This is a genomic window from Neptunitalea chrysea, from assembly GCF_027924145.1.
Classification (GTDB): domain Bacteria; phylum Bacteroidota; class Bacteroidia; order Flavobacteriales; family Flavobacteriaceae; genus Neptunitalea; species Neptunitalea chrysea.
On record NZ_BRVP01000001.1, the window covers coordinates 173,014 to 264,851 of the forward strand.

Genomic DNA, 91,838 nt, shown 5'->3' on the forward strand with positions numbered 1-91,838 from the left:
GTTTGGCAGCTCTTGAAGGAGGTGTTGGTGCGGTAGTTACTGCATCGGGGACGGCTGCAATTACTACTACATTATTAACTTTGCTAAAAGCAGGAGATCATATTGTGGCATCTACCAGTTTATATGGTGGTACGTATAATCTTTTAAATGTTACTTTGCCAAGATTAGGGATTACCACCACCTTTGTAGATCCTGATAATCCTGAAAATTTTGAAAAGGAAGTACAGGAGAATACCCGTGCTTTTTTTGCAGAAAGTTTAGGAAATCCGAAACTGGATGTGTTAGATCTTGAAGCTATATCTTCTATAGCAAAGGCTGCTGGAGTACCTTTTATTGTGGATAATACAGTGGCTACACCTTATCTCTTAAAGCCTATTGAATATGGTGCCGATATTGTAATTCATTCGTTGACTAAATATATTGGGGGGAATGGCACTTCTTTAGGCGGTGTTATTATTGATGGTGGTAATTTTAAATGGGATAACGGTAAGTTTCCGGAGTTTACAGAACCCTCTCCAGGCTATCACGGTCTTAAATTGTATGAAGCAGTAGGGAATCTTGCATTTATTGTAAAAATTAGAGTTGAGGGTTTACGTGATTTAGGAGCAGCTTTAAGTCCGTTTAATGCATTCCAAATAATACAAGGGTTAGAGACCTTGCCTTTGCGTATTAAAAAACATAGTGAGAATGCTTTGGAGTTGGCACAATGGTTAGAAGATCAGCCACAAGTGGCTTGGGTAAATTATCCGGGATTAGTCTCATCTAAATATCATAGCCTAAGTGGAAAGTATTTGTCTGAAGGACAAAGCGGTATTGTAACCTTTGGTTTAGAAGGGGGCTATGATGCAGCTAAAAAAGTAGCAGATGAAACAACATTATTTTCGTTATTAGCGAATATTGGAGATACCAAATCTCTTATTATACATCCTGCGAGTACTACGCATCAACAGTTGACAGATGAACAACAGGTAACAACCGGAGTAACTAAAGACTTAATTAGATTGTCGGTAGGGTTAGAAGATATTACAGACCTTAAAGCCGAATTGGAAACTATTTTTAAAACGATATAATATTATATATAGTGTCAAATACATTGCATACCATCCAGCTTGCATCTTTTGTAACTGAAGGGGGGAACTTTTTTAATGACCTTCCTTTAAGTTACCAACATTTTGGTCAGCCTATTGGTGCTGCACCCGTGGTATTGGTAAACCATGCTTTAACTGGAGACTCTAATGTTTCGGGGCCTAATGGTTGGTGGAGTTCACTTATTGGAGAAGGGAAAAGTATAGATACCGATACGTATACCGTACTTAGCTTTAATATTCCCGGAAATGGATACGACGGTTTTGTAATAGAAGATTATAAGGCTTTTATAGCTAGAGATGTAGCTCGTGTTTTCTTAGCAGGATTAGAACAATTAAAGGTAACACATTTATATGCTTTAATTGGAGGTTCTTTAGGAGGAGGTATTGCCTGGGAAATGAGTTGTATTCAAACAGATATTTCAGATCATTTGATAACCATAGCAACTGATTGGAAGGCCACCGACTGGCTTATTGCAAATTGCCAGATTCAGGAACAAATATTACAGAATTCTAATAATCCGGTGCACGATGCGCGTATGCATGCTATGTTATGTTACAGAACTCCGGAGTCGTTTAAGGCAAAGTTTCAGCGAAGCACCAATGCAGAGTTAAAGATATTTAATGTAGAGAGCTGGTTATTGCATCATGGAGCTAAGTTGCAAGAACGTTTTCAATTGTCTGCTTATAGATTAATGAATCAGCTTTTAAAAACAATTGATGTAACTAGAGATAGAGAAAATATAACAGCCGTATTTAACAGTATTAAAGCAGCGATACATATTGTAGGGGTAGATTCTGATTTGTTTTTTTCGGCTGAAGAAAATAGGGATACCTACCGTAAGCTGGCACAAACCAAGAGCAATGTTACCTATGGCGAAATTAAATCGGTACATGGACACGACGCTTTTTTAATAGAATTTGAACAACTAGAAAAATTGATCAGTAAGGTGTTTCCGTCACCTAAATATAAAAGAATGAAAGTAGTAAAATTTGGAGGGAAGTCATTGGCAAATGGCGAGGGATTAGCGAATACATTAGAAATTATTAATGAGCGTGTAGCTGCTAAAGAGCGTATTGCAGTTGTGGTGTCTGCAAGAGGTAAGGCAACAGATCAGTTAGAGCGTATGCTGTATAGAGCTGCTCTTGGTAAAAATATAGAGGAAGATTTTGAAAAGTTTAAACAATATCAGCTACTAGTTACAGATGTAGATATTAATGAAGAACTTGCTACTTTACATAAGATATTTGAAGGGGTTACGCTACTAAGAGATTACAGCGAAAAAGTAAAAGATCAGGTATTGTCTCAAGGAGAAATTATTGCTGGGAAAACCATAGCTAAATTGTTAAATGATAAAGGGGTTGCTGCTAATTTTGCAGATAGCAGAACATTGCTGGTGACCGATAATACCTTTGGGAATGCACAACCTAATCATTCTTTATCTAAAGAAAAGGTAGTAGCATACTTTAACGAGCACAGAGATGCGGTACAAATTGTAACCGGATTTATTGGGGCTACTAAAGAAGGAGAAACCACTACATTGGGTAGAAACGGAAGTAATTACACCGCTTCTTTATTAGCCAATTATTTAGATGCTGAGGAGTTACAAAATTATACGCATGTAAATGGTATTTACACTGCCAACCCCGATTTAGTAGCTGATGCCGAAATAATAAAAGAACTTTCGTATGAAGAGGCCAATGAATTGGCCAATTTTGGGGCAAACATATTACATGCAAAAACCATTATACCGTTAATAGAAAAGAACATTCCGTTGCGTATTTTAAATACGTTTGATACGGAAAATCAAGGTACAACAATTCACTCTAATGCGCCGTCACAAGGAATCAGATCGGTGTCTACTTTTCAAAATGTTGCTTTAATTAACTTAGAAGGTAGAGGGCTACTTGGAAAAGCGGGTGTAGATGCACGTATTTTTAAAGCACTTGGGGCTAAACAAATTAGTGTAAGTATCATTTCGCAGGGTTCTTCAGAACGTGGAATAGGGTTGGTAGTGGATTCTAAAGATGCCTTTGAGGCTAAAAAAGCATTAGAGCTTGAGTTTGAAAATGACTTCTATACCAACGATGTAAGTGAAGTGTATGTAAATACCGATGTATCTGTTATTTCTATTGTGGGACAAGAGTTAGCTACTTTTAATAAACCCTATGATGCCTTAATTAAAAACCAGATTGTTCCGTTGTTACTTAATAATACAGTAACTGGTAAGAATGTTAGTTTGGTAGTGAAACGTTCACAGGTAACCAAAGCAATTAATATAATTCATGGGGAAATATTCGGTATTTCTAAAAAAGTAAATTTAGTACTATTTGGTCATGGTACGGTTGGTGGTACCTTGATAGATCAGGTGTTAAATGCACGTGAGAGTATTTTAGAGCGTAAAGGGTTAGCCGTGAATATTGTGGCTATTCTAAATTCTAAAAAAATACTATTTAGTGCTAACGGAGTAACAGGAGACTGGAAAACTCAACTAGCGGAAAGTACGATTGCTAATAATGGTTTACAAGGATTGTTTGAATTGATAGATAATTCGCATTTAGGAAACCTGATTGCAGTAGATTCTACTGCTAATAAAGACTTTGTTGCTAATTATATTCCTTTAGTAGAAAACGGATTTGATTTAGTGTCTGCTAATAAGATAGCTAATACGATTTCATTAGATTTTTATAAAGAGCTGCGTGATGTATTAAACAAATACCAGAAGAAGTATTTATACGAAACAAATGTAGGTGCCGGATTGCCTTTGATTGATACCATTAGTTTATTGCATAATTCAGGTGAAAATATTACGCGTATTAATGGGGTGTTTAGTGGTACATTAAGTTATTTGTTCAATACGTTTTCTGAAAGTGATGCGCCATTCAGTGAGGTGTTACAAACGGCTATTGATAGTGGCTATACAGAACCAGACCCAAGAGACGATTTAAGTGGGGTAGATGTGGGTAGAAAATTGCTGATTTTAGCTAGAGAGTTAGACTTGGCAAATGAGTTTGAAGATGTAAAGATTCAGAATTTAATACCTGAAAATTTACAAGATACTACGGTATCAGAGTTTTTAGGAAGGCTAGCAGAGTTGAATCCGGTATTTGAAGCAATTAAAAAGAACCAGAAGCCTGGACATGTATTGCGTTATGTTGGCGATTTACATGGAGACTTATTTAAGGATGATGGAGCAAAGCTAGATGTAAAATTGGTGTCGGTGCCTAAAGAAAGTGCTTTAGGACAAGTTAAAGGATCCGATTCTATTTTTGAAATATATACGGAGTCTTATGGAGAGCACCCTATTGTAATTCAGGGGGCAGGTGCAGGAGCAGCAGTAACGGCAAGGGGTGTCTTTGGTGATATTTTAAGATTAGCTGAAAAAAATATTCACTAATTTAGAAGCATTAAACAGTAGTCATGAGTGATAGAAGTTATAAGTTTGAAACAGAAGCTGTTAGAACGCAGTTAGAGAGAAGTCAATTTTCAGAACATAGTACACCGTTATATTTAACATCAAGTTTTGTGTTTGATGATGCTGAAGATATGCGTGCTTCATTTGCAGAAGAGAAAAGTAAAAACTTATATAGTAGGTTTAGCAACCCAAATACAAGCGAGTTTGTAGAGAAAATATGTAAGATGGAAGGTGCTGAGGCAGGTTATGCCTTCGCTACCGGTATGGCGGCTGTGTATAATACCTTGGCGGCCTTATTAAGTGCGGGAGATCATATAGTTTCTGCAAGTAGTGTATTTGGGTCTACCCATTCATTATTTAAAAAGTATTTGCCAAAGTGGAATATAGAAACTTCATATTTTAAGGTGAACGAACCAGAAACTATAGAAAGTTTTATTCAGCCAAATACAAAAATTTTATATGCTGAAACCCCTACCAATCCGGCAATAGATATTCTAGATTTAGAATTGTTGGGTAACATCGCTAAAAAGCATGATCTTATTTTGGTGATAGATAATTGTTTTGCAACTCCTTACATTCAAAACCCAATTAAATACGGTGCAGACTTAGTAGTACACTCAGCTACTAAGTTAATTGATGGCCAAGGTAGAGTATTAGGGGGAGTAGCTGTTGGGAGAGCCGATTTAATTAGAGAAATTTATTTGTTTAGTCGTAATACAGGGCCAGCAATGTCCCCGTTTAATGCGTGGGTATTGTCAAAGAGCTTAGAGACTTTATCGGTACGAATTGAAAAGCATTGTGAAAATGCGTTAAAGGTAGCACAGTTTTTAGAAGGACACCCTGCAGTTTCTTCGGTTAAGTACCCATTTTTGCCATCGCATCCACAGTATAAAACGGCTATGAAGCAAATGAAATTAGGGGGTAATATTGTGGCTTTTGAAATTAAAGGAGGTATTGAAACAGGTAGGGCGTTTTTAAATAAAATTAAGATGTGTTCGCTATCTGCAAACCTCGGAGATACCCGTACAATTGTAACCCATCCTGCTTCTACAACGCATAGCAAACTTTCTGAAGATGAGCGTTTAGCGGTAAGTATTACAGATGGTTTAGTAAGAACTTCTATAGGCTTGGAACATGTAGATGATATAATCTATGATATAAATCAGGCTTTATCCTAAAAAAATAAGTTAAAATCGCATACATTAAAATTAATTTATGTAGGTTTGTATAGTAATCTACTAGTCCTATAGATTACTATACAAAAAGAAAAAGAAGTATGAAAGTAGCAGAAGACATTTTACATTACAATGAGATTCTTAAAAGGAAAACTCCAAACGAAATAGTGGAGTGGGTTTTAAGTTTTGCACAACGACCTGTTATTACTAGTAATTTTGGGCCGTATTCGTCATCGTTATTACATTTAGTATCAGATGTAATTAGCAATATTCCTGTAATTTGGTGTGATACCGGTTTTAATACCGATGCTACCTATATGCACATAGAAAAAACCATTAAGCAGTTAAGGTTAAATGTAAAGAAATATGAGCCTGCACTGTCTAAGTCATTTATAAGTTATTACTACGGAGTTCCTGAGCCTGAGAATGAGAAACATAAATTGTTTACAGAAATAGTAAAGTTAGAGCCTTTTAGAAGAGCTATGAATGAGCATAAGCCTGATGTTTGGTTTTCAAATATCAGACAGTCTCAAACTCCTCATAGAGCTTCTTTAGATATTTTAAGTTTTACTAATGATGGCGTGCTAAAGGTGAGTCCGTTCTTTTATTATAATAATAAGGAAATCTATGAGTACATTCAGGAACATCAATTAACAAATGAGTTTAATTATTTTGACCCTACCAAGGTGTATTCCAACAGAGAGTGTGGTATTCATTTAAGATAAAAATCTAATTATATAGTGTAGAAAATAGAACAGATAGGAAACGTCTGTTTTATTTTTAATTATAAAATAATTTAATCTATAGGTTTAGTAGAATATGAGAAGTTTTAGAACAGAAATAGAAAATCCGGTAGTTGAAAAAGACATTATAGAATTAGAAAAGAAAATACGTCTTTTTAAAGAAGGGAAGGTAGATGAAGAACGATTCAGAAGTTTGCGTTTGGCTAGAGGTGTATATGGACAACGTCAACAGGGAGTTCAAATGGTACGTATTAAATTGCCGTATGGTAAGGTGACAGGAGATCAGTTGTTGCGTATTGCAGATGTATCTGATGAATACTCTACGGGTAGATTGCATATTACTACACGTCAAGATATCCAAATTCATTATGTAAGTTTAGATAGAACCCCTGAGTTATGGGCAGAACTAGAGAAAAGTGATGTAACCTTGAGAGAGGCTTGTGGGAATACGGTTAGAAATGTTACAGCAAGTGAGATTGCAGGAATAGATACAGACGAACCTTTTGATGTATCACCTTATGCGCATGCTGTTTTTCAGTTCTTTTTAAGAAATCCGGTGTGTCAGGAAATGGGACGAAAGTTTAAAATGGCGTTCTCGTCTTCTGACAAAGATTCTGCTTTGTCGTTTATTCATGATTTAGGGTTTATTCCGAAGCTGAAAGATGGAGAAAGAGGATTTAAGGTGTTGTTAGGGGGCGGACTAGGTTCGCAACCTAATCATGCTGAATTGGTACATGATTTTTTACCTTCTGAAAAATTAATACCGTTTATAGAGAGTGTATTGCGTGTTTTTGATAGACACGGAGAACGTGCTAAACGTTTAAAAGCCCGAATGAAGTTTTTGGTGCAAGGGATAGGATTAGAAGCTTTTCTGCAATTGGTAGAAGAGCAGCAATTAGCATTATCGTATCAAACATATTCGATACATACAGATGATTTTGAAAAGGATTATGGGGTATTGAATAAGATTACCGTTCCGGAAGTAAGCATAGACGATGAAGCAGGGTATAAGGCTTGGTTACAAACGAATGTGTTACCGCAAAAACAAGATGGGTTTTATGCGATTGGTATTAAGGTAAAACTAGGCGATTTCTATACCGATAAAGCCAGAAAGTTAGCTGAATTAGTTAAAAAATATGCTAGTAATGAACTTCGTTTATCACTACGCCAAAACATTTTAATACGCGATGTAAAAGAGGAGTTATTGCCTTTTTTCTACAGCCAATTAGCCGAGCTTGGGTTTACCAGCTTAGGGTATAATTCTACAGTAGATATAACCGCTTGTCCGGGAACTGATACCTGTAATTTAGGAATTGCCAGTAGTACAGGAATTGCCGATGTATTAGGTGATGTGTTGGTGAATGAATATCCTGAGTATTTAAATAATAAAGACATAACTATAAAGATTAGTGGTTGTATGAATGCCTGTGGGCAACACAATATGGCGCAGATTGGTTTTCAGGGAATGTCTATTCGTCAAGGAAAATTAGTAGCACCGGCTTTACAAGTATTACTGGGTGGAGGTGTATTAGGAGATGGCTCCGGTAGATTTTCAGATAAAGTAATCAAAATTCCTTCTAAAAGAGGACCGCAAGCTTTGAGGGTTCTGTTAGATGATTTTAAAGCAAATGCAAAAGATGAATCTTTTCTAAATTATTATAATAAACAAGGTAAGAAATACTTTTACGATTTTCTGAAACCTTTATCGGAAACCGACAATTTGGTAGCGGATGACTTTGTAGACTGGGGGCATTCGAAGGCATATGTACAAGAAGTGGGTATAGGGGAGTGTGCTGGCGTTGTAGTAGACCTAATAGCTACGCTGTTATTTGAAGTAGAAGAAAAATTAGAAAATGCCAAAAATGCTTTAGAAAGCAATGCCTATGCCGATAGTATTTACCATTCCTATACAGTGATTGTAAATGCAGCTAAAGCATTGTTGCTTGCTGAGAACGTAAAAACAAATACTCAGGCAGGTATAATAAAACAATTTGAAGAATTGTTTGGAGATCAAATAACGTTGGAAGTTCCGTTTTCGAAGTTTGTATATCAGATAAATAAAAATGAACCTACTGAAAGTTTTGCTAAGAAATATGTTGCCGATGCAACTTTATTTTATAAAAAGGTAGATGCTTTTAGAAAAAAACAGATAGAACATGAAGTTGGCAAGTAACCCAAAATTAACCGTAGTAGGTGCCGGCCCTGGTGATGCAGATTTAATAACCTTAAAGGCTGTAAAGGCATTGCAAAATGCAGCTGTTATATTGTATGATGCCTTAGTGAACAAAGAATTATTGGAGTATGCAGAAGGAGCAGAACAGATATATGTAGGGAAACGTAAAGGGTGTTATGCATATCAGCAAGAGCAAATAAATCAGTTAATTGTACACCGTGCTTTAACTAAAGGTCATGTAGTACGTTTAAAAGGAGGCGATCCGTTTATTTTTGGTCGCGGGGCAGAGGAGATGGAATATGCTGCAGGGTATGGTGTAGAGGTAGCAATGGTGCCGGGTATTTCTTCTTCGTTAGCAGTGCCTGCTTATCAAAATATTCCGTTAACCAAACGTGGTAGTGCAGAGAGTTTTTGGGTAATTACAGGAACTACCAAATCACATAATATTTCTAATGATGTAGCTCTTGCGGCTAAATCTACAGCAACAGTAGTGATTTTAATGGGTATGAGTAAGCTGTCTAAAATAATGGAACTATTCAAAGAAGAAGGGAAACAAGATTTACCTGTAGCGATTATTCAAAATGGTACTACCGAAGATGAAAAAATAGGGGTAGGAACTGTTAATACAATTGAACAAGTGGTTGCAGAAAACGATTTAAGCAATCCTGCTATTATTGTGTTGGGAGAAGTTGTAAATCATAGATATAGGTTACATACTATATGTGTGCAAGCAGCAAATAATAGTTTAAAGGTGGCTGTTTAAAATGGGAAATAAGAAAGCTATGGAAAAGAACGAATTATATCCCATTTTTTTAAAGGTACATGTATTACATGTAACCATTGTAGGAGGCGGATGGGTTGGACTAGAAAAGGTAGGTTTTCTTTTAAAGTCTAGCCCAAACGCAAACGTGAAAATGGTAGCCTTGGAATTTTCAGAGCGTGTGAAAGAACTGGTCGAAGAGCATAATGTGCAATTAGTACAAAAGGCGTATGAGAAGACAGATCTTCAAGGAAGTCAGTTGGTTATAGCGGCTACAAATGATGAGCAGGTAAATATTAGCGTGTATAATGATGCAAAAGAGAAAAACATTTTAGTAAATGTGGCTGATAATCCTCCGTACTGCGATTTTTATATGGGCGGTATTGTAACCAAAGGGAATGTGAAAATAGCCATTTCTACTAACGGGAAGTCACCTACCACCGCCAAACGTTTGCGCCAATTTTTTGAAGAGGTATTGCCTGATGATATTAATAAACTGGTAGAAAATTTAAATAGCTACCGGAAAAGTTTGAAAGCCGATTTTGAATCGAAAGTAGAGCATCTGAATACCTTAACAGAATCATTGATAAAGAAATAAATAAAAGACGGTTACCACCAATGGCCGTAGATACATATTAGTAAGTATGATAAAGACAGATATTTTAATTATTGGAGCAGGACCAACAGGACTATTTACGGTGTTTGAAGCTGGATTATTAAAATTAAAATGCCATTTAATTGATGCCTTACCACAGCCGGGAGGTCAGTTGGCTGAATTATATCCAAAAAAACCTATTTATGATATTCCGGGGTTTCCAGAAGTATTAGCGGGAGATTTAGTAGATAACCTCTTAGAACAAGGAAAGCAGTTTAAACCAGGGTTTACCCTTGGGGAACGGGCAGATAGTATACAAAAATTAGAAGACGGTACTTTTATTGTAACCACCAATAAAGGAACCAAACACCATGCACCTGTAGTGGCCATTGCAGGAGGGCTAGGAAGTTTTGAACCGAGAAAACCAATACTTGAGCATCTCGATTTTTATGAAGAGAATGGAGTAGAATACTTCGTGAAAAATCCGGAACAATATAGAGATAAAAGAGTGGTAATTGCTGGAGGAGGTGATTCTGCATTGGACTGGAGTATTTATTTAGCAGATATTGCCAGTGAAGTAACCTTGGTACATAGAAGAAATGAATTTAGAGGCGCCTTAGATTCTGTAGAAAAAGTACAAGAACTAAAGCACTTAGGAAAAATAAGTTTAATTACACCTGCAGAGGTAACCGGTTTAAGAGGTACAGATACGCTAGAGGCATTAGTAATTAATGTAGATGGAGAAGAACAATTAGTGGAAACCGATTATTTCATTCCATTATTTGGATTGTCTCCTAAATTGGGACCTATTGGTGAATGGGGATTAGAAATTGAAAAAAATGCTATTAAGGTAGATAATGCCTTAGATTATCAAACTAATATTCCGGGGCTATTTGCTATAGGTGATGTGAATACCTATGAAGGTAAACTAAAGCTTATTTTATGTGGTTTCCACGAGGCAACTTTAATGTGTCAAACCGCTTATAAAATTATTAACCCCGGTAAAAAATACATGCTTAAGTATACTACAGTAAGTGGTGTAAATGGTTTTGACGGAACCAAGAAGCAAGCGCCGAAACCGGTGGTACAGGCAATAGTTTAAGTAGTTACATACATATATTTTAATTAATAAGCGTTCATAATTTGTTTTTATGAACGCTTTGCCGTTTCTTTGCGGTGTTCTTTAATAGTATGTTGTTATCACGAAAGGCAGAGGGACTAGACCCGTTGAAGCCTTGGCAACCCTACACTTGTAGAAGGTGCTACATTCTACCGTATTTATGTACGGACAGATAACTCGGAGTAAACCAACCTTTCACGATAACATCTTATACCAGTTTCAGACACCATTTTTAAGACGGTATGCCTTTTAAGGTATACTAAAATAGTTAGATGATTTAATTGATATAGTATAAAATGAGCAGGATTGAAGAGGCGTTACAGAAACGTATTTTAGTATTAGATGGAGCCATGGGAACCATGCTGCAACGCTTTAAATTTGAAGAAGAAGATTTTAGAGGAGAACGATTTAAAGATTTTGCGCATCCTCTAAAGGGAAATAATGACTTGCTTTCTATTACACAACCCGAAGCAGTAAAGTCGGTTCATAAAGAGTATTTTGAGGCAGGTGCAGATATTGTAGAAACCAATACATTTTCTGGTACTACCATTGGTATGGCAGATTACCATATGGAAGATTTGGTCTATGAGTTAAACTATCAATCGGCTAAAATAGCTAAAGAAGTTGCTGATGAGATATCTGCTAAAGAGCCAGAGAAACCTCGTTTTGTAGCAGGTTCAATTGGTCCTACTAACAGAACCGCCAGTATGAGTCCAGATGTAAATGATCCAGGATATAGAGCGGTAACTTTTGATGGGTTAAAAACGGCCTACAAGCAACAAGTTGAGGCTTTAATAGATGGTGGAGTAGATTTATTATTGGTAGAAACCATTTTTGATACCCTAAATGCAAAAGCAGCTTTGTTTGCTATAGAAGAGGTAAAGGAGGAAAGAGCCGTAACTACTCCAGTCATGGTGTCAGGTACCATTACAGATGCTTCTGGTAGAACGTTATCAGGGCAAACTGTAGAAGCTTTTTTAATTTCAATATCGCATATTCCTATTTTAAGTGTTGGATTTAACTGTGCTTTGGGAGCAGATCAATTACAACCTTATTTAAAGAGATTAGCTCAGAATACAGAAGCAGCCGTTTCTGCGCATCCTAATGCTGGGTTACCAAATGCCTTTGGCGAATATGACCAGACACCAGCGCAAATGCAAGAGTTGATACGCTCTTATATGGATGAGCATTTAGTGAATATTATTGGGGGATGTTGTGGTACCACACCAGACCATATTAAGCTAATTGCTGAATTGGCGACTGAGTATAAACCAAGAACTTTTGCAGAAGTATCGAAATAATGAAGATAGAAGAAACAAAATATCTAAAACTATCAGGCTTAGAACCTTTAGTGGTAACCCCTGAGAGTAATTTTATAAATGTAGGAGAACGTACGAACGTAACGGGGTCTCGTAAGTTTTTACGATTAATAAAAGAAGAGCAGTACGATGAAGCACTGGATATTGCCAGGAATCAGGTAGAGGGTGGTGCTCAGATTATTGATATAAACATGGACGAAGGAATGTTAGATGGCGTATATGCCATGACAAAATTCCTAAATCTGATTGCTGCAGAACCAGATATTGCCAGAGTGCCTGTAATGATTGATAGCTCTAAATGGGAGATTATTGAAGCTGGATTAAAAGTAGTACAAGGAAAAGGGGTGGTAAACTCCATTTCGCTTAAAGAAGGGGAAGCTTTGTTTATAGACCATGCCAAAAAAATTAAGCGTTACGGGGCTGCTGTTATTGTAATGGCGTTTGATGAGGTTGGTCAGGCAGATACATATGAGCGTAGAATAGAGATTTGTAAAAGATCGTACGATATATTGGTGGATAAAGTAAAGTTTGCTCCACAGGATATCATTTTTGATCCGAATATATTTCCGGTGGCCACAGGGATGGAAGAGCATCGTAAAAATGCACTTGATTTCTTTAGAGCTACCCAATGGATTAGAGAAAATTTACCACATGCGCATGTTTCAGGTGGGGTGAGTAATGTATCGTTTTCTTTTAGAGGTAATAATACGGTACGGGAAGCCATGCATGCAGCATTTCTATATCATGCCATTCAGCATGGAATGACCATGGGAATTGTGAATCCAGAAATGATCGAGGTATATGATCAGGTTGATAAGGAACTTTTGACCTATGTAGAAGATGTACTGCTAGACAGAAAAGACGATGCTACTGAACGACTTTTGGAATATGCTGAAAGTATTAAAGGTGATGGTAAGGTAATTGCCAAACAAGCGCAAGAATGGCGTAGTGGTTCTATTCAGGAACGAATTATACATGCATTGGTAAAAGGATTAGATGAGTTTATTGAAGTTGATGTAGAAGAAGCCAGACAAGAAGTTGCTAAACCTATTATGGTGATTGAGCAACATTTAATGAATGGTATGAATGTAGTAGGCGATTTGTTTGGTAGTGGAAAAATGTTCTTACCACAGGTGGTAAAGTCGGCCAGAGTAATGAAAAAAGCAGTGGCTTATCTTTTACCATTTATAGAGGAAGAAAAACGCCCTCCGGTCCCCAAAGGGGGAGTAAAACCTACTTCATTTTGGGAAACTGCGGATCCTCTGAATTATGGTCTATTAAAGGAGTTTGTTAAGGGATTAAGATATCAAGAGCCAACAGAAGCAGAAACAATTCTATGGGAATACTTAGAGAATAAACAACTTGAAGGATATAATTTTAGAAGACAACATATTATAGGAAACTATATTGCGGATTTTGTTTGCTTGAAAGAAAATTTAATTATTGAAGTTGATGGTTTAATTCATCAGTTACCTGAAAATAAAATAAGTGATGAAGAAAGAATAAAATGGTTAAATTCTCAGGGATATCATGTTCTTCGATTTACTAATGAAGAAGTAATAGGTGCTATTGATACAGTTTTACAAAGAATTTTGCGCGGTCTACAAGCTCCCCTGTCTGGGGCGAGGGGGGCTGGTAAAGTATTAATGGCTACCGTAAAAGGAGATGTACATGATATTGGTAAAAATATTGTATCGGTGGTATTGGCCTGTAACAATTTTGAGATAATTGATTTAGGGGTTATGGTACCACCTGAAAAAATTATAGAAACCGCACAGCGTGAGCAGGTGGATATTATTGGGTTAAGTGGACTAATAACGCCGTCTTTAGATGAGATGGTGTATCTAGCTAAGGAATTAGAACGTTTAAATATTAGCATTCCGGTAATGATTGGTGGCGCCACTACTAGTAGAGCACATACGGCTGTGAAAATAGCTCCTGAATATAAGGATGCTATTGTACACGTAAACGATGCATCAAGAGCCGTAACTGTAGCAAGTAGTTTATTGCAACCTGATACCAAAGCAGGATATACTAAAAATATACGAGAAGAATACGATAAACTAAGAGAAGGCTATTTAAATAGAAGTAGAGAAAAGAATTTCTTAAGTATTTCAGATGCCAGAAAAAATAAGTTTCCGATAGATTGGGATGCTTATGTACCTTTAAAGCCTAATTTTATTGGGGTAAAGCAAATAAAAGTATCCTTATCAGAACTAGTACCTTATTTTGACTGGACACCATTTTTCCAATCTTGGGAGTTACATGGAAAGTTTCCTGAAATCTTAGAAGATAAAATAGTAGGAGAACAAGCTACCTCATTATATGCCGATGCTCAGAGTTTATTAAAGCAAATTATAACAAAGAAATGGTTTACTGCAAAAGGCATAGTAGGTATATTTCCTGCTAATCAGGTAAACGATGACGACATCTTGGTAAAGGATGAAAACGGTGAAGAGCTTGCTACGTTTTTAACGTTACGGCAACAATCGCAAAAAACGAAAGGGGCTCCAAACATTGCCTTAGCAGATTTTGTGATTCCGGAGGATAAAGGAGTTACTGATTATGTTGGTTGTTTTTGCGTAACTGCTGGTTTTGGAGTAGATGAAAAGGCAAAAAGTTATGAAGAAGCTTTAGATGACTATAACAGCATTTTAGTAAAGGCATTAGGAGATCGTTTTGCGGAGGCCTTTGCGGAGTATTTGCACGAACGTGTACGTAAAGAAATTTGGGGATACGATGCTCGCGAAGAATTAACCAATTACGATTTAATTAAAGAAAAGTATGCAGGAATTAGACCTGCACCAGGGTATCCTGCTTGTCCGGATCACTTAGAGAAACCAACTATTTGGAAACTTCTACAGGTAGAGGAGCAAATAGGGGTAACGCTTACCGAGAGTATGGCTATGTGGCCTGCAGCTTCGGTATCAGGTTATTATTTTGCGAACCCTAGTAGCAGGTATTTTGGTTTAGGCAAAATAAAACAAGATCAGGTAGCAGATTATGCTAAAAGAAGAGGTGTTTCTTTAGAAACGGCACAAAAATGGTTGGCACCTAACATAGCCGATTCATAGTAATAATTATAGTTAACCGCACAAAATACGGTAATGAAAGTAACAGAACATATAGCGAAGGCAAGCGGGAAAACATTATTTTCTTTTGAAATTATTCCGCCACAGAAAGGAAGTAGTATTGAAGAATTATATGAGAATATAGATCCGTTAATGGAGTTTAAGCCTCCTTTTATTGATGTAACCACTTCACGAGAAGAGTATATTTATATTGAGCGCGAAAAAGGGTTGGTAGATAGAAAAATTACCAGAATGCGTCCGGGTACTGTGGGTATTTGCGCTTCTATTAAACATAAGTACAATGTAGATACCGTACCGCATGTATTGTGTGGAGGGTTTACCAAAGAAGAAACAGAGTACCTATTAGTAGATTGTCATTATTTGGGAATTGAAAATGTAATGGCGCTAAGAGGAGATGCCATGAAGGAGCAAAAATATTTTGAACCCACAAAGGGAGGTAATGCTTTTGCATCGGAATTGGTAGCACAGATAAGCAATCTAAACAAAGGAAAGTATTTACACGATGTTATTGAAACCAATAACTGTTCTGATTTTTGTATTGGGGTAGCTGGTTATCCTGAAAAGCATATGGAAGCTCCATCTCTAAATTACGATTTAAAATGGTTAAAAGCAAAGGTAGATGCCGGAGCCGATTATGTGGTAACCCAAATGTTTTTTGATAATCAGAAGTTTTTTGAGTTTGTAAACAAAGCACGAGAAATGGGGATTAATGTACCTATTATTCCGGGTATAAAACCGATGGCCACCAAGCGTCATTTACAATTATTACCACAGGTGTTTAAAATAGATTTACCTGAAGATTTAATTGATGCAGTAACTGATTGTAAAAATAATGCAGAGGTAAGACAAGTAGGGATTGAATGGACTATTCAGCAATCTAAAGAATTAATGGATTTTGGAGTGCCTGTACTGCATTATTATTCGATGGGTAAATCGGATAACATAAAGGCCATTGCAGAAGCCATTTTTTAATAACCGATTAATTTACAATATGATAAAAGCCACCACCTTGGTGGCTTTTTTGTATGATTTTTTTAGTGCGATTTCAGAATTTATTTATTTTTGGACGGATTTAAATACATGAAGCAAATTCTCCCGATATTCTTATTCGTTTTTGGAATGGTGTTTTCTCAAGAAAATACCGGAAGCTATAGTATTGATGCTTCATATTTCTATGGGAATATTCCTAGACATAGTACTAGTATATCACATTTGATCACTGGTCATCCAGAGGGTGTCGCTTTAAGTTTTAGTGCTAAAACATTTGGGGCAGAAGAATGGGAACAACGGTTTAATTATCCTGATTATGGAATAACTCTTATCTATACCGATTTAAAAAATGAATATTTAGGAGATAATACTTCTGTATATGGTCATTATAGTTTTTACTTTTTAAAAAGAAACTTAATGTTACGATTAGGCGAAGGATTGGCCTATTGTAGTAATCCGTATGATAAGGAAACTAATTACCGAAACTCCGCCTTTGGATCTACCTTCGTAACTTCAACTTTTTTACAGATTAATTATAAGAAAGAGAAGTTAATAGATAACCTTGGGTTAGAAGCAGGTTTGTTCATGATTCATTATTCTAATGGTAATTTTAAAGCACCAAATACGAGTGTAAACGTATTAACTTTCAATGTTGGAGTAACCTATAGCATTGCCGGAACAGAACAAGAATATATAAAAACCGTTAGCGATAATAAGTTTACAGAACCTATAAAACTAAATATGGTTTTTAGATCGGGTGTTAACATGAGTGATATTATAGGTAGTGGGCAGTATCCATTTTACGTAGGTTCTGTGTATGCAGATAAGCGCTTAAGTAAATTAAGTGCGGTACAGTTAGGAACCGATGTTTTTTTCTCTAAGTTTTTAGAAGAGTATATAAAATATAAGAGTATTGCTTATCCTGATGAAGGTATTAAAGGAGATGAAGATTACAAGAGAGCAGGTGTTTTGGTGGGGCATGAATTGTTTATGAATAGATTGTCGTTACTAACCCAAATAGGTTTTTATGTGTATAATCCGATTGATTATGAAAGCGGAATGTATCAAAGGGTCGGATTAAATTATCATATCAATAAAACGGTTTTTGCAGGGCTTACCCTAAAAACACATGCGGCACAAGCAGAAGCTGTGGAGTTTGCTTTAGGAGTTCGATTATAACTATATGAAAAATATAAGCTACATAATAATAGTGTTCTGGTTGCTTTTGGGATGTAATTCTGAAAGTACAGGAGATTGTTTTCAAACTACTGGGGGCATTATACAACAAGAAGTAGCTATTTCAGGATTTTCTGAGATTGAAATTAATGAAGGTATTAGTTTGTACCTTACACAAGGTACTACGGAAAGTGTACTTATAGAGACAGGTGAGAACCTGATAAATGATGTGGAGGTCTATATAGAAAATAATAGGTTAGTGGTGAAAGATCATAATAGCTGTAATTATGTGCGTAACTATAATGTAACTAAGGTGTATGTAACAGCGGTGTCACTTACTAAAATCATTAATAATTCACAGTTTGATGTGCATGCAGAAAATACCTTAACATATCCTAGTTTAGAATTGATTTCTGAGAATTATGAAGGAGATGGATTAGCAGTTGGTAATTTTTATTTAAATGTACAAAATACAAGTTTAATTTTCACCTTTAATGATTGGTCTAGTGCTTACATAACGGGTGCAACAAATAATTTAACAGTGAATTTTTATAGCGGTGACAGCAGGTTTGAGGGCGCGGGTTTGGTAGCTCAAAATGTATCTGTATACCATAGAAGTACTAATGATATTATTATATATCCTGTAAATAGTTTAAGCGGACAAATAGTAAGTACCGGAAATATAATCGCTAAAAATGTACCTGCGGAGGTATCGGTATCTACACCGTACATTGGTAGGGTAATAGTTGAAGATTAATGAAGTTAAGAAATAACATAATTGTTCTGGTTTGTAGTGCGATGTTGCAGGTAAGCTGTGCCAGACAAATTCCGAGGTCCGATAATTTTCAGATACCCGAGAACGATGCTGTAAAAGAGTCAGAAGAAATTATTGGAGACTTATTAATAAAACGGAGGATTCCTGGAATGGCTGTGGTGGTTACTAAAAAAGATAGCATTATATGGAAAGCAGGTTATGGTTATGCCGATGTGAGAAAAGGGGAATATATAGACCCAGATAAATCATTGTTTAGAATTGCTAGTATTTCAAAAACGCTGTCGGGCGTAGGATTAATGAAGATGGTAGAAGAAGGGGTCATCGATTTGAATGCATCTGTGTACAAATATGTACCCGATTTTCCGAAAAAGAAATATGATATAACCATTAAGCAACTTGCTTCTCATACTGCGGGAATACGAACTTATAAGGGAAGAGAGTTTTTAAACAGAAAGTTTATGACCATTCATGAGGGGTTAAGCTTTTTTAAAAATGATACCTTGTTGTACGAGCCAGGGAAAGGTTATTTTTATAATAGCAACGACTGGAATTTGGTGGCTGCTGCAATGGAAAATGCTTCAGGGTATGATTTTGAATATTATATGGATCATCAAATACTTAAACCTTTGGGGCTTACCCATATTATTGCAGATAAAGATGAAAAAGTACCTAATAAAGTACAGTTTTATTCTAAAAAAGGGAAGCGGGGAAGGTTTGTGAAAGCAACTAGAGTTAACAATTATTATAAATTGGCCTCGGGGGGGTATTTGGGTAGTGCCTCTGATATATCTAAGTTCGGGAATGAAATTTTATACAATGATTTTCTAAAACCCGAAACAAAAAAGATGATGCTTACCAAACAAATAGTAAATGCGGTGCCAACCTATTATGGCCTAGGCTGGGAAGTAAGTATGGATCATAAAGGAAGACCTTATTATGGTCATTTTGGTAACGGTGTGGGCGGATACGGATACTTCTATGTGTACCCAAAAGAAGAAATGGTGTTTGTGTTTCTAACCAATATCACCAATCCTAAGATTACCGATGAGGTTAGAACCATAATAGATAAACTTATAACCGCTTATAAGTAATTAAGCAGTAAGTTCTCTAAATAAACTTTCTAACGATTTGTTTTGCTGGTTTAGTTGCAGAATCTTAAGTCCGTTATCATGGGCAAAATCAAATACAGCCGGACGCATATCTATTTCTGTGGCAAAGGTAACTTCGTAAACAAAGTCGTAAATGTTTTCCACTTTCGCTACTTTGTCAATTTTCTTTAAAAAGGCTTCTTCCACTCTAAAGTCAAATTCAACTCTAATAATTTGTTGTTGTCCTTTTCTTAAATCATTCAGGTTTTCGTCGGCTACAATTTCTCCTTTATTAATAATAATAACACGGTCACAAATAGCTTCTACTTCCTGCATTATATGGGTAGAAAGTAATACTGTTTTTTGGCTACCTACTTCTTTAATAAGTTTACGAACCTCTATTAGCTGATTTGGATCTAAACCTGTAGTAGGCTCATCTAATATAAGTACATCAGGTTGGTGTTGCAATGCCGCAGCTAGCCCTACACGTTGACGATATCCTTTAGATAATTGTCCGATTTTCTTATGGGCCTCAGGGGTAAGTCCGGTAAGTTTTATAACTTCTTCAATCTGACTTTTTGGAGTACCGTAGATTTTAGCATTAAACGCAAGGTATTCCTTTACATACATATCTAAGTAAAGCGGATTGTGTTCTGGTAAATACCCAATAGATTGCTGAATGTCTTTTTGATTGGTGGTCACATCGAACCCGTTAACCAAAGCACTTCCTTCTGTGGCATTTAAAAAAGTGGTCAATATTTTCATAGTGGTAGATTTACCAGCCCCATTGGGACCAAGAAACCCGACTATTTCTCCTTTTTTAATAGCGAAGCTTACGTTGTTTAGTGCTTTTTGAGAACCAAATGTTTTGGTTAGGTTTTTAACTTCTATAGACATTCTATATAATGAGTTTAACGAGTGATCTTACTTAATTAGATATTGCATCAAAAATAATACATTCTATTACTTTTTGTAACCGAATTATAGCCTATTTTAATTTTAAGTAAAAAAAATAAAAAAAAGGCAATTAGGTATTTCATTATAATTTAAAATGATTTACTTTAGCAATATTACAATTACAAACAGTAACATGATTACAAGAACTTATTTCTGGAACCGTTATTATTTTTACTTCTATTTTAGAAGCGAAACGGGACTGGTATGAGTTAAACGATAAATATAAGTTATAAATTACAGTAAGTCCCGAATTTTTTTCGGGACTTTTTTTTTTGAGTTTATATGAAACAAAAAATAGCAATACAGGGTATTAAAGGATGTTTCCATCATCAGGTAGCATTAGAGTATTTCGGAGAAAACATTGAAATAAAAGAATGCTTATCGTTTGATGCATTAGTAACTTCTGTATTTGATAAGACGGTAGATATTGGTGTTATGGCGATTGAAAATTCAATTGCCGGATCCATTATTCCTAACTATGCATTAATAGACCATAACAACTTGCATGTAATTGGAGAGCATTATATTAATGTAAATCATAACCTGATGGTGTTGCCGGGGCAGCGTATAGAAGATATTACTGAAGTACACTCGCACCCAATGGCATTGCTACAATGCAAAGCATTTTTTAAGCAGTACCCTCATATTAAATTAGTAGAAGGAGCCGATACTGCTGAGAGTGCAAAAAAAGTTAAAGAAAATCAATTATTGGGGATAGGGGCTATAGCTTCTCAAACTGCTGCGGAATTGTATGAATTGGAGGTTTTAAATACTAAAATACAGACAATTAAGAATAATTCTACCCGTTTTGTTATCGTAAAAACAGAAAATTCGGTTTTGTCAAAAGACCAAATAAATAAAGCTTCGCTTCGCTTTGAGTTAGCACACAAAAGAGGCAGTTTAGCGGCAGTCTTAAATGTGATGAGCGATTGTCACTTAAGCTTAACTAAAATACAGTCGTTGCCAATTATAGAAGAACCTTGGAAATATGCCTTTTTTGTAAATGTAACTTTTCAGGAGTATGCAGATTATGAAAAGGCAGTAACGTTACTACGAATTATGGCCGACAAATTTAAAATACTAGGAGAATATAAAAATGCGATGAAATAATGGAAGTTGCAAAACGATTACATACTGTAGAAGAGTACTACTTCTCTAAAAAATTAAGAGAAGTAAGAGGACTGATAGCACAGGGGAAACCTGTAATTAACATGGGAATTGGAAGTCCGGATTTAGCACCTGCCCCGCAAGTGTTAGAGGCTATGAATACGGCATCTTATGAAGATGGGGCACACCAATATCAGAATTATCAGGGATTGCCGGAACTACGTAATGCTATTGCCAACTTTTATAAAACGCATTTTAAGGTAGCTATAAATCCTGAAAATGAGGTATTACCTTTAATGGGGTCTAAGGAAGGGATTATGCATATTTCAATGGCATACTTGAATGAAGGAGATGAGGCGTTAATTCCAAATCCTGGCTATCCAACTTATACTTCGGTTACCAAATTGGTACAAGCAACTCCTGTATATTACGATTTGACAGCTGAGAGCAATTGGTTTCCAGATTTAGAAGCTTTAGAAAAAAGAGACTTATCGAAGGTGAAAATTATGTGGTTGTCATATCCGCATATGCCAACGGGTGCAAAACCAACAGTAGCGCTGTTTGAGGCGTTGATTGCTTTTGCTAAAAAACACCAAATTTTGTTGGTTAATGATAATCCGTACAGTTTTGTGTTGAATGATGAGCAGAGAAGTATATTGGCATTACCGGAAGCAAAAGAAGTAGCTGTAGAGCTTAACTCGTTAAGTAAAAGCTTTAATATGGCAGGTTGGCGAGTAGGAATGGTGTTGGGAAGTAAAGAACATATATCGGCCATATTAAAAGTAAAAAGCAATATGGATAGTGGGATGTTCTATTCTGTACAAAAAGGAGCTATAGCGGCATTGCAATTAGATAAAGATTGGTTTGCTTCATTAAACGAAGTATATGCAAAACGTAAGAAGTTGGTTCTAGAATTGGTGCAGAAGCTAGGATGTACCTATGATCCGGATTCGGTAGGAATGTTCGTATGGTGTAAGCTACCAGAAGGGATTACTTCTTCCGAAACATTTATAGATGAGGTATTGTACGATAAACATGTTTTTATTACGCCAGGAACCATATTTGGAGACAAAGGAGAAGGCTACATACGATTTTCGTTATGTGTAACCGAAGAAAAAATACAAGAAGCAATTAATAGATTTTAAGATGAAGGTATTTGTAATTGGTGTAGGATTAATTGGAGGTTCGTTTGCATTAGCGTTAAAAGAAGCATACAAAAATGTAACCATTTTTGGAATAGATAATAATGATGCGTATTTAAATGAGGCTTTAGAGTTAGGGGTAATTGATGAAAAGGTAGATTGGAATGATTTAGGAGAGGCAGAAATAGTATATACAGCAATACCAGTAAATGTATTATGTGAGTTATTGCCTGAAATATTGGATAGAGTGTCTGATGATACCTTGGTTATTGATGGAGGTTCTACCAAATCATTAATTTGTGAAGCGGTAAAAGAGCACCCAAAACGAAGAAACTTTTTAGCAGCGCACCCTATAGCGGGTACTGAATTTTCAGGTCCTTCTGCGGCTATTAAGGACTTGTATAAGAACAAGACTAATATTATTTGTGAGGTAGAAAAAACAGCTTTTAAATTACAGGAAAAAGCACTAAAAATATTTACAGACATAGGCATGCGCATTCGTTATATGGATCCGCATTCTCATGACAAACACATTGCTTATGTGTCGCATCTATCACATATAAGCGCGTTTATGTTGGGGAAAACAGTTATTGAAAAAGAAGAAGAAAACGAGAGGGATATTTTCGACATGGCAGGTTCGGGTTTTGAAAGCACCGTACGTTTGGCTAAAAGTTCGCCTGCTATGTGGACTCCCATCTTTCAACAAAACAAAACAAATGTTTTAGAGACGTTAGAAAAATATATTGCCAATCTACAGCAATTTAGAGATCTAATGGTTCAAGACGATTATGAGTCTATATATGAAGTCATGGAAAATACGAATAAGATAAAAGAAATATTAAAAGGAATTACCGTAAAAAATTAAAAAGAGACACATGGAAAATTCAGCAGAAATGAGAACGTGGTTAGATGATTTAGCTTTGAGTCATCCATTAGTAATAGCAGGACCTTGTAGTGCCGAGACAGAAGATCAGGTACTTAGTATTGCAAAAGCATTAAAAGATACCGATGTTAATTATTTTAGAGCAGGTATTTGGAAACCACGTACAAGACCAGGTAACTTTGAAGGTGTTGGAGCATTAGGGTTAAAGTGGTTACAGAAAGTAAAGGCTGAAACCGGAATAAAAACCGCTACAGAAGTAGCTAATAAAGACCATGTAAAACTTGCACTTGAGCATGATATTGATTTATTATGGATTGGAGCACGTTCTACGGTAAGTCCGTTTATTATTCAGGAGATTGCAGATGAGTTAAGAGGTACCGATAAAATTGTATTGGTAAAAAATCCTGTAAACCCTGATTTATCTTTATGGTTAGGAGCTATAGAGCGTTTGTATACTGCAGATATTAAAAAGCTTGGTGTAATACACAGAGGTTTTTCTACTTATGAAAAAACCAAGTACCGTAACATACCAGAGTGGCAGTTAGCTATTGAGTTACAACAAAAATTCCCTGACTTACCATTAATTTGTGATCCATCGCACATAACTGGTAAAAGAGATATGATTTTTGATGTTTCTCAAACCGCATTAGACTTAAATTATGACGGATTAATGATTGAAACACATACCGATCCTGATAATGCATGGAGTGATGCTGCACAACAAGTAACTCCTACTGCTCTGGTTCAAATGATGACAGATTTGAGAATGAGAAAGGAAACTGCAGCTGGAGAAGATTATGTAAATAAATTAGCAAACCTAAGAACTCAGATAGACGTTATAGATAACCAATTAATTGAGACACTTGGTAAACGTATGAAGGTAGCTAAGGAAATAGGAGCGCTTAAGAAAACTAAGAATGTTGCTGTTTTACAGAACAACAGATGGAACGAAATCTTAGGTAAAATGATTTTAGAAGGAGAGCAACGCGGATTAAGTGAAGAGTTTGTACTGAAAATGTTTAAGGCTATTCACCAAGAGTCGATTAATCATCAGGAGAAGATATTAAAATCGTAAATTAGAAAAAAGCTATAAAAATTTGGTAGTATCTCACCAAGTGTGTAAAGTATAAATAACGAGGGCTGGAACCCTCGTTATTTTTTGATTAAGTTTAAATTTTATTATTTGGTTTTTAAACGTTTGAAAATATATCTCGTGATAAAAATACCTTTATTATCGCCTTTTCCAGCATCACTTTCTACAGCACTTGTAACAAAAGCTAAATCCCATCCTTCTTCAACCATAGTGTTGATTTTAGAAGTTATTAAGGCATCATTAGCAGCTATATTTTGAAATCTAATCCCTCCAATATTGTAAAAGTTTAAAAGTTTAGTTTCTTCAAAGTTTTTAACACGTATTTCATTTCTTTTAGATTTGTTTTTTTCATTTTTTTCTTTTTCCTCAGATCTAAGAGAGGTAAATTCTTTGTAATCTCTTTGGTCATCCGTAGAAATAAGTCTAGATCTACCCACTCCATTAGGAACAATAGATTCAACACTAGTTACAACTTTGTATTCATACGTTTGGGCAGTAGCAGAAATACTTGTTAGGCATATAGCCAATACAGTAAAAAAAATAATTTTTTTCATAATTTTTGATTTATTTATTGTTATTTATTGTGTAAAAATACATTTTTATTCTTTTAGGCGAGAAAATTATTCTAAAAGCATGGTGCATTTAGAAATTAAAAATTCGTCTAAAGGATTAAATTTGTCTAGTGTAATGAAAAAAAATGTATCGAAAAGAAAATGTATCGAGAACCAAATTTTAATTTGAAGACCTAGTCTAGATACAAAATGTTACCATATTTTCACTCGAGTCGATGATCTCGAAGTTAAAATAGAAAAACACACTATTGGTATTAAGAAGTGTTTTTTTATCATGAGCTTATGGTTTAATTATATGCAAAAAAGAGCGTATAAGCTGTATTATAAAATGTTAAACTTGGTAAATAATGTAACATTTCAAATCTTTCCCTGTCTTTTAAATCGTAACTAATTCTTAGAATTCATGAAAAAACTGATTGTACGCCTGTGTATGCTTTTAAGTATAACAGCACTTAGCGCTCAAGAAAGTGCTAGATGGATGCGGTACCCATCTATTTCTCCAGATGGAAAAACAATTGCTTTTGGGTATATGGGAAACTTATATACGGTATCTTCTGAAGGAGGAGAAGCTGTTCCGCTAACCGTAGGTGAATATTATGATATGCGCCCTGTATGGAGTAATGATGGAGCCACTATTGCATTTGCAAGTGACCGATATGGAAATTTTGATGTGTATACCGTATCTTCTAAAGGGGGCATTCCTAATAGAGTAACATTTCACAGTGCAGATGACTATCCTTATGATTTTACCGTTGATAATTCGGAGGTATTGTTTGGAAGTGGAAGAAATGCACCCGCAGAAAGTGTTCGTTTTCCAGGGACCAGATATTTCCAAAATTTGTATCAGGTGCCAGTTAAGGGCGGTAGAATTCATTTAATTACTGCGGCAGGGACCGAAGAAAGTCATTTTAATGCAGATGGAAGTAAAATTATTTTTCAAGATAGAAAAGGATACGAAGATCCATGGCGTAAGCACCATACGGCTGCTATTACCAGAGATATTTGGATTTATGATATAGCAAATGATAGTTATAAAGAAGTAACTAGTTTTAAAGGAGAAAACAGAGAACCGTTTTTTAGTGCAGATGGAAGCTCTGTATTTTATCTTAATGAAAAAGACGGAACTCAAAATTTATATCAGTTAAACCTAGCTACAGGTTCTGAAACCAAATTGACATCTTATAAAGATTTTCCGGTTAGGGAATTAAGTATTTCAGATAAAGGAGATTTATTGTATACATGGAAAGGAGATTTGTACAAACTTTCTAATGGAGCTCCAAAACAGCTAACTATAAGTATCCATAATGATGCAGGTTTTCAGTTAATAGAAGACAAGAATATTAGTAGTGTAACCGAGTTTGTGGTAAGTCCTAATGGAAAAGAAATTGCCTTTGTGAATAGAGGAGAGGTTTTTGTAACTGCAGTTGATGATTCCAGAACCAAGAGAATCACTAATACGCCACAACAAGAGCGTATGATTAGTTGGTCTCCTGATGGAAAAACATTATTGTATTCTGGAGAAATAGGTGATAGTTGGGATGTGTATAAAGTAACTATGGATCGTCCTGAAGAGAAATATTTCTATGCGGCTACATTGTTTAAAACGGAGCCGGTAGTTGCTACAGAAAAGGAAGAGTTCCAGGCAGAGTTTTCACCTGACGGTAAAAAGATAGCATATATAGAAGAGCGTAATATTTTAAAAGTATTAGATGTAGACTCGGGTAAAATAGTAACAGTTTTCCCTGAAGGTAGAAATTACTCCTATGCAGATGGCGATTGGGGGTATAGCTGGAGCCCAGACAGTAAGTGGTTGTTGGTAGATGATGAAAAGGGATATATGTTTAGTAGCAATACGGCTTTAATTAAAGCGGATGGTACCGGTGAAATTAAACATCCTATCAATAGTGGTTTTGGAGAAAACGGAGCTAAGTGGGCTATGGATGGTAAAATGATGACTTATGGTAGTAGTAAAGAAGGTAGAAAATCGTTGGCTACTCAGGGAAGTAGAGAAGTAGATATTTTTGCTGTGTTTTTTGATCAGAAAGCGTATGACCGTTATACGTTAAGTGAAGACGAATATAAACTACTTGAAGAAATAGAGAAAGACGAGAAAGAGAAAAAAGAAGCTGAAGAAAGCAAAGGAGACGACAAAAAGTCTAAGAAAAAAAGCAAAAAAGATAAAGAAGATAAAGAGGAAGTTACGTCGTTAACATTAAATCTTGAAGATCTTGATTACAGAAAAGTAAAACTTACTATTAATAGTTCAAGTATTAGTGATTATGTGTTAAACAAAGATGGTAGCAAAGTATACTACCTATCTAATTTTGAAAAAGGATTTGATCTTTGGGTAACCGAACCACGTACGCATAAAACCAAAATACTTGCTAAACTAGGAGGTTCTGGAAGTAGTATTGAATTAAGTGATGATGAAAAATTCATATTCTTAAGTAACAGAGGGCATTTAGTAAAAATTAATGCGGAAAGTGGTAGTGTAGAAAATGTGGCTATTGATGCCGATATGAAAGTAGATGCCGCTAAAGAACGTCAATACATATTTGACCATGTATACAGACAGGTTACTAAAAAATTCTACGATCCTACATTGCACGGAATAGATTGGGATATGTATTATACCGAGTATGGTAAGATGTTACCATATATTAATAATAACTACGATTTTAGAGTACTATTAAGTGAGTTTTTAGGGGAGTTAAACGCTTCTCATACAGGTGGTAGATATTACCCTTCACCTTCGGGAGATCGTACTGTTTCACTAGGAGTTTTATATGATGAGACCTACGAAGGAAAAGGTGCTAAAATTGCTGAAGTATTGCATGGAGGTATTTTAGATAAGGCGGAAATAGATGTAAAAGCAGGAGATGTGATTACTAAAGTAAACGGGTATGGCATTACAGCAACCGAAAATCCGAATAAATATTTAATCAATCTTGTAGATAAGAATACTTTATTAACTATAGAGAGGGGGGGTAAGACATTTGATGTTACTGTAAAACCAGAACCTTCTTATGTAGAAAACAGCTTAATGTACAGAAGATGGGTGCATACTATGGAAAAAATGGTTGACTCTTTAAGTGGAGGACGTTTAGGGTATGTACATGTAAGAGGTATGAATGATGGTAGCTTTAGAGAGGTGTATGAAAATGTACTAGGTAAAAATATGGATAAGGAAGCTATTATTGTAGATACTCGTTTTAACGGTGGTGGATGGTTACATGACGACTTGAATACCTTCTTAACTGGTAAAAAGTATTTAACTTTTGCTCCACAAGGACATGCTGTAAAGGGAGGTGAGCCTATGTCTAGATGGACTAAGCCAAGTATTGTCTTAATGAGTGAAGGAAATTATAGTGATGCTTTTATTTTTCCTTATATCTACAAACAAAATGGTGTAGGGAAATTAGTAGGGATGCCTGTAGCAGGTACCGGTACAGCTGTTTGGTGGGAACGCCAAATAGACCCAAGTATTATTTTTGGGATTCCTATGATTGCTACTATTGGTGCTGAAGGCAGACCCACTGAAAATCTGGAGTTAGAACCAGATATTTTGGTGCCATTGCCATACAATGATTTTTTGAATGGAAAAGATACACAGCTGGAAGCGGCGGTAAAAGAAATGCTTAAAGAATTGAAATAGATAAAAAAGCCTCCAATCGGAGGCTTTTTCTTTGTAAATATTGTTATTTTGTATTTCTAATAACAATGCATGATAGGACTTGTTTACAAATCTACCGGAAGTTGGTATACCGTTAAAACTGAAGACGGAACACAATACGAATGCCGTATTAAAGGAAAGTTTAGAATTAAAGGCATTAAAAGTACCAATCCTATTTCGGTAGGGGATAAGGTAGAATTTAATTTGGAAACCCTAGGGGATGAAACCGTAGGAGTAATTCATGAAATACATGATCGTAAAAATTACATTATCCGTAAGTCTGTTAACCTGTCTAAGCGTACCCATATTATTGCGGCTAATTTAGATCAGGTGTTTCTTTTGGTAACATTAAGCAATCCGCCAACATTTCCTAGTTTTATAGATCGATTTCTGGTAACTGCCGAGGCGTATGATATTACCACTGTTTTATTATTCAATAAAGTAGATTCATATACAGAGGAAGAAATAATGGAAGCTAAATACTTAACTGCTGTGTACAGAAAAATTGGCTATGAGTGTATAGAGATATCGGGTACAACAGGAAAAAATGTAGATCAGGTAAAAGATTTAATGATAGGAAAAGTAAGTATGTTTTCTGGGCATTCGGGCGTGGGTAAGTCAACCCTTATAAATGTATTAGAACCCGGATTGGATTTAAAAACAGCTTCTATTTCTGAACAACATAAGCAGGGGCAACATACAACAACATTTGCAGAAATGTTTGATCTTAGTTTTGGAGCTAGTATTATAGATACGCCCGGTATTAAAGGATTCGGGATTGTTGATATGGAGAAAGAAGAGGTAGGCGATTATTTTCCTGAGTTTTTTGCATTAAAACAATACTGTAAGTTTAACAACTGTTTGCATGTAGATGAACCCAAGTGTGCAGTGAAAGAGGCATTAGACAATGATAAGATTGCTTGGAGTAGATATCGCAGTTACTTACAAATTTTAGAAGGAGAAGAAGAGAATTATAGAACTGATATTTACGGAGAAGAATAAGTGAGAGCAGTTGTACAAAGAACCCAAGAAGCAAGTGTAACCGTTGATGGAAACGTGATTTCCAGTATTAAAAAAGGATTACTTGTTTTGATTGGTATAGAAAATGAGGATACGCAGGAAGATATTGAGTGGCTTTCCAGAAAAATTATAGGGATGCGTATTTTTAATGATGCCGATGGTGTAATGAATAAAAGTATTTTGGATGATGGAGGTGATGTTATTGTGGTTAGTCAGTTTACGCTGCATGCATCTACTAAAAAGGGCAACAGACCGTCTTATCTAAAAGCAGCAAAACCTAATGTATCTATTCCGTTATATGAATCATTTGTAAAACAGATAGAGAAAGATCTGGGGAAAAAAGTAGGAACCGGTATTTTTGGTGCCGATATGAAAGTAGCTTTATTGAATGATGGACCTGTAACTATTCTAATAGATACTAAGAATAAGGAGTAATTGGTATGCATTTCATAGATATTCATACACATTCAGAAATTACAGCGGAGAGTAACGTTACAATAGTCAATAAACTTCCACAAGACACGGTCTCAAAAGGGTATTTTTCGGTAGGATATCACCCATGGTATTTGAAAGCAAATGAGGTAACTAATCAATTTGAGTTGCTGACTAAAAAAGCGTTAAGCCCTTTTTGTTTAGCGGTAGGGGAATGCGGTTTAGATAAGGTAGTTGATACCGATTATAATCTACAATTATCAGTTTTTAAAGATCATATAGCACTTTCCGAAACATTGCAAAAACCTTTAATTATTCATTGTGTAAAATCTTTTCAGGAAATATATCAGTTGAAAAAGGAGCTTAAACCATCTCAACAATGGATATTGCATGGGTTTACAAAGAATGAACAGCTAGCAAATCAGATGGTGTCAGCGGGTTTTAAGTTATCTTTTGGTGCGGCACTTTTTAAAAATTCATCTGTACAACGTACTTTTGCAAACTTGTTGCCAGAAAGTTTCTTTTTAGAAACTGATGATCAGTTGGGCATTTCTATTAAAGCCGTATATGAAAAGGCAGCAGCGTTAAGGAATGTGAATATTGAAGAGATTCAACAAATTATAACTAAAAATTTTAAGGAGGTATTTAAGGTATGAGTTGGTTAGAGCGTACAGAGCTATTAGTAAAAGAGGAAGGATTGCAAAAGTTGCAAAAGGCGCATGTATTAGTTGTAGGACTTGGTGGAGTGGGGTCTTTTGCAGCTGAGTTTATTGCCCGTGCAGGAGTAGGTAAAATGACTATAGTAGATGGGGATGCGTTTGATGAAACTAACAAAAACAGACAATTACCAGCATTAGATAGCACTATAGGAAAATCGAAAGCAGCCGTTATGGAAGCTCGTATTAAGGAGATAAACCCTGATATAGAATTAACGGTATTAAAAGAGTTTTTGTCTCCTGAGCGTGCCTTTGAATTGGTAACACCAGAGTTTGATTATGTGATGGACTGTATTGATAGTTTAACACCTAAACTAAATTTAATAATTGCAGCTAAACGTAAGAAGGTAAAGTTAATTAGTTCTATGGGAGCAGGAGGAAAACTAGATGCCTCTAAAGTAAAGGTATCAGACATTAGTAATACCAAAGAGTGCTTGTTTGCCAGACAAATTAGAAAGCGTTTAAAAAAGGTAAATATCAATAAAGGTATTAGAGCAGTATATTCTACAGAAATTCAGATAGCGGAGAGTGTAAAAGAAACAGATGGAAGTAATTATAAACGTTCTTTTTATGGTACTATAAGCTATATGCCTGCGGCTTTTGGCTTACAGGCGGCATCAGAAGTTATTAATTATTTATTGCGAAAATAAAGTTTGTTTAAGGGCGTTTTGTATGAAAATTGTTAATTTAGCCAAAACAACCAATAATGAACAAATTTATAATACCCCTTTTTATCGCTGGGGTGTTTGCTATTTCTGCAAAATCTCAGTCTTATCCAGTCTCAGAAATTCCTGAAAACCTTTTAAAAAATTCGAATGCAGTAGTACGTTTAGATGAAACAAAAGTAACTATTGAAGATAGGCGAACCCAAAAGGTAGAAACCACTTTTGTGATTACTATTTTAAATGAACAGGGTAAACGTTATGCGAGAATGTTTGAGGGTTACGATCCTAATACTAAAATTAAGGAATTAGATGCTTTAATTTTAGATGAAGAAGGAGAGAAAATAGAACATATTAAAGAAAAAGATTTTGAAGATGTGAGTGCTGTGAGTGGCGGTACTTTATACGGAGACTCAAGAGTGAAATATGCCAATTATACGGCTACTTCATATCCATATACGATTGTGTTTACGTCAGAAGTAATTGATCATAACACAGGTTTTATTTCAACTTGGTATGCCTTGTCCCATAATTATGTAGGGGTGGAGAAAAGTGTGTATACGATTACTGCACCCGCCGACCTAGGCTTGCGTACAAAGGAGTTTAATTTGGATGCTTATGATGTTACTAAAGAGAAATCAGGAACCAATATTACATACAGTGTTTCAAATATTCTTGCTTTAAAACCAGAAGTAATGAGTCCGCCTGATGATATGTTATATCCTAAGGTGATGTTTGGGCTAAGTAAGTTTCATTTGGAGGGGTATGATGGAGATGCCTCTTCTTGGATGGCATTTGGCACATGGATGTATAATGAACTTTTAAAGGAAACTTTTGACCTTCCTGAAGAGACTAAACAAAAAATGACAGCATTAGTTGCTGATAAGCCTTCAACGTATGAAAAAGCAAAAGCTATATATGAGTATGTGCAACAAAATACAAGATATATTAGTGTACAAGTAGGTATTGGTGGTTGGAGACCAATGAAAGCTAGTGAAGTGGATGAATTAGGTTATGGAGATTGTAAAGCATTAACTAATTATACCAAGAATTTATTAGATGCTGTAGGTGTAACTTCTTATTATAGCGTTATTTATGGAGAGAGCGACTATCCAAAAAGTCTTGAAGAGGATTTTGTAAGTATACAGGGGAACCATATTATTTTAGATATTCCTATTGATGGAAAAGATGTTTGGATAGATTGTACTAGTCAGGATGATCCTTTCAATTATATAGGAAGTTTTACCGATAACCGAACTGCTTTGGCAATAACACCTGAAGGGGGAGAAATGAAACGAACAACGTCCTATAAAAATGAAGTGAATAAGCAAATTATCACAGCGAACTGTACGATAGATGCAGATGGTTGGTTAGATGGAACGGTTACCTTGGAAGATATGGGGGTAGTTTATGATCGTTTCAGAATATCATTAATGGATAGTGATGAGAAAGAGGAATATTATAAAAGATATTGGAAAAATTTAAATAACCTTACCATAGATAGTATTGCTTTCGAAAATGATAAAACGTCTGTGAAGTTTACTGAAAAGATAACAATTGATGCGCCTTCCATTATTAGTTATACCGGTGATATAGGCTTGTTAATACCAAATTTTTTTAATAATAGATTGAGTACTCCTGAACGTTATAGAAATAGAACTACGCCGTTTTATATTGTTCGTGGATTTGCAGATGAAGATACGTATACTATAGAACTTCCAGAGAATGTAACTATTGATTTTATACCAGATCCGGTACATAAAAGTAATGAATTTGGAAACTATGAAATGCGTATTGAAGCAAATGGGAAGACGCTTGTATATCATAGAAAAATGAGTCTTAATGCGGGAACCTATGACAAAGAAAAGTACAATGATTTTAGAAATTTTATTAGAAGTGCTTCTAAAACAGATAATGCTAAAGTAGTTCTGAAGAAAGTAAATTAATATAGTAGCTAATAACCGATAAATATAACAAACTATGAAAAAAATCCTCATACTGTTTATGCTTGCTGTATTGGGTAAAAGCTATGCCCAGAAGTATAAATTTGGGCATGTATCCAAAGAAGAATTACAAGAGGTAAGTTATCCCACAGATGCTGATGCCGAAGCGGCTATTTTATATAACTATAGAGATAGTTATATTTTTACCACGACGTCTACTATTGAACTAACGACGGAAGTTTACAAGAAAATTAAAATTTACAACAAAGAAGGGTTTGATTGGGCTACTCAAACAGTCTATTTGTATAAATCGGGGAGTAGTAAAGAGCAAATTAGTAAAATAAAGGCGGTAACCTATAATCTGGATGGAACAAAAATTAACGAAACAAAATTAGATAAGGATCAGATTTTTAAAAAGGAGTTTTCCTATAGATTAGATGAAGTTACTTTTACGTTACCTAATGTAAAAGAGGGGTCTGTTATTGAAATTGAATACAAAATTACCTCTCCTTTTTATAGATCGTTTGATGATTTAAATTTCCAGTACGAAATTCCTGTTAAGAAGTTTTATGCAGAAATTAGAACTCCTAAGGTCTATACGTATACCAGAACTTTAAGAGGAAATACGTTTGTTAATCTTACAACAGAGCGTAAAATGGATCACCGTACAGGTGTTAACGTTGATGTGTACAGATATTCTCAAGAAAATATTCCAGCATTAAAAGATGAACCTTTCGTAGATAATCTAGATAACTATAGAGGTAGTATTATGTTTGAGTTATCTCAGGTGGAATTAGATACTCGTTATGTGAGATATTCACAAAGTTGGGGAGATGTTGCCAAAGAGATAGGAAACGATGATGATTATGCAGAAGATCTAGATAAGGCTCGTTTTGTAGATGATATCACCGACCCATTAATTTCAGGAGTATCTGATCCGCTACAAAAAATGAAAAATATTTTTAACTATGTTAAAGCGAATTATACTTGGAATGGGTTTGAAGGGAAATATTTTTATAATGGTTTAAAAAAAACGATAAAAGAGAAAAAGGGGAATGCAGCAGATATTAATTTATTATTAGTAGCCATGTTACGTTATGCTGATATTGATGCAAATCCGGTAGTAATATGTACAAAGGATGAAGTAAGACCGCTATTCCCTACCTTAAAAGGGCTTAATTATGTAATTGCGTATGCTGTTATTAATGATCAGGAGTATGTTATGGATGCAACAAGAGAGTTTAGTGAAATTAATGTACTTCCGCTAGATGATTATTATTATGATGGAATGTATATTAATAATAACAGTATGAGATGGAATAAAATTTCTTTACGTAGTCCTGATCCTTCTCTCACTGCTGTAAATCTAATGGCTACTCTAGCTGATGATGGAAGCATTGAGGGTAAAGTACGTTATGCGTATGACCAGCATAGTGCTATGATTTTTAGAACTAATTTTAAGGGTAGTAATTTAGATGATTATACCAGAGATAGAGAAAATGAGCTTAGTGGTATAGAGATTTCAGACTTTAAAGTAACCAATGAAAAATCTTCAGATAAAAAGGCATTGGAAAGTTTTAGTTTCTTTTCAGAAGATTTGGTAGAGGATATTGGAGGTAAATTATATTTTAATCCTTTATTGTTTTTAACTACAGGGAGTTCTCCTTTTGTGTCAGATACCAGAGAGTATCCTATGGATTTTAAGTATCCGTTTGAGCGCAAGTATAACTTTAGTCTTAATATTCCTGACGGATATAAAGTAGAGTATATACCACAATCTAATAAAATGCCTTTACCTGATGGTTTAGGAGAAGTATACTACCTTTTCAAGACAAATGCGATGGGTATTCAAATTGTGTATGATTTCAAATTAAATATGAGATTAATTAATCCGAGTTACTATAAAGATATTAAAGACTTTTTTAGTAAAATGGTGGAAATTGAATCAGAAAAGATAATTTTGTCCAAAGCTTAATAGGTACCAATGGATATTAAAAATGCACAAATAGCAGTAGATAACTGGATTAAAGAACACGGAGTACGTTACTTTAATGAACTTACAAATATGGCACAGCTAACGGAAGAGGTTGGTGAAGTAGCCAGAATTATTGCTCGTAGATATGGAGAGCAATCTGAAAAAGAAAGTGATAAAAATAAAGACTTAGGTGAAGAGTTGGCAGATGTTGTATTTGTGGTATTGTGTTTGGCAAATCAAACAGGAATTGATTTGCAAGCGTCTTTTGATAAAAAGATGGATATGAAAACAAAACGTGATCATGACCGTCATCATAATAATGAAAAATTGAAATAAGTTATTTATTTAAAATAATAAAGAGCGGCTATTGTTTATAAGACAATAGCCGTTTTTTTTTACTTTTTATTAGTGTTTTACCAAACTTGAGTACTCGTATTGTTTTTTGAGTGGCTTATCTATACTTTTGAGCTGATAGAAAATAAAGAGCAAAGTGAATTATAAAGTAAGTACAGTTCATATTTTTTTTAAAGAGACTATTAATATAACGGGGAGTAAATCTGAAACAAACAGATTATTGTTGTTACAAGCGTTGTTTCCTGCTATACAGGTAGAAAACATATCAAACTCTGATGATGCAGTTGTAATGCAGAAAGGTTTGGCTTCAGATAGTAGTGTGGTAGATATACATCATGCAGGTACGGCTATGCGTTTTTTAACGGCCTATTTTGCAGGTAAAGAGGGAAGCAATGTGTTGCTCACAGGGTCTGCACGTATGAAAGAACGTCCTATTAAAATTTTGGTAGATGCACTGAATAGTTTAGGAGCCGAAATTACCTATGCAAATACGGAAGGGTATCCGCCTTTGCATATTAAAGGAAAAAAACTAACAAAGTCAGAAGTTACCTTACCTGCAGATATTAGTAGTCAGTATATATCGGCATTACTATTATTGGCAGCACGATTAGAAAATGGACTTGAATTAACCTTAATAGGTAAAATTACTTCGATACCTTATATAGAAATGACCTTGGCCTTATTAAATGAGGTTGGTATTAAAACCAAGTTTGAAGGTAATTTTATAAAAGTATATCCGGTAAAAGAAGAGGTAGAACCAACCACATTGGTAGTAGAGTCTGATTGGTCATCTGCTTCGTATTACTATTCTATTGTGGCTTTAGCTGAGGTAGGTTCGCAAATAACGCTTACCAGTTATAAACAAAACAGTTTACAAGGAGATAGTGCATTAGCCAGCTTTTATAAAGAAATGGGAGTGTCTACAGTTTTTGATGCAAACACTTTAGTGTTAACAAAGGAAACAGATGAAGTTAAAAATGTAGCTTTTGATTTAACCAAAACTCCTGATATTGCCCAAACGATTGCGGTTACCTGTTTTGGGTTAGGTATAGGTTGTGAATTAAGTGGTTTACATACGTTAAAAATAAAAGAAACGGATAGGTTAGAAGCTCTTAGAGTTGAGCTTACAAAACTAGGAGCAATTATTAAGGTAACTGATAAGGAACTATTCCTACAGCCATCTACTCATTTTAATGAGAATGTTGCTATAGATACGTATAACGATCATAGAATGGCAATGGCATTTGCTCCGTTAACTATAAAAGTTCCATTAATTATAAATGATGCAATGGTAGTGTCTAAATCGTACCCTGATTTTTGGGAGGATATGAAGTTGTTAGGGGTTGATGTTATTGTTTAAGAAAATTATTTTTCCCTTTTTACTTGACAACCCCTGTTTTGAGATAGTATATTTGCACACTTAAATAGAGAGAAGGTATATCTTTCTCTTTCAAAACATTAAAAAACTAAGAATGAAGTTATCACATTTCAATTTTGATTTACCAAAAGAATTGTTGGCAGAGTATCCTTCTGAGAACAGAGATGAGGCCAGATTAATGGTAATTAACAGAAAAGAAGGAACTATTGAACATAAATTATTTAAAGATATTATAAATTACTTTGATGAAGGTGATGTAATGGTTTTGAATAATACCAAAGTTTTTCCTGCTAGACTTTTTGGTAACAAAGAGAAAACGGGAGCTAGAATTGAAGTGTTTTTGTTACGTGAATTAAATGCAGAGCAACGTTTATGGGATGTTTTGGTAGACCCAGCAAGAAAAATTCGTATAGGTAATAAGTTATACTTTGGTGAAGACGAAAGTTTGGTAGCTGAGGTTATTGATAATACAACCTCTAGGGGTAGAACATTACGTTTTTTGTATGACGGGTCTTATGAAGAGTTTCGTTATAAGCTAAAAGAACTAGGTGAAACACCACTTCCTAAATATATTAAGAGAGATGTAGAGCCTGAGGACGAAGAGCGTTATCAAACTATTTACGCTAAGTATGAAGGGGCAGTAGCTGCACCTACAGCAGGTTTACACTTTTCTAAACACTTACTAAAAAGATTAGAAATTAAAGGAGTTGATTTTGCAGAGGTTACATTACATGTTGGTTTAGGTACTTTTAATCCAGTAGAGGTTGAAGATCTTTCTAAACATAAAATGGATAGTGAAGAGATTGCAATTTCTGAAGAGGCTTGTAATACAGTAAATAAGGCGAAAGATGAAAAAAGAAGAGTTTGTGCTGTGGGTACTACAGTTATGAGAGCGATGGAAAGTTCTGTATCTTCCGATAGAACATTAAATCCGTTTGAAGGGTGGACAAACAAATTTATTTTCCCTCCTTATGAGTTTAGTATTGCAGATTGTATGATTACAAACTTCCATACACCAAAATCTACCTTGTTAATGATGATTTCGGCGTTTACAGGACACGATTTAATGATGGAAGCTTACAAAAAAGCAATAGAGGAAAACTATAAGTTTTACTCTTACGGAGATGCGATGATAATCATCTAAGTAAGATAAATCATAAAGTATACTTAAAGCCCTTTTATTTTAAAAGGGCTTTTTGATTTTTTTATAAAAAAAATGTTACTTTTATTTCATAAAAACAAAATTAAAAATGAACAACAGAGAACCAATTATTAGAAGCGAAGCGGATAGCGGATTAGCTGCTTTTATGACTAAAGTATATATGTGGATGTCAGTGGCTTTGGTGATAACAGGAGTTGTAGCATATTATGTTTCAACAAATGAAGCTTTAATTGAAGCTATAATTGTTAATAGGATAATGTTTTGGGCTTTAATTATTAGTGAAGTAGCTTTAGTGTGGTATTTGTCTGCTAATATTCATAAAATGAGTTCGGGCAATGCAACGGCCATGTTTATGGTTTATGCAGCTTTAAATGGGGCTACTTTATCAATTATATTTTTAATATATACTATGGGCTCTATAGCAAATACCTTCTTTATAACAGCAGGTACTTTTGCAGTTATGAGTGCTTACGGATACTTTACGAAAAGTGATTTAACGAAATGGGGCAATATTTTATTTATGGCGCTTATAGGTGTTATTATAGCTAGTGTGGTAAATGTATTTATGGGTAGCGGACTTTTGTATTGGATTATTACTTATGTAGGGGTTTTAGTGTTTACCGGTTTAATAGCATACGATACGCAAAAACTAAAAAATATTTACAATGGTATAATGACAACTAAAAGTGATGAGGTAATTGAAATCCAGGATAAATCGGCTATAATGGGTGCATTATCGTTGTATTTAGATTTTATTAACCTATTCTTATTACTACTTAGATTTTTTGGTGGTGGTAGAGACTAATATTGATTTTGAAATAATATAATTAAGAAGATTCGTGAATAGCGAATCTTCTTTTTTTATAGACTCATTTATAATTCATTACTTTTGCACTCTATGCAGGCAGAGAAAAAAGATATACGAGCGTTAACTAAAGAGCAGCTACGCGATTTTTTTGTTAAAGAAGGAGATAAAGCCTTTAGAGGTAATCAGGTATATGAGTGGTTATGGCAAAAGGGAGCACATTCTTTTGAGGCTATGACAAACTTGTCTAAACCTACTCGACAAATGTTAGAGGATAACTTTGTTATTAATCATATTAAGGTAGATTTAATGCAACGTAGTTCTGATGGAACTATAAAAAATGCAGTGCGTTTACACGACGATTTGATAGTAGAGTCGGTTTTAATACCTACAGATACCCGAACCACGGCATGTGTGTCTAGCCAGGTAGGGTGTAGTTTAGACTGTAAGTTCTGTGCTACAGCACGTTTAAAGCGTATGAGAAACCTAAATCCAGATGAGATTTACGATCAGGTAGTAGCTATAGATAATGAAAGTAGATTGTATTTTAGTAGACCTTTAAGTAATATTGTTTTCATGGGAATGGGAGAACCACTCATGAATTACAATAATGTATTAAAGGCAATAGATAAAATTACTTCTGAAGAAGGTTTGGGGATGTCGCCTCGTAGAATTACGGTTTCTACCTCAGGAGTGCCAAAGATGATAAAAAAAATGGCGGATGATGAGGTGAAATTTAAGCTAGCAGTTTCACTACATTCTGCTTTAGATGATGTGCGTACTTCTATTATGCCTTTTAATAGCACCTTTCCTTTACAAGATTTAAGGGAGGCGCTTGAATATTGGTATAGTAAAACTAAGAGTAGAATCACCTATGAATATGTGGTTTGGAGTGGTATAAATGATAAAAGAAAGGATGTAGAAGCTCTAGTGAGATTTTGCAGATTTGCACCTTCTAAGGTGAACCTTATTGAGTACAACCCTATTGATGACGGAGCGTTTCAGCAGGCAGATGAAAGTGCTATAAAGTTGTACCAGGAGATTTTAGAAAGAAACGGAATCACTGTAACGGTAAGACGATCTAGAGGAAAAGATATAGATGCCGCTTGTGGGCAATTGGCTAATAAGTCTTAAAAGAGAAGAATAAAATCACAAAAGGTAGCCCCCTCAAAGAATTTCTTTGAGGGGGCTACTTTTTGTGCTCAATATTTACTCAATAATTGAGATTAAATATTTCTTGGGCTTGCCCCAAAATAGTTTACTATTTAGTAAATTTTATATTTTGAACGGTGTTTCCAATAGAAACTTTAGCCATATAAAGACCTTTAGCTAAGTTTGGCAAGTCAACTACCTCTTTAGTATTACTTAAATTTTTAGAGAAAACTTGTTGCCCTGAAATAGTGTAAACTGAGATAGCAGTAAAATTATTTTCAGACGACTTTAAGGTTAGCTGATTTGACGAAGCATCATAATGATGTTTAAACTTGCTTAAAGCAACGTTTTCAATTCCTAAAGTTGATGTTATAGATACATCATCAATATTTAAAACAAATTCATCTGATACGTTATGGTGTCTAAAAGCAACATAAATTGTTTGTCCGGCTAAGGAACTAATGTCTAATGATCTCGAAGCATAAACACCTGCTCCTCCATTTTGTCCAACAATTTCATTAAAAGTAACGGAGCTTGATGTGAAATCCGAAATAGTATTACCAGTAGCTACATATACGGTGTAGTTTTCGTCAGCATAGTTAGAGTCTACACCTCTTGCTTTCCACTGTAAAGCAATATTGTCAGTAGCTGCTGAAGAGGTTAAGTCAATAGGGAATGAAATTAACCAGTTGTCTGGTGTTAATGGGCCATCTGTATTGTCATAAGAAGCAGATGCAACACAAGGATTTCCGTCAGCAACTCCATCATTATCTAGGTCATAATCAACAGGAAACCATCCATTACCATCACCATCATTATCTATTTGACTCCAACAAGTATAAATATTAGCAGTGCTGTTAAAATCTTCCGAAACAGGCAATGTCCCAGTTGGGCAAGATGCTGTATTTTCAGTAATCTCAAATTGAAAACCGTTAGCATTCCAATTATCATCCCAATAGATAAAATAGGATTCTCCGTTTGAAACAAGAATAGTTGCCGAAGAAAGATAGTTAGTAGTTGAAATATCATCACTATAAGATACACAAGTAAGTGTAGAGCACGTACCAGAGAAAATACTTAATCGAGTATCATCGCTATATGTTGTACCATCATTTTGAGATAGATTAGATGAAATAGTGAGGGTACCATCGAAATTAGCGGTGTATGAATACCAGCTACCATATGTAGCAGTTGATGAAGTATAACAGGTGTTATTAATAGTACCTGTAATAGCTCCTGCTGTAGTAGTACCAGCTGTTACAGTTAAGGCATTAGCACAACTACTTTGTGCATTTATAGCATTCAATGTAAAAAGGCTAATTAGTAATGTGTGAAATAGAAGTGTAGTTTTTTTCATAGAAATTGTTTTATAGTTTAAGTTAAAAATATAATAATTTGTAAAATTTACTCTTAAAAAAAGCATAAAATTATTATTTGTTATAAACTGTATTGACGTTATTACTTTTTAGAAATAGTAATTGATTGTGAATTGCTTTCTCCAAAAAGTTTTACAATATAAATACCTGTGTTAAGTTGTGCCATATCAATGGTGTTTCCGCTTAAATCAGATTTCTCAGAAGTTAAAACTAATTGACCTAATTGGTTATACACTTGAGCTTTTACTAAAGTTTCGTTACCACTAATGTTTAATACATCAGAAACCGGATTAGGGTATACAGAGAATGTAGTATCTTCAACTATATCTTTAGATAAAGCTTCAGTTCCTGTAGTAAAAGACCATACAGAAGTACCCGTAGCAGCACCTGCACCGTTTACAGGAATTATTTCCCAGTAGTAAGTGTATAGTCAGAAAATCCGGAAACGTTATACGTAGTTCCGGTTGTTGTAACATTTAAAGCAGTTAAATCTGTAGCTGAAGTACCTAAGTTAAGTTCATAGTATAATGAATGGTGCTTCGCCAGTTGTAGGGGCGTCCCATGTAAAAGTAACTTGTGTATACGATGAGTCTATAGCTAAAGTTAAAGGAACATTTGTAGCTCCATCACTAGGATAAGGATTGGTTGCAACAGACGGTGCGCTAGATGCACTAGCAACCATTGCAACATAATCAATATAAAAAGCATCGTTTCCTAAAGTAGTTGCATTACCTTCTGCAACAAATGCAATATAGATAGATTGTCCTGAATAAGCAGATAAATCAACTATCTTAGTACCGAAATTTGCAGTTGCAATAGCAGATTCTGTATATGTGGTAACAGTTGTATAATCTGAAATGTTAGTTTGCGAAGTTGTTGATACCATAACCTTTAAACTGTATCCATAATCAATAGTGTAATAGTTTCCGATATCAAAAGATAAAACACTATATGCTGAGCTTACCGTTATTTGTGGTGTAACTAACCAGTCTTGACATGTGCTTACATCACTATCAAATACACAAAACATATTTCCGTAAGTACCGTAAACCCATTCGAAGGTAGTTCTTTGCCCGTTACTTCCAGAAAAGGTAGCCCATCAGGCAGGTAAGGCACCTCCGCTAAAATCCTCAGAAAATTGTGCAGAAGCGGTTAAAGTAGCAAAAATCGAAAGTAAAATTGTAGTAATTTTTTTCATAATTTAGTAGGTAATTTTATCCTACAAAATTACATCTTTCGAAAGGTTTTGAAAAAAAAATAATACATAAAAAACCACTTTAATAATTTTAAAGTGGTTTTTTATGTATTAATAAAATTACTCTTTAGCAATAGTAATTGACTGTGAATTGTTTTCTCCAAAAAGTTTTACAATATAAATGCCTGTGTTAAGTTGTGCTATATCAATGGTATTTCCACTTAAATCAGACTTCTCAGAAGTTAAAACTAATTGTCCTAATTGATTGTAAACTTCAGCTTTTACTAAAGTTTCGTTACCGCTAATGTTTAACACATCAGAAACCGGATTAGGGTATACAGAGAATGTAGTATCTTCAATTGTATCTATAGATAAAGCTTCAGTTCCTGTAGTAAAAGACCATACAGAAGTACCCGTAGCAGCACCTGCACTATTTACAGGAATAATTTCCCAGTAGTAAGTGGTGTAGTCAGAAAATCCGTAAATGTTATACGTAGTTCCGGTTGTTGTAACATTTAAAGCAGTTAAATCTGTAGCTGAAGTACCTAAGTTAAGTTCATAGTATAATGGTGCTTCGCCAGTTGTAGGGGCGTCCCATGTGAAAGTAACTTGAGAATACGTTCCGTCTGTAGCTAAGGTTAAAGGCACAGCTGTAGCACCATCACTAGGATAAGGATTGGTTACAACAGACGGTGCGCTAGATGCACTAGCAACCATTGTAACATCATCAATATAAACAGCATCGCTTCCAGCAGTAGTTGCATTACCTTCTGCAACAAATGCAATATAGATAGATTGTCCTGAATAAGCAGATAAATCAACAATCTTAGTACTGAAACTTTGAACTGTAAGATCAGATTCTGTATATGTGGTAACAGTTGTATAATCTGAAATGTTCGTTTGCGAAGTTGTTGATACCATAATCTTTAAACTGTATCCATAATCAAGAGCGGCATAGGTTGTGGTTTCAAAAGATAAAGCATCATTTCCTGAGCTTACCGTTATTTGTGGTGTAACTAACCAGTCTTGACATGTACTTACATCACTATCAAATATACAATACATATATTCAGAAGTACTGTAACCCCAGTCGTAGTTAGTTCCTAGTCCGTTACTTCCAAGAAAGGTAACCCATCCGGCAGGTAAGGCACCTCCGCTAAAATCCTCAGAAAATTGTGCAGAAGCGGTTAAAGTAGTAAAAATCGAAAGTAAAATTGTAGTAATTTTTTTCATAAATTGTAGTTTATTATTAAGCCAATAAAATTAAGTTTTTTTTTGGTTAAAACTAATGTTTTAACGATATAATTAAAATGTTTACAGGGATATAACTAAAGTTTTGATTCATTGTATTTTTTGTGATATTTAAGGTGTATTTTGTTTTTTTGTAAGTTAAATGATTTTTGTAGAAAGTTTTATAGCTCCTTTTAAATAAAGGCTTCTTGTTTTTTTACTTTAAATAGTTCTTTATTCTGTTAGTAGAAAATAAAAATGACTGTAGAATTTTTTGTAGGTTTGTGAAGTTTATAAAAGTTTTTTAGCCCACACTTTGAAAGTAGTTGAAAAAATTAAGTTTCCTATACGAGAGGAGATGGAACTTTTCGAAAAAAAGTTTCAAGAATACATGTCCTCTAAAGTTGCTCTTCTTAACAGAATCACGTATTACATAGTAAACCGTAAAGGAAAACAAATGCGTCCTATGTTTGTTTTTCTAATGGCTAAAATGATTTCAGGAGGAAAAGTAAATGATAGAACTTACAGAGGTGCTGCGGTTATAGAGCTTATACATACAGCTACTTTGGTGCATGACGATGTGGTAGATGATAGTAATAGAAGAAGAGGCTTCTTTTCAATAAACGCCTTATGGAAAAATAAAATAGCGGTACTAGTTGGTGATTATTTGCTTTCTAAGGGGTTGCTACTTTCTATAGATAATGATGATTTTGATTTATTGAAAATTATTTCTGTGGCGGTACGTGAAATGAGTGAGGGTGAATTACTACAAATTGAAAAGGCCAGAAAACTAGATATTACCGAGGAAGTATACTACGAAATTATTAGACAAAAAACGGCTACTCTTATTGCTGCCTGTTGTAGCTTAGGAGCTTGTTCTATAGCACCGGAATCTGATCATGTGGAACGCATGCGTAAGTTTGGAGAATATATAGGAATGGCTTTTCAAATTAAAGATGACCTTTTTGATTATACTGATGGCCCCATAGGGAAACCAACGGGAATTGATATCAAAGAACAAAAAATGACACTCCCTTTAATATATACTTTGGATAATTGCGATGCAAAGGAGCGCGAATGGCTAATTAATTCTATTAAAAGGTATAATAAAAATACAAAGAGGGTAAAAGAGGTGATTGCTTTTGTAAAACAAAAAGGTGGATTGGAGTATGCTGCCGAAAAAATGGTTGAATTTCAGCAGATGGCATTGGCTATTTTAGCAGATTATGACAACTCTCCTTATAAAGATTCACTAGTTCTTATGGTGAATTATGTAATTGAAAGAAAAAAATAATTTTCACAATTACCTGAAAAACAAATATTTGTTTTTTGTTTTGATTTTTTTTTGAAAAAATAACTACCTTCAGGCAACCATTTTTGTCTCAATTGCGTCTTTATAAACAGAAACCAGTATGAAACGCGTTTTGAAAGTTATTCATTTACATACCAGTGAGGAAAAGCTTATTAAGAAAGCCCAGAGAAATGATCGGGTTTCGCAACAAGCTTTATATACTACCTATGCGCCAAAAATGCTTAGTGTATGCAGGTATTATGTGAAAGACTTGCAATATGCGGAAGATGTTATGATTACGGGTTTCGCTAAAGTGTTTAAAGGACTTTCTACATTTCAATTTGAAGGAAGTTTTGAAGGTTGGGTAAGGCGTATTATGGTAAGAGAGTCTATATCTTTTTTACGGAGTAATAAACAAATTATTTTTACTGAATATACTACGGCAACAAATGAAGAAATTGTTTATGAATCTGATATGTCTACAGAGGTGTTGCAGTTACTTATAGATGGATTACCTGACGGTTACAAGGCTGTTTTTGTGATGTATGCTATTGAAGGATACGCTCATAAAGAAATTGCAGAGATGTTAGAAATATCTGAGGGGACTTCAAAATCGCAACTTTCGAAAGCACGAAAGCTTTTAAAGCAACAATTAGACTTAATTAAAAAAAGAGAAAATGGGACTATCTGAGTTTGAGAAAGAGTTGAGAGATAAAATGGAGGAGCGTTCTATTGTACCTTCGGATACGTCTTGGGATAGGGTTGTAGCTGGATTAGAGGAGCCTAAGAAAAAGGTTATTTTACTTAATTGGTATTGGGTAGCGGCTATTCTTGTTATAGGTGTTTTTATCTCATACAGTGTGTTTTTTAAATCATCTGAGATACATACTATTGAGGTAGTAAATACAGATGTAGATGCCCATGACGTTCTTAAAGAAGGTGTTTTGAAGGTTAATACGAAGCCTGAAGTTGAGTTTAAAAAATATGAGCAAGAAGATGCTGTAGTTGTAACTAGGTTAGAAGTTGCAAATAAAGTAATAGAACACTCTGCTGAGGTTGAAAAAGTGAATAAAAATGCTTTTGAAAAAGAGATACAAAAGGTTCCGAATGCCAAGTTAGTATCAATTCAGGAGGCTCCTAAAACGAAATCTCCAGAGGATATTAAAGTTCAGGAAGTAGTGGCTGAACTTACAGGGTTACATGGGCAAGGGGTAACAATAACAGATGACTTGGTAGATTCACTATTATTAAAAGCTCAAGAGGAATTGAGGGCTGAGAAACTTAAAACCATTATCTCTAAAGAAAATAATACAGATGTTTTGGCCAAAGCATTATTAGAGGAAGTAGAGTACGATTTACATAAATCATTTAAAGAAAAAGTATTTGAAGCCCTGCACGATGGCTTCTTTAAAGTGGAAACTGCGGTTGCGGAACGCGGCCGTTAATAGGAGTTTTTTCATCAATTAAATAATCAATAAAAGGTAGTAATTATGGTACGATTTGTAGCCTACATGAGTATGTTGGCCATGCTGTTTAGTGTTCATATTTTGAGTGCTCAAACCAAAAAAGATTCGTTAAAGCTTGAAGTTGAAAGTAAAAAAGCAGCGTTAAGTGAAGAGCATCAAAGTGAAATAGAGAAACTTAAAAAGTTTAAAGATGTTGTTGTTTTTCAGGAAAAAGAAAAATTAAAAGAGGAAGTAAAAAAAATTGAAGAGAGGCTTGCTAAAGGGGAGCTTACCAAAGAGGAAGCTGAAGACCTAAAGACGGAAGCAGCAAGAACTGCAGCTAAGAATATTGAAAATAGAACGGCTATTTTAGATAATAAAATTGCCTTAGCAGAAAGGGGAGAAAATTTTAATGAAAGACGAGACTTAAGAAGTACTGTTTTAATAGGTTCTAAGGGTATTGAATTAGATAATGAAATGTATACAGATTCTACTACTTATAGAAGAAGAATTAAATATGATAAAAGAACATATGGAAGCGTTACCGTTGCAGTAGGTATTAATAATGCTGTAATTGAAGGAAAGGGTATTGATGGATCTCCATACCAAGTAGGAGGTAGTAAGTTTTTTGAAATAGGCTATATGTGGAATACACGTTTGTTTAATAATAGTAATGCAGTGCGTTTTAGATATGGTTTGTCTTTACAGTATAATGGGTTGCGGACAAACAGTGGTAAGTACTTTGTGGAATATGGAGATCAGACCATTTTAGAGGAATTTCCTTATGACTTAAAGAAGGCTAAATTACGTATGGATAATATTGTAGCTCCTGTGTTTTTTGAGTTTGGTCCTTCTAAAAAGGTAGAGCGTGATCGTTATTTTAGATATTACAATTCAAGAATGTTTAAAATAGGGATAGGTGGTTATGCTGGATTAAATTACAGCACACGTCAAAAATTGAAGTATAAGAAGGATGGAGATAAATCTAAAGATAAGCTAAAAACTGATTATAATACCAATAATTTTATTTATGGGGTGGCAGCTTATGTAGGTATTGGAGATGCTTCTCTTTATGTAAAATATGATTTGAACCCTATATTTCATAATGCTGAAACGAAACAAAATAATGTTTCATTAGGGATTCGTTGGGATTTGGATTAGTTTGAGTCTAAAAATAAGACATTGTGAAAACGGCTTCCAATAGAGGAGGCCGTTTTTTGTTATCTTAGTATATTTATAAAGGCCAATAATTTTAAGTATTTTTGCGGTTCTAAATTTTTCAGCAGATTGATAGCTAAAGAGACAATAGATAAAGTTTTTGATGCCGTTAGGGTAGAAGAGGTGATAGGTGATTTTGTTCAACTAAAAAAATCGGGTGCTAACTTTAAAGGGTTAAGTCCGTTTTCAGATGAGCGCACACCTAGTTTTATGGTGTCTCCTGTAAAGCAAATCTGGAAAGATTTTAGTAGTGGTAAAGGAGGAAATGCTATTGCTTTTATTATGGAGCATGAGCACTTTACATACCCTGAGGCGATACGCTACCTTGCTAAAAAGTATGGTATAGAAATTGAAGAAACCGAACAGACAGATGAAGCAAAAGAACAGGCGAATGAGCGAGAGAGTTTGTATGTGGTTTCAGAATATGCTCAGGAGGATTTTGAGCGTAACCTTTGGGAAACTTCACCGGGCAAAGCTATAGGGCTTAGTTATTTTAAAGAACGTGGTTTTACAGATACTACGATTCGTAAATTTAAGCTCGGATATGCCATTGATGAGTGGGAAATCTTTACAAAAAATGCACTTGATAAAGGATATCAGCTAACATTTTTGGAGAAAACCGGTTTAACTATTGTTAAAGAGAATAAGCAGTTCGACAGGTTTAAGGGTAGGGTTATGTTTCCTATTCACTCTATGAGTGGTAGGGTGCTGGGTTTTGGTGGTCGTATTTTAACTACGTCTAAAAAAGTAGCTAAGTACATGAACTCTCCCGAGAGTGATATTTATCACAAGAGTAAAGTGCTTTACGGAATTTATTATGCCAAACAAGCAATAGCTAAAGAAGATAATTGTTATTTGGTAGAAGGGTATACAGATGTGATTCAGTTTCATCAAAGCGGAATTGAGAATGTGGTGGCTTCTAGTGGAACTGCTCTTACGTCTGATCAGATTCGTTTAGTAAACAGGTTAACTAAAAATATTACGGTATTATTTGACGGTGATGCGGCTGGTTTACGTGCTTCTCTACGGGGGGTGGATTTGATTTTGGAGCAAGGTATGAATGTGAGAGTATGTTCATTTCCAGAAGGAGAAGATCCAGATAGCTTTGCCAGAAGAAATAGCTATGATGATGTAATCACTTATTTAAAAGAGAATACTAAAGACTTTATACAATTTAAGGCTTCTGTACTTGTAAAAGAAGCCAATAATGATCCGGTTAAAAAGGCAGATACCATACGAGATATTGTTGGGAGTATAGCTAAAATACCTGATAGAATTAAGCAAGAGGTGTACTTACAGGAGTGTTCCAGAATTATGGATATTTCTGAAGATGTATTGTTTAATACCTTGGCACAATTACAGAATAAAGAGGTAAAGGAAGCCGATAAAAACTATAAAAAAGCAAGACAACAAAAAGCTTTTGATGTTGTTAAAAATGATGCTCAACAGCTAACTAAAGTAGATGTTCAGTACTTATTAGAGCGTAAAATAATAGAGTTGTTGTTGTTGTATGGAGAACGCTCAGAAGTGTTTGATGATTTAGTATTAAAGGCAACAGATGACGGTAAATTAGAGTTAGAGCAACAGCAGTTTGAAGCTAGGGTATTTGAAAAAATTTATTTGGATTTACAGGATGATGAAGTGGACTTTACAAATTCTATTTTTAGAGCTGTATATGTACAATTGATAGAGTTTTTTACTTCTGAAAAGAAATTTTCCATCGAGTTATTTATGCAGGAGTTAACGCCTGAAGTGGTTTCTGAAGTGACTTCCATTCTAATGGATGAAGAAAAATATCAATTACATAATTGGGAGTCTAAAGATATTTTGGTAAAGCAAAAAGATCATGATTTAGGACAAATGGTTAACGAAACGATTTTAAATTTACGATGCTTTCTGATACAAAAAAGGGTTGAGGCTTTAAAAACAGAAACGCTACAAAATAGAGAAGGTAATGCAGAACTTCTAGAGGAAGCAATGCATTACCTTCGATTAAAAAAAGTATTGTCAGAAAAGCTAAATCGAGTTATCTAGAATAACTCAAGTGCTTTTGCTTGTTGTAACATATCTACCATATTATCTACGTTTAATTTACGCATTAATCTGGCTTTGTATGTACTAACAGTTTTTTCGTTTAAACCAAGTTCTTCGGCTACCTGCTTGTTTCTTTTACCGGCAGATAGTAATTTTAAAACTTCTACTTCTCTTGTAGATAATCTTCTAAAATATTTTCTTGGTTTGTTAGTACTTTCGTCAAAAGCTAAACGTTGTGCAAGTTCGTTAGTAATAAACATATTACCAGTTGCAACTTTAATAATAGCCTCTTTTAATAATTCTAAATCAGATGTTTTAGAAATATAACCATGTGCACCAGCTCTTAGCGTGCTAACCGCATAAACATCTTCTGGTTGTGCACTGTACATAAGTACTCTTACCTCAGGGTAATCTTTTTTAAGTTTACGCAAGGCTGTAATTCCATTTACTTCCGGAATGTCCATTTCTAAAAGAATTAAATCTGGGGTACTTTTAGTTAAATAGTCAAACAATCCGTTTGTAGTTGCTACTGTTCCCACAACATCAAGATCAGTAGAGGGTTTGAAGAAAGACTCTAGTCCTTTCTGCACGATTGGGTGGCTGTCGGCCACTAAAACTTTAATCATTTTTTAGGGTTTAAGGGTTTATAAAATAACATAAAGGGTATTAACAAAAATCCAATTTTTGAAAATCCTCATTTTATATTTGTGGGGTATGTAGGCGGTAAAAGTAAGGAATATTATTCTTTTTGTCAAAAAAATATTATAGTAACGTATAAAAACGATTTTATTCCTTTAAATGACTGGGTATTAAGCATACAGGAATCGGATCCATTTTGTGCTTGTTTGCATTATTAAATTTTTTATAGATGGCAAAAACTTGCTGTTCACGGCCACTAAAGTCATCTATTGTTTTTCCTGCTTCATCCTGATTCATAGCCCATTCCAGTTCAGGATAAGAAGCGCCTAACTGGTCTTCGTCAGTTCTGTCGTCACCCCATAAGCCGTCTGTAGGAGCTGCTTCAATAATCTCTTGATTAACACCAAGTTCTTTAGCAATGGCATATACTTCAGTTTTTAACAAGTCAGCAATCGGACTAAGGTCTACACCTCCATCACCATATTTAGTGTAGAATCCTACACCAAAGTCTTCTACTTTGTTTCCGGTACCTGCTACTAATCTTTTTTCTAATGCGGCAAAGTAATATAAGGTAGACATACGTAATCTGGCTCTTGTATTTGCTAACGACATAAAACGATCTTCCTCATTAGATACTGCAGGTAAGCTTCCAATCAGGCTATCAAAAACCGGTGTAAGATTTACTTTAGTCATATGTACATTCTTAAAATTACCTTCTAGCCATTTAATGTGGTTTAATGCTCTGCTTACCTGACTGTCTGATTGGTGGATTGGCATTTCAAGACAAAGTACATCTAACCCTGTTTTAGCACAAAGAGTAGAAGTAACGGCAGAATCAATTCCTCCAGAAACTCCTATAACAAACCCTTCCATTCCAGCCTGTGTAGCATATTGTTTTAACCAGCTAACTATGTGTTCGATAATTTCAGTTGTTTTCATAATAAATACTTTACTTTGGTTAATGCATAAATACATTAAATTTGCAGCTAATTTACTTTTTTTTGACAATTAAAGATAATGATTTACGTTGTCATTTATAATATTTAATAAATTTTATGAAAAAAATAGCATTCTTATTAGCTATAGTAATTACTCTATTAAGTTGTGATAAAAGTTCTAAAATAGAAAGAGAAATAGGTGAGATTCCTGTAGAGGTATCTGTAAAAAGATTTGATTTGGCATACAAGAATACTACTCCCTTTGAATTGCAAGATTTAAAAAAAGAATACCCATATATGTTTCATGAGGCATATGCCGATTCAGTTTGGGTAGGTAAAATGTTAGATACACTAGAGCGAGAATTATTTAATGAGGTGTATAAAGCGTATCCTGATTTTAAGGAAGAAAAAGAAGAATTAAAAAAGTTTTTTCAGCATGTAAAATACTATTACCCTGATACTAGTATACCAGAGGTAGTTACGGTAACTTCAGATGTTGATTATGAGAATCAGGTAATTTATAGCGATAAGTATTTATTTATTTGTTTAGATACCTATTTAGGTGCAAATCATAAATTTTACTCAGGTATTCAGCAGTATTTGTCTCAATCGTTTACAAAAGATTATATTATTGTAGATGTAGCTTCGTCTTTTGCAATTAGTAAGGTGCCTGCTCCTCAGAATAGAGCATTCTTATCGTATATAATTTATTATGGTAAGAAATTGTATTTAGAGAGTTTATTGATACCTGAAAAAACAGATGCACAACGATTAAAATATACTACGGATGAGTATGCATGGGCAGAAGCGAATGAAGATATGATTTGGAAATATTTTATGGAGGAAGAGGTGTTGTTTAGTACAAAATCGAAGCTTTTAGAGCGTTTTGTTTTTCCTGCGCCTTTTTCTAAATTTTATAGACCTATAGATAATGAGTCTCCTGGTCGTTTAGGAGTTTATATAGGGAGTAAGATTGTAGCATCGTATATGAAAAACAATGATGTATCTTTGCAACAAATGTTAACCACGTCTGCGCAGGAAATTTTTAATAATGCGCATTATAAACCTAGAAAATAATGAGTACTAAATATAGATCGGATATTGAGCTAAATGTTGAATTGGATGAGAATAAAATACCTGAAAAATTAAGCTGGACGGCTAAGGATGGAGGTATTGAAAATGAGGAAGCTAAAGCAATGCTACTTTCTATTTGGGATCATCAAAAAAAAGAGTCGTTACGAATAGATCTTTGGACTAAAGATATGCCTTTAGATGAAATGAAGATGTTTTTTCATCAAACCTTAACGGCAATGTCCGATACCTTTTACAGAGCTACTCAAGATGAGAAGATGAGTGCTACCATGAAAGATTTTTGTGATTATTTTGCAGAGAAGTTAGAGATTAAAAAATAATAGCTTAGCAGGCGCGGTCTTCAAGAATTAATTTTAAGTCTGCAGCGCTAATAGGCTTTACAATATATCTGGTAACATTAGTATATTGTTTACTTTTCTCTACATCTATAGGGTTTATAGAAGAGGTAACAATGTAAATGCTAATAGACGAAGGAATGCTAATGGTGGTGATTTTATCTAAAAATTGCCACCCATCCATGATAGGCATATTTAAATCTAATAAAATTATTTCGGGCAGTTCTTCATTGTTTTCAATAAACCCTTTTAAGGCACTAAAAGCCTCAGCTCCATTATTAAAAACATGGACGCTGTTACAAAAGTTTGCTATTTGCATTATTTTTTTTGTGCCGAATATAAAAATAGGATCGTCATCAATAATACAAGCAATATTTATTTTATTCATTTTTTAAAATATACTTTAAAAGTTGATCCTATCCCTAAAGTGCTTTCAACATCAATCTTCCCTTCCATAGCTTCTACCTGATTTTTGGTTATAAATAAGCCTATTCCTTTTGCTTCAGGGTGTGGGTGGAATGTTTTGTACATTCCGAATAATTTACTTTTATTACTGGTAAGGTTAATGCCGATACCGTTATCAGATACTAATAATATGATATGGGTATCTGTTTTAGTTACTTTTATTTTTATAAACGGTTCTCTAGATGGTTCTTTATATTTAATAGCATTACTAATTAAGTTAATTAAAATACTATCCATATAGGCAGGTACATAATTAATGTAAGTATCTTCCTTTACCTCGTTTTCAATAGTAACGTTATGTTCTATAATTTGACCTTTAAGGCTTGTTAAGGCGTTGTCTATAAATTTTTTAAGATTCAGTTTCTTTATATCGTCACGTTGTTTTGTATGTAATAAAATAACCTCGTTTAGGTGTTTAATAGTTTCTCCTAGATTATCTACTGCCTGATTAATCATAGTAAAAAAATCATTTTTAGTCTGACTAGGCATTTCTATTTTCATTAAATCTAAAAGCATTGACAAGTTGCCTGAGTGTGATCTTAAATTATGAGAAACAATATGGGCAAAGTTTAGCAATCTTTTGTTTTGATTTTGTGTTATTTCAAGTAATGATTCTATTCTTTTATAAGCGTGTTTTTGAACCGATAAATCTGTTATTTGAGATACAAAATGAAGCGGTATATTGTCTTTATCTCTAATAATGGATACAGCCAGTAATGCGTATACAATGTCTCCATTTTTATGAAAATATCGTTTTTCAAGTTGGTAGTTATTGCCGTTGCCTTTAATAAGGTTGTTTACTTTTTTTAAATCAATATCTAAATCGGCAGGGTGTGTAATATTTTGAAAATTTAAGGTGTAAAACTCGTTTTTACTATAGCCTAGCATATCGCATAAACTTTGGTTTACTCTAAGCCATTTTCCTTCTAAACTAACAAGTGCCATACCAATAGAAGCACCTTCAAACGTATTTCGGAATAATTCTTCTTTTAAGGATAGTTCTTCGCGTTTTTTTACGTCCTCATTAATATCTTGTAACAAGCCATAAATTTCAATACATTTTCCGTTTTGCATAACGGGGATACCAATGGCGCGTACCCATTTTTCTGTATTATTGTAAGTGGTAATTTTAGTTTCTATATCGTATGAAGTGGCTTTTTCAAGACTTTCCTGAACTAATTCTAATGAAGCAGAATCATTGAAGAGTTTTAAGGCTTCTTCTAATGAGACCTCATAGTTATCGGGTACCTCATATATTTTCTTGGTTATTTTACTCCAATATGCTTTTTTAGAGTCGATAAAAATTTCCCAATGCCCTATAGTGGCGGCTTCATTCGAGTGTTCAAGAAGGTTATTATAATCTTGTAAAGATTGAACACGGTTTTTTCTTAGTGTAATACCAACCATTCTAGTGGGGATACCTTCTTTATTGCAAAGTGTTTTTCCTAAACACTTCATCCAAATAATCTCTTCCTGATTATTGGTGTATCTAACTAATTGTTCAAATTCTTTTTCAGGATTTTTAAGATGATTTTTTAAGTTCTCGAAGCAATATGCAACATCTTCATCAATCATAACTTCTTTCCAGAATGATGACGTCTTATCTTCGGGTGGTATAGAAATATCTAAGGTATGCCAAAAGTCATCATTATACCATTGGTCGTCCGGATTTTCCAAATTCCAGACCCAATACCCTTTTGAATTAGGGTTGTCCAGATATTTCTGAACATCAGAGTTTGTTTTAAGTAACTCTTTAAGTTCAAGTTGCAAATAGTTCATGTGCTCAAAAAATTTGGAGGTAAATTCTTAAAGCTAAGATAATAAAATTTTATATTCTATTTTTTTTTTGAGCACATGATACTCAATTTTACATCGATAAAATAACATTTTTTAACGACAAAATGTTATTTTGTTGATTAATCTTTAATAAACTGTACGTTTATTAGTAGTTTTATTATATCAGAAACCACAATGCTCCCTGCTTCGGTTACGGCGCTCCATGTTAAGCCAAAATCTTTACGGTTAATTTTACTTATTGCTTCAAATCCAGATTTTGTTTGTCCGTAAGGGTCAACAGCTGTACCATTGTATTCAATTTCTAGTTCAATAGATTTAGTAATTCCTTTAATGGTAAGATCACCTAATAATTTAGAACCTGCATAAGAGGTAGATTTAAATGTAATTTCAGGGTATGTTTCGGCATCAAAAAAATCAGCAGATTTTAAGTGGTTATCTCTGTCTGAGTTATTAGTGCTAATTGAAGCGGTTTTAATAGTAGTGCTAAATTCGGCGTCTTCAAAGTTTTCAGAGGCGGCTACTAAGTGTCCTTCAAATTCACCAAAAGTACCTGTTACAGTTGAAATCATCATGTGTTTTACTTTAAACACCATTTCTGAGTGTGTAGGATCTATGATCCATGTTGCTTTTTCCATTTTTTTAAATTTTTGTGTATTGATTATTATTATAATTTCATTGGAACTTCCATTAATAGAAGTTTAGTGTTGTCGGTTTGAGTAGTAAAATCAAATGAATTTACATCCCATATTCCATAACCATCTCTTTTGCTTAAGCTTTCGTTGTTTATAATGATTTCTCCTTCTAAAACAAAAACATAAACACCGTTACCTTCTTTTTTAATTTTGTAGGTATCAGATATACCTTTTTCAAAAGTTCCTAAATGAAACCATGCGTCTTGATGAATCCATACACCCTCGTCTTCTGCATTAGGAGATAGTATCTGATAAAGTTTGTTTTTAGTATCGCTATGGGTAAGTGTTATTTGGTCGTATCTAGGTGTTACATTTTTCTTCTTTGGAAATAACCAAATTTGAAGAAAACGAACCTCTTTATCTTTATTCTTGTTATACTCGCTATGAAATACACCGGTGCCAGCACTCATTACCTGAATATCTCCTTGTTTAATAGTAGTGGTGTTTCCCATACTATCTTTGTGTTCAAGGTCACCTTCTAACGGAATAGAAATAATTTCCATATTGTCATGAGGGTGCGTTCCAAATCCCATGCCTGCAGCTACCGTATCATCGTTAAGAACTCTTAGGATTCCAAAGTTCATTCTTTCAGGATTGTGGTAGTTGGCAAAACTAAATGTATGGTGACTGTCTAACCAGCCGTGGTTAGCATGTCCTCTGGTTGCTGCTTTGTGAAGTATTGTGTTCATGGTTCTATATTTTTTATTTGGTAAATGGTTAAATACTACTTGTTGCAACATCTTGTCGTAATCAGAGTTTTTAAGCTTTACATTTTTAGCTCTTCGCATTGCTGGCGCTATAACCGTGGTAGTGCTAAGTAGTTTGCTTGTAAAATCGTTACGTTTCATGATGTTATCATTTTTGTACATGACAAAGTACCGAAATGCATGAACGGTATGGAATATTAGAATACGGGAAAGAATTATAAAAATCCGATATTAGGAGTTCTTCTTGTATTGTGAAGGTGAATGTCCTGTACATTTTTTAAAAAATGCACTAAAATGAGAGGGTTCGTTAAAGCCTAGTTCGTAGGCTATTTCTTTTGTAGTAAGATCAGAGAAATAGAGCATTCGCTTAGCTGCAATGTCTAAACGTTTCTGTATGTATTGCTTGGCAGTTTTACCTATCAGTGATTTGATAGTTCTATTAAGGTGATCAGGTGTAATATTGAGAGCTTCTGCATAGGTAGAGGTAGAGTGCCATTGTTTGTAGTATTGTTCTACCAAGTTTTTAAATTCCTTTAATATGGTATTGCTTGATTCTACTTTCTGTAAATTCTTTTCTTGTACGGTACATAGGTTGGTGCAAGAGATTAAAAATAATTTTAAATAAGCACCAATAGATTGTTCTTTTAGAGGAATGTCTGACTCATATAATAGAATCATTTCTTCTGCAAAGCCAACTAGTTTTGTTAATTGTTCTTCTGAAAGATGTAAAGGAGGACTTTCTCCATAATCGTAAAATAAATTAAGGTCATCTATAAAGCTTAAAGGAATGTTGTTTTGTATAAGAAAATTAGCAGAGAAAACCATCGAGAAACCATGGGTTGCAATCTCTTCTTTAATTTGGTGTACTTGTCCCTGACTAAGAAAGAATATCTGATTATCGTGTATCTTAAACTCTTTAAAATCTATGGTGTGCGTACCCCTTCCTTTTTTTATAAGCAGTACAGTATAGAAATCATGTCTGTGCGGAGTATCTGGTTTTCCTTTATGTTTCTCGTAAATTGATTCTGTTCTGGAGATGCCAAAACTTAATGACGGATTGTTACGATTAACATTATTATAGGTTTTTATAATTTCCATAATTAAGTATAAAGATAATTAATCTTTGCTTACAGAGGTTGTTTCTTTTTTATATCCTATATCAATCACTATGTTTTGGTAAAAACAGCATAAGAAGCTTTTAGCACATGAGTTAGCTTAAAATTTTGTGAGTTCTGTTCCAAAATACCATAATTAACCCTGTTACTAAGGTTTAAATGTGTAATTAAGATAAAATACCTTTCTAATAAAGAGGAAAGAGGTTAAAAAATGTTCTTTAGCGACGTCTTTACCAAAAAGAACCCTATATATTATATGAATAAGGTAGCTATAGGGGTGCTTATTTTTTAATGAAATTCATAAGATTTTTGTTTTATATCAAGGTATTAAAGGCTAAGAATAGTTGGGTGTATTAAGAAATGATAAGGTTGTTTGGTAAAAAGTTTAAGATTCTTGTAGCAGATGTTGGGGTAGGTCGTCTTAAGGGTATAATCAAAAATATACTCTTATGAAAAAAGTACTTTTACTAATGGTTAGTTTGTTTGTTCTGGTGGCATGTGGTACCAAAACTCCGTACCAAACATTTAGAAATGAGAATAAAGAAGCTATTGATTTTTCGCTTAATGTTTCTTCTTTTATTGGCGATTCTATTGTAGAAAAGGCATATGTGAATGATTTGAAAAGAGTGGTTTCAGGAATTAGAAAATACCGTGTTGTAGTAGCTAAATCTAATACAAGCGAATTAAATATAAGATTTAAGAAGTTGGTGAATTCAAAAACCTACGAGCAATTAGCTGGTTTTAGTAATAACGGCGGTAGTGTAGAATTGTATTTTTATAAAAAAGGCGGAAAAATAAAGGAGGCCGTTTGCAAAATAAAAAACAATGATAATTTTGTAGTACTTAGTGCAGAGGGAAATCTAAAAATTAAAGATTTAGGGAAGTTGGTAGAAGAGATAATAAGTGCCAATTAGGTATTACCATTTTTAAGCATTTGGTTTAGTTGTCCTATATATTTCAAAACTTCTTCTTTGCCATAATTAGAAGAAGAAGAAGTTACCAGATAGTGCGGTGCTTCTTCCCAAACATCTTGTTTTAACGTTTCAAGATATTGGTTAATGTTGCGTTCAAGCGCATTGGGTTTTAGTTTGTCTGCCTTGGTGAATATAATAGAAAAAGGAATCTGGTTTTCGCCTAACCATTGCATAAATTCCATATCAATTTTTTGAGGTTCGTGGCGGCAGTCTACTAGTACAAAAGCAGAAACAAGCTGCATGCGTTTTTCAAAGTAATTGGTAATAAATTTTTGGAAAACCTTCTTGGTGCTTTTAGATACTCTTGCATACCCGTATCCAGGTAAATCTACTAAGAACCACGAATCATTTATTTTAAAATGGTTTATAAGTTGCGTTTTCCCAGGTCTTCCAGAGATTTTTGCTAAGCTTTTTCTAGAGGTTAGCATGTTTATTAAAGACGACTTTCCTACGTTAGAACGCCCAATAAAGGCATACTCTGGTATAGGCTCGTTTGGACACTTAGAAACGTCTGTATTACTAATAATAAATTCTGCTTTTTTTACCTTCATAATTAAAAACCTCTTTTAGTAAGCCAGTGATCCAAAATTTCATTAAAAGTGATAGGGTGTTCCATCATAGGAGCATGTCCACATTTGTCAATCCAGAAAAGGTCAGAGTCTGGTAATAATTCATGAAATTCTTCAGCTACGTTAGGAGGTGTTACAGAATCGTTTTTACCCCAAATAATACACGTAGGGGTATGCATATTTGGTAAGTCATTTGCCATATTATGTCTAATAGCACTTTTGGCAATGGCTAATGTTTTAATAAGTTTTGATCGGTCGTTTACGGTTTCAAAAACTTCATCTACAATTTCCTTAGTGGCAACTTTAGGGTCGTAGAAAACGTCTTCACTCTTCTGTTTAATAAACTCGTAATCTCCTCTTTTAGGATAACCATCTCCCATGGCACTTTCGTAAAGTCCTGAGCTTCCTGTTATTACCAGTGATTTTACTTTTTCAGGGAACAACTTGGTGTGTAATAAACCAATGTGTCCGCCAAGTGAGTTTCCAAGCAAAATTACATTGTCTAGTTCTTTATGTTCAATGAATTGCTCTAAAAACTTAGCTAAGTTTTTAACAGTAGTTTTTAGTAAAGGCATAGAGTATATAGGCAACTCGGGGATGAGTACCTTGTAACCTTTTTTTGAGAAAAAATGAGTAACTCCCTCAAAATTACTTAATCCTCCCATTAATCCGTGTAGAATAATAATGGGTTGTCCTTCTCCTGTCTCAAGGTAACTAAACTTACCTTCTTTTTTTACGTTTTTAAGCATCAACGATGTTAATTTTTCCAAAAAACAAATATAAGTATTTAACTAAGATTCAAACCTAAAAAACCAGAAACCTTTAGTAGAAGGTAGAATTTGCTATATCTCGAGAGTCTTTGTCTTGTGGAGGAGCTAACTAATTGAAAAACTAAATGTTATCTATAAAAAGTTAAAAACTCTAAAATTTATTAACAATGTGGTAGTATGTGGTAAAAAGTGGTAAAATATTCCATATATTTGAAAAACTAACAGTTTAGTGGAGAATTTGTGACAAATTTCATCGGAACATATGAGTGTAAGGCAGATACGAAAGGAAGAGTGATGCTTCCTGTGGCGTTAAAGTCACAGCTTGCCCCTATGTTAGCGAATGGATTTGTGGTAAAACGTGCAGTTTTTCAAAGTTGCCTTGAGTTGTATCCGATGGAAGAATGGAATGCAATGATGCAAAAAATAGGGAAACTAAACAGGTTTAATAAAAAGAATAATGATTTTATCAGAAGGTTTACTGCGGGAGTGAAAATGGTTGAGGTAGATGCTACGGGTAGGTTTTTGATACCGAAAGATCTTGTGAATTTTGCAGGGATTAGTAAAGAGATTGTGCTGTCTTCTGCAATAAATATTATTGAGATCTGGGATAAAAATAAGTATGAACAGGTAATTGATGATGCGACAGATGATTTTGCAGATTTGGCCGAAGAAGTGATGGGAGGAGATGATGATGGAATATGAATATCATAACCCGGTACTGTTGAAAGAGACAGTAGATGGACTTAATATTAAGGAAGATGGAGTTTACGTAGATGTGACCTTTGGTGGAGGTGGGCATTCTAGGGAAATATTAAAACGATTGGGGCCTGGTGGTAAATTGTTTGGTTTTGATCAGGATGCGGATGCTTTGGATAATGTGCCAGATGATGAACGTTTTGTGTTGATAAGTGAGAATTTCAGGTTTGTAAAGCGTTTTTTGAGGTTTCATGGTGTTAAGAAGGTAGATGGTGTGTTGGGAGATTTTGGTGTTTCGTCACATCAGTTTGATGTTCCTGAGCGTGGGTTTTCTACCCGATTTGATGCAGAGTTGGATATGCGAATGAATCAGCAAAGTGAAGTTTCTGCTTACTCAGTGGTAAATGAATATGAAGAAGCTGATTTAAGAATGATGTTCTCTATGTATGGAGAATTAAGGAACGCGGGAGCTATTGCCAGAGCGATTGTTGGAGCGAGAAAGGATGAAGAGATAAAAACAGGGGAAGATTTAAAAAAGGTTGTTTCTAAATTTTTGCCAAGGTTTAAAGAGAATAAAGTGTTGGCTCAAATATATCAGGCAATACGTATAGAAGTAAATGAAGAGGTAGAGGTGCTGAAAGAGTTTTTGTTACAGATGCCTGAGGTTTTAAATGAAGGAGGAAGGTTGAGTTTAATAAGTTATCACTCTTTAGAGGATAGATTAGTGAAAAGATTTATTAGAGATGGGAAGTTTCAGGGGCAGGCAGAGAAAGATTTCTATGGAAATATAGATGTGCCTTTTAAAAAGGTAGGTGGATTGATAGTGCCGACTGAAGAAGAGATAGCTTTAAATAATAGAGCGCGAAGCGCCAAATTAAGGGTAGCTGAGAGAATATGAAAAACGGATTGTTAGACATATTGAGAGGGAGCTTTCTTGTGAGTGAAGAGGCTGGTGCTATTAAAAGATGGCGGTTTTTTCTGTTTATGTCGCTGTTGGCAATTATAATGATTAGTAGTTCGCATAGTGCAGACCAAAAAGCACATTTGATAGCAGAATTAAATGAAGATGTGCAGGAGTTAAGGAGCGAGTTTGTAGATACAAGATCAAAACTTCAGAAATTAAAACTGGAGTCAAAAATAAAAGAAGAGGTTGGTAAGATGGGGTTAAGACCTTCTAAGAATCCTCCTAAAAAAATTAAAGTAACGAATTAGAAACCTAATAATGGCAATAACAGAAAAGAAAATATTACTGAGATTGTATATAGTAGCAGGATGTATGTTCTTGTTTGCTATTGCTGTTTTTGTAAAGCTTGTTTCCATTCAGTTAGGAGGAGAAGAGTATAGACTTGCAGCACGTGAAGATAATATGAAGAGTGTGGAGGTACCTGCAAATAAAGGAAACCTATATTCAGATGATGGGAGTTTGTTAGCTACTTCTGTAACGCGTTACGATATACATTTCGATGCAGTAACTGCATCTGATGAGAATTTTAAAAAATATATTAAGCCTTTATGTGATTCGCTGGGAGTTTTTCTTGGTAAAAGTAGTGCGGGGTTAAAATCAAGATTAGAGCGTGCCAGAAAAAATAAAAGTAGATACTATCTAATAGCTAAAAATCTTGGTTATGGTGATTATATGAAGCTAAAAAAGTTTCCGTTGTTTAGTCTTGGTGCGTATAGAGGTGGGATTATTGTAAATAGAAGAACGGTAAGGGAGTATCCTTTAGGTTCTATGGCTAAACGTAGTATTGGGTATTACCGTGTAACTAGAGATGGAGATGTGAAGCCTGTAGGGTTGGAGCTTGCTTGTGAACCTTATTTAAATGGGGTAGATGGTAGGAGTTGGAGGCAGCGTATTGCAAAGAATTTATGGAAACCAATTAATAGTGCCGATGAAATAGAGCCTAAGGATGGGTATGATGTGGTTTCTACTATAGATATTAATATTCAGGATATTGCTCACTATGCTTTGTTAGAGCAATTAGAGAAATACAAGGCAGATCATGGGAGTGTTGTGGTAATGGAAGTTGCTACAGGAGAAATAAAAGCCATTGTGAATTTAGGTAGAGATACTAGTGGCGATTATTATGAACGTTTTAACTACGCTGTAGGTGAGGCGCATGAGCCGGGTTCTACTTTTAAATTAATGGCGGTGGCGGCTGCTTTAGAAGAAAAAGTTGTAGATACCAGTTATATGGTAGATACAGAAAAAGGAGTGATAAAATATTACGGTAAGTCGGTACGCGATTCTCATAGAGGTGGTTATGGTATTATATCGTTAGCGGAAGCTTTTCAAGTTTCTTCTAATACGGGTATCGTAAAAACAATTCATGAGAGTTTTAAAGATAATCCAAAGCGATTTACAGATAGGCTAGATGCCATGAATGTGGCTCAGAAGTTAGACTTAAAATCAGATGGTATAACGGGTGAAGGAACGCCTCATATGCCGCATCCTAGTGATAAATCATGGAATGGGATTTCTATGGAGTGGATGGCGTTTGGTTATGGGGTTGCATTAACGCCATTGCAAACGTTAACCTTTTATAATGCGATTGCAAATAATGGTGAGATGGTAAAGCCTCGTTTGATAAAAGAGGTTAGAGAATGGGATCAAATCGTAAACAAATTTGATAAAGAAGTTATTAATCCTAAGATATGCTCTAAGGAAACCATAAATAAGCTAAAACAGTTATTAAAAGATGTAGTTGAAAAGGAACATGGTACCGGACACAGTTTGTATTCGCCTAACTTTTCTATGGCTGGTAAAACAGGTACTTGTCAAAAGGACTATGCGCATACAGATAAGAGTAAACTAAACTATATATCCTCTTTTTCCGGATTTTTTCCAGCAGAAAACCCTAAGTATTCATGTATTGTTGTAATTCATGAACCAGACAAAAGTGTTGGGTATTATGGAGCGGATGTTTCGGGACCTGTGTTTAAAAAAGTGGCTCAAAAAATATATACAAGCTCTCCTTTAATAGATACTGTTAAAGAGATGGATGAAGCAGATAAAAAGGTGTTGGCTAGTTATGATGGGTTTTATGAGAAATCAAATAAAGCCTTTAAAAAGGTTCCTAATGTAAAAGGGATGCCTGGTATGGATGCTATTGCAATACTTGAAAACTTAGGTTTAAAGGTAGAGGTGAGAGGAGCTGGAGATGTAAAAGAGCAGTCCATTAAGGCAGGTGAAGCTATTAATAGTAATAAGAAAATAGTATTAACGCTATCATGATATTGTTAAAAGACATATTGTACAAAGTTGGTATAGAAGCGGTTTTAGGAACTACTGCTGTAGCTGTGAATGCAATTCATTTTGACTCGAGACAAGTAGTTTTGAATGCTATTTTTGTGGCAATTAGAGGAACGGTGGTAGATGGTCATGAGTATATATATAAAGCAGTAGATAATGGTGCGGTTGCTATTATTTGTGAAGAGCTTCCAGAGATAATGGTAAACGGAGTTACGTATGTTCAGGTGGCTGACTCGCATAGCGCTTTAGCACATATGGCGGCTAATTATTATGAGAATCCTTCAGCTAATTTAAAATTAGTAGGGGTAACAGGAACCAACGGAAAAACGACTATAGCAACCTTGTTGTATCAAATGTTTGAAAAGGCAGGGTATAAAGTTGGGTTATTGTCAACTGTAAATATAATGGTGGCCAATAAGGAGTTTAAAGCTACGCATACAACCCCAGATTCATTAACTATAAACAAGTATTTAAAGTTAATGAACGATGAAGGGGTAGAGTATTGCTTTATGGAGGTTAGTTCTCATGGGATTGACCAGAAGCGAACTGAAGGACTTGTGTTTGCCGGAGGAATTTTCACCAACTTAACACATGATCATTTAGATTATCACAAAACATTTGCTGCCTATAGAGATGTGAAAAAATCATTCTTCGACCATTTGCCAAAAGATGCATTTGCCTTGGTAAATACCGATGATAAAAATGGTGTGGTGATGCTTCAAAATACCAAAGCAATAAAAAAAACATACGCATTAAAAACATACGCAGACTATACGGCTAAAATTCTGGAAAATCAGTTTTCAGGATTGCTATTAAAAGTGGACGACCAAGAAGTTTGGACACGTTTAATAGGAGATTTTAATGCTTATAATCTATTGGCAATATACGCTACAGCTGATTTATTAGGGTTAGAAAAAATGGAATCATTGCGCTTATTAAGTCAGTTAGAAAGTGTAAGTGGGCGTTTTCAGTACTTGGTTTCTGATACAAAAATTACTGCGGTAGTAGACTATGCACATACTCCTGATGCTTTAAAAAATGTATTGGAAACAATTAATAATATCCGTACTAAAAACGAAAGTTTGATTACAGTAGTAGGGTGTGGTGGTGATAGAGATGCAGCAAAACGACCTGTGATGGCAGCAATTGCGGCAGATAAAAGTGATAAGGTAATTTTTACTTCTGACAACCCTAGAAGTGAGGATCCGCAACAGATTATTGAGCAGATGGAAGCGGGTGTTGATGGAGTGAGCTTTAAAAAGACACTCTCTATTTTAGATAGAAAACAAGCTATAAAAACAGCATGCCAAATGGCGGCGGCTAACGATATTATTTTAATTGCTGGAAAAGGACACGAGACCTATCAGGAAATTAAAGGTGTGAGAACCGAATTTGACGATTATAAAGTAGTTGAGGAATTATTAAAGAAACTGGAAAAGTAATACTCTTATGTTATATTATCTTTTTGAATATTTAGACAAACATTACAATTTTATTGGAGCTGGAGTTTTTCAGTACATTTCCTTTAGAGCTGCTATGGCTATTATTTTCTCGTTGTTGCTTTCTACCATTTATGGGAAGCGTGTAATTGTGTTTCTAAGAAAACAGCAGATTGGTGAAACCGTTAGAGATTTAGGGTTGCAAGGGCAATCTCAAAAAGCAGGTACACCAACCATGGGAGGGCTTATTATTATAGGTGCTACCTTAATTCCGGTATTGTTGTTTGCAAGACTCGATAATATTTATACCGTATTATTAATTGCTACTACAATTTGGATGGGTATTATTGGCTTTGTCGATGATTATATTAAAGTGTTTAAAAAAGACAAAGAAGGACTTAAAGGTAAGTTTAAAGTAGTTGGGCAGATTGGTATTGGTATTATTGTAGGAGTTACTTTGTACTTACATCCTGGTGTAACAGTAAAAGAAAAAATAAAAGATGTTGCCGTTGTTGATACCGCAACAGTAAATAATGATGTACCAAAATTCAGTCTAGAAGAAAAGTCAACCAAAACAACGGTTCCATTTCTAAAAAATAACGAGTTTGATTATGCTTCTATTTTAACTTGGATAAGTAATGATTTAGGAAAGTATGCTTGGTTAATCTTTATCCCAGTAGTTATTTTTATTGTAACCGCCGTGTCTAACGGAGCAAACTTAACAGACGGTATAGATGGATTAGCAGCTGGTACTTCGGCTATTATGGTGGTAACCCTAGGTGTTTTTGCTTGGGTTTCTGGTAACATCATTTTCTCAGATTATTTGAACATTATGTATATCCCTAATGCTGGTGAGATTACTGTATTTATTGCAGCTTTTGCCGGTGGTTTGGTAGGGTTCTTATGGTACAATACATATCCGGCTCAGGTTTTTATGGGCGATACAGGGAGTTTAACTATTGGAGGTATTATAGCGGTAATAGCAATTGCTATCCGTAAAGAATTATTAATCCCTGTACTGTGCGCTATCTTTTTTGCAGAGAATTTATCGGTGATGATACAGGTGAGTTATTTTAAATATACCAAGAAGAAATTTGGTGAAGGAAAAAGGGTGTTTTTAATGGCACCATTACATCACCATTATCAGAAGAAGGGCTACCATGAGAGTAAGATTGTAACGCGTTTCTGGATTATAGGAATTTTAATGGCAGTGTTAACATTTGTAACGCTGAAATTAAGATAAGATGGAAGGGAAGAAGCGTTTGGTAGTACTTGGAGGTGGGGAAAGTGGAGTAGGAACTGCCATTTTAGCTAAGCAAAAAGGGTATGAAGTGTTTGTATCGGATAAAGGACCGATAAAACCAAAATATAAAAGAGTTCTTTTAAATCATGAAATAGATTGGGAAGATGAAACACATACTGAGGAGAAAATTTTAAATGCCTCTGTTGTGATGAAGAGTCCCGGAATACCTGATAAGGTAGTGTTGGTGCAAAAAATTAGAGCAATGCATATACCGATTGTGTCGGAGATTGAATTTGCTGCACAGTATGCTAATGCAACTATAGTGGGTATTACAGGAAGTAATGGAAAAACAACCACAACCATGCTAACCTATCACTTATTAAAAGATGGTGGTTTGCATGTAGGGATGGCGGGCAATATTGGAGATAGTTTTGCTCAAATGGTTGCAGAACAGAATTACGAAGATTATGTGTTGGAGATAAGTAGTTTTCAGTTAGACGATATTGAAACGTTTAAGCCGCACATTGCGGTAATAACCAACATTACTCCTGATCATTTAGATAGGTATAACTATCAGTTTGAAAAGTACATTGAAGCCAAATTCAGGATTACTAAAAATCAGACACAGGAAGATTTTTTAATCTACGATGCAGATGATGAAGTAATAACAGAATGGCTTGAGAAAAATAAAGTGAAGGCGAAGTTGCTTCCGTTTTCAATAACAAAGAAAGTAGAAGAGGGAGCATATTTAGAGGATAATACAATAATAACAAATATTGACAATTCAATTTTTACCATGTCGACAGATACATTAAAGTTAGAAGGAAAGCACAACGTTAAGAATGCTATGGCAGCCTCAACTGTTGCGCAATTGCTGAAGATAAGAAAGCAAACGATTAGAGAGAGTTTTGAGACTTTTCAGGGAGTAGAACACAGATTGGAGAAGGTGTTGAAGATTCAGAATGTACAGTACATTAATGATTCTAAAGCTACTAATGTAAACTCTACTTTTTACGCATTGGATAGCGTAAGTACTCAGATGGTTTGGATTGTTGGTGGTGTAGATAAAGGAAACGATTACACCTCTTTATTACCATTGGTACGCGAGAAAATTAAAGCAATTATTTGTTTAGGAATAGATAATAGTAAGATTATAGATGTTTTTGGAGCTGTGACGGATGAATTAGTTGAAGCTGGTTCTATGATCGAAGCTGTACGAGAGGCATACAGAATGGCGGAACCTGGAGATACCGTAATGCTGTCACCGGCATGTGCAAGTTTCGATTTATTTGAAAATTACGAAGACAGAGGCAGACAGTTTAAAGAAGCTGTAAGAAAATTATAAAAGAAAAATATGTTACAAATTTTTAAAAGTATTAAAGGAGATAAAGCAATATGGGCAGTAGTTACCATGTTAGCATTGTTTTCGTTTTTACCTGTTTATAGTGCCAGTACTAACTTGGTATATGTAGTAGGTAAAGGGACTACTTTGGGGTATTTAATACGCCATACGATCCTGTTGCTTTTGGGATTTGTAATTATGTATGCGGTGCATAAATTACCTTTTAAGTACTTTAAAGGGATTGCTATTTTGTTTGTTCCTTTAGTAATAGTGTTATTAGTAGTAACCATGTTGCAAGGTACTACCATAGGTGGAGCCAATGCCAGTAGATGGATTCAATTACCATTTGTTGGAATGTCGTTTCAGCCTTCAACACTGGCATCATTGGTACTTATGGTGTATGTAGCCGGATACTTGGCAAAAATAAAAGACAAGAAAATTACTTTTAAGGATAGTATTTTACCGCTATGGGCTCCGGTTGCTGTGGTTTTAATGCTAATACTTCCTGCTAACTTTTCAACAACCGCTATCATATTTTTCATGGTATGTGTGTTGTGTTTTTTAGGAGGTTATCCTATCAAGTATTTATTGTCAATTATCGGGGTAGGAATACTATCATTAACGTTTTTCGTATTAGTAGCAAAAGCTTTTCCGGGACTTTTTCCTAATCGTGTAGATACATGGATTAGTCGTGTTGAAAACTTTGTGAGTGCTGATGAAAATATTAATGATGACTATCAGATATTAAAAGCAAAAACGGCTATAGCGTTAGGGAATGTTACAGGTGTAGGTGCTGGTAAAAGTGTAATGAAAAACTTTTTGCCACAGTCAACCTCCGATTTCATTTTTGCTATAATTGTAGAAGAGTATGGTTTAGTAGGCGCGGTAGTGTTGCTTTTGTCGTATTTGTTTCTGTTGTTTAGAATTATCATCGTATCTCAGAAGTGCGATTCGGTATTCGGAAAACTGCTTGTAATGGGGGTAGGGTTGCCTATCATCTTTCAGGCATTTATAAATATGGCGGTTGCAGTAGAGTTATTTCCTGTAACCGGACAAACCTTACCGCTTATTAGTAGCGGAGGTACTTCTACCTGGATGACTTGTATTGCGTTAGGTATTATTTTAAGTGTAAGTGCTAAACGCGACGAATTTAAAGAGGAAGAAGTTTTAAAGGAAAATTTAGAAGAAGAGATAAACCCATTAGAAGTTTTAAGTGAGCAATTATAAGTTTATTATATCAGGTGGGGGCACAGGAGGCCATATATATCCGGCAATAGCAATTGCGGATGAATTGAAGCGCGAGTTTCCGAAGGCGGAGTTCTTGTTTGTAGGAGCACAGGATAAAATGGAAATGGAGAAAGTGCCGCAAGCAGGCTATGCAATTGAAGGACTGTGGATTGCTGGGCTACAGCGTAAGCTTACTGCTAAGAACTTGATGTTTCCTGTGAAATTGATAAGCAGTCTTTTAAGGGCTAAAAAAATTATAAGAAAATTTAAGCCAGATGTAGCTATTGGTACTGGAGGCTTTGCTAGCGGACCGTTATTGCAAATGGCAGAATCTGCAGGAGTACCCTGTGTATTACAAGAGCAGAATTCATATCCGGGAATTACGAATAAGTTACTAGCCAAAAGAGCAAAAGTAATATGTGTAGCGTATGATGGTTTAGATCGTTTTTTTCCAGCTAGTAAAATTATAAAAACTGGGAATCCGGTACGAAAGGATCTGTTAGAGATAGAAGGAAAGAGAAGCGAAGCTATTGAGTTTTTCGATTTGGATGCTACTAAGAAAACACTGTTGGTGTTGGGAGGTAGCTTGGGCGCCTCAAGAGTTAATAAATTAATTGAAAAAGAACTATCGTTTTTTCAAGAGCAAGATGTACAGGTGCTATGGCAATGCGGAAAATTGTATGAAGAAACGTATATGAAATACAATTCGGAAAAAGGAATTAAGGTGCTTCCGTTTATTAAAGAAATGAATTTGGCATATACAGCAGCAGATGTAATTATTTCTAGGGCAGGAGCAAGTTCAGTAAGCGAATTGTGTATTGTAGGTAAACCGGTAGTGTTTATTCCGTCACCTAATGTGGCAGAAGATCATCAGACCAAAAATGCCTTGGCAGTTACAAAAAAAGAGGCTGCTGTAATGATTAAAGAAGTGGACTTAGATGCCACTTTTGAAAATGAATTTAAAAAGATAGTAACCGATGCTCAGTATCAGCATCAGTTAGCTACGAATATAAAAAAATTGGCATTACCAAACGCAACAAAGTCAATTGTGGTAGAAATTAAAAAGTTATTGAATTGAATTTAACAGAGGTACATAGTGTTTATTTCATAGGTATTGGTGGCATAGGAATGTCTAATCTGGCACGTTACTTTCATTTAAACGGGAAGAATGTGGCAGGGTATGATAAAACGTCTTCCGAAATTACCGAAATGCTTCAAAAGTTAGATATTGCAGTAACTTTTGATGACTCAGAAACTGTAATACCTGAACTGTATTTAGATGCAGCGAATACCTTTGTGGTATATACGCCGGCAGTACCTGCATCACATAAGCAGCTATGTTATTTTCAGGATAATGGATTTACTGTTAAAAAACGTGCAACTGTTTTAGGCGATGTTACTAAAAATACTTTTTGTTTAGCCGTTGCGGGTACGCACGGAAAAACCACAACCACTGCTATTCTGGGGCATTTGCTTAAGGAAAGTGGGGTAGCTATGACAGCCTTTTTGGGTGGTATTTCAGAAAATTATAATACAAACTTTATTTGCACCGGTACTGAGATTTCAGTGGTGGAAGCAGATGAATATGATAGATCATTTTTACAATTGTTTCCTAATGTGGCTTGTATTACTTCTATGGAGGCAGACCATTTAGATATTTACGGAAATGAAGATGGTATTATAACTTCTTTCAATGATTTTGCAAAGAAGTTAAAACCTAAGGGTAAAATGTTTGTTAGATACGGCTTACCGTTAGATGGAGTTACCTATGGTTTTGAGCCTGAAGCAGATTATAGAATTGAAAATATTTTAATAGAAAACGGATCCTACTTTTTTGATTTGGTAACCCCCACTCAAGTTTTGAAGAGGGTTGAGTTTAACAAACCTGGGAAACATAATTTGTTAAACGCTTTAGTAGCATTTGCGATGGCGATTCAAACAGGCTCCCCAACCGATCGCCTCGTAAGTGCCTTAGCATCTTTTAAAGGGGTTAGAAGAAGATTTTCGTACCATATTCAGACCGAGGATGTTGTTTTTATTGATGATTATGCACATCATCCTACAGAGATAAATGCCTTTCATCAAGCGGTTAGAGAGATGTATCCGGGGAAAAAGGTAACGGCTATTTTTCAGCCACACCTCTATAGTAGAACTCGTGATTTTGCTGAAGGCTTTGCCACTGCTTTGTCACAGTTTGATACCGTGGTGTTATTAGATATTTATCCGGCCAGAGAGTTGCCTATTAAAGGGGTTACTTCTGAGTGGTTATTAGAACAGATAAATTGCCCAGATAAAATGGTATTAGCCAAGGATGAAATAATACCGTTTTTACAGAAAGAAAAGCCTGAGCTAGTGGCTACTATCGGGGCTGGAGATATAGGAAATGAAGTAGTAAAAATTAAAAGAGCACTGTTAGCATGAAACGATTAATACCCTACATACAGATGATAGCTGCTATAGCTATTTTTTCGTTGTTGTTTGCGTTTACATCTAACAGAAATAACAGTAGAAAAATAAAGGCTTCGGTAATTGTATTTGAAGGAGATTCGTCTCTTTTTATTACTAAGGAAGAAGTTAATAAATTGTTGATACAAAATCAGACAAGTGTTACGGATGTAACAAAAGATGCGTTAGATTTGAATAATATGGAATCTTTGTTGTTGCGAAACAAAATGATTAAGGACGCTGAAGTGTATATGACTATAGATGGGGAACTTAAGGTGAATGTTACGCAACGCAAGCCATTGGCAAGAGTTGTAGGGACTCGTTCTTTTTATATTGATGATGAGGGTGAAGAGATGCCTCTTTCAGGAAATTATACTGCCAGAGTGCCATTAATTAATGGACAAGTTACCAATGAGAATAAACAAGAAATTTTTAAGGTGTTGAAAAAAATAACATCTGATAATTTTTTGAAGGTAAGTGTAATTGGAATTTCAGTACAAAAGAACGATTTCACTCTTAGAATGAGAGCAAACAATTTTAAGGTGAAATTAGGGTCTGCAGATGGGTTAGATCTTAAGTTTAAAAAGTTAAAAGCATTTTATCAAAAAGCAGTAAAAGATAAAAGCCTTGATACCTATAGCTGGGTGAATTTAAAATTTAGTAATCAGGTTGTGTGCACTAAAAAGTAGTTTATGAATCAGAATAGATATGCAGTAGGATTAGATATTGGAACCACCAAGATTGTTGCAATGGTGGGGAAAGAAAATGAATTTGGAAAAATTGAGATTATTGGTGTAGGAAAGTCTAAGAGTTTAGGCGTTCATAGAGGGGTGGTTAATAACATTACTCAAACCATACAATCTATTCAAAAAGCTGTTCAGGATGCAGAGAATGTGTCAGGAGCTACCATTGAAGAAGTAGTAGTTGGTATTGCAGGGCAGCATATAAGAAGTTTACAGCACAGCGATTATATTACAAGGCCTAGTTTTGATGAAGTGATTAACCATAACGATGTTGAAGATCTTTGCAGTCAGGTTTATAAACTGGTAATGTTACCAGGAGAAGAAATTATTCATGTATTACCGCAAGAATATAAAGTAGACGGACAAGCAGAAATTAAAGAGCCTATAGGAATGTATGGCGGACGCTTGGAAGCTAATTTTCATGTAGTAGTAGGTCAGGTTTCTTCTATTAGAAATATTGGAAGATGTATTAAAAGTGCCGGACTAGAGCTTGGGGGTATTAATCTTGAGCCGTTAGCATCTGCCAATGCAGTGTTAAGTCAGGAAGAGAAAGAAGCCGGGGTAGCTCTTATAGACATAGGAGGCGGTACCACTGATTTAGCCATTTTTAAAGATGGTATTATTAGACACACGGCTGTAATCCCTTTTGGAGGTAACGTAATTACAGAAGATATAAAAGAAGGTTGCTCTATTATAGAAAAGCAAGCTGAATTGTTGAAAGTGAAATTTGGATCGGCTTGGCCAGGAGAAAACAAGGATAATGAGATAGTTTCCATTCCTGGGTTAAGAGGTAGAGAACCAAAAGAAATAACCCTTAAAAATCTTTCTAAAATAATACATGCCCGTGTGGTAGAAATTATTGAGCAGGTTTTTATGGAAATTAAGAATTACGGACACGAAGAACAAAAACATAAACTAATTGCCGGAATTGTATTAACCGGGGGAGGAAGCCAGTTAAAGCATTTGAAGCAATTAGTAGAATATATTACTGGGATGGATACCCGAATTGGGTACCCTAACGAGCATTTAGCGGGCGATTCTGATGCCAATATTGCGAGTCCTGTATATGCAACCGCAGTAGGATTGGTAATGAAAGCACTAGAGAACCAAAGAATGCGTCCTGAACCTGAGGAAGTAATAGAAGAAGAACCAATTGAAGAACAGAACGTAGCACCAACTATTAACCAGGAAGAAAACCCAATAGAAGAACCGGAAGCAACACCTGAAAAAGCTCCGGAACCAAAAGTGAACAAAAAATCATTTTTAGATAGGTTTACCGATAGGTTAAAGGAATTTTTAGATAACGCAGAATAAAAAACCAGAAAAAGAAAAGTATGACTAGTAACACAGAATTTGGAAACATTTCGTTTGATTTGCCTAAAAACCAAAGCAATGTTATTAAAGTAATTGGTGTAGGTGGTGGAGGTAGTAATGCCATCAATCACATGTTTCAACAGGGTATTAACGGAGTAGATTTTGTTATCTGTAATACCGATTCACAGGCATTGCAAAATAGTTCGGTTCCTAACAAGATTCAGTTAGGGGTATCATTAACAGAAGGACTAGGAGCAGGTGCCAATCCTGAAGTAGGTGAACAAGCAGCTATAGAGAGTTTAGAAGATATTAAACGCATGTTGGAAACAACCACCAAAATGGTATTTATTACTGCCGGAATGGGTGGAGGTACCGGTACTGGTGCGGCTCCGGTGATTGCTAAGTTGGCAAAAGATCTGGATATTCTAACGGTTGGTATTGTTACCATGCCTTTTCAGTTTGAAGGTAAAATGCGTAATGAACAAGCACATAAAGGAATTGAGAACCTACGTAGACATGTAGATTCTTTAATTGTTATTAATAATAATAAGTTACGTGAAGTATACGGTAACCTTGGTTTTAAAGCTGGTTTTTCCAAGGCCGATGAAGTATTGGCAACTGCCTCTCGTGGTATTGCAGAAGTAATAACACATCACTATACACAGAATATTGACTTACGCGATGCTAAAACGGTATTATCTAATAGTGGTACTGCTATTATGGGTTCTGCAACAGCAGCGGGTACGCAACGTGCAAACGAGGCAATTTCTGCGGCGTTAGATTCTCCGTTATTAAATGATAACAAAATTCAGGGAGCTAAAAATGTATTGTTGTTAATTGTATCGGGTACTGAAGAAATTACCTTAGATGAGATTGGAGAAATTAACGATCATATTCAGAATGAGGCCGGATTTAGTGCGAACATTATTATGGGGGTTGGTGAAGATGAAAATCTAGGAGATGCTATTGCAGTTACTGTAATTGCTACCGGATTTAATCAGGATCAGCAACATGAGATTGTAAATGTAGAAGCTAAAAAAATTATACATACGTTAGAAGATGAGCAAAAGGCTACACAAAATCTTACGCCAAAATCTACCGGATCAAATTTTAACCATGTAGTTGCAAAAAGTTCCTCTGCAACTACACATGTTGCTTCAGAAAAAATTGAAGTTGAGCAACACCAGGTAATTAAACATACACTGGAAGAAGAGGTAATTCAGGAAACTGTAGTAACCGAAACACCAAAGGCTCCGGAAGTAAAGGTACCTGAAATGGGCATAGAGGAAGCGCCTGTTGTAGAAGATACTCTAGAGGATAAAGAAGAAGTAAGCAATGGTTTTATACCAACCTCTGAAGCAATTAGAAATATTGAAGTAGAAGCTGAACCTGTTCAAGAACCGGTTTCGGTAACTCCGCTTTATGAAGAAATCAATGAAGACGATTTTGTAATAGTAGATACCAATGAAACTATTAGAGCGTTTGAAGTTGACGATTTTGAAGCAGTAACCTTCGAAAAGAAAGAAGAGCAATTTAGCCTAAGTTTTGATATGCCTATTCGAAATGAAGAGAAGCATGAAGACGAAGAGGAGCAAGTTGTTACGTTTGATCTTACAGAGGAAACAGAAAGTATAGTGGTAAACGATGCAATTGAGATTACTCCTGCAGACGTAGATAACGGTGAGGTGAAGCGTTACAGTCTTGAGGATTATATGGAGATGGAGTCGGCATTGGAAAATGCGCGTCCGCAAGAGCCTGTTAAAAAACAACCAGAAGTAGATCGTTCGGTTTCTTTTGAGAAAAAGATGGTTGTAGAAGAGCCTGTAGAAGTTCCTTCAACAACAGAGTCGGTAGATCCGTTCAACAATCCAATTAAAGATTTGTTACAAAGCAGAGCCGATGAACGTAGAAAGAAGTTGAAAGACTTTAATTATAAGTTCAACAATAACGTTAAGAAAATTGATGATATAGAAAAAGAGCCTGCATATAAGCGTATGGGGATTGATTTAAATCCGCAACCAACAATTAATAATTCATCTCGTCTTTCATTAAATAAAGACAGTAACGATGAGTTACAGTTGCGTAGAAACAACTCTTTTTTACATGATAATGTAGATTAATAAGTACCTGTATTATATATTACTAAGGCCCGGATGTTTTCCGGGCTTTTATATTAAACAGGTTTTTATTTCTATCTATAGCTGCAGACTTCATTTTAAGATTTTTATAGATAGACCGATCCTAGCTCATTATATGATTTATCTATTAAGTTAAGTACAAATTAAAATAGTATCTTTGCTGCCTAATAAAAAAATAAGTACTATGAGTTTACAAGCCGATATAATGACTGCCATGAAAGAAGCTATGAAAGCTAAAAACACCGTGGCTTTAGAGGCGTTAAGAGCTGTAAAATCTGCCATTTTACTAGCTCAAACAGAAACAGGTTCTAAAGAAGAACTATCGCAAGATGAAGAGATAAAACTACTTCAGAAGTTAGTAAAACAACGTAAGGATAGTGCAGCTATTTATACCGAGCAAGGAAGAGAAGACCTTGCAGAACCTGAAATTGCACAGGCAGCTGTTATAGAGCAGTTTTTACCAGAGCAATTATCGGAAGAAGAAGTAGAAAAAGTAATAAAAGATATTATAGCTAAAACCGGCGCTGAAAGCATGAAAGACATGGGGAAAGTAATGGGAATGGCTTCTAAAGAATTAGCAGGTAAAGCAGATGGTAAAACCATCTCTACCATTGTTAAAAAGGCATTAGCATAAGCTAACGCTAAGGCTGCGTAGTTCAACTGGATAGAATATCAGATTTCGGCTCTGAGGGTTGGGGGTTCGAATCCCTCCGCGGTCACTTTTTAAAGATTAGATTATTACAAAACCTTACTAAATAAATGATTAGTAAGGTTTTGTGTTTTTAATAGGGCTATATGATTTGATTATTAGTTATTTGAATTCCTATTGGTTTGGTAGGGTTTAGTCAGGCTGGGTGGATTATCCCGATAGCAGCACAAAATAGCAAAGTAGATTTTATGGTGTTGTTTAGTTGTCCTACCATTACTTCGTTAGAGCAATTGAGGTTTCAATTTTATACCAATGGACAACACAATTTTTGGGAAACCCACACAGAAGCAGAAGCACGTGAGCATTTAAAAAATGATCCTGACAGGTATGAGTTTATAGGTTCAGACCCTAAGGTAGCTCTAGCCCAACTTTCCATTCCAAGGTTATGGCTTTTCGGAGAGAAGGATATTCAAATTCCGGTTAAGGTGTGTATGGAACAATTAAATACTTTTAAAGCAAAAGGGAAACCTTTTGAATATTGTTTATTCCCATCGTTAGGGCATAATACAGCTTTTACATATACTACGATACCTATTGATATTGCTATTAGTTGGATAAAGCAGAAAGCCTTTAACATTAATAATTAATATGAATTCGATATAACTAAAAAGACCATATTTATTTTTTGCTATCAATTACAAGGTATAAAATTCCGTCTGTTATAGAAGTATGACACATAAATTGATGGTTTATAATGGTGTTAAATTCACCTTTAATGTTTTTACATTTAATAATAGGAAGACGGTCACCTACACTAGGTTCTTTGGTAAATATAATTTCTAAACTACTATTTTGTAATACAACTTCCTCTTTAACTTCTAGACTATAATGATTTTTTGTTGTGTAATGAATACTAATTTTCCCTTGTTGGTTAACATGTAAGGTTGTTAACTTTAATGGGGTTAGTATCTCTAATATACCATTATTAGTAATGGTGGTTTTCCTTGTTCCTAATGCAGTTTCAGCATTTGTTTTTAAAGTTCCTTCTTCAATACTAGTACCTCCTGTATATGAATTGTTACCAGTTAATAACAAGGTTCCTGTTCCTTTTTTGGTTAGTTTTCCTTTACCATCAATAGGGTTGTTCCATGAGTCATAAGCATTAAAACTACCTAAATTAGCATTCATTGTAACGGTTACATTATCTATAAAAGCACCGTAACCATCAGCAGCTGTAAATAAATCAATGCGCCCCCAGCCATTAGTTTTATCTAATATTTTATATCCCGATGGTAGTTCGGTTGTATACAACACAGCTCTGCGTTGTTCATCTGATAAATAAGGGAATCTTGTTTTTAAAATTACTTCTGCTCCTTTAGGTACAATAGGAAGTGCATGGCTTTTAGTAGTATCTTGAGTAAATCCGTAGGTAAGTCTAAAGCGGTATAATTTTTTTAATATTTCTTTATCATCATACTTGTTGTTATCAAAAACAGATATATTTATCATGTCTCCGTTTGTAAATTCTTTAGGGGTGTCTATTTTTTGATGTGCATAATCTTGTAGCGACATTTCTAAACTATCTGCTTTAGCACCAAAAAAATCTAAAGTTACTTGGCGTGCCTCTTTGGCAATTTCAGAAGTTTCGCTTTGGTTTAAAGCAGCACATGCCGTAGCTAAAGCCATTAATTTACCACCAATTACATCTACAGGGGAATGCATACCGGCAATAATTCGATCTTCTCCTAATTGAGAACCTCTAAATACGAGTTCCTGAAATCGTTCAGGGAATGCATAAGCGTATGCCAAAGAAATAATAGCACCTGCATTGGTATGTCCACTTGGATACCCATTGTCGGTTCTAATATTTTGTGTGGTATTGGTATATAAGTCTTCTGGTTTAGGATGGCTATCGTCATAAATATATTTATGATTTTTTCTGGAGGCCATAAGTCCCGAAACTACCTGCACGTTACTCTCGTAGATATCAAAAATTTTATATTCAATATTTCCAATATAGTCTTTAGTTAAGTACGTAGGTTTATGTAGTTGTGTATCGTATGTAGTACCTTTAAACACCACCTCTCCATTAGCATTCATACGCCATGGTCTTGGAGTTGAATATAAATACTTTGGAGCATTGGTGCTAGAACATGTGTTTTGAAAACTTCTTGCCAGCTTAACTACAGCACCTAACGGACTAGTTTCTGAGCCTGCGTATCTTTGATTATTATTGTAAGAACTCTGATAGTGAGTATTTTCTAAAACATCTTCTTTTTTAATTTCGGGCAAATCTACATAAGCCCCTGAATTTTTAACGTATGCCTCTGTTAAGGGACCAAAACCGTCTATCACACTGTAAAATTTAGATCTTACATCGTCTAAGTAGGCTAGTATAGCCTCATCATCGGTTCTATTATTCGTTACATTTATTACATAGGTGATGTTCTCTTTCCAAATAACAGAGTCTATTATGGGATTGGTAGTTACATAATCATTTTTTCCAGGGCCATGTTCAGAAGACCCATGTTGATACTCATCTGTAGTTCCTTTCCAAATATCATTAATTCCGCGAAGGATGTATACAGATGGATTGTGCTCAATACTACGTTTTTTTATAGGGTCACAATTGTTTGAAATATAATCTACAATAGGTAAGGGGTATGCTACTTCCGGAATGCCAACCACCTCAGGCTTTGACGTTACATTGTTGTCTGATGTAACTGTATTATTACAAGAGGTAGTGCTAATTGTTATAGCACAAAGAGTTACAAAAAAAAGTACTGTAGAATATTTCATAAGTTAAACTAATTGCTCTTATTTTAAAACTAACTGCAATGGTAATTTATATATGTTACATAAAGTTTAACTGGGTGTTATGAATAATGGGTATTTGTTACTTTTATGTTGTTTGGTATTTTTTTGTAGCAATAAAATTTTACGCTTGTAATAGGTAAATCGGTTATTTTTTTAAGTAGCCTATGTAGGGTAATAAGTTATAATTTACTCAATAATTGAGATGCCCCGAAATGATTTAGTCGATAATTGATAGTTAATACTTTACGGAATGGCTCTAAAGTATGTTATGAGTAATCTATATAGGTAGGTTTCAATAAGTGTAAATAAAGTGCATTTATTGAAACCTTTTTTGATTACTTAACGTAAAATTTGTACCTTGTAGTCATTATGACTGTATATGGTTGTGTTGGAATGGTAATGTAAAACTGCGTATATATATATATATAATATAGCGAAAACGTTTTCGGATTGTACGAGGTAAGAGTGGAGGAATATACAGTACTGTTTAGGATATAACATAATATTTAAAAAACATACCTACCATGATAAAGCAATTTGTCTTTTGCCTTTTAGTACTATCATCAATCGCAGTAAATGGACAATATAATTTTCCGTATCAAAATCCTGAACTACCGCTAGAAGAGCGCGTAGCAGATTTAATAAACAATATGACCTTAGCCGAAAAGGTGAGTCAATTAATGTCTGATGCACCAGGCATAGAACGGCTAGAACTTCCCAAATACAATTGGTGGAATGAAAGTTTACATGGGGTAGCAAGAGCAGGTTATGCAACGGTTTTTCCACAATCTATTACCATTGCTGCTTCTTGGGATAGCGCCTTGGTATATGAGGTAGCATCGGTAATTTCTGACGAGGCAAGAGCTAAGCACCAAGAATACCTTAGAAGGGGGCAGCGAGATATTTATCAAGGTCTTACCTTTTGGTCGCCTAACATTAATATTTTTAGAGATCCAAGGTGGGGGAGAGGACATGAAACCTATGGGGAAGATCCGTATTTAACCGGACAATTAGGGTTGGCATATGTGAAAGGATTACAAGGTACTGATACTGATTATTTGAAAGTGGTTGCCACGGCTAAACACTTTGCGGTGCATAGCGGACCAGAGGCATTACGTCATAAGTTTGATGCACAGACATCGGATAGAGATTTATGGGAAACTTATTTACCTGCTTTTAGAACCTTGGTAACCGAGGGAAAAGTAGCCTCGGTTATGACGGCTTATAACCGTTTTAGAGGAGAAGCAGCCAGTGCTAATACGTTTCTATTTGATATGTTACGAAATAAATGGGGATTTGATGGTTATGTGGTTTCTGATTGTGGAGCTATTCATGATATTTGGAAAGATCATATGGTGAGTGAAAATGCCACAACGGCTTCGGCGCTAGCCTTAGGAAATGGTACCGATTTGAATTGCGGTACAACTTATGAGGCCTTGGTACAAGCGGTAGAACAGGGCTTAGTTGAAGAGGCAACCTTAGATAAAGCTCTTATCCGACTCTTTAAAGCCCGATTTAGATTGGGAATGTTTGATCCGGTGGAAGATGTAGCCTATGCACAAATACCATATACGTTAAATAATCATCCTGTTCATGATGTACTGGCCAGAAAGGCGGCGCAGGAGAGTATTGTTCTTTTAAAGAATAAAGACCATATACTACCTATTTCTAAAACAGTAAAAAAAGTAGCGGTTATTGGCCCTAACGCTAACAATATACAATCGCTATGGGGAAATTATAATGGAGTTCCTGTACATCCGGTAACGGTATACGAGGGTATTAAAAATAAGTTAGCACCGGCTGCTGTAGTTACTTATGCAGAGGGGGTACCGCTAGCAAAGGGAATACCTACTATGGAAGTAATACCTTCTATATATTTAGAAACAGCGAAGGGTACTCAGGGATTAGATGCTGCTTATTTTAATAACCATAATTGGGAGGGGACTCCTCTATTTGTACAAGTAGATGACCATATAGATTTTAATTGGGATATAGACACGCCATCACCAGCGTTTACAATGCAACACTACAGTGTACGTTGGACTGGATATTTGAAAGTACCAGAGACAGGTACGTATTATTTTAGTGATTGGGGAAAACCTTACCTTGATTTTAGTATTAATGACGCACTTAATGGAGGTGGCAAGCATACGCATCATCCTAAAATGAACCCGAAAGAAATATACCTTGAGAAAGGTAAAAAGTATGCTATAGAAATAAAGTATAGTAACCTTTATGGTAATGCCATAGCTCAAATGATGTGGTCGGTACCTAAAGTAAATCAATTACAAGAAGCTATTGATTTAGCAAATACATCTGATATTACAGTTTTGGTACTGGGATTAAATGAACGCTTGGAAGGAGAAGAAATGCAAATAGATTTAGAAGGGTTTTCAGGTGGCGATCGTACCAGTTTAGATTTACCTAAAACACAAATTGCTTTGTTAAAAGCAATGGTTGCTACTGGCAAACCCTTGGTATTGGTGTTACTAAACGGGAGTGCCCTTTCTGTTAATTATGCGGCCGAAAATGTTCAGGGGATTTTAACAGCGGGATATCCCGGACAACAAGGGGGGAATGCCATAGCCGATGTATTGTTTGGAGATTACAATCCGGCAGGTAGACTTCCGGTAACGTATTATGCATCTGTAAATCAGTTACCCGATTTTGAAGACTATAGCATGGCTGGGCGTACTTATCGATATTTTGAAGGGAAACCTTTATTTCCGTTTGGGTATGGGTTAAGCTACACTAGTTTTGAGTACTCAAACTTACAACTTCCTCAAAAAATAGATATAACTAAAGGAATTAAGGTAACTGTTGACGTTAAGAATACTGGGGAAATGGATGGGGATGAAGTAGTACAACTTTATATAAAAGATGAGAAGGGAAGCACGCCACGCCCTATAGTAGCATTAAAGGATTTTGATCGTATTCATCTTAAAAAAGGAACAAACAAAACAGTTTCATTTATAGTAACACCACGTCAATTGGCAATGATAAATAAAAAGGGCGAGCAAGTAGTAGAACCTGGATGGTTTACTGTTTATATGGGCGGCAGTCAACCATCAAAAGAGAACCATAATTATGTAAGTAAACGGTTTAAAATATCAGGTTCTAAAATAGTGGTGCCTTTTTAGAAAATTATAGTCCATTGTATTATTTTTAATTATTGAATTAGATAAACTCCTGGCACAATCTGGTTGTGGCGGGAGTTTGTTTTTGGTGTTATATTTTAAGGCTATTGATGTATTTGATTGATAATCATTTCGTAAGTGTTAAATAAAAAAATGTACGTTTTAATGGTAGGGTTAAGATTCCAGTTTATCAACTTCCATCCCATAATCATATTGTAAATCTTCGTGTAGCTTGGCAATGGTATTCTTAGCCATGCGTAATTGGGTTTGGTAGCTGTTACGTAAAACCGTATTACGAGTAAAGCTGGGTTTCATAGTACGTAACTTTCTGCAGAAATAGAGAAGGAGTACTACTTCGGTTTCTTTGTTTTGTGAATAGCGGATGTATTTTTTAACGGTAGTGAGTATTTTACGTACGCTTTTCTTTATCATATAATAGTTTTTGGTGTTGATGGCTGCAAAGGCATCGTCCATATCACGTTTAACACTGTCTATATAATGTTGTTCGTTTTCGGCTTCAAAAAGCAGGTACGTAAGTAACTCTTTGTTTTCTTTTTTAAACTTTGCCAAACGTAGGCATACGTTTAACAACTCGGTTTGTGAGTAGTAACCTAATTCTTTTTTTATAGTAGCAATGGTAGCAGTATCCATAATATGGGATTTGGATTGCTAAAATAAGAAAAATGCAGAAGGGAATTTTGGTTGTATGTATTCATGCTGTAATTCTGTTTCTTTAGGAACATAAAAAGCGATACATAAAATTTTTAAATGAATTAACTGATATCATACTGGCTTTTTCATCAAAAACCTTTTTATTTTTGTAAAACTAAAAAGCGCTTTCATTGGAGTTTAAAACAAAACAACTAGAGCAGTTAGTCCGTACCTTATGGATTGAAAAATTCTGGACAAAACCCAATAACTTTTGGGCTCTGAAGGTATTAGTAAGTATCGCTTTTTTATTGATCCCGTGTGTGATTGCCGGATACAAGTCGGTAGGAGCTACCCTTGCTTTAGGGGTAGTGGCTATGGCGTTATCAGAAACCGATGTACACCCTAGAGCTAAGCTGAAATCGATAATTTTTACCTATATCTGTTTTGTGTTTGTAGCCGTTTCGGTAGAGTTGTTGCGTTTATATCCCTTACCTTTTGGTATTTGGTTGGCGGTTTTCACGTTTATGTTTACGCTAATTGGTGGTCATAGTGCTCGATTTCAGGGGATTACTTATGGATGTATTTTAGTTGCTGTATATACTATGCTGGGGGCTGGGTACGGAAATCCATGGTATTTTCAACCCGTGATTATGCCTTTAGGTGGATTAATATATGCAGTGATATCTATTAGTATAGCTTATAAACACCCATGGCGTTTGCTAGAGGAACAAATAGCTTCGGGGTATACAAAGATAGCAGAGTACATAGCGTTAAAAGCTGAGTTATTTCCGAGTACGAAAGAGCAACAACAGGAGATTAGAAACGAGTTAGCGCTTAAAAATATAGATGTTTCCCAGAAGATAAATCTAATTAAAAATGATTTGTACAGTTTTGGTTCTGAATCATCGGAGGAGTCGTTACCTAGAATTTCTACCTTTTTTAATCGTTGGTATGTGCTACAGGAAATTCAACGAAGAGCCACTTCCAGCCATGAAGAATATTATATTTTAAGTGAAACGTCTGAAAACTCGGAGTTAATTACTGGTTTAGGCCAATTAATGCAAGAAGTAGCCAAAGCTACTCAAATATATGCCGATAGTATTTTAACCGAAACCACCTATCAGCATCCTGTAAGCCTTATCTGGACCAAAAAGGCCTTAGAACAATTATTTCAACAGCATAAAGGGAGTCCACAATATACAGCACTATCCTTACTATTTATAAATGTTTCCAGACTAGAGGAAATACTTAGAATGTTGGATGATAAAGAGCCTGTAGATATGGGGTCTAGGGCAGATATGAAGGATAAAGTAAGAACAGTTCCTTTCAGACAATTGCTAAACCCAAGAAGTTTACGCTTTAGACATGCTACCCGTTTAATGTTATGTTTGGTGTTGGGGTATATGTTGAAATATTATTTTCATTTTGAAAAAGGGGATTGGATTTTGTTAACTTCTATGTTGGTGCTACAACAAACCTATTCGGCTACAAGACAACGTATTTTCTATCGCATATTAGGTACCATTATTGGAGTTATATTAGGGATTTCCATAGCACATATTATGGCAAATGTGCAAGGACAAATTTTAATGCTGTTGCTATCGGTATACTTGTTCTTTAAGTTTGTACGTACAAACTATACCATAGCGGTTGTCTTTATAACTACTTTTGTCTTAGAAATTTTTGATATTCTTGGAAATATAGGGGTACTGGTAATGCAACCACGACTCATAGATACCTTAATAGGGGCAGCTTTAGCCTATTTGTCAATCCGGTTTTTATGGCCTAACTGGAGTTATAAACAGTTGCCAAACTTATTAGAAACTGCGGTAGGTAAAAACAAACGGTATTTTGATAGTATCTATACACCTAATATAGATTACAATACTTATTTACATTATCAACGTTCGGCAAACAATGCAGATAATCAACTAACGGAAGCTTGGCGCGGAATGCGTTTAGAACCCAAAGGCAAACAAAAGCTGCTAGAGTCTGCCCGAAATTTTACCTATTATAACCACTCGTTGTTGTCTTATATCTCTGCTTTTGGTACCCACCATTATAACGGACAATTATCTGAAGAAAAGCAAGTATACTGTCATAGAATATCTGAGCTTTTAGAAGCGATACACCAACATAGAAAAGAGGAGAAGATAAATTTTAAACAGGTTTCTGAGAAGTCTGAAAAATTAGTGAAAGAGCTTTATGATTTTAAAGAGGCTACACCTCATAGTAGTGCTGTAATTTTATATAATATAGCACGCATTACCAATGAGTTGCTATGGGAAACCAGAGAGCTTATGTAGTACGAATTTGTTTGTGTATTATAGATGTGTTAATTATTTGATTTTGAAGAGTATACTTATGGTTGAGTATTTTTTGTAAAGAACATATTTTATATATTTAAATCGTGCAATCTTTATAAAAGTAGAACACCTAAATAGTATACGTTATGGCGTCCATTTTAGAAACTCCACCATTAGATATTTTAGAAAACTTAGAGGCTTTAAAAAGGGATTTAGATACGAATGTTCCGCCCAAAAAATTAGACAAAAATTTATTAATTGCCAGTTGGAATATCAGAGGTTTTGGTAATTTAACCCGTGAGTGGATGTCTACAGAAAACGATTCCCCTAAAAGAGATTTACACTCGGTATTATGTATTGCGGAAATTTTAAAACGCTTTGATGTTATTGCCATACAAGAGTTGAAGTCTAATTTAAGAGCGTTTAGAGATACCCTAAAAGTACTAGGTCCCAATTGGTCTTTTATTTTAACAGATGTTACTAAAGGAAATGCCGGAAACGGTGAACGTATGGCATATTTATTTGATACCCGTAGGGTAAACTTATCGGGGTTGGCTTGTGAATTGGTAGTTCCCGATGAATGGTTGAATGCTGGAGCTAATGAGAATACCTTAAAGTCGCAGTTTGCTAGAACGCCTTATGCCGTTAGTTTTAAAAGTGGAAAACAAACCTTTATTTTGGTAACCTTACACATTTTATATGGAGATAATGCTGCTGCTCGCATACCAGAGTTAGAGGTTATAGCAAAATGGTTGGCAAAATGGTCGGGTAATGTAAATGCGTACAGTCAAAACCTTATTGCGTTGGGTGATTTTAATATTGACAAGAGAGGCGATTTGTTGCATCAAACCTTTATCAAAGAAGGTTTGTATATTCCTGAAAAATTACAAGATGAGTCGGTCTTACGCTCCATTTTTGATAAAAGTAGGTATTATGATCAGATAGCTTGGTTTAAAGACAGTCAATTTGGTGCTAATCTTACTATGGAATATACAAATGCAGGTAGTTTTGATTTTTTAACTTCTGCATTAGTCAATAGAGATCTTACCAAGAGATCTAAATCATTTATGATTTCAGATCATTATCCGCTTTGGTGTGAGTTTAAGGTGTAGCTTGTAATCAATAATTGAGATTAAATGCTCCAAGACCTGTCTCTAAATAGACATATCATTCTTTCTAAAATTTGGTGAATTTATCCGAAAGTAATTTACTGTAAAAACAAGCTGTTATTCGTCATTTTTAAGATGATTTATATTTTTTACTTTTAACAATCTTAATCAGATAACATCCTATTTGGTTGCTTGGCAAGGTTACAAATATGATTCTGATAATAAGACAGTATATTTGAAGATATAAGAACTAAAAATACAATGGCATTGGAAGCAGTTCAAAAGGAAACTGAACATACTCAGTTAGATTCAGAAATTAAAGAAGATACATCATTACCTGCTAAAACAGAGATTGGATACTCAAAATCTACTACGTACATAACTTTATTGGTGGTGTTGATATTAATAGCGGGTGGAATTTATTTAATGAAGTTTACCGAAGAAGAAAGAAATACCTATATGGGATTGATTCTTATTTTTTTAGGGGCACATAGATTTTATAAAGCCATTGGCAGACTTAAAGACAATAAGCCTAAAATAATTTTGGACGACCATGGAATAACAACTGAAAATGCTGGCTTTAAAAGTTGGTCAGAGATCTATGATGAAAAGGTGGAGATTAGAACCTATAAACGTACTTCTGAACCTTCTTTTAGTTATTTGTATGGAGATAAAAAGAATCCAGAAGCTGAGGTTTTGAACATTGATAATTTTGAGGTGAGTTTTAAGGATTTAGAAATCATGTTATTTACATACCGTGCAAGGTTTAAAAAAAGTAAAGTATAGTAAGTCTTTAAAAAAGGGTGTTCTTTCTTTTTAAAAAATTCCCGACTTTTGCTGTGTTATGAGTAAACCTGAGATTAAAAAAGTAAAAGTGCTGTTTAAATATCATAGCAGTATTCTAGATAAAGATGTGGTAGAAACCATGTGGGCCGATATTGTAGATGCCAAAAAAAGTGTCTTTAAATTAGATAATATTCCCTTTTATGGTCCGCCAATAGCACGTGAGGATATTTTTATTGCGGAGTATAACGGTTTAGAAAAAAAGCTTGTTTATCATCGTACTATAGAATCGTCTGGGAATTCTATTGTGCTTGTGGTAGTTTTAAAGGAAGGGCTAAACAAAGAATTGATTAGAAATACCTTCCATGATTTAAATTGTGAATCGGAAGGAGTAGGGGCTAATTACTTTTCTATGGAAGTAAAAAAAGATACCAATTACGCTACTATAAAAGATATCTTAGAGAAGCTTGAAAAAGGAAAGGTGATTAGTTATGCCGAACCTTGTTTGTCTACCAAGCATAAGAAAGACTTGTTAGAAGAGTAATAAGAAATAAATTAGATAGAGAATACCACTGCGTAGGTACTATATAAAGAAGATGTGTAAAGGATACAATAGGGGTAAATAAATGTTATCAGGTATTTTAAAATGTTGTTGTTTATTCTGTTAACCCCATATCATCTTTTAAATGTATGCCCGATATTCTTTTAGTCAAAGCGGTATTTACAAGATAGAATAATTTTTCTGCTGCAGAAATAGGAGGTAACCCTTTGTCGCGTATATTACTAATACAGTTTCTAGATTCATCTGTAAGTCCTTTTTCCGGAGCATAGGTAAAATAAATACTCATACTATTGGGAGATGATAACCCTGGGCGTTCACCTACTAATATAATGCTTAGTTTAGCGTTGAGTTTTTCGCCAATTTCATCAGCTAATGCTACACGTCCATTTGTAGCAAAAATTATGGGTGCTAGGGTAAGGTTACTTTCTTTTATTTTTGGAATAAGATGATTTAATACTGAGGCTGTGTTTTCATTTACTGCAGTTGCAGAAAGTCCGTTGCTAATAACTATAACAATATCTTTTTCTTTAGAATTGACTGATTCCTCTAAAAGTTCGTTACTTTTTTCGTTCAACATTCTACCTAAATCGGGTCTTTTTAAATAAGCTGCCTTATCTTCTGCTTGGGAGGATACTTCAATAAAATCTAACGTAAGCGGAGATAATTCTCCTTTTATTTTTTCAATATCAAAAGCTGTAAAGATAGCGTCTCTTGCACTTGCATGGTCTGCTCTAAAAGCTAAGACTTCCGACATGTTTATGGCAAAGCCCGACTTAGGTAAGTTTACCCTTGCAAAGGTGTAGTTACTAAGGTGTTCTTTTTTTATAAGTCCGGAGTCGGTTTGTATTTTAGGGTGTTTTTTTGAGTTCATAAGTAATAAGTTTAAAGTGGGAAACGTTCATTAAGCCAATTTTCAAATTCAGGTGCGGAGCGTAAACCTAAAAGTTTACGTATATAAGCCGAATCATGGTAAGAGGTAGATTGGTAATTAAGCATAATATCATCTGCTCCCGGAACACCTATAATATAATTACAACCAGCAGTAGCTAAAAGTGTCAACAGGTTGTCCATGTCATCTTGGTCTGCTTCAGCGTGGTTGGTATAACAAACATCTACCCCCATAGGGAGCCCCATAAGTTTACCACAAAAATGATCTTCCAATCCGGCACGTGTAATTTGTTTCCCATCATATAAATATTCAGGACCAATAAAACCAACAACAGTATTTATTAGTAATGGATTAAATTTTCTGGCCAAAGCATATGAACGAGTTTCACAAGTTTGTTGGTCAACCCCGTGATGTGCATTCGCAGAAAGCGAACTTCCTTGTCCGGTTTCAAAATACATTACATTATTACCAACAGTTCCCCTGTTTAAAGATAAAGCCATGTCATAAGCTTCTTGAAGCATGGCAATATTTACACCAAAACTTTTATTGGTCGCTTCGGTACCACCAATAGATTGGAACACTAAATCAACCGGTGCATTTTGCTCCATTAATGTCATCATGGTAGTAATATGACTCAATACACACGATTGTGTAGGGATTTCATTTTGCTGAATAATTCCATCCAACATTTTTAATAAATCACTGGTTATTTTCAGGTTATCCGTAGCCGGATTAATTCCAATAACGGCATCCCCATTTCCAAGTAACAAACCATCTAATATTGCTGCAGCAATACCTTTGGCATCATCAGTTGGGTGGTTTGGTTGTAAACGGGTAGAGAAGTGACCTTTCTTTCCTAGTGTATTTCTAAAAGAAGTTTGAACTTCACATTTAGAGGCTACATAAATTAAATCTTGATTACGCATGAGTTTAGCAACTGCTGCCACCATTTCAGGGGTAAGTCCGGAAGAAAGTTTTTTTAACTCCTCGGTACTTACTTCATCCGTTAAAAGCCAGTTTCTAAAATCACCAACTGTTAAGTGACTAATCAATTTAAACGCATCGGCATTAAAATCATCTATAATAAGTCTTGAGACTTCATCTGTTTCGTAAGGAATAACTAATTCTTTAAGAAAATGCTTTAATGGGAGTTCTGCAAGGGCATACTGAGCGGCTACGCGTTCTCTGTTGTTTATAGCAGCAATACCAGCTAAAACATCTCCTGTACGGAGAGGAGTAGCTTTAGCTAGTAATTCTTTTAAGTCTTTAAAAGTAAAACTTTGAGTACCTAATGCCTGATGAAATATCATACGTTATGATTTATAGGCTTTTAAAGTACTAAAAATAGGTGAATATGTATTTTAAATAATAATCAATATTTACAAAATTATCAGGATGTCTAGTTCTAAAATAATGATATACGGGAAATGGAAATTGAGTGTGGGAGTTTTGGCACCCTTCTTTATCTTGAACTATCATAAAAATTGGGGGAGAAAATTATAATTGTACTTAGCAATAATAATTTAAGGTAATCTTGTTAGATTTAGTTTTCATAAAAAAAGGTATTTTCCCCTTTTTATTTTTTGTGGATAAGGTTATTTCAGTTTATTTGTTCTCAAATTATTTAGTATAAATTTTTAAGGGTGATTAAACTTTTTATTTTCTTAGTTGAAGAGGGATCAACTGATGATTTTGTGTTAAAAATCTTGATTTCATTATTAATAGTATTTGTTATAGGTTTTAACGTATACAAACTGTTAGATTTTATAAGTTATTATTTTTATAGAAAACCGTTTTTTATTTATTTTCCTTTTTTTCTTAAGAAATTAAAGAGAGATCATCGTCGTATAATAATACAAAACTTTCCCTTTTACACTAAATTACCACTTCAGAAGCAGCGTATTTTTGATCATCGCGTTGTTAAGTTTATATCTTATAAAGAATTTGTTGCTAGAGAAGGATTTGTTTTAACAGATGAGGTGAAGGTTCAGATTGCTTCGTGTGCTGTCTTTCTTTCTTTTGGGATGCGGTTTTATGATTTTCCATCGGTACACCGTATTATTATATATCCTGATATTTATTATAGTAATATGAATGACGAATACCATAAAGGGGAGTTTAACCCTATGCATAGAACAGTAGTTTTCTCCTGGAAACATTTTTTAATTGGCTTTGAAGACTCTGATGATGGTATCAATTTAGGACTACATGAGTTCGCACATGCATTATTTTTTTCCAACCTTAGAGGGGAGAATGCGAGTACAGATATTTTTCAGGATGGATTAGAAGCTTTAAAGACTATTTTGTTAGATGAAACCAAAATCGAAGCGATTAAAAGTAAAAAATTTCTAAGACAGTACGGGTTTTCTAATAATATGGAGTTTTTTTCAGTTTGTATTGAAGCCCTTGTAGAGAAGCAGGAGCAATTTAAGTTGGTACTGCCAGAATTGTATCATACTATAATAGAAATGTTGAATTTTTCATTTATCGAGAAAAAACGACGATAAACCTTAGAATGATTAAAATTTATAAATAACCCTGTAACTTTTTCCTGTTATTGTGTTAAATTCCTTATTTTAGCCGAAATACACTTTATAATTATAACTGACAATTCAACATGAAAAAAACTACTCTATTAATTTTGATGTTGTTCATTAGTACCCTGAGTTTTGCTCAGGTG

General features: G+C 34.9%; 79 protein-coding genes, 1 tRNA gene and 1 riboswitch (1 of these 81 running past the window's edge). Of the genes, 61 read left to right on the forward strand and 19 right to left on the reverse strand.

Going from position 1 to position 91,838, the window contains the following annotated elements:
• The 14 genes from NBRC110019_RS00735 to NBRC110019_RS00800 form a co-directional block, all read left to right on the forward strand.
• On the forward strand, nt 1-1,070 hold the 3' portion of the coding sequence (locus NBRC110019_RS00735; protein ID WP_281751313.1) for an O-acetylhomoserine aminocarboxypropyltransferase/cysteine synthase family protein. It extends 205 nt beyond the left edge of the window; the window shows 1,070 of its 1,275 coding nt (coding positions 206-1,275); the start codon falls outside the window, past its left edge; the stop codon is at nt 1,068-1,070.
• An 11-nt stretch (nt 1,071-1,081) separates the two neighbouring features.
• Nucleotides 1,082-4,483, forward strand: a complete 3,402-nt coding sequence (thrA, locus tag NBRC110019_RS00740; protein WP_373876986.1) for a bifunctional aspartate kinase/homoserine dehydrogenase I — start codon at nt 1,082-1,084, stop codon at nt 4,481-4,483.
• A gap of 23 nt (nt 4,484-4,506) precedes the next feature.
• A complete protein-coding gene (locus tag NBRC110019_RS00745; RefSeq protein WP_281751314.1) occupies nt 4,507-5,679 on the forward strand; it encodes a trans-sulfuration enzyme family protein in 1,173 nt (390 codons plus the stop codon).
• Nucleotides 5,680-5,777: 98 nt separating this feature from the next.
• Nucleotides 5,778-6,401 (forward strand): phosphoadenosine phosphosulfate reductase domain-containing protein, encoded by a 624-nt coding sequence (locus tag NBRC110019_RS00750; protein ID WP_281751316.1) that lies wholly within the window; start codon nt 5,778-5,780, stop codon nt 6,399-6,401.
• Nucleotides 6,402-6,495: 94 nt separating this feature from the next.
• Nucleotides 6,496-8,592 carry a ferredoxin-like domain-containing protein gene (locus NBRC110019_RS00755; RefSeq protein ID WP_281751318.1) on the forward strand — a complete coding sequence of 699 codons (2,097 nt, stop codon included), beginning with the start codon at nt 6,496-6,498 and terminating at the stop codon, nt 8,590-8,592.
• Nucleotides 8,576-9,355, forward strand: coding sequence for a uroporphyrinogen-III C-methyltransferase (gene cobA, locus NBRC110019_RS00760; protein WP_281751321.1), 780 nt, complete (start codon nt 8,576-8,578; stop codon nt 9,353-9,355). Before NBRC110019_RS00755 ends, cobA begins: the two co-directional genes overlap by 17 nt.
• A 19-nt stretch (nt 9,356-9,374) precedes the next feature.
• Complete coding sequence (locus NBRC110019_RS00765; protein ID WP_281751323.1) at nt 9,375-9,950, forward strand: precorrin-2 dehydrogenase/sirohydrochlorin ferrochelatase family protein; 576 nt, start codon at nt 9,375-9,377, stop codon at nt 9,948-9,950.
• 46 nt (nt 9,951-9,996) lie between these two features.
• A complete protein-coding gene (locus tag NBRC110019_RS00770; RefSeq protein WP_281751325.1) occupies nt 9,997-11,049 on the forward strand; it encodes an NAD(P)/FAD-dependent oxidoreductase in 1,053 nt (350 codons plus the stop codon).
• Nucleotides 11,050-11,141: 92 nt separating this feature from the next.
• A riboswitch (SAM riboswitch) is annotated at nt 11,142-11,246 on the forward strand.
• A gap of 117 nt (nt 11,247-11,363) precedes the next feature.
• Complete coding sequence (locus NBRC110019_RS00775; protein ID WP_281751327.1) at nt 11,364-12,368, forward strand: homocysteine S-methyltransferase family protein; 1,005 nt, start codon at nt 11,364-11,366, stop codon at nt 12,366-12,368.
• Nucleotides 12,368-15,460 (forward strand): vitamin B12 dependent-methionine synthase activation domain-containing protein, encoded by a 3,093-nt coding sequence (locus tag NBRC110019_RS00780; protein ID WP_281751329.1) that lies wholly within the window; start codon nt 12,368-12,370, stop codon nt 15,458-15,460. Before NBRC110019_RS00775 ends, NBRC110019_RS00780 begins: the two co-directional genes overlap by 1 nt.
• Nucleotides 15,461-15,493: 33 nt before the next feature.
• Nucleotides 15,494-16,450 (forward strand): methylenetetrahydrofolate reductase [NAD(P)H], encoded by a 957-nt coding sequence (metF, locus tag NBRC110019_RS00785; protein ID WP_281751331.1) that lies wholly within the window; start codon nt 15,494-15,496, stop codon nt 16,448-16,450.
• Between the two features lie 108 nt (nt 16,451-16,558).
• Complete coding sequence (locus NBRC110019_RS00790; RefSeq protein WP_281751333.1) at nt 16,559-17,647, forward strand: acyloxyacyl hydrolase; 1,089 nt, start codon at nt 16,559-16,561, stop codon at nt 17,645-17,647.
• Nucleotides 17,648-17,651: 4 nt separating this feature from the next.
• The gene (locus tag NBRC110019_RS00795) at nt 17,652-18,401 is read left to right on the forward strand and encodes a head GIN domain-containing protein (RefSeq protein WP_281751336.1); all 750 of its coding nucleotides are present in this window, start codon (nt 17,652-17,654) and stop codon (nt 18,399-18,401) included.
• Nucleotides 18,401-19,510 carry a serine hydrolase domain-containing protein gene (locus NBRC110019_RS00800; protein ID WP_281751338.1) on the forward strand — a complete coding sequence of 370 codons (1,110 nt, stop codon included), beginning with the start codon at nt 18,401-18,403 and terminating at the stop codon, nt 19,508-19,510. Before NBRC110019_RS00795 ends, NBRC110019_RS00800 begins: the two co-directional genes overlap by 1 nt.
• On the opposite strand, the gene gldA is transcribed toward NBRC110019_RS00800, so the two are convergent.
• Complete coding sequence (gene gldA / locus NBRC110019_RS00805; RefSeq protein ID WP_281751339.1) at nt 19,511-20,404, reverse strand: gliding motility-associated ABC transporter ATP-binding subunit GldA; 894 nt, start codon at nt 20,402-20,404, stop codon at nt 19,511-19,513.
• 342 nt (nt 20,405-20,746) lie between these two features.
• Here gldA and NBRC110019_RS00810 point away from each other — a divergent pair, with 342 nt between their 5' ends.
• Genes NBRC110019_RS00810 through NBRC110019_RS00825 form a run of 4 tightly spaced genes read left to right on the forward strand, consistent with a single transcriptional unit; the run spans nt 20,747 to nt 24,671 of the window.
• On the forward strand, nt 20,747-21,574 hold the full coding sequence (locus NBRC110019_RS00810; protein ID WP_281751341.1) for a prephenate dehydratase: 828 nt from the start codon (nt 20,747-20,749) through the stop codon (nt 21,572-21,574).
• On the forward strand, nt 21,574-22,716 hold the full coding sequence (locus NBRC110019_RS00815; RefSeq protein ID WP_373876987.1) for a pyridoxal phosphate-dependent aminotransferase: 1,143 nt from the start codon (nt 21,574-21,576) through the stop codon (nt 22,714-22,716). The genes NBRC110019_RS00810 and NBRC110019_RS00815 overlap by 1 nt, the downstream gene beginning before the upstream one ends.
• A 1-nt stretch (nt 22,717) precedes the next feature.
• Entirely contained in the window at nt 22,718-23,578 is an 861-nt protein-coding gene (locus tag NBRC110019_RS00820; RefSeq protein ID WP_281751344.1) for a prephenate dehydrogenase, read from the forward strand.
• Between the two features lie 10 nt (nt 23,579-23,588).
• On the forward strand, nt 23,589-24,671 hold the full coding sequence (locus tag NBRC110019_RS00825; RefSeq protein ID WP_281751346.1) for a bifunctional 3-deoxy-7-phosphoheptulonate synthase/chorismate mutase type II: 1,083 nt from the start codon (nt 23,589-23,591) through the stop codon (nt 24,669-24,671).
• 104 nt (nt 24,672-24,775) lie between these two features.
• Here the strand turns inward: NBRC110019_RS00825 and NBRC110019_RS00830 are convergent, their stop codons facing one another.
• Nucleotides 24,776-25,243 (reverse strand): hypothetical protein, encoded by a 468-nt coding sequence (locus tag NBRC110019_RS00830; protein ID WP_281751349.1) that lies wholly within the window; start codon nt 25,241-25,243, stop codon nt 24,776-24,778.
• Nucleotides 25,244-25,664: 421 nt separating this feature from the next.
• On the opposite strand from NBRC110019_RS00830, the gene NBRC110019_RS00835 reads away from it, so the two are divergent.
• The 12 genes from NBRC110019_RS00835 to rlmN all read left to right on the forward strand — a co-directional run bounded on the left by NBRC110019_RS00835 (nt 25,665) and on the right by rlmN (nt 40,515).
• Nucleotides 25,665-28,916, forward strand: coding sequence for a S41 family peptidase (locus NBRC110019_RS00835; RefSeq protein ID WP_281751351.1), 3,252 nt, complete (start codon nt 25,665-25,667; stop codon nt 28,914-28,916).
• A 69-nt stretch (nt 28,917-28,985) separates the two neighbouring features.
• Complete coding sequence (gene rsgA, locus NBRC110019_RS00840) at nt 28,986-29,936, forward strand: ribosome small subunit-dependent GTPase A (protein WP_281751353.1); 951 nt, start codon at nt 28,986-28,988, stop codon at nt 29,934-29,936.
• Nucleotides 29,937-30,389: a D-aminoacyl-tRNA deacylase gene (gene dtd, locus NBRC110019_RS00845; protein WP_281751355.1), complete on the forward strand. Its 453-nt coding sequence runs from the start codon at nt 29,937-29,939 to the stop codon at nt 30,387-30,389. It begins immediately after the preceding gene.
• Between the two features lie 5 nt (nt 30,390-30,394).
• Nucleotides 30,395-31,042 (forward strand): TatD family hydrolase, encoded by a 648-nt coding sequence (locus tag NBRC110019_RS00850; RefSeq protein WP_281751357.1) that lies wholly within the window; start codon nt 30,395-30,397, stop codon nt 31,040-31,042.
• Nucleotides 31,039-31,752: a tRNA threonylcarbamoyladenosine dehydratase gene (locus NBRC110019_RS00855; protein ID WP_281751359.1), complete on the forward strand. Its 714-nt coding sequence runs from the start codon at nt 31,039-31,041 to the stop codon at nt 31,750-31,752. The genes NBRC110019_RS00850 and NBRC110019_RS00855 overlap by 4 nt, the downstream gene beginning before the upstream one ends.
• Before the next feature lie 56 nt (nt 31,753-31,808).
• Entirely contained in the window at nt 31,809-33,710 is a 1,902-nt protein-coding gene (locus NBRC110019_RS00860; RefSeq protein WP_281751361.1) for a DUF3858 domain-containing protein, read from the forward strand.
• A 34-nt stretch (nt 33,711-33,744) separates the two neighbouring features.
• Nucleotides 33,745-35,682, forward strand: a complete 1,938-nt coding sequence (locus tag NBRC110019_RS00865; protein WP_281751363.1) for a transglutaminase family protein — start codon at nt 33,745-33,747, stop codon at nt 35,680-35,682.
• Nucleotides 35,683-35,691: 9 nt separating this feature from the next.
• A complete protein-coding gene (locus tag NBRC110019_RS00870; protein WP_281751366.1) occupies nt 35,692-36,018 on the forward strand; it encodes a nucleotide pyrophosphohydrolase in 327 nt (108 codons plus the stop codon).
• A 154-nt stretch (nt 36,019-36,172) separates the two neighbouring features.
• Complete coding sequence (locus NBRC110019_RS00875; protein WP_281751367.1) at nt 36,173-37,396, forward strand: 3-phosphoshikimate 1-carboxyvinyltransferase; 1,224 nt, start codon at nt 36,173-36,175, stop codon at nt 37,394-37,396.
• Nucleotides 37,397-37,508: 112 nt separating this feature from the next.
• Nucleotides 37,509-38,558 (forward strand): tRNA preQ1(34) S-adenosylmethionine ribosyltransferase-isomerase QueA, encoded by a 1,050-nt coding sequence (queA, locus tag NBRC110019_RS00880; RefSeq protein WP_281751369.1) that lies wholly within the window; start codon nt 37,509-37,511, stop codon nt 38,556-38,558.
• A gap of 106 nt (nt 38,559-38,664) precedes the next feature.
• Complete coding sequence (locus tag NBRC110019_RS00885) at nt 38,665-39,381, forward strand: Bax inhibitor-1/YccA family protein (RefSeq protein WP_281751372.1); 717 nt, start codon at nt 38,665-38,667, stop codon at nt 39,379-39,381.
• 93 nt (nt 39,382-39,474) lie between these two features.
• Entirely contained in the window at nt 39,475-40,515 is a 1,041-nt protein-coding gene (gene rlmN, locus NBRC110019_RS00890; protein WP_281751374.1) for a dual-specificity RNA methyltransferase RlmN, read from the forward strand.
• Between the two features lie 127 nt (nt 40,516-40,642).
• Here the strand turns inward: rlmN and NBRC110019_RS00895 are convergent, their stop codons facing one another.
• Both NBRC110019_RS00895 and NBRC110019_RS00900 read right to left on the reverse strand, forming a co-directional pair.
• Nucleotides 40,643-41,890, reverse strand: coding sequence for a T9SS-dependent choice-of-anchor J family protein (locus tag NBRC110019_RS00895; protein ID WP_281751375.1), 1,248 nt, complete (start codon nt 41,888-41,890; stop codon nt 40,643-40,645).
• A 101-nt stretch (nt 41,891-41,991) separates the two neighbouring features.
• Nucleotides 41,992-42,234, reverse strand: a complete 243-nt coding sequence (locus NBRC110019_RS00900) for a T9SS type A sorting domain-containing protein (protein WP_309297633.1) — start codon at nt 42,232-42,234, stop codon at nt 41,992-41,994.
• Here NBRC110019_RS00900 and NBRC110019_RS00905 point away from each other — a divergent pair.
• On the forward strand, nt 42,176-42,328 hold the full coding sequence (locus NBRC110019_RS00905) for a hypothetical protein (RefSeq protein ID WP_281751377.1): 153 nt from the start codon (nt 42,176-42,178) through the stop codon (nt 42,326-42,328). The genes NBRC110019_RS00900 and NBRC110019_RS00905 overlap by 59 nt on opposite strands.
• A gap of 98 nt (nt 42,329-42,426) precedes the next feature.
• Here the strand turns inward: NBRC110019_RS00905 and NBRC110019_RS00910 are convergent, their stop codons facing one another.
• Both NBRC110019_RS00910 and NBRC110019_RS00915 read right to left on the reverse strand, forming a co-directional pair.
• A complete protein-coding gene (locus NBRC110019_RS00910; protein WP_281751379.1) occupies nt 42,427-42,939 on the reverse strand; it encodes a choice-of-anchor J domain-containing protein in 513 nt (170 codons plus the stop codon).
• 285 nt (nt 42,940-43,224) lie between these two features.
• Entirely contained in the window at nt 43,225-44,337 is a 1,113-nt protein-coding gene (locus NBRC110019_RS00915) for a T9SS-dependent choice-of-anchor J family protein (RefSeq protein WP_281751381.1), read from the reverse strand.
• Nucleotides 44,338-44,650: 313 nt separating this feature from the next.
• Here NBRC110019_RS00915 and NBRC110019_RS00920 point away from each other — a divergent pair, with 313 nt between their 5' ends.
• The 5 genes from NBRC110019_RS00920 to dnaG all read left to right on the forward strand — a co-directional run bounded on the left by NBRC110019_RS00920 (nt 44,651) and on the right by dnaG (nt 50,322).
• Nucleotides 44,651-45,628 (forward strand): polyprenyl synthetase family protein, encoded by a 978-nt coding sequence (locus NBRC110019_RS00920; protein ID WP_281751383.1) that lies wholly within the window; start codon nt 44,651-44,653, stop codon nt 45,626-45,628.
• Nucleotides 45,629-45,758: 130 nt separating this feature from the next.
• Nucleotides 45,759-46,316: an RNA polymerase sigma factor gene (locus tag NBRC110019_RS00925; protein ID WP_281751452.1), complete on the forward strand. Its 558-nt coding sequence runs from the start codon at nt 45,759-45,761 to the stop codon at nt 46,314-46,316.
• Nucleotides 46,303-47,070, forward strand: coding sequence for a hypothetical protein (locus tag NBRC110019_RS00930; RefSeq protein ID WP_281751385.1), 768 nt, complete (start codon nt 46,303-46,305; stop codon nt 47,068-47,070). The genes NBRC110019_RS00925 and NBRC110019_RS00930 overlap by 14 nt, the downstream gene beginning before the upstream one ends.
• Before the next feature lie 45 nt (nt 47,071-47,115).
• Complete coding sequence (locus tag NBRC110019_RS00935) at nt 47,116-48,231, forward strand: hypothetical protein (protein WP_281751387.1); 1,116 nt, start codon at nt 47,116-47,118, stop codon at nt 48,229-48,231.
• A 126-nt stretch (nt 48,232-48,357) separates the two neighbouring features.
• Complete coding sequence (gene dnaG, locus NBRC110019_RS00940) at nt 48,358-50,322, forward strand: DNA primase (RefSeq protein ID WP_281751389.1); 1,965 nt, start codon at nt 48,358-48,360, stop codon at nt 50,320-50,322.
• On the opposite strand, the gene NBRC110019_RS00945 is transcribed toward dnaG, so the two are convergent.
• Nucleotides 50,319-50,948 (reverse strand): response regulator, encoded by a 630-nt coding sequence (locus NBRC110019_RS00945; protein WP_281751391.1) that lies wholly within the window; start codon nt 50,946-50,948, stop codon nt 50,319-50,321. The genes dnaG and NBRC110019_RS00945 overlap by 4 nt on opposite strands.
• Before the next feature lie 160 nt (nt 50,949-51,108).
• The gene (gene nadE, locus NBRC110019_RS00950; protein ID WP_281751393.1) at nt 51,109-51,900 is read right to left on the reverse strand and encodes an NAD(+) synthase; all 792 of its coding nucleotides are present in this window, start codon (nt 51,898-51,900) and stop codon (nt 51,109-51,111) included.
• 116 nt (nt 51,901-52,016) lie between these two features.
• On the opposite strand from nadE, the gene gldB reads away from it, so the two are divergent.
• The gene (gene gldB, locus NBRC110019_RS00955; RefSeq protein WP_281751395.1) at nt 52,017-52,976 is read left to right on the forward strand and encodes a gliding motility lipoprotein GldB; all 960 of its coding nucleotides are present in this window, start codon (nt 52,017-52,019) and stop codon (nt 52,974-52,976) included.
• Nucleotides 52,976-53,311, forward strand: coding sequence for a gliding motility protein GldC (gene gldC / locus NBRC110019_RS00960; RefSeq protein ID WP_281751397.1), 336 nt, complete (start codon nt 52,976-52,978; stop codon nt 53,309-53,311). Before gldB ends, gldC begins: the two co-directional genes overlap by 1 nt.
• A 4-nt stretch (nt 53,312-53,315) precedes the next feature.
• On the opposite strand, the gene NBRC110019_RS00965 is transcribed toward gldC, so the two are convergent.
• From NBRC110019_RS00965 to NBRC110019_RS00985, 5 genes are all read right to left on the reverse strand, one after another.
• Nucleotides 53,316-53,714, reverse strand: a complete 399-nt coding sequence (locus NBRC110019_RS00965; RefSeq protein WP_281751399.1) for a response regulator — start codon at nt 53,712-53,714, stop codon at nt 53,316-53,318.
• Nucleotides 53,711-55,570 (reverse strand): PAS domain-containing sensor histidine kinase, encoded by a 1,860-nt coding sequence (locus tag NBRC110019_RS00970; protein ID WP_281751401.1) that lies wholly within the window; start codon nt 55,568-55,570, stop codon nt 53,711-53,713. Before NBRC110019_RS00970 ends, NBRC110019_RS00965 begins: the two co-directional genes overlap by 4 nt.
• Before the next feature lie 137 nt (nt 55,571-55,707).
• The gene (locus NBRC110019_RS00975; protein WP_281751403.1) at nt 55,708-56,223 is read right to left on the reverse strand and encodes a YceI family protein; all 516 of its coding nucleotides are present in this window, start codon (nt 56,221-56,223) and stop codon (nt 55,708-55,710) included.
• 29 nt (nt 56,224-56,252) lie between these two features.
• A complete protein-coding gene (locus NBRC110019_RS00980) occupies nt 56,253-56,969 on the reverse strand; it encodes a pirin family protein (protein WP_281751454.1) in 717 nt (238 codons plus the stop codon).
• A gap of 249 nt (nt 56,970-57,218) precedes the next feature.
• On the reverse strand, nt 57,219-58,085 hold the full coding sequence (locus NBRC110019_RS00985) for an AraC family transcriptional regulator (RefSeq protein ID WP_281751405.1): 867 nt from the start codon (nt 58,083-58,085) through the stop codon (nt 57,219-57,221).
• Between the two features lie 466 nt (nt 58,086-58,551).
• Between NBRC110019_RS00985 and NBRC110019_RS00990 the strand changes: the two genes are divergently transcribed.
• Nucleotides 58,552-59,016, forward strand: coding sequence for a DUF4252 domain-containing protein (locus NBRC110019_RS00990; RefSeq protein WP_281751407.1), 465 nt, complete (start codon nt 58,552-58,554; stop codon nt 59,014-59,016).
• On the opposite strand, the gene yihA is transcribed toward NBRC110019_RS00990, so the two are convergent.
• Both yihA and NBRC110019_RS01000 read right to left on the reverse strand, forming a co-directional pair.
• Nucleotides 59,013-59,627, reverse strand: coding sequence for a ribosome biogenesis GTP-binding protein YihA/YsxC (gene yihA, locus NBRC110019_RS00995; protein ID WP_281751409.1), 615 nt, complete (start codon nt 59,625-59,627; stop codon nt 59,013-59,015). The genes NBRC110019_RS00990 and yihA overlap by 4 nt on opposite strands.
• Before the next feature lie 2 nt (nt 59,628-59,629).
• Nucleotides 59,630-60,394, reverse strand: coding sequence for an alpha/beta fold hydrolase (locus tag NBRC110019_RS01000; RefSeq protein ID WP_281751456.1), 765 nt, complete (start codon nt 60,392-60,394; stop codon nt 59,630-59,632).
• A 261-nt stretch (nt 60,395-60,655) separates the two neighbouring features.
• On the opposite strand from NBRC110019_RS01000, the gene mraZ reads away from it, so the two are divergent.
• From mraZ to NBRC110019_RS01080, 16 genes are all read left to right on the forward strand, one after another.
• A complete protein-coding gene (mraZ, locus tag NBRC110019_RS01005) occupies nt 60,656-61,117 on the forward strand; it encodes a division/cell wall cluster transcriptional repressor MraZ (RefSeq protein ID WP_281751411.1) in 462 nt (153 codons plus the stop codon).
• The gene (gene rsmH, locus NBRC110019_RS01010; RefSeq protein WP_281751458.1) at nt 61,104-62,009 is read left to right on the forward strand and encodes a 16S rRNA (cytosine(1402)-N(4))-methyltransferase RsmH; all 906 of its coding nucleotides are present in this window, start codon (nt 61,104-61,106) and stop codon (nt 62,007-62,009) included. The genes mraZ and rsmH overlap by 14 nt, the downstream gene beginning before the upstream one ends.
• The gene (locus NBRC110019_RS01015; protein WP_281751413.1) at nt 62,006-62,323 is read left to right on the forward strand and encodes an FtsL-like putative cell division protein; all 318 of its coding nucleotides are present in this window, start codon (nt 62,006-62,008) and stop codon (nt 62,321-62,323) included. Before rsmH ends, NBRC110019_RS01015 begins: the two co-directional genes overlap by 4 nt.
• A 10-nt stretch (nt 62,324-62,333) precedes the next feature.
• Complete coding sequence (locus NBRC110019_RS01020; protein ID WP_281751415.1) at nt 62,334-64,346, forward strand: PASTA domain-containing penicillin-binding protein; 2,013 nt, start codon at nt 62,334-62,336, stop codon at nt 64,344-64,346.
• Nucleotides 64,343-65,806: a UDP-N-acetylmuramoyl-L-alanyl-D-glutamate--2,6-diaminopimelate ligase gene (locus NBRC110019_RS01025; protein ID WP_281751417.1), complete on the forward strand. Its 1,464-nt coding sequence runs from the start codon at nt 64,343-64,345 to the stop codon at nt 65,804-65,806. The genes NBRC110019_RS01020 and NBRC110019_RS01025 overlap by 4 nt, the downstream gene beginning before the upstream one ends.
• A gap of 7 nt (nt 65,807-65,813) precedes the next feature.
• Entirely contained in the window at nt 65,814-67,046 is a 1,233-nt protein-coding gene (gene mraY, locus NBRC110019_RS01030; RefSeq protein ID WP_281751420.1) for a phospho-N-acetylmuramoyl-pentapeptide-transferase, read from the forward strand.
• A gap of 1 nt (nt 67,047) precedes the next feature.
• Nucleotides 67,048-68,391 (forward strand): UDP-N-acetylmuramoyl-L-alanine--D-glutamate ligase, encoded by a 1,344-nt coding sequence (murD, locus tag NBRC110019_RS01035; protein WP_281751421.1) that lies wholly within the window; start codon nt 67,048-67,050, stop codon nt 68,389-68,391.
• Between the two features lie 9 nt (nt 68,392-68,400).
• Nucleotides 68,401-69,615 carry an FtsW/RodA/SpoVE family cell cycle protein gene (locus NBRC110019_RS01040; RefSeq protein ID WP_281751422.1) on the forward strand — a complete coding sequence of 405 codons (1,215 nt, stop codon included), beginning with the start codon at nt 68,401-68,403 and terminating at the stop codon, nt 69,613-69,615.
• Nucleotides 69,602-70,693 (forward strand): undecaprenyldiphospho-muramoylpentapeptide beta-N-acetylglucosaminyltransferase, encoded by a 1,092-nt coding sequence (gene murG, locus NBRC110019_RS01045; RefSeq protein WP_281751423.1) that lies wholly within the window; start codon nt 69,602-69,604, stop codon nt 70,691-70,693. Before NBRC110019_RS01040 ends, murG begins: the two co-directional genes overlap by 14 nt.
• Nucleotides 70,690-72,036: a UDP-N-acetylmuramate--L-alanine ligase gene (gene murC, locus NBRC110019_RS01050; protein WP_281751424.1), complete on the forward strand. Its 1,347-nt coding sequence runs from the start codon at nt 70,690-70,692 to the stop codon at nt 72,034-72,036. The genes murG and murC overlap by 4 nt, the downstream gene beginning before the upstream one ends.
• On the forward strand, nt 72,033-72,749 hold the full coding sequence (locus NBRC110019_RS01055) for a cell division protein FtsQ/DivIB (RefSeq protein WP_281751425.1): 717 nt from the start codon (nt 72,033-72,035) through the stop codon (nt 72,747-72,749). Before murC ends, NBRC110019_RS01055 begins: the two co-directional genes overlap by 4 nt.
• Nucleotides 72,750-72,752: 3 nt before the next feature.
• Nucleotides 72,753-74,117, forward strand: a complete 1,365-nt coding sequence (gene ftsA, locus NBRC110019_RS01060) for a cell division protein FtsA (protein ID WP_281751426.1) — start codon at nt 72,753-72,755, stop codon at nt 74,115-74,117.
• A gap of 20 nt (nt 74,118-74,137) precedes the next feature.
• The gene (ftsZ, locus tag NBRC110019_RS01065; protein ID WP_281751427.1) at nt 74,138-76,237 is read left to right on the forward strand and encodes a cell division protein FtsZ; all 2,100 of its coding nucleotides are present in this window, start codon (nt 74,138-74,140) and stop codon (nt 76,235-76,237) included.
• A 202-nt stretch (nt 76,238-76,439) separates the two neighbouring features.
• Complete coding sequence (locus tag NBRC110019_RS01070; RefSeq protein ID WP_281751428.1) at nt 76,440-76,889, forward strand: GatB/YqeY domain-containing protein; 450 nt, start codon at nt 76,440-76,442, stop codon at nt 76,887-76,889.
• Nucleotides 76,890-76,900: 11 nt separating this feature from the next.
• Nucleotides 76,901-76,974 (forward strand) — tRNA-Arg (locus NBRC110019_RS01075).
• Between the two features lie 112 nt (nt 76,975-77,086).
• Entirely contained in the window at nt 77,087-77,551 is a 465-nt protein-coding gene (locus NBRC110019_RS01080) for an alpha/beta hydrolase family protein (RefSeq protein WP_281751429.1), read from the forward strand.
• Between the two features lie 31 nt (nt 77,552-77,582).
• On the opposite strand, the gene NBRC110019_RS01085 is transcribed toward NBRC110019_RS01080, so the two are convergent.
• Nucleotides 77,583-79,703: a phosphatase PAP2 family protein gene (locus tag NBRC110019_RS01085; protein ID WP_281751430.1), complete on the reverse strand. Its 2,121-nt coding sequence runs from the start codon at nt 79,701-79,703 to the stop codon at nt 77,583-77,585.
• Nucleotides 79,704-80,245: 542 nt separating this feature from the next.
• On the opposite strand from NBRC110019_RS01085, the gene NBRC110019_RS01090 reads away from it, so the two are divergent.
• Nucleotides 80,246-82,861: a glycoside hydrolase family 3 C-terminal domain-containing protein gene (locus NBRC110019_RS01090; RefSeq protein WP_281751431.1), complete on the forward strand. Its 2,616-nt coding sequence runs from the start codon at nt 80,246-80,248 to the stop codon at nt 82,859-82,861.
• Between the two features lie 171 nt (nt 82,862-83,032).
• Here the strand turns inward: NBRC110019_RS01090 and NBRC110019_RS01095 are convergent, their stop codons facing one another.
• Nucleotides 83,033-83,509, reverse strand: coding sequence for a hypothetical protein (locus tag NBRC110019_RS01095; RefSeq protein WP_281751432.1), 477 nt, complete (start codon nt 83,507-83,509; stop codon nt 83,033-83,035).
• Between the two features lie 191 nt (nt 83,510-83,700).
• Here NBRC110019_RS01095 and NBRC110019_RS01100 point away from each other — a divergent pair, with 191 nt between their 5' ends.
• The 4 genes from NBRC110019_RS01100 to NBRC110019_RS01115 all read left to right on the forward strand — a co-directional run bounded on the left by NBRC110019_RS01100 (nt 83,701) and on the right by NBRC110019_RS01115 (nt 88,251).
• A complete protein-coding gene (locus NBRC110019_RS01100) occupies nt 83,701-85,815 on the forward strand; it encodes an FUSC family membrane protein (protein WP_281751433.1) in 2,115 nt (704 codons plus the stop codon).
• Between the two features lie 146 nt (nt 85,816-85,961).
• Entirely contained in the window at nt 85,962-86,927 is a 966-nt protein-coding gene (locus tag NBRC110019_RS01105; RefSeq protein WP_281751434.1) for an endonuclease/exonuclease/phosphatase family protein, read from the forward strand.
• Nucleotides 86,928-87,185: 258 nt separating this feature from the next.
• Nucleotides 87,186-87,710: a hypothetical protein gene (locus NBRC110019_RS01110; RefSeq protein WP_281751435.1), complete on the forward strand. Its 525-nt coding sequence runs from the start codon at nt 87,186-87,188 to the stop codon at nt 87,708-87,710.
• Between the two features lie 58 nt (nt 87,711-87,768).
• Nucleotides 87,769-88,251: a DUF4265 domain-containing protein gene (locus tag NBRC110019_RS01115; RefSeq protein ID WP_281751436.1), complete on the forward strand. Its 483-nt coding sequence runs from the start codon at nt 87,769-87,771 to the stop codon at nt 88,249-88,251.
• Nucleotides 88,252-88,363: 112 nt separating this feature from the next.
• Here NBRC110019_RS01115 and eutC read toward each other — a convergent pair whose 3' ends face one another.
• The gene (gene eutC, locus NBRC110019_RS01120) at nt 88,364-89,140 is read right to left on the reverse strand and encodes an ethanolamine ammonia-lyase subunit EutC (protein WP_281751437.1); all 777 of its coding nucleotides are present in this window, start codon (nt 89,138-89,140) and stop codon (nt 88,364-88,366) included.
• Between the two features lie 11 nt (nt 89,141-89,151).
• Entirely contained in the window at nt 89,152-90,468 is a 1,317-nt protein-coding gene (locus NBRC110019_RS01125; protein WP_281751438.1) for an ethanolamine ammonia-lyase subunit EutB, read from the reverse strand.
• A 333-nt stretch (nt 90,469-90,801) separates the two neighbouring features.
• On the opposite strand from NBRC110019_RS01125, the gene NBRC110019_RS01130 reads away from it, so the two are divergent.
• Entirely contained in the window at nt 90,802-91,665 is an 864-nt protein-coding gene (locus tag NBRC110019_RS01130; protein ID WP_281751440.1) for a zinc-dependent peptidase, read from the forward strand.
• Nucleotides 91,666-91,838: the final 173 nt, after the last annotated feature.

Bases quoted from the DNA above. Each gene is read 5' to 3' on its own strand.
- NBRC110019_RS00745 (WP_281751314.1), top strand. From the start codon at position 4,507: ATGAGTGATAGAAGTTATAAGTTTGAAACAGAAGCTGTTAGAACGCAG.
- NBRC110019_RS00750 (WP_281751316.1), top strand. From the start codon at position 5,778: ATGAAAGTAGCAGAAGACATTTTACATTACAATGAGATTCTTAAAAGG.
- NBRC110019_RS00755 (WP_281751318.1), top strand. From the start codon at position 6,496: ATGAGAAGTTTTAGAACAGAAATAGAAAATCCGGTAGTTGAAAAAGAC.
- cobA (WP_281751321.1), top strand. From the start codon at position 8,576: ATGAAGTTGGCAAGTAACCCAAAATTAACCGTAGTAGGTGCCGGCCCT.
- NBRC110019_RS00765 (WP_281751323.1), top strand. From the start codon at position 9,375: ATGGAAAAGAACGAATTATATCCCATTTTTTTAAAGGTACATGTATTA.
- NBRC110019_RS00770 (WP_281751325.1), top strand. From the start codon at position 9,997: ATGATAAAGACAGATATTTTAATTATTGGAGCAGGACCAACAGGACTA.
- NBRC110019_RS00775 (WP_281751327.1), top strand. From the start codon at position 11,364: ATGAGCAGGATTGAAGAGGCGTTACAGAAACGTATTTTAGTATTAGAT.
- NBRC110019_RS00780 (WP_281751329.1), top strand. From the start codon at position 12,368: ATGAAGATAGAAGAAACAAAATATCTAAAACTATCAGGCTTAGAACCT.
- metF (WP_281751331.1), top strand. From the start codon at position 15,494: ATGAAAGTAACAGAACATATAGCGAAGGCAAGCGGGAAAACATTATTT.
- NBRC110019_RS00790 (WP_281751333.1), top strand. From the start codon at position 16,559: ATGAAGCAAATTCTCCCGATATTCTTATTCGTTTTTGGAATGGTGTTT.
- NBRC110019_RS00795 (WP_281751336.1), top strand. From the start codon at position 17,652: ATGAAAAATATAAGCTACATAATAATAGTGTTCTGGTTGCTTTTGGGA.
- NBRC110019_RS00800 (WP_281751338.1), top strand. From the start codon at position 18,401: ATGAAGTTAAGAAATAACATAATTGTTCTGGTTTGTAGTGCGATGTTG.
- gldA (WP_281751339.1), bottom strand. From the start codon at position 20,404: ATGTCTATAGAAGTTAAAAACCTAACCAAAACATTTGGTTCTCAAAAA.
- NBRC110019_RS00810 (WP_281751341.1), top strand. From the start codon at position 20,747: ATGAAACAAAAAATAGCAATACAGGGTATTAAAGGATGTTTCCATCAT.
- NBRC110019_RS00815 (WP_373876987.1), top strand. From the start codon at position 21,574: ATGGAAGTTGCAAAACGATTACATACTGTAGAAGAGTACTACTTCTCT.
- NBRC110019_RS00820 (WP_281751344.1), top strand. From the start codon at position 22,718: ATGAAGGTATTTGTAATTGGTGTAGGATTAATTGGAGGTTCGTTTGCA.
- NBRC110019_RS00825 (WP_281751346.1), top strand. From the start codon at position 23,589: ATGGAAAATTCAGCAGAAATGAGAACGTGGTTAGATGATTTAGCTTTG.
- NBRC110019_RS00830 (WP_281751349.1), bottom strand. From the start codon at position 25,243: ATGAAAAAAATTATTTTTTTTACTGTATTGGCTATATGCCTAACAAGT.
- NBRC110019_RS00835 (WP_281751351.1), top strand. From the start codon at position 25,665: ATGAAAAAACTGATTGTACGCCTGTGTATGCTTTTAAGTATAACAGCA.
- rsgA (WP_281751353.1), top strand. From the start codon at position 28,986: ATGATAGGACTTGTTTACAAATCTACCGGAAGTTGGTATACCGTTAAA.
- NBRC110019_RS00850 (WP_281751357.1), top strand. From the start codon at position 30,395: ATGCATTTCATAGATATTCATACACATTCAGAAATTACAGCGGAGAGT.
- NBRC110019_RS00855 (WP_281751359.1), top strand. From the start codon at position 31,039: ATGAGTTGGTTAGAGCGTACAGAGCTATTAGTAAAAGAGGAAGGATTG.
- NBRC110019_RS00860 (WP_281751361.1), top strand. From the start codon at position 31,809: ATGAACAAATTTATAATACCCCTTTTTATCGCTGGGGTGTTTGCTATT.
- NBRC110019_RS00865 (WP_281751363.1), top strand. From the start codon at position 33,745: ATGAAAAAAATCCTCATACTGTTTATGCTTGCTGTATTGGGTAAAAGC.
- NBRC110019_RS00870 (WP_281751366.1), top strand. From the start codon at position 35,692: ATGGATATTAAAAATGCACAAATAGCAGTAGATAACTGGATTAAAGAA.
- queA (WP_281751369.1), top strand. From the start codon at position 37,509: ATGAAGTTATCACATTTCAATTTTGATTTACCAAAAGAATTGTTGGCA.
- NBRC110019_RS00885 (WP_281751372.1), top strand. From the start codon at position 38,665: ATGAACAACAGAGAACCAATTATTAGAAGCGAAGCGGATAGCGGATTA.
- rlmN (WP_281751374.1), top strand. From the start codon at position 39,475: ATGCAGGCAGAGAAAAAAGATATACGAGCGTTAACTAAAGAGCAGCTA.
- NBRC110019_RS00895 (WP_281751375.1), bottom strand. From the start codon at position 41,890: ATGAAAAAAACTACACTTCTATTTCACACATTACTAATTAGCCTTTTT.
- NBRC110019_RS00905 (WP_281751377.1), top strand. From the start codon at position 42,176: ATGTTTAATACATCAGAAACCGGATTAGGGTATACAGAGAATGTAGTA.
- NBRC110019_RS00910 (WP_281751379.1), bottom strand. From the start codon at position 42,939: ATGTTTTGTGTATTTGATAGTGATGTAAGCACATGTCAAGACTGGTTA.
- NBRC110019_RS00915 (WP_281751381.1), bottom strand. From the start codon at position 44,337: ATGAAAAAAATTACTACAATTTTACTTTCGATTTTTACTACTTTAACC.
- NBRC110019_RS00930 (WP_281751385.1), top strand. From the start codon at position 46,303: ATGGGACTATCTGAGTTTGAGAAAGAGTTGAGAGATAAAATGGAGGAG.
- NBRC110019_RS00935 (WP_281751387.1), top strand. From the start codon at position 47,116: ATGGTACGATTTGTAGCCTACATGAGTATGTTGGCCATGCTGTTTAGT.
- NBRC110019_RS00945 (WP_281751391.1), bottom strand. From the start codon at position 50,948: ATGATTAAAGTTTTAGTGGCCGACAGCCACCCAATCGTGCAGAAAGGA.
- nadE (WP_281751393.1), bottom strand. From the start codon at position 51,900: ATGAAAACAACTGAAATTATCGAACACATAGTTAGCTGGTTAAAACAA.
- gldB (WP_281751395.1), top strand. From the start codon at position 52,017: ATGAAAAAAATAGCATTCTTATTAGCTATAGTAATTACTCTATTAAGT.
- gldC (WP_281751397.1), top strand. From the start codon at position 52,976: ATGAGTACTAAATATAGATCGGATATTGAGCTAAATGTTGAATTGGAT.
- NBRC110019_RS00965 (WP_281751399.1), bottom strand. From the start codon at position 53,714: ATGAATAAAATAAATATTGCTTGTATTATTGATGACGATCCTATTTTT.
- NBRC110019_RS00970 (WP_281751401.1), bottom strand. From the start codon at position 55,570: ATGAACTATTTGCAACTTGAACTTAAAGAGTTACTTAAAACAAACTCT.
- NBRC110019_RS00975 (WP_281751403.1), bottom strand. From the start codon at position 56,223: ATGGAAAAAGCAACATGGATCATAGATCCTACACACTCAGAAATGGTG.
- NBRC110019_RS00980 (WP_281751454.1), bottom strand. From the start codon at position 56,969: ATGAACACAATACTTCACAAAGCAGCAACCAGAGGACATGCTAACCAC.
- NBRC110019_RS00985 (WP_281751405.1), bottom strand. From the start codon at position 58,085: ATGGAAATTATAAAAACCTATAATAATGTTAATCGTAACAATCCGTCA.
- NBRC110019_RS00990 (WP_281751407.1), top strand. From the start codon at position 58,552: ATGAAAAAAGTACTTTTACTAATGGTTAGTTTGTTTGTTCTGGTGGCA.
- yihA (WP_281751409.1), bottom strand. From the start codon at position 59,627: ATGAAGGTAAAAAAAGCAGAATTTATTATTAGTAATACAGACGTTTCT.
- NBRC110019_RS01000 (WP_281751456.1), bottom strand. From the start codon at position 60,394: ATGCTTAAAAACGTAAAAAAAGAAGGTAAGTTTAGTTACCTTGAGACA.
- rsmH (WP_281751458.1), top strand. From the start codon at position 61,104: ATGATGGAATATGAATATCATAACCCGGTACTGTTGAAAGAGACAGTA.
- NBRC110019_RS01015 (WP_281751413.1), top strand. From the start codon at position 62,006: ATGAAAAACGGATTGTTAGACATATTGAGAGGGAGCTTTCTTGTGAGT.
- NBRC110019_RS01020 (WP_281751415.1), top strand. From the start codon at position 62,334: ATGGCAATAACAGAAAAGAAAATATTACTGAGATTGTATATAGTAGCA.
- NBRC110019_RS01025 (WP_281751417.1), top strand. From the start codon at position 64,343: ATGATATTGTTAAAAGACATATTGTACAAAGTTGGTATAGAAGCGGTT.
- mraY (WP_281751420.1), top strand. From the start codon at position 65,814: ATGTTATATTATCTTTTTGAATATTTAGACAAACATTACAATTTTATT.
- murD (WP_281751421.1), top strand. From the start codon at position 67,048: ATGGAAGGGAAGAAGCGTTTGGTAGTACTTGGAGGTGGGGAAAGTGGA.
- NBRC110019_RS01040 (WP_281751422.1), top strand. From the start codon at position 68,401: ATGTTACAAATTTTTAAAAGTATTAAAGGAGATAAAGCAATATGGGCA.
- NBRC110019_RS01055 (WP_281751425.1), top strand. From the start codon at position 72,033: ATGAAACGATTAATACCCTACATACAGATGATAGCTGCTATAGCTATT.
- ftsA (WP_281751426.1), top strand. From the start codon at position 72,753: ATGAATCAGAATAGATATGCAGTAGGATTAGATATTGGAACCACCAAG.
- ftsZ (WP_281751427.1), top strand. From the start codon at position 74,138: ATGACTAGTAACACAGAATTTGGAAACATTTCGTTTGATTTGCCTAAA.
- NBRC110019_RS01070 (WP_281751428.1), top strand. From the start codon at position 76,440: ATGAGTTTACAAGCCGATATAATGACTGCCATGAAAGAAGCTATGAAA.
- NBRC110019_RS01085 (WP_281751430.1), bottom strand. From the start codon at position 79,703: ATGAAATATTCTACAGTACTTTTTTTTGTAACTCTTTGTGCTATAACA.
- NBRC110019_RS01090 (WP_281751431.1), top strand. From the start codon at position 80,246: ATGATAAAGCAATTTGTCTTTTGCCTTTTAGTACTATCATCAATCGCA.
- NBRC110019_RS01095 (WP_281751432.1), bottom strand. From the start codon at position 83,509: ATGGATACTGCTACCATTGCTACTATAAAAAAAGAATTAGGTTACTAC.
- NBRC110019_RS01105 (WP_281751434.1), top strand. From the start codon at position 85,962: ATGGCGTCCATTTTAGAAACTCCACCATTAGATATTTTAGAAAACTTA.
- NBRC110019_RS01110 (WP_281751435.1), top strand. From the start codon at position 87,186: ATGGCATTGGAAGCAGTTCAAAAGGAAACTGAACATACTCAGTTAGAT.
- NBRC110019_RS01115 (WP_281751436.1), top strand. From the start codon at position 87,769: ATGAGTAAACCTGAGATTAAAAAAGTAAAAGTGCTGTTTAAATATCAT.
- eutC (WP_281751437.1), bottom strand. From the start codon at position 89,140: ATGAACTCAAAAAAACACCCTAAAATACAAACCGACTCCGGACTTATA.
- NBRC110019_RS01125 (WP_281751438.1), bottom strand. From the start codon at position 90,468: ATGATATTTCATCAGGCATTAGGTACTCAAAGTTTTACTTTTAAAGAC.